Below are 95,015 nucleotides of genomic sequence, written 5' to 3' on the forward strand. Positions count from 1 at the left end.
GGGCCGGTGAAACGGGAGGGGTGGGCATGGCCAGGGTCGAGGGAGGACGGTCATCAGGCGTCCGGTGGACGAGGTGGTCGGCTACGTCGCGGACGAACGCCACCAACCGGCATAGAACCCGCGGGGCGATGACGTTCGCCGCGGTCGACGGCGGGACGCGGATGCGCTGGTCCTGGGAGCTGCGCCCGCACGGCGCGCTGCGGCTGGCGGGGCCGGTGCTCGGCTGGGTCGGCCGCCGGCAGGAGGCCGCCACCTGGGCAGCACTCAGGGACCACCTGCAGTCAGGAGCGCCCTCACCACGCTGACCGGACGCACCAGACGGCCCGAACCACGCCTCGCGGGAGGCGGATTCGGGCCGTTTGGTGCGCCCGGAGGGTCGGGTCGGCGGTCAGGCGGTGGCGGCCACAAGGGCTGCCCGAGCCTGCGCGACGCGGGAGCGGACGAGCTCGAGCTGCTCGGCCACGCGGGCCGGGGCGGTGCCGCCCTTGGCGTCGCGGGAGGCCAGCGAGCCCTCGACCGACAGGACGCTGCGCACGTCCGCGGTCAGGTGCGGCGAGATCGCCTGCAGGTCGGCGTCGGAGAGGTCCCACAGCTCGATCCCGCGCAGCTCGCACGCCCGCACGCACTCTCCCGCGACCTCGTGGGCCACGCGGAACGGCACGCCCTGGCGGACCAGCCACTCGGCGATGTCGGTGGCCAGGGAGAACCCCTGCGGCGCAAGGGACTCCAGCCGCTCCGTGTTGAAGCGCATCGTGGCGACCATCCCGGCGAACGCCGGCAGCAGGACCTCGAGGGTGTCGACCGCGTCGAACACGGGCTCCTTGTCCTCCTGCAGGTCCCGGTTGTAGGCCAGCGGCAGCGACTTCAGCGTGGTGAGCAGCCCGGCGAGGTCGCCGACCAGCCGGCCGGCCTTGCCGCGGGCCAGCTCAGCCACGTCCGGGTTCTTCTTCTGCGGCATGATGCTCGACCCGGTGGAGTAGGCGTCGTCGAGGGTGATGAAGGAGAACTCCTTCGTCGCCCACAGCACGACCTCCTCGGCCAGCCGGGAGATGTCGACCGCGGCCATGGCCGAGACGAACGCGAACTCGGCGACGAAGTCCCGGCTCGCCGTGCCGTCGATGGAGTTCTCCACCGCCGCGGTGAAGCCGAGGTCGGCCGCCACCGCGTCGGGGTCGAGGCCGAGCGAGCTGCCGGCGAGCGCCCCCGAGCCGTACGGCGACAGCGCCGTCCGGCGATCCCAGTCCTGCCAGCGGTCGACGTCGCGCAGCAGCGCCCAGGCGTGGGCCAGCAGGTGGTGGGCCAGCAGCACCGGCTGGGCGTGCTGCAGGTGGGTGCGCCCGGGCATGGCCACGCCGAGGTGCTCGGCGGACTGGGCGACGAGGGCGTCGACCACGTCGAGCACGAGGTTGGCGCAGGTCCGCGCGTGGTCACGCAGGTACATCCGGAACAGCGTGGCGACCTGGTCGTTGCGGGACCGGCCGGCGCGCAGCCGCCCGCCGACGTCGGCCCCGGCGCGCTCGATCAGGCCGCGCTCCAGCGCCGTGTGCACGTCCTCGTCGGCCTCGGCCGGGGTGAACTCCCCCGAGCGCACGTCGGCCTCGAGCCGGTCCAGGGCCTCGAGCATCGCGGCGAGCGTCGGCTCGTCGAGCAGCCCGGCCTTGGCCAGCACCCGGGCGTGGGCCCGGGAGCCGGCGATGTCGTAGGGCGCCAGGCGCCAGTCGAAGTGGGTCGACTTCGACAGGGCGGCCAGGGCATCGGCCGGGCCGCCGGCGAACCGGCCGCCCCACAGGCTGAGCCGGTCGCCGGTCGACGGCGTCGCGGGCACCGGCTCAGGCATGGCCGAGGCGCTGGTCGCGACCCGAGGCGATCTTGCTCGACAGCCCGTGGATCTCGATGAAGCCCTTGGCCAGCGACTGGTCGAAGGTGTCACCCTCGTCGTAGGTGGCCAGGTTGTAGTCGTACAGGCTGGTGTCCGAGCGACGGCCGGTGACGACCGCGCGGCCGCCGTGCAGCGTCATCCTGATGTCGCCGTTGACGTGCTCCTGGGTGGAGGCGATGAACGCGTCCAGCGAGCGCTTGAGCGGGCTGAACCACAGGCCGTCGTAGGTCAGCTCGCCCCACTTCTGCTCGACGCCGCGCTTGTAGCGGCCGAGCTCGCGCTCGAGCGTGACGTTCTCCAGCTCCTGGTGCGCCGTGATCAGCGCGATGGCGCCCGGCGCCTCGTAGACCTCGCGGCTCTTGATGCCGACGAGGCGGTCCTCGACCATGTCGAGACGGCCGATGCCGGCGTTGCCCGCGCGCTCGTTGAGCTTCTGGATGGCCTGCAGGACGGTGACCTTCTCGCCGTCGATGGCGACCGGCACGCCGGCCTCGAAGGTGATGACCACCTCGTCCTTGTCGTGCTGGCGCGAGGGGTCCTTGGTGTAGGAGTACAGGTCCTCGATCGGGGCGTTCCAGATGTCCTCGAGGAAGCCGGTCTCCACCGCGCGACCGAACACGTTCTGGTCGATGGAGTACGGGTTCTTCTTGGTCGTCTCGATCGGCAGGTTGTGCTTCTCGGCGTAGTCGATCGCCTTGTCACGGGTCAGGGCGAGGTCACGCACCGGGGCGATGCACTTCAGGCCGGGGGCGAGGCCGGAGATGCCCACCTCGAAGCGGACCTGGTCGTTGCCCTTGCCGGTGCAGCCGTGGGCGACCGTGGTGGCGCCGTGCTGCTTCGCGGCGGCGACCAGGTGCTTGACGATCACCGGGCGGGACAGCGCCGACACCAGCGGGTAGCGGTCCATGTAGAGGGCGTTGGCCTGCAGCGCGGGCAGGCAGTACTCGTCGGCGAACTCGTCGCGGGCGTCGGCCACGTAGGCCTCCACGGCGCCGCAGTCCAGGGCGCGCTGGCGGATGACCTCGAGGTCCTCCCCGCCCTGGCCTACGTCGACGGCCACGGCCACGACCTCGGCCTGGGTGGCGTCGGCGATCCAGCCGATGGCGACGGAGGTGTCGAGGCCTCCGGAGTAGGCAAGGACAACGCGGTCGGTCACGGGGTGCTCCTCAGTGCTCAGATGTCTTGTCGTGCAACAGGTATGTCGGGTGGCCCCGGTCCGGGGCCCGGTGGCGGTCAGGCGAGGCGCAGCAACGCTCAATCCTCCCGCGTGCCGGCCAGGGACAACAGGCGCCCTGCCACGGCCGGGCCGTCCTCGGGGCCGGCGGTGATGACCAGGATCGTGTCGTCACCGGCGATGGTGCCGATGATGGCCGCCTCGTCGGCGTGGTCGATGGCCGAGGCGAGGTACTGCGCCGCCCCCGGCGGGGTGCGCACCACGATGAGGTTGGCCGAGGCCTCGGCGGTGACGAGCAGCTCCTCGCAGAGCCGCTTGAGCCGCGCGTTGACGGCGTCGGTGGCCTCCGCCGCGCGGGGGGTGCGGTCGCCGCCCTCCCCCGGCACGGCATACACCAGGGTCCGGCCCTGGCGGACCTTCACGGCGCCGAGCTCGACCAGGTCGCGCGACAGCGTCGCCTGGGTGACCTCGAGGCCGTCCTGGGCGAGGTGGGTCAGCAGCTCGCCCTGGGAGCGGATGTTGTGCCGGCCCAGGATCTCCACGATCCGCTGGTGCCGTGCGGCGCGGGTGTGGGCGATCATGCCGTCAGCTCCCGCGCCGGGGTCGAGGCCTCGAGCAGGAAGCACAGCAGCGCCTTCTGCGCGTGCAGCCGGTTCTCGGCCTCGTCCCAGACGACCGACTGCGGGCCGTCGATGACCGAGGCGCTGATCTCCAGGCCCCGGTAGGCGGGCAGGCAGTGCAGCACGATCGCGTCGGGGGCCGCCTGGGCGAGCGCGGCGTCGTCCAGGCTGAACGGCGCGAACGGGTTGTCCGCACCGGCTCGCGCCGCCTTCTCGGCCTCCTGCCCCATGGACACCCAGGTGTCGGTGGCGAGGACGTCGGCGCCGGCGAAGGCCTCGGCCGCGTCGGTGGTGACGATGACCGACCCACCCTGCTCCGCGGCGATCTGCTTCGCCCGCTCGACCACGGACGCGTCGGGCTGGTGCGAGGCCGGGCCGGCGACGCGCACGTGCATGCCGGCGAGCGTCCCGCCGAGCAGGTAGGAGTGGGCCATGTTGTTGGCCGCGTCCCCGACGTAGGCCAGGGTCAGGCCGGCGAGGCGACCCTTGTGCTCCTTGACCGTCATGAGGTCGGCCAGGATCTGGCAGGGGTGGAACTCGTCGGTGAGGGCGTTGACGACCGGCACGGTGCTCGCCGAGGCCATCGCCTCGATCCGCTCCTGGCCGAAGGTACGCCACACGATCGCGGCGGCCTGGCGCTCGAGCACCCGCGTGGTGTCCTCGATCGGCTCGCCCCGGCCGAGCTGGCTGGAGGCAGCGTCGATGACCAGCGGGTAGCCGCCGAGCTGGGCCACGCCCACCGAGAACGACACCCGGGTACGGGTCGAGGGCTTGTCGAAGATGACCGCGACGGCGCGGGGGCCGGCCAGGACGGGCTCGCTGAAGGGGCGTGCCTTGAGGGCGATGGCCCGGTCGATCACGCCGGCCTGCTCGGGCGCGGTCAGGTCGTCGTCGCGCAGGAAGTGGCGGGGCATCAGGAGGTCTCCAGTCCGTCGAGGAGGGCGGGCAGGGCGGCCACGAAGGTGTCGAGCTGGTCGGTGGTGACGACCAGCGGCGGCGCCAGGCGCAGCACGCAGGGCGTGACCGGGTTGACGATGAAGCCGGCGGCGAGTGCCCGGTCGGCGACCTGGGGGGCGACGTCGGCGGTGAGCTGGATTGCCCGCAGCAGGCCGGAGCCGCGGACCTCGGCCACGAGCGGGTGCCCGAGGGCGAGGACGGCCGCAGCGAGGTGGTCACCGGCGGCACGGGCGTGCTCGACCAGGCCCTCCGCCTCGATGGTGTCGAGGACGGCGAGCCCGGCGGCCACGGCAAGTGGGTTGCCGCCGAAGGTCGTGCCGTGCTGCCCGGGGGCGAGCAGCCCGGTGACCTCGGGTCCGAACGTGACCAGGGCGCCGATCGGCACCCCGCCCCCCAGGCCCTTGGCCAGGGTCATGGCGTCGGGGGTGACGCCGGCCTGCTGGAAGGCGAACCAGCTGCCGGTGCGCGCGACCCCCGTCTGGACCTCGTCCAGGACGAGCAGCGCGCCGTGGGCGGTGGTCAGCTCGCGGGCCAGCTGCAGGTATGCCGGGTCGGCGGGCCGCACGCCCGCCTCACCCTGGATGGGCTCGAGGACCACCGCGGCGACGTCGGCCGTGACGGCCGCGCGCAGCGCGTCCTGGTCGTTCCAGGGGACGTGGACGACCTCGGGGATGAGCGGCTCGAACGGCTCGCGGTAGGCCGGCTTGTGGGTCAGCGCCAGCGCCCCGGTCGTCCGGCCGTGGAAGGCGCCCTCCGCCGCGATGATCCGGGTCCGGCCGGTGCGCCGGCTCAGCTTGACCGCCGCCTCGAGCGCCTCGGTGCCCGAGTTGGCGAAGAAGACCGCCGAGCCGTCGGGCGCCCCGGCAAGGGCGAGCAGGCGCTCGGCGAGCTGCACCTGGCCCGGGGTGGTGAAGAAGTTGGAGACGTGGACCAGCGAGGCGGCCTGCTCCGCGACGGCGCGCACGAGGGCCGGGTGGCCGTGGCCCAGGGTGTTGACGGCGATGCCGCCGAGCAGGTCGAGGTAGCGGGTGCCCTCGACGTCCTCGACGACGGCGCCCTCACCCCGGGCCAGCACGGTGCGCGGCTGCCCGAAGACGCCGAGCAGCGCGTGGTCGTAGCGCTCGAGCCAGTCCTTGACCGTGGTGCCGCTCATGAGTCCGCTCCATCCGGGACGACCATGGTCCCGATTCCCTCGCTGGTGAAGACCTCCAGCAGCAGCGAGTGCGGCTGCCGGCCGTCGATGACGTGGGCCTGCGGCACGCCCTGGCGCACGGCCCGGATGCAGGCCTCGAGCTTGGGCACCATGCCCGCGTCGACCCTGCCGAGCAGCTCGTCGGCGTCGCTGACCGCCAGGCTCGACAGCAGCGAGTCGCGGTCGGGCCAGCTGGCGTAGATGCCCTCGACGTCGGTGAGCACAACGAGCTTGTGGGCGCGCAGCGCCACCGCGAGCGCCGCCGCGGCGGTGTCGGCGTTGACGTTGAGCACCTGCCCGTCCTCGTCGAGGTCGGGGGCGATGGTGGAGACGACGGGGATGCGGCCGGCCTCGAGCAGGTCGGTGACGGCGGTGGGGTTGACCGTCTCGACGTCGCCGACCAGGCCGACGTCGACAGACTCGCCGTTGACGGTGGCCGGCCGGCGGCGGGCCCCGAACAGCGCACCGTCCTCGCCGGAGAGGCCGACGGCGAGCGGGCCGTGCCGGTTGATCAGGCCGACGAGCTCGCGGCCCACCTGACCGGTGAGGACCATGCGCACCACGTCCATGACCTCCGGGGTGGTGACCCTCAGGCCGCCGCGGAACTCGCTGGGCAGCCCGAGCCGGCCGAGCATGCTGGCGATCTGCGGGCCGCCGCCGTGCACGACGACGGGGCGCAGCCCGGCATACCGCAGGAAGACGATGTCCTGGGCGAAGGCGGCCTTGAGCTCCTCGTCGAGCATGGCGTTGCCGCCGTACTTGATCACGACGAGCGCGCCGCGGAACTGCTCGAGCCAGGGCAGGGCCTCGACCAGGGTCTGGGCCTTGCCGGCGGCCCGGGACAGGGCGTCGGTGTCGATGGTGCCGCGCAGGGTGGTGGTGCTCATGTGCTGTAGGCCGAGTTCTCGTGGACGTAGTCGTGGGTGAGGTCGTTGGTCCAGACCGTGGCGGTGTCCGCGCCGGCGTGCAGGTCGACGACCACGTGCACCTCACGGTCGGACAGGTCGACCAGCGAGCGGTCCTGCCCCACTCCGCCGGCGCGGCAGACCCGGACCCCGTTGATCGACACGTCGAGCTGGTCGGGCTCGAACGCGGCCGCGGTGGTGCCGACGGCGGCCAGGACCCGGCCCCAGTTGGGGTCGCCGCCGAAGACCGCGCACTTGAACAGGTTGTTGCGGGCCACCGCGCGGGCCACCTCGAGGGCATCCGCGAGGCTGGCGGCCGAGCGCACCTCGACGGCGATGTCGTGCCTGGCCCCCTCGGCGTCGGCGACCAGCTGGCGGGCCAGGTCGGCGCACACGGCGGTGACCGCGTCGGTGAGCTCGTCCACCGTCGGGGTGACGCCGGAGGCGCCGGAGGCCAGCAGCAGCACCGTGTCGTTGGTGGACATGCACCCGTCGGAGTCGACCCGGTCGAACGTCTGCGCGGTCGCGTCCCGCAGCGCGGCGTCGAGGGTGGCGGGGTCGGCCACCGCGTCGGTGGTCACCACGACGAGCATGGTGGCCAGCGCCGGGGCGAGCATCCCCGCGCCCTTGGCCATGCCGCCGACCAGCCACCCGTCGCCGGCGGCCACGGCCTGCTTGCTCACCGTGTCGGTGGTCATGATCGCGGTGGCGGCCGCATCGCCCCCGTTGCCGGCCAGCGCGGCCACGCCGGCGTCGATGCCCGCGATGAGCCTGTCCATCGGCAGCAGCTCGCCGATCAGGCCGGTGGAGCACACCGCGATGTCGCCGGCGGAGACGCCGAGGGCGGCGGCGAGGTGCTCGGCGCTGGCGTGGGTGTCGGCGAAGCCCTGCGGCCCCGTGCAGGCGTTGGCCCCACCGGAGTTGAGCACCACGGCGTCGACCCGCCCGTCGCCGAGCACCTGCCGGCTCCACGTCACCGGGGCGGCGACCACCCGGTTGCTCGTGAACACGGCGGCGGCGTCGTGGCGCGGCCCGTCGTTGACGACGACGGCCACGTCGGGCCGCCCGCTGGCCTTGAGCCCCGCGACGACGCCGCTGGCGCGGAAGCCCTGGGGGACGGTGATGCTCACGGGGCGACTCCGGTGAGGGGAAGGCCGGTGGTCTCCGGCAGGCCGAGGGCGAGGTTGGCGCACTGCACGGCGGCGCCGGCGGTGCCCTTGGTCAGGTTGTCGACGGCGGCGACGGCGACGACGCGCCCGGCCCGCTCGTCGAGGGCGACCTGCACGTGCACGCAGTTGCTGCCGAGCACGTCCGCGGTCCGCGGCCACTGCCCTTCGGGCAGGAGGTGCACGAACGGCTCGTCCGTGTAGGCCGTGTGCCACGCCTCGCGCACGGACGCCGCGGTGGCCCCGGGGGCCGCCTTGGCGGTCGCGGTGGCGAGGATGCCCCGCGGCATGGGGGCCAGGGTGGGGGTGAACGAGACGGTGACCGCGGCCCCGGCGGCCCGGGAGAGGTTCTGCTCGACCTCCGGGGTGTGCCGGTGGACGCCGCCGACGCCGTAGGGCGACATGGAGCCCATGACCTCGGCGCCGAGCAGGTGCGCCTTGAGCCCCTTGCCCGCCCCGGAGGTGCCGCTGGCGGCCACGATGACGACGTCCTCCGGCTCGAGCAGCCCGGCCACGAAGCCGGGGGCCAGGGCGAGGCTGCACGCGGTCGGGTAGCAGCCGGGGACGGCGACCCGCCGCGCGCCAGCCAGCGCCTCCCGGTGCCGAGCCCCGTCACGGTCGGCCAGCTCGGGCAGGCCGTAGGGCCAGGTGCCGGCGTGCTCGCTGCCGTAGAAGTGCCCCCATGCCTGCGCGTCGGCCAGCCGGAAGTCGGCGCCGCAGTCGATGACCACCACGTCGTCGGGCAGCTGCGCGGCCAGGGCGGCGGAGGCACCGTGCGGGAGGGCCAGGAAGACCACGTCGTGGCCGGCAAGGGTCTGTGCCGAGGTCTCGACGAGCACCCGGTCGGCCAGGGGCGTCAGGTGCGGGTGGACCTCACCGAGCCGGGATCCGGCGTTGGACGCAGCGGTGAGCGCGCCGACCTCGATCGCGGGATGCGCCAGGAGAAGCCTGACGATCTCGCCACCGGCATAGCCGCTCGCGCCTGCCACCGCTGCCGTCACCATGCCGCATGACTATACACCCCGGCGCAGTTCTATGCAGTCCCGGGTCGCCCGCCCGGGGTGCACACGGCGGGTCCGCACCCCGGGTGTGGGGGCTCGACTCAGGCGCCACGCTGGACGGCGCCGAGGCGCTCGGCGGCACGGGCGATGGCCCGGTCCCGCAGCGCGTTGACCTCCTCGGTGGTCAGCGTGCGGTCGGGGGCGCGGAAGTACATCCGGTAGGCCAGCGACCGGTGCCCCTCCCCCACCTGCTCGCCGCGGTAGACGTCGAACAGCCACACCGACTCCAGCAGCTCCCCGGCCGCCTCGCGGATGACCGCCTCGACCTCGCCGGCGGGGACGGCGTCCTCGACCGTGAGGGCCACGTCGGTGTGCGCGACCGGGTAGGTCGACAGCGGGGTGGCCTGCACGTTGCCCTCGCTCGCGGCGGAGAGCACGTCGACGTCCAGCTCGGCGGCGCAGGTGCGCGCGGGCAGCTCCAGGGCCGCGACCGCCTTGGGGTGCAGCTCGCCGGCGTGGCCCACGAGGGTGCCGTCGGCCAGGCTCAGCCGGGCGCACCGCCCGGGGTGCCACGGGGCGTGGTCGTCGGCGGTGACGTGCAGCTCGACCCCGAGGGCGTCGGCGACGGCCCGCGCGGCGGTCACCGCGTCGGACCAGTCGGCCGGGCGACCCGGGCCCCACCAGCCACCGCGCTCGGCCTCACCGGCCAGCGCGAACGCCACGCGCCGGGGCTGCGCCGGGACGGCCGCCTCGATCCGCGCGAGGGTCTCCTCGTCGGGGCGCGCGTCGGTGCCGGGCACCGGGGCGGAGACCGTGCCGGCCTCGGGCCGGGTGACGAGCCCCATCTCGAACACCGCGACGTCGCGCTGGCCCCGGGAGACGTTGCGGCGCAGCGCCTCGACCAGGGTGGACAGCACCGAGGTGCGCAGGAACGGCGCCTCCTCCGAGAGCGGGTTGGCCACCCGCAGCATCGTGCGCCGCGGGTCGTCGGCCGGCAGGCCCATGGCGTCGTGGACGCCGGCGCCGACGAAGGGGTAGGTCAGCACCTCGTCCAGGCCGTGATGGGCCAGGGCGTCGGCGACGACGCGACGAGCCCGCTGGCCGTGGCTCAGCCCCAGCCCCGCGCTGGGCCGGGGCAGCACCGCCGGCACCTGGTCGTAGCCGTGGATCCGGATGACCTCCTCGACGAAGTCCGGTCCGTTGTGCAGGTCGGGGCGCCACGACGGCGGCAGCACCGACAGCGGCCCGTCGCCGATGTCCTCCACATCGCAGCCGATGGCGCGCAGCGTGGCGACGACCTCCTCGCGGGGCAGCTCCAGCCCGACCAGGCGCGTGGGCAGGTCGGCGTCCAGCGGGACCCGGCGGCGCGGGGTGCGGTCGTCGACGTCGGTGACGCCGTCGTCCGCGGTGCCCCCACCGAGCTGGACGAGCAGGTCCACCGCGAGCTGGGCGGCGACCGCGGTCACGTCGGGGTCCACGCCACGCTCGAAGCGCTTGGACGCCTCGGTGACCAGGCGGTGCCGCCGCGACGAGCGCGCCACGGTCGTCGGGTCGAAGTGCGCGGACTCGATGAGCACCGTGCTCGTCGTGGCGCCGACTTCCGAGGTGGCCCCGCCCATGACGCCGGCGATGGCCAGCGGGGTCTCCCCGCCGTCGGTGATGAGCAGGTCCTCCGGGGACAGCTCGCGCTCGACGTCGTCAAGGGTCGTGAGCTTCTCCCCCTCGCGGGCACGGCGCACCACGATGCTGCCACTGAGCGTGTCGAGGTCGAAGGCGTGCAGCGGCTGGCCGAGCGCCAGCATCACGTAGTTGGTGACGTCGACGGCCAGGGAGATCGGGCGCATCCCCATCTGGGTGAGCCGCTTCTGCATCCACCGCGGCGACGGACGGGTGGTGTCGATGTCGCGGACCACCCGGGCGACGTAGCGGTCGCAGCCGACCCGGCCGCCGAGCGGCGCACCGTCGGCGAGCTGCACGGCATACCCGCCGTCGTTCGCGGCCGGGGTTGCGATGTCGGCCGGGTCGCGGAAGCTGCCGCCGGTGGCGTGGGAGTACTCCCGGGCGATCCCGCGCATGCTGAAGCAGTAGCCGCGGTCGGGCGTGACGTTGACCTCGACGACCTCGTCGGCCAGGCCGAGCAGGGCGATGGCGTCGTCGCCGGGCTGAAGCGAGGCCAGCAGCTCGGGGTCCTCGGCGAACCACTCCTGCAGCACGATGATGCCGGCGTGGTCATCCCCCAGGCCGAGCTCGGCGGCGGAGCAGATCATGCCGTTGCTGACGTGGCCGTAGGTCTTGCGCGCGGCAATGGCGAAGTCACCGGGCAGGACGGCCCCGGGCAGCACGACGACGACGAGGTCGCCGACGGCGAAGTTGTGGGCGCCGCAGACGATGCCCTGCGGTGTGCCCTCGGTCAGCCGCTGGCCGTGCTCGCCGACGTCGACCTGGCACCAGCGGATGACCTTGCCGTTCTTCTGCGGCTCCTCGGCCAGCTCCAGGACGCGGCCGACCACGAGCGGGCCGGTGATGTCCCCGCCGTGCAGGCCCTCCTCCTCGAGGCCGACCTTGACCAGGCTGGCCGCGATGTCACGGCCGGTCGCCTCCGGTGCCACGTCGACGAGCTCGCGCAGCCACGAAACGGGCGCCCGCATCAGATCTCCATCCCGAACTGGTGGTTGAACCGCACATCGCCCTCGACGATGTCGTGCATGTCGGCGACGCCGTGGCGGAACATCAGCGTCCGCTCGATGCCCATCCCGAAGGCGAACCCGCTGTAGCGGTCGGGGTCCACCCCGCAGGCGACGAGCACGGCCCGGTTGACCATGCCGCAGCCGCCGAGCTCGATCCAGCCGGTGCCGCCGCAGGTGCGGCACTCGGGGTCCTTGCCGCCGCAGACGAAGCAGCGGAAGTCCAGCTCGGCGCTGGGCTCGGTGAACGGGAAGTATGCCGGTCGCAGCCGGGTCTCGATGTCCTCACCGAACATCGCCTGGACGAAGTGCTCCAACGTGCCGCGCAGGTGCGCCATGGTCAGGCCCTCGTCAACGGCCAGGCCCTCGAGCTGGTGGAACACCGGGGTGTGGGTGGCGTCGAGCTCGTCGGTGCGGAACACCTTGCCGGGGCAGACGACGTAGACCGGCAGCTCACGCTCGAGCAGCGTGCGCACCTGGACCGGCGAGGTCTGCGTGCGCAGCACCAGGCCCGAGTCGGGCCGCTCGACGAAGAAGGTGTCCTGCATCTGGCGGGCCGGGTGGTCCGGGCCAAGGTTGAGCGCGTCGAAGTTGAACCACTCCGACTCGACCTCGGGGCCCTCGGCGACCTCCCATCCCATGGCGACGAAGACGTCGGCGAGGCGCTCGGAGGTCAGCTCCAGCGGGTGGCGGGAGCCGCTGCGGCGACGGGCCACCGGGGCGGTGACGTCGACGGTCTCCTCGATGAGCAGGCGGGCGTCCCGCTCGGCCTCGAGCTCGACCTGTCGCCGGGCCAGGGCCTGGGCGACCTGGCCGCGGGCCTGGCCGACCCGCTTGCCGGCCTCGGCCTTGGCGGTGGGCGGCAGGGCGCCGATCTCGCGGTTGGCCAGCGCCAATGGGCTCTTGTCGCCCTGGTGGGCCAGGCGGGCGGCCTTGAGCTCCTCCAGGCTGGTGGCGGCGGCGATGGCGGCCAGGGCCTCCTGTACCGCGGCGTCGATCGCGGAGGGGTCCAGGCTGCTCACCTCGACGGGGTCGTACTGCGTGTTGGGTCCAGACATCGCTTTCACTTCATGAGGTCGCGTGCGGCGTGCAGCCGCCGACGTGGACAAGCGGTGGGACGACTGCCGCTCGGCAGTCTATGGGCCGCGTGGGCCGGTCAGACGAGGTGTTCCGGGGCGCCCGAAGGCAAGGTAAATCGGAACTGGGCGCCACCGGAGCGGGCGGCGCCGACGCTGATCTGGCCGCCGTGGGCCTCGACCAGCCCGCGCACGACGTAGAGGCCCAGGCCGGTGCCGCCCCGGCGGGAGCCGTGCCAGAACCGGGTGAAGACGAGGGAGTAGTTCTCGGGGGCGATGCCCTCGCCCTGGTCGCTGACCGTCACGGCGATGGCCTCGCTGCCGTTCTGCGTGGTCGGCATGACACTCAGGCTGACGGTCCCGTCGCCGTGGCGCACGGCATTTTCCATCAGGTTGGCCAGGATCTGGTCCAGGCGGTCCGGGTCGGCCCACGTCTCGGGCAGCTCCGGCGCGGCCTCGAGGACGAACCGCTCCCGGTCGTGGCCGCTGGCCACGAACCGCTCGATGTGCCGCTTGACGACGGCGGTCACGTCGACCGGCTGGCGGCGCACCTGCAGCCGGCCGGCGTCGATGCGCGAGATGTCGAGCAGCTCGGTGATCAGCCGGGTGACCCGGTCGGCATCGGCCTCGATCGTCTGCAGCATCAGCCGCTTCTGGTCGTCGGTGAAGCGCTCCCAGCGGTGCAGCAGGGTGGACGAGAAGCCCTTGACCGAGGTCAGGGGCGAGCGCAGCTCGTGGGCGACGGTGGAGATGAGGGCGGCGTTGCTGGCCTCGGCCCGGCGCCGGGACTCCGCGTCACGCAGCGACAGGACGACCTCGGTGACCGGCTGGTTGCGCCCGGGACGCACGTAGCGGGCGGTCACGAGGACCTCGTGGCCGCCCTGGAGGATGAGGAGGCGTTCGCGGTGGCCGGTGCGGATGTTCAGCCCGTTCCACGGGTCGGTGCAGCTCCACCAGGACCGGGCGTCGGAGTCCTGCAGCGGCAGCACCTTGCGGACGTCCTGGCCGACCATGTCGGCGATGTCCTGGCCGAGGATGGCCGCGGCCCGGCGGTTGACGTAGACCACCGTGGCCTCGGCGTCTGCGACGACCACGCCGTCCGGGAGCACATCCCCGATCCGGTCGTCCCACGTGACCGCCTGGTCCACTGATGGACGTGCCTCGGTCCCCATGACGCTGACCTTACCCATTTCGGCGCGTCCCGCGATGCGCGCTCGCGGAAGCGTAGAGACAGATCGTGGCCGCCATGGCCAGGTTGAGGGACTCGGCATGGCCGTGGATGGGCACCCGGACGACCTCGTCACAGGCGTCGCGGACCTCGGGCTCGAGGCCCCACGCCTCGTTGCCCATGACCCAGGCGTGCCGGCCGGAGAGGTCGGCGTCGTCGAGCACCGTCGCCCCGGAGCCGTCGGCGGCGAGCAGGCGCACGCCCGCCTCCCGCAGGCTGGAGAGCAGCCGGGGGACGGGCACGCCGGTCACGACGGGCAGGTGGAAGAGGGACCCGACGGTGGAGCGCACCACCTTGGGGTTGTAGACGTCCACGCTGGCGTCGCTGACCAGGACGGCGTCGGCCCCGGCCGCGTCGGCACCACGGATGACGGTGCCCGCGTTGCCGGGGTCGCGGACGTTGGTCAGCACGACCACCAGGCGCGGGTCGGTGCCGAGCACGTCCGCCAGCGGGACGTCGACCGGCCGGCAGACCGCCAGCAGGCCCTGCGGGGCGGAGGTGTCGCACATGGCGGCCAGCACCTCGGGGCTGACCTCGTGGACGTGAATGCCCTGCCCGTCGGCCTCCTCCAGGATCGCCGCGTGGCGCGCGGCCGCCTCGGGCACGGCATACAGGTCACGGACCACGTCGGGGCGGAAGCGGACCGCCTCACGGACGGCCTGCGGACCCTCGGCGAGGAACAGGCCCTCGCGGTGACGCACAGCGCGCCGGGTCAACGCCTTGACCGACCTGACCCGATCGGAACGGGTGTTGGTCAGCACGGCATCGACCCGGCGCGCGGAGACTTGCTGGCGCAGCAGGTCAGGCAGCGTCGCTGGCGTCGGCCTGGGCCGGGACGTTGGCCTTGGCGATCTCGACGAGCGCGGCGAACGCGGCGGCGTCGTTGACGGCCAGGTCGGCCAGGATGCGACGGTCGACCTCGACCTCGGCAGCCTTCAGGCCCTGGATGAAGCGGTTGTAGGTCATGCCGTTGGCGCGGGCCGCGGCGTTGATCCGCTGGATCCAGAGGCGACGGAAGTCGCCCTTCTTGGCGCGGCGGTCACGGTAGGCGTAACCGAGGGAGTGGGTGACCTGCTCCTTGGCCTTGCGGTACAGGCGCGAGCGCTGCCCGCGGTAGCCGCTGGCCCGCTCGAGGACGACCCGACGCTTCTTCTGGGCGTTGACCGCCCGCTTCACGCGTGCCACGTGAGTACTCCTTGCTGGTTAATGCTGAACCGAGAGAGCTTCACACTCGGTCGCTGGATCGACTGGGTGGTGGCTCTCGGTTACTTGCCGAGGAGCTTCTTGATCTTCTTCGCGTCGGGCTTGGACAGCTCGACGTCGTTCGCGATCGAACGCATCTTGCGCGAGGACTTGTGCTCGAGCAGGTGGCGACCGCCGGCCTGCTCGCGCATGACCTTGCCCTTGCCGGTGACCCGGAAGCGCTTCTTGGCGCCGCTGTGGCTCTTCATCTTCGGCATGGGAAGCCGATCTCCTTCAGTCGTGCTTGCTGTGGTCGGGGGTGTCGCGGGGCGGCGGGAGCCGCCCCGGGCGACTACTCGGCGGCCTGGGCCTCCGGAGCGGCAGCCTCGGTGGTCTCGGCTGCGGGTGCCGGCGCGGACTCCCCGGCGGCGGGGGCCTCGGCGGCGGGCGCGGTCTCCTCGCGGCGACGGCGCTGCTCGGCCTTGGCCTCGGCCTTCTTCCGCGTCGGGCCGAGGACCATGATCATGTTGCGGCCGTCCTGCTTGGGCGCGCTCTCGACGAAGCCGAGCTCGACCACGTCCTGGGCGAGGCGCTGCAGCAGGCGGAAGCCCAGCTCCGGGCGCGACTGCTCGCGACCACGGAACATGATCGTCACCTTGACCTTGTCGCCGGCCTTGAGGAACCGCTCGACGTGGCCCTTCTTGGTGCCGTAGTCGTGCGGGTCGATCTTGGGTCGGAGCTTGATCTCCTTGATGACCGTGTTGATCTGGTTCTTGCGGGCTTCCCGCTCCTTGATGGCTGCTTCGTACTTGAACTTGCCGAAGTCCATGAGCTTGGCCACCGGAGGCTTGGCCATGGGGGCCACCTCGACGAGGTCGAGGTCGGCCTCCGCAGCCAGACGCAGGGCATCCTCCACGCGGACGATGCCGACCTGCTCACCATTGGGGCCAACCAACCGCACTTCCGGGACACGGATGCGGTCGTTGATACGAGGCTCGCTGATGTTTGTCTCCTTGAGTCAGTGTCACTGTGCCCGCAGGAGACGAAGAAGGCTCCTCGCCACCTGTGTGCGCGAGGAGCCTGGGCATCCGGACCAGGGACCGCTGGTATGACGGGTGGCTGGCCACACGTCGTACGCTGGCCGCCGCGGGTGAGCCGCCCCTCCGATTGAGGCGGCCCGCTCGTGGCGGGCGGACCTGGGACCCGACGACGTGAGTCGATGCGGGTGGAAGCTGGTGCTTCTCTTGCACGCTGTGACCTGGTCGCTGCCCGGGGGCACCGTCGAGTCACAGCCGGTCGATCTGCAAGGCTACCAGCGTGGACCCGCAGAATCCCAATCCTGACCCCCTGACCACCCCCTCGGTCGACGACCACGTCCGGGACATCGCCGAGGTGCCGGCGGTGGAGATCATCACCACCGCGGCCGTGCACCTCATGAGCGCGGCCGCCGTGAAGTGCGGTCTGGCCGAGGGCGCCGACGCCGAGGAGCTCAAGGACCTCGACGAGGCCCGCCGCCTGATCAACGCCCTCGCCGGCCTGGTGACCGCCGCCGCCCCCGACATCGGCAGCCAGCACGCCGCTCCCCTGCGCGACGGCCTGAAGTCGCTGCAGCTGGCGTTCCGGGAGGCCTCGGTCTTCCCCGACGCCCCGGGCCAGGGCCCCGGCGAGAAGCTCACCGGCTCGGTCGTCTGAGCCTGTCGGTCGCTGACGTCAGGCCGCTGCGGCGACGTCGACGGCGGCCCGGCGCCGGCGACGCAGCCGGACCGTGGCCCACCCGGACGTGGCCACCAGCACACCGAGCAGCCCGACGAGGGCGAAGCCGCCGGCGTAGCCCTGCAGGTCGATCGCCGCGCCGGCCACCGGCGCGCCCAGTGCGGAGCCGGCGGTCATCGCCGACCCGTGCCAGCCCATCGCCTCGCCCCGGGCGCGCTCGTGGACCACGCGGCTGACCGCGTCGACGGTGGCGGTGATGGTCGGCGCGCAGAACAGGCCGGCGACGAACGACAGCAGCGCCAGCGACACCGGCCCGGAGGCCAGGGCGAGCGGGACCGTGACGACGCCGAGGCCGGCGAGCAGGGCGAACACCGGCAGCGAGCGGTGCAGCGCGCCGTAGACGAGGCCGCCGAGCGCGGACCCCAGTCCCCAGACGGCGAGCACCGGGCCGAGTGAGCCGACCGCGCCGTAGTCGCGCATGGCCGCCACGAACGCCACGTCGCAGCCGGAGAGCACGAGGGTGGTGGCCGCGGCCGCGGCCAGGACGGCCAGGAACGCCCCGCTGAACCACTCGCGCCGGGGCAGGTGCGCCGCGTCGGCGTCGTGGCCCTCGCGGCGCATGACGGGGTTGACCACCCACACCGCGATGGCGCCGACCACCGTGAGCATCTCGGCGGTGAACAGCACCCACGTGGTCGACCACGTGGTCGCCGCCCAGACGCCCAGGACGGGGCCGAGCATGAAGGACAGCTCGACGCCGACCGAGTCCAGGGACAGGGCGGTGCGGCGCTCCGCGTCCGGGACAGCGGTGATGATCGCCTGGCGCAGGATCGAGAACGTCGGCGTGACGAACAGGCCGGCGGGGATCGCGAGCAGCAGCAGCGGCAGGTAGCCGACGAACGGCGCGACCGACCACACGAGGGCGGTGACGATGATCGAGGGCAGCACCGTGCGGCGCAGGCCGATCCGGTCGAGCAGCCGCCCGCGCCAGGGTCCGCTGATCGCGATGCAGACCGTCGCCAGCGCGGAGACCACGCCGGCCTCGGCGTAGCCCCGGTGCAGGGTCTGCACGATGTGCAGGGTCAGCACGACGCCGCCGGCGAACATCGGGATGCGCAGGAACAGCCCGAGCAGCAGCGCGGCCCTCGCCGCAGGGACAGAGAGGACGCGACGGTAGGGGGCGAACGGCATACCGGCAGGCTCCCATGGCGCACCGACGGGCCTCCATCCATTTCACGCCAACGCCATCCGCCTTTCTTGACCTGTTCCAGATCGCGTGGTGGGGTGGGTCATCTGACCCCGTGCCGGCACGCCCGTCCCGACCCGTGCCAGACGTCCGTCAACGCGAGGAGACCCCATGAGCCAGCAGACCGGTCCGACCGGCTCCACGACGAGCACCGGAGCCCCCGCGGTCAGCGACCGCAACTCCCTCACCCTCGGGTCCAACGGCCCGATCCTGCTGCACGACACGCACTTCATCGAGCAGATGGCGCACTTCAACCGCGAGCGCGTGCCGGAGCGCAACGTCCACGCCAAGGGCAGCGGCGCGTTCGGCGTCTTCGAGACCACCGAGGACGTCTCGGCCTGGACCAAGGCCGCGCTGTTCCAGCCGGGCGCGAGGACCGACATGCTCGCGCGCTTCTCCACCGTGGCCGGCGAGCAGGGCTCCCCCGACACCTGGCGCGACCCGCGCGGCTTCGCGCTGAAGTTCTACACCTCCGAGGGCAACTACGACCTCGTCGGCAACAACACCCCGGTGTTCTTCATCCGCGACACGATGAAGTTCCCGCACTTCATCCGCAGCCAGAAGCGGCGCGGCGGCTCGGGCCTGCGCGACAACCACATGCAGTGGGACTTCTGGACGCTCAACCCCGAGTCGGCCCACCAGGTCACCTACCTCATGGGCGACCGCGGTATCCCGAAGACGTTCCGCCACATGAACGGCTACGGCTCGCACACCTACATGTGGGTCAACGCCGCCGGCGAGAAGTTCTGGGTGAAGTACCACTTCCACTCCGACCAGGGCGTGGAGGGCCTGACCGGCGAGGAGGCCACCCGCATCGCCGGTGAGGACGCCGACCACCACCGTCGCGACCTCTACGACTCCATCGGGCGCGGCGAGTTCCCGAGCTGGACGCTCTCGGTCCAGGTCATGCCCTACGAGGACGCCCGGACCTACCGGTTCAACCCGTTCGACCTGACCAAGGTCTGGCCGCACAGCGACTACCCGCTGGTCAAGGTCGGCACGATGACGCTGAACAGGAACCCGGAGAACTTCTTCGCCCAGATCGAGCAGGCCGCCTTCGAGCCCAGCGCGCTCGTGCCCGGCATCGGGTTCTCCCCCGACAAGATGCTGCTCGGGCGCACGTTCGCCTACAGCGACACCCACCGCTACCGCATCGGCCCGAACTACCTGCAGCTGCCGGTCAACCGCCCCCGCGTGGAGACCAACAGCTACACCTTCGACGGGCCGATGGCCTACGACCACAGCGGTGACGCCCCGGTCTACGCGCCCAACACCGCCGGCCGCCCCTTCTCCGACCTGACCGGCCCGGTCGAGGACGGCTGGGACGCCGACGGCGCGATGGTCCGCACGGCCTACGAGCTGCACGCCGAGGACGACGACTTCGGCCAGGCCGGCACGCTCGTGCGCGAGGTCTGGGACGACGCCCAGCGCGCGGCGTTCGTCCAGACGGTCGCCGGCCACCTGCTCGGCGGCGTCACGGGCGCGGTGCTGGAGAAGGCGTTCGAGTACTGGAAGAACGTCGACGCCGACACCGGCAAGCAGATCGAGGAGCTGGTGCGCGCCGGCGGCAAGTCCCCGAACCCCGGCGGCGAGGCCGACGCGGCCAAGTCCCACGAAGCCGGAGCGGTCCGCGAGGACGACACCCACGCCGGCTGACCCCAGCCGGCCCCACGCGACGTATGCCGTGCCCCCGGTCCGGGGCACGGCATACGTGCCTTCTGGGCGGCTCTGCGCGCTGGGTGAAGGGTTGACCACACCCGGGGGGGTCAACCCTCCACTCAGGACGAGCCGCGGAGCCGCACCAGTGAATAGTCCGCGGAGGTGGCCGGCTCGACGTCGTCGCAGCCGCTGCGCCCGCAGGTGCAGGCGTAGGGGAAGGGTGGAAGGGTTGCGCCGATCTGCCTCTCGTGGGCCGAGATCTGGCGGCGCATGACCTCGTTCTCGTGCCGTCGGCGGGCCGCCAGCTCTGGCCCGGGTCGCAAGCGTGGATGGCCCGCAAGGGCGGTGACGACCGCCGCCCGGACGGCGGCGGTGACGCCGTCCCACCTGACGTCGGTGGGCACGTCCACCACGGGCAGGCCCTCCCGTGCCGCTGCCGCACCCAGGCGCCCGCCGATCGCCTGGTCGCGTTGGACCAACCCCTCGACCCGCCTCCGCCCCGCCTCGTCCCCATCGACGAGCCGCTGCTCCCGGGCGGCTCGCGTGCGTTCCGCAGTGGTGACCAGCCAGATCGCCGAGAGCGGCGCCCACTCCGCCACCGCACCCGGATGCAGCTGCGGCCCCTCGACCAGCGTCGGGACCTCGCCAACGCGGGCAGCGCGGACGTCGTCGACCACCACGGGAAGCCGAAGAGCCGAGACCCGCTCGAACTCGTCGGCTGCCGCGGCGGGCCCCTGGGCCAGCACCTCGTCGAGCGGAGGGCCCAGGTCGCCGAGACGGTCGAGGTGGTCGTAGGTGTAGGCGTCGATCGGGTGCAGCGGAAGGTCCAGCTCGTGGGCGAGCTGCCGCGCAATGGTCGACTTGCCCGAGCCGGGGTTCCCGCCGTTCCAGAACATCGGCCCGCTCATGGTCACAACCACCCGCATGGTAAGTCGGGGTGGGGAGGGGGATGCGACAGTCCGTCAAGGGAGCGCAGCGAGCAGGCCCGAGCGTCCCCCTCGCCACCCACGCACGGTGACCACGCAGGCCTGTGACCGACCGTCGCTGGATGCTCGGATACGGTCGGCAGCGTGACCATCTACCACCTGGCGGAGCAGCAGCACTGGGATGCCTCGCGGGTCTCAGGGTCCTACGAGCAGTCAACGCTGGGACGCACGCTGGCCGAGGAAGGCTTCATCCACTGCAGTTCGGCGCAGCAGTGGCCGGTCGTCAGGCGCGCGTTCTACGCGGCGTACCCGAAACCGTTGCTGCTGCTGGAGATCGACGAGTCGCGGCTGACCTCACCGCTCGTGCGGGAGGTGGGCAACCCGGAGACGGGTGAGGAGTTTCCGCACGTCTACGGGCCGATCGACGTCGACGCCGTCGTCGGCGTCACCGAGCTGCCGGCGCCTCACGCCTGACGGATCGCGAAGGCCAGGGCGTCGATCCGGGCCCGGGCCTCGCCGTCGGTGGCGATCCGCTCCCCCACCCGCGTCGCCAGCGCCTGGACCTGCCCGGGGTCGAGACCGGGGCGCAGCAACAGGACCACGCGCAGCGTGCCAGTGCCCGGCTCGCCAGCCTCGGTCGACACATCGAGGACGTCGGGCTCCTGCGCGGTCGCGCGGGCAAGGGCCTGGGCGATGAACGGGTCCTCGTACGCCGGCAACCACTCGCGCTGCTGGGCCAGCGCCCAGAGCATGCTCGGGCGCAGCACGGTCGGGCTCCCCGAGCCGAGGTCGAGCACCATGACGTCGCACCGCTCCTGCACGGCGGCCTGCGCGGCCAGGGCGCTGGTGACCGGCGACGGGCGGGCCGAGGCGTCCCAGGCCGCGAGCGCTTCGACGCTGCTGAACACCGGCAGGGCACGCTGGCCATCGGGGGCGGTGAGGGTGACCACGGCCATGTCGGTGGACTTCTCGACCGCCAGGTCACCGGAGTCGTCAACCTCGGTGGGCGCCGCGACGATCGGCACGATCAGCCGGGCGCCGGCCAGCGCGGCCATCAGCGCGCTCTCGTCCGCGCGCCGCCCGAGCGCGTCCAGCAGGGCCGGGTCCGCCGCTCCGGTGTCGTCGTCGAAGCCGGTGCCGGACAGCTGCCGGCCGGTGAAGGGGATGCCGGCCGAGTCGTGGCTCATGACTGCTCCTGCGCGGTGGTGACGACGGCGTCGAGCTCGATCTCGACGAGCATGGCGGGGTCGAGGAGACCGGCGACGACCACCATGGTGGCGGCGGGGCGCACCCCGCCCAGGCGCGACCCGTGGGCCCGGCCCACGGCCTCGCAGTCGGCACGGTCGGTGACGTACATGCGCGTGCGGACCACGTCGGCGTCCGTGCCGCCGAGCCGGGTCAGCGCCGCGAGGGCGGCGTCGAGCGCGACCAGCGCCTGCGCACCGGCGTGACCGGGGTGGGCGACCGCCCCGTCGACGACCGCGGTGCAACCTGAGACGTGCACCTGGTTGCCGACCCGGACCGCCCGGGCATAGCCGAAGGCGTCCTCCCACGGCCCGCCGGACGCGTCGACGCGGCGGGTGCTCACGGCCGGCCGGCGACGTCGAGCGCGTCGGGCAGGGTGAACGCCCCGCGGTAGAGGGCGGAGCCGACGATCGCCCCCTCTACCCCGAGCGGCACGAGCCCGCGGATCGCCTCGATGTCGGCGAGCGTCGACACGCCGCCCGAGGCCACGACCGGGCGGTCGGTGCGGGCGCACACGTCCCGCAGCAGGTCCAGGTTGGGGCCCTTGAGCATGCCGTCCTTGTTGACGTCGGTGACGACGTAGCGCGAGCAGCCCTCGGCGTCGAGGCGGGCCAGGGTCTCCCAGAGGTCCCCACCCTCCTGGGTCCAGCCGCGGGCGGCCAGGGTGGTGCCGCGCACGTCGAGGCCGACCGCGACCCGGTCACCGTGCTCGGCGATGGCGCGGGCGGTCCACTCGGGGTCCTCCAGCGCCGCGGTGCCGAGGTTGACCCGACGACAGCCCGTGGCCAGCGCCCGCTCCAGGGTCGCGGCGTCGCGGATGCCGCCGGACATCTCCACCTTCAGGTCGAGCCGGCCGACGATGCTCGCGAGCAGCTCGGCATTGGAGCCGCGACCGAACGCCGCGTCGAGGTCGACCAGGTGCAGCCACTCGGCGCCCTGCTCCTGCCAGGCGAGCGCAGCCTCCCACGGGTCGCCGAACTCCCCGCCGCTGCCGGCAATTCCCTGGACCAGCTGGACGGCCCGGCCGCCTGCCACGTCGACGGCGGGCAGCAGCTCGAGGCGGGGTGCAGTGGTCACGGATCTCCTTGTGTCGTGGGCGTTCTGGGGGACGGTCAGAGGGACTGGACCCAGTTGCGCAGCAGCTGGGCGCCGGCGTCGCCGGACTTCTCCGGGTGGAACTGGGTAGCCGACAGCGGGCCGTTCTCGACGGCAGCCACGAACGGCTTGTCGTGCTCGCTCCAGGTGACCTTGGGCGCCATCGCGGCGAACGCGCCCTGCGGGTCGAGCTGCCAGTGGGCGGCGGCATAGGAGTGCACGAAGTAGAACCGCTCCTGCTCCACGCCGGCGAAGAGCCGGGTGCCCTGCGCCGCGCTGACCGTCGACCAGCCCATGTGCGGCACGACGTCGGCCTCGAGGCGCTCGACCATGCCGGGCCACTCCCCCAGCCCGGCCTCGTCGCCGTCGACGCTGGGCTCGGTGGAGCCCTCGAAGAGCACCTGCATGCCGACGCAGACCCCGAGCACCGGTCGCCCGCCGGACAGGCGCGTCTCGATCAGGCGAGGGCCGTCGACAGCCCGCAGCCCGCGCATACAGGCGTGGAAGTTGCCGACGCCGGGCACCAGCAGGCCGTCGGCGGCCAGCACCGCGGACCGGTCGGCTGTGAGCTCGACATCGGCGCCGACGCGCTCCAGGGCGCGCACCGCCGAGCGGACGTTGCCACTGCCGTAGTCGAGCACCACCACGCGGGCAGCCATCTAGTGTCCTTCCATCTCGGCCCGCAGCCGGGCCTCGTCCGTCACGATCGAGTCGAACCTCGCCAGATGCGCCTCGTCCGGCTCCACCAGCCGGGCCCCCTCGGCACCGGCAGCCGACAGCGGGTCGGCCAGCAGACCCTGGCCGGGCAGGTCCAGCACCTCCATCAGCGAAGCGAGCAGGCCACCGGCCTCACCACCGGCGTCGTGCAGCAGTCCAGCGACGTCGCGCACCGCCCGCCGGTCACGCAGTCCGGCGGCGGCGACGAGCTCGTCCGGCCGCGCGGTCGGCAGCCGCGACGAGCGCACCACGCCGTGGCCCGGCTCCCAGACGACCCAGCGCTGTATCGCGCGCCACCCGCCCGGTTGCAGCGTCACCACGGCGCGGTCCTCCACCCGGAACAGGCCGACCGCCGACCGCAGGCGGCTGGGGACAGGACGGGCGGCCAGCACGGTCAGCGCGTCGTCGTAGGGCGCCCGGGCCCGGGACGGGCCCGCCGGGAGCACCGCGGTCCACCCCGGGAGGGGCAGCACGTGCACGGGCAGCAGACCGCGCCGGGACCACGTGGCCACGGCGTCGGGGCGGCCGCGGACGAGCAGCACGCCCCGTCCGTGCCGCCCGGACCGCCACGGCACGTCCACGGGGTTTACAGGCTGCCCTTCGCGCTGGGGATGCCGCTGACCCGCGGGTCGCGCGCCACAGCAGCCCGCAGTGCCCGGGCCACGGCCTTGAACTGCGCCTCGACCAGGTGGTGCGGGTCGCGGCCGTACAGCACCCGCACGTGCAGGGCGATCCCGGCGTGGTGAGCCAGGCTCTCGAACACGTGACGCGTCAGGGCACCGACGTAGCTGCCGCCGATGAGCACGTAGGCCTGGCCCTCGGGCTCGCCGGTGTGCACGACGTAGGGGCGCCCGGCCACATCGACGACCGCCTGCACGAGGGTCTCGTCGAGCGGCACGGTCGCGTCGCCGAAGCGGGAGATGCCGCGCTTGTCGCCCAGCGCCTCGCGCAGCGCCTCACCGAGGACGATCGCGACGTCCTCCACGGTGTGGTGCGCGTCGACGTCGACGTCCCCGGTGGCCTGCACCCGCAGGTCGATGAGGCTGTGCTTGGCCAGGCTGGCGAGCATGTGGTCGTAGAACCGGACCCCGGTGCTGACCTGCGACTCGCCGGTGCCGTCGAGGTTGACCTCGACCTCGACCGTGCTCTCGTGGGTCTGCCGCCGGATGTGGGCGGTGCGGGCGGGGGTGGTGGTGCGGGCGTCGATGGCCTGGTCGGTCATGCGGGCTGCTCCTGCCGGTGGGTGGGTGCCAGGGCGCGCATCGCCGCGAGGAAGGCGTCGGTCTCCTCGGGGGTGCCCGCCGTGACGCGGAGGTGGTGGGGCAGGCCGACGTCCCGGATGAGGATCCCCTCGTCCAGCAGGGCCTGCCAGGTCGCGTGCTCGTCGGCGAGGCCGCCGAAGAGCACGAAGTTGGCGTCGCTGGGGACGGGGCGCAGCCCCATCGCGGCCAGCTCGGTGACGATGCGGTCGCGCTGGCCCTTGATCGTCTCGACCGTGTCGAGCAGCGCCCCGGCGTGCTCGAGCGCGGCGCACGCGACGGCCTGCGTCGGCGCGGACAGGTGGTAGGGCATGCGGACCAGGCGCAGCGCGGCGACCAGCTCGGGGTCGGCCGCGAGGTAGCCCAGTCGGCCGCCAGCCAGGGCGAACGCCTTGCTCATGGTGCGGGTGACGACCAGCCGGGGCCGGCCCTGCAGCAGGGTCAGCGCGCTCGGCGTCCCCGGGCGGGCGAACTCGGCGTAGGCCTCGTCGACCACGACCACCGCGCCGGGGGCCGCCTCGTGCACGGCCTCGACCACGTCAAGGCCCAGTGACGTGCCGGTCGGGTTGTTCGGCGAGCACAGGAAGACCAGGTGCGGCTGGTGCTCCTTGACCTGGCTGACCGCCGACTCGGCGTCGAGGTCGAACTCGCCGGCGCCCGGCACGCCGCGCAGGCCGTCGACCCAGCGGGTGCCGGTGGTGCGGGTGATGATCGGGTGCATCGAGTAGGCCGGGGTGAACCCCAGGGCGGTGCGGTCCGGGCCGCCGAAGGCCTGCAGCAGGTGCAACAGCACCTCGTTGGACCCGTTGCCGGCCCACAGCTGCGCCGGGTCGAGCGTCACGCCGCCGGTGCGCGTCAGGTAGGACGCGAGGTCCTCACGCAGCCGGGTGAACTCCCGGTCGGGGTAGCGGTTCAGCGTCGGCGCGACCTCGGCCACCGCGGCGACGATCGCCGCGACGACGTCGTCGGGCACGGCATACGAGTTCTCGTTGGTGTTGAGCCGGACCGGCACCTCGAGCTGGGGCGCGCCGTAGGCGGTGTGGCCGCGCAGGTCGGGGCGCAGCAGCTGCTCGATCGAGGTCACCGGCCGTCACCGAACCGCGCCGTGACCGCCTCGCCGTGGGCGGGCAGGTCCTCGGCGCCGGCCAGCGTGACCACGTGGTCGGCGACGTCACGCAGCGCGTCCTGCGTGTAGTCGACCAGGTGGATGCCGCGCAGGAACGACTGCACCGACAGGCCGCTGGAGTGGCAGGCACAGCCGCCGGTGGGCAGGACGTGGTTGGAGCCGGCGGCGTAGTCGCCCAGGCTCACCGGTGCCCACGGCCCGACGAAGATCGCCCCGGCGTTGCGGATGCGCATCGCGACCGCACGGGCGTCACGGGTCTGGATCTCCAGGTGCTCGGCGGCATAGGCGTCGACCACGGTCACACCGGCGTCGAGGTCGTCGACCAGGACGATGCCGGACTGGCGTCCCGACAGCGCGGTGCGGACCCGCTCGGTGTGCTTGGTGGCGGCGACCCGGCGCTCGAGGGCCTCCTCGACGCGCGCGACGAGCTCCTCGCTGTCGGTGACGAGGACCGACGCGGCGAGGGTGTCGTGCTCGGCCTGGCTGACCAGGTCGGCGGCGACGTGGTCGGCGTCCGCGGTCTCGTCGGCGAGCACGGCGATCTCGGTCGGGCCGGCCTCGGCGTCGATGCCGATCAGGCCCTTGAGCGCGCGCTTGGCCGCGGCGACGTAGATGTTGCCCGGGCCGGTGACCAGGCTGACCGGCTCGCAGAGCACCTCGCCGGTGTTGGTCCCCTCCGGGCCGCTCTCGCGGGCGCCGTAGGCGAACATCGCGACCGCCTGGGCGCCGCCGACGGCGTAGACCTCGTCGACGCCGAGCAGGGCGCAGGCGGCCAGGATCGTCGGGTGCGGGTAGCCGGCGAACACCCCGGTGTTGTCCCGCTGCGGCGGGCTGGTCACGGCGATCGAGCCGACCTGGGCGATCTGCGCCGGGACGACGTTCATCACCACGGAGCTGGGGTAGACCGCGACGCCACCGGGGACGTAGAGGCCGACCCGGTCCACCGGGATCCACCGCTCGGTGACGGTGCCGCCGGGCACGACCTGCGTGGTGTGGTCGGTGCGGCGCTGGTCCTCGTGGACGATGCGGGCACGTCGGACCGACTCCTCCAGCGCGGCGCGCACGGCGGGGTCGAGCTGCTCCAGCGCCGCGGCCAGCACCCCGGCCGGCACCCGCAGCTGCGCGGGGCGCACCCCGTCGAAGCGTTCCCCGAGGTCGCGCAGGGCGTCCGCACCACGATGACGGACGTCCTCGCAGATGGGCCGCACCGCGTCCAGTGCCGCCTCCACGTCGAACTCCGCACGGGGCAACGTCTCGCGCAGCGAGCGCACGTCGAGGGCGCGGCCACGCAGGTCAATCCGGGAAATCACCCGCCCAGTCTAGGTTGTCCCGCGCGTCGGCCCGCGGCCCCTCCCACGGTCCGGCGGATAATGCGGCGCGTGATCCACGCGCCTGCGGGTATGCCGACCGGCCACCTCACCTCGCAGGCCCTGGTCAGTGTCGAGGGCACCGGCGGCCTGCTGCGACTGGCCGCGGTCGTGGTGGTGTGCACCGGCCTCGCGGCGCTCATCAACCTGCGCGGCGGCCTCGGCCACGCCCGCGACGACCTGGTCGCCGCCGGACGCGCGACGCTGCAGCTGGCCCTGGTCGGCCTGGTCATCGCCACGGTGCTGCGCTCGTGGGCGCTCACCGCGGCGTTCCTCCTGGTGATGTTCGGCGTGGCGAGCCTGACCGCCGGGCGGCGCCTCGCCGCCTCCGGCCGGTGGTGGGTCGCCGGGCTGCCCGTCCTTGCGGGGGCGGCGCCGGTAGTCGCGGGGCTGCTGGCCAGCGGCCTGGTGCCGCTGCGCCCGATCGCCGTCGTCCCGATCGCCGGGATCCTCATCGGCAACGCCATGACGGCCACGACGCTGGCCGGCCGCCGCGCCCTGGACGCGCTGCAGAACCGGGCCGGGGAGTACGACGCGGCCCTGTCCATCGGGCTGCTCGACCGCGACGCCGCCCTGCTGGTGGCGCGGGACGACGCCGCGCTGGCCCTGGTCCCGGGGCTCGACCAGACCCGCACCGTGGGCCTGGTCACCCTCCCGGGGGCCTTCGTGGGCATGCTGCTCGGCGGTGCCTCCCCGCTGCAGGCGGCCGCCGTGCAGCTCGTCGTCCTGGTGGCCCTGCTGCTGGTCCAGTCGGTCGCGGTGCTCGTCACCGTCGAGCTCGTCGCGCGGGGGCTGATCGCCCGCTCTCCCGCCCGGGCCTGATCGCCCGCTCCCCCGCCGGGGCCAGACCGTGGGCGCGCGGGTGCACCGGGCCAGACCGTGGCCGGCTGGACCGCCCGGCGCCCACGGGCCGGACGCCGTCTTGACGTCACCCGGGATCGGGCCGTCCTGCGCCCCCCGTGTGGCTGTGTAGGCTCGCCACGAACCCACACGCCGGAATGCAGGAGGGCACGCGGTGACCTACGCCGAGAGCACCGGCCCCCGTTTCACGCGGGTGGCCCACGGATACGACCCGGGCCAGGTGGACGCGCACATCGCCGCGCTGGCCAGCGCCGAACCGGGACTCACCTCGGCCGCCGCGACCGCGCTGCTCGGCCGCGCCCAGGAAGTGGCCGACTCCGTCGTGGCCGCCGCCAACGTCGAGCGCGACCAGATCGTGCGCCAGGCCCGCCAGGAGGCGGCCGACATCATCGACGGCGCCCAGGCCCGCGCCGGCGACATGATCCAGGCCGCCGAGGCCCGGGTGGCCCAGCTCGACGCCCACGCCCTGCAGCTGCAGAACCGCCGGTCGGAGACCGCGGCCCGCGTCCGGGACCTGGCCGACCAGCTGCACCGCGCCGCGGACGACGCGTTCGCCTCGCTGCCCGACCGCTGAGCCGCTTGCGCGGCTGACCCGGGATCGGCCTCAGGTCGCCGACTCGACGTGCCGGACGGCGATCGCGGCCACGTCGTCCTCCCGCTCCGTGTCCGTCATCCCGGCGACGAGCCCCGAGAGCAGCTCGGACAGGTCCGGACCGGACAGGGTCCCGGCGCGGCGCGCCAGGCGCTCCAGCCCGGTGTCGATGTCCTCGCCGCGGCGCTCGACCAGGCCGTCGGTGAACGCCAGCAGGGTGGCACCGGGGCGGAACGGCACCCGCAGCGTGCGCCGGTCGAAGCCCTCCAGGCCCAGCGGTGGTGACTCCGCCAGCGGGAGCCGCTCGACGAAGCCGTCCGGGCCGACCACCAGCGGTGGCGGGTGCCCGGCGTTGACCAGGGCGATCTCGTCGCGCTGGGCGTCGACGACGAGGTAGACCAGGGTGACCAGCTGGGCGATGTCGTAGCGCCGGAACATCACGTCGAGCTTGGTCATCACCGCGTCCGGGCTGGGGTCGATCACGATGTAGGCGCGCAACGCCGAGCGCACCACGGCCATGGACGCCGCGGCGAGCAGGCCCCGGCCCATGACGTCGCCCATGAACACCGCCAGCCGCCCGTCCTCCAGCGGGACCGCGTCGTAGAAGTCGCCCCCGACCTCGGTGCTGCCCGCCGGCCGGTAGACGCCGGCCAGCTCCCAGCCGGGCAGCTCCTCCAGCCGCTCGGGGGACACCGCACGCTGGAGGCGCAGCGAGGCCTCGCGCGTCTCGCTGTAGAGCAGCGCGTTGTCGATGGCGACCGCCGCTCGATGGGCGAGGTTCTCGGCAAAGGCCAGGTCGGACTGGTCGTAGCGGTGGCCGGACTCGGCGCTGACCAGGGTCAGCACCCCGAGCACCTGCTGGCGGGCGATGAGCGGCACGACCAGGCCGCTGCGCAGCTGCAGCTCCCGGGACAGGCGCAGGTGCTCCTCGTCGCGGGCACCGGCGACCAGCATCTCGTCGGTGACCTCGGGGTACAGCTCGCTGACCCCCGTCCGGGCGACGTGGTGGGCGCCGGCCTGCGCCGTGGGGTCCGGGGGGTAGCGCTCCGACAGCTCCTGGGCCAGGACCACCTTGGCCGGGTCGACGTGGGCAACCGCCAGCGTGGTCAGGTTGCCGTCCTCGACGACCTGGACGGCGCACCAGTCGGCGAGGGTGGGCACGGCCAGCCGGGCCACGTTGGCCAGGGTGGAGCGGTAGTCCAGGCTGCTGGCCAGCTCGGCCGCCGCACCGGCGAGGAAGGACAGCTTGGCCGAGCGGTCCGCGGCGTCGGCCAGCGCCTGGAGCCGGTCGATCGCCTGGGCGGTCGCGTCGGCCAGGGTGCTGAGGAACTCCAGCTCCTGGTCGTCGACGTGGCGCGGGCCGGGGAAGGACAGTCCCATCGCCCCCAGCGGCCGCTCCCCCACCACCAGCGGCAGGGCGATGAACGTGCGTTCCTCCGGCACCCGCTCGTAGGTCTCCGGGAACCGCTCCTTGATCGCGGCGGCGCCCTCGACGACGACCGCCTTGCCGGTGCGGATCGCCTCGGCCGACGGCGTCTGGTTGGACAGCGAGTAGCGCTCGTAGGCGGTGGACAGGCTCCGGTCGTCACCACGGAATCCGACCAGCCGGACGTTGTGCTCGTCCTCGAGCAGGCTCAGCGAGGCGAGGTTGGCCCCGACCGCGTCCGCGGCGTGCGACACCACCGTCTCGGTGACGCCCTCCAGATCGTGGGCCGCCGCCAGCTCCGCGGTGACCTTGGCCAGCCGGTTCAGCCGGGTGGTCAGCTGCAGGATCCCGGCCCGGGCGGCCTCGAGGTCGGTCACGTCCTCGGCGACACCCAGGACGCCCACCACTTCGCCCGCGTCATACAGGGGTGAGTCGGTGATCTGGACGAGCTTCTCGGCACCGCTGGCGGTGCGCACGAGGAACTCGCCGGTCCACCGCTGCCCGGCGGTGACCTGGCGCATGATCTCCTGGGCCGCGGCCATGCCGCCGGTGGGCACCAGGAGGTCCATGACGCTGCTGCCCCGCAGCTGGTCCTGGGTGTAGCCGTAGAGCGCCTCGGCGACGGCGTTGCAGTAGAAGATCGTCCCGGTGAGGTCGGCACCGATGACGGCAGCGCCGAGCGCGTCGAGCAGCGCCGTGTCGCTGCGCCAGCTCGGCGGCAACGTCATCGCCTTCCGCCCTTCACACACAGGATCTTGACAGCCGGGACGGTGCCGCGTCAGCAGAATGCCGACGCGGGCCTGCGGGCCGTGGCCCGGCCCGTGCTCAGGTCAACGTCCGGGAGCCCTCCCACGCTCCCGCCCGGTCGATGAGGAAGGCAAGCTCCCACGCGTACTGCCGCCACGCGTCATACCGCCCGCTCTTGCCTCCGTGCCCGGCGACCATCTCGGTGCGCAGCAGGACCGGGCGCTCGTCGGGGTCGTTGGTGACCGTGTCACGGAGGCGGGCCACCCACTTGGCCGGCTCCACGAAGTAGACCCGGGTGTCGTTGAGGCTGGTGGTGGCCAGGATCGCGGGGTAGCGGACCGGGGCGACGTTCTCGTACGGCGTGTAGGCCTTCATCGCGGCGTAGACCTCGGGGTCGGCCAGCGGGTTGCCCCACTCCTCCCACTCCGGCACGGTCAGCGGCAGCGAAGGGTCGAGGATGGTCGTCAGGGCGTCGACGAACGGCACCGCGGCGTGCACAGCCGCGAACCGCGACGGCGCGAGGTTGACCGCGGCGCCGATGAGCAGCCCGCCGGCGCTGCCGCCCTCGGCGACCAGCCGGTCGGGGTGCACCCAGCCGGCCTCGACCAGGTGGTCGGCGCAGGCCACGAAGTCGGTGAAGGTGTTGGGCTTGGCCGCGAGCTTGCCCTCGTCGTACCACCGGCGCCCCATCTCGCCGCCGCCGCGCACGTGGGCGATGGCGTAGACGAAGCCGCGGTCCAGCATCGAGAGCCGGGCCACGGAGAAGTAGGGGTCCATCGACATCTCGTAGGCGCCGTAGCCGTAGAGGAGCCCGGGGTTGCTCCCGTCGGGGCGCACCCCGCGCCGGTGCACCAGCGAGATGGGCACCCGGGTGCCGTCCGCGGCGGTGGCCCACTCCCGGTGCTGCTCGTACTCCGCCGGGTCGTAGCCGCCGAGCACGGCCTGGCGCTTGAGCAGGGTCAGCGCCCCGGTCGCGACGTCGACGTCGTAGACGGTCCGCGGCGTCACCATCGACTCGAAGGTGACCTGCAGCTCGGTGGCCTCCCACGCCGGGTTGTTGCCGGTGGACACCGAGTAGACCGGCTCGTCGAAGCGGACCTCGCGGGCCGGGCCGAAGCCCTGCGGCGCGCCTTCGTCGCGACGCAGGACGCGCAGGGCGCTCAGGCCGTCACGACGCAGGGAGACCACCGCGTGGCCGGCGAACGCCTCGACCCCCAGCACCCGCTCCCCCGGCACCGGCGGGATCCACGGCGTCCACTGCTCGGGGCTGGTCGCGTCCAGCGGCGCCTGCGCCACCTCGAAGTCGGGGTCGCCGGCGTTGTGCACGACCAGCAGCCGGTCGCCGGCCGGCTCCACGTCGTACTCCACGCCCTCCCGTCGCGGCGCGACCACGCGCGGCTCGGCGAGCGGGGTGGCGGCGTCGAGCAGCCAGCACTCCGAGGTCAGCTTCGAGGCCACCTGGATGACCATCCAGCGCTCGTCGCGGGAGGAGCCGATCCCGAGCCAGAACCGCTCGTCCGGCTCCTCGAAGACCATGACGTCGGCGCCGACCGGGGTGCCGACCTCGTGCCGCCACACCTGGTGCGGACGCCAGGCGTCGTCGACCCGCGTGTAGAACAGGTAGCGCCCGTCGAGGGACCACACCAGGCCGTAGCCGATGTCCTCGACCGCGTCGTCGACGACCTCGCCGGTGTCGATGTCCTTGACCCGCAGGGCGAACCGCTCGTCGCCCTCGACGTCGACGGCGTAGGCGACCCGGGCGCCGTCGTCACTGACCTCGAGCGCGCCGAGGGAGAAGAACTCGTGCCCCTCGGCCTCGGCGTTGCCGTCGAGCAGCACCTGCTCCCCCGCGGGCGCGGCGCCGTCGTCGAGCGACGGCCGCTGCGCGGGGTCGCTGACCGGGGCCCGGCACTGGGTGGCGTACTGCTTGCCCTCGAACGTGCGCGCGTAGTACCACCACCCCCGGTAGGCCACCGGCACCGACAGGTCGGTCTCCTGGGTGCGGCTGCGGATCTCCTCGAAGATCGCCTCCCGCAGTGGCTCCAGGTGGGCGGTCATCGCCTCGGCGTAGGCGTTCTCGGCCTCGAGGTGGGCGATGACCTCCGGGTCGGACTTGTCCCGGAGCCACTCGTAGGGGTCGACGACGCGGTCGCCGTGGTGGTCCCGGACGGTCTCGACCTGCTTGGCGCGCGGCGGCGTAGGCATGGGTGCAGCCTAGTTACCGCAAGGACCGGCGAAGGGACGGTGTCGTCATGGCTGACCGTGGAGCAGGTGACGGCACGCGGGCGCTGCGGACGCGGTGCTGCATCGCCGGTGGCGGACCGGCTGGCATGGTCCTGGGCCACCTGCTCGCCCGGGCCGGCGTGGACGTCGTCGTCCTGGAGAAGCACACCGACTTCCTGCGCGACTTCCGCGGCGACACCATCCACCCCTCCACGCTGGAGGTCTTCCGCGAGCTGGGCCTGTTCGAGCAGCTGCGCCCCTTGCTGCAGAACGAGGTCCGCACCCTCGACGTGGTGGTCAACGGCCACCGGCTCACCCCGGTGGACTTCGCCACGCTCGGCGGGCCGTGCGCGTTCCTCGGCCTGATGCCGCAGTGGGACCTGCTGGACTTCATCGCCCGGCAGGCCGGCGCCTTCCCCGGTTTCCACCTGGTCATGGGCGCCGAGGCCACCGAGCTGCTGTGGGACCGGGGCGCGGTCACCGGGGTGCGCGCCCGCACCGCCGAGGGCGGGCTGGAGGTCCGCGCCGACCTCACCATCGCGGCCGACGGACGCAGCTCGACGCTGCGCCACCAAGCCGGTATGCCGGTTCGCGAGTCCGGGGTGCCGATCGACGTGCTGTGGTTCCGGCTGCCCAAGCCCGCGGTGGAGCCACCGCCGACGCTGGCCTACCTCGACGCCGGCGAGATGGTGCTCACCATCGACCGGGGCAGCTATTACCAGTCGGGGATGCTCATCCCCAAGGGCGGCTTGACCCGGGTCCGGGCCGAGGGGATGGCCCGGCTGCGGGAGCGGGTGGTCGGCGCCGCGCCGTTCCTGGGCGAGGTGGTCGGCGAGCTGCGCGAGTGGGACCAGGTCAAGCTGCTCACCGTGCAGGTCAACCGGGCGACCCGGTGGCACCGCCCGGGCCTGCTGCTCATCGGCGACGCGGCCCACGCGATGTCCCCCGCGTTCGGGGTCGGCATCAACCTCGCGGTGCAGGACGCGGTCGCCGCCGCCAACTTGCTGACCGGGGCGCTGCGGCAGGGGGCCGTCCCCGAGGCCACGCTGGCCGCGGTCCAGCGCCGGCGCGAGCGCCCGACCGTGGCGATGCAGTCCCTGCAGGTGCTGCTGCACCGCCAGGTCGTGCGCCCTGGTGGCCCGGCGGCCGGCGTGCCCCGGAGCTTCCCCCGGCCGGTGCGCCTGCTGGGACGCGCGGTCCAGCCGATCGTGCAGCGCCTGGCCGCCCGCCTGGTGGGTCGCGGGTTCCGCCCCGAGCACGTGGCCGGTGCCGTGCTCGTTCGGCGGACAGGGACGCTCGACCGGACCTAGCCTGCTGGCATGGGCGCCACGTTCACCCGGCGCGCCTTCGCCGTGGGCACCGGCACCGCAGCCGTGACCACCCTCGGGCTGGCGCTGGGCGCCCGCGCCCGGGGGCAGGACACCGTCCCGGGCGGCCTGGTGGCCAGCCGCGCGCCGCTGCCCGCGGCATACACCCTGCCGTTCGTGGTGCCGCCAGTGGCCGTGCCGGTGAGCACCACCGGGGACACGGACGTCTACGAGGTGCACGAGCTGGAGCGCACCCTCCCGGTGCTCCCCGGCCTCGCGACGCCGCTGTGGACGTATGCCGGCAGCTTCCCCGGCCCCACCATCGTCTCCACCGTCGGGCGGCGCACGGTCGTGCGGCACACCAACGAGCTGCCGGTCCCCGTGGTGATGCACCTGCACGGCGGCCACGTGCCGGCCGGGGACGACGGCTTCCCGACCGACGTCCTCCTGCCCGTCGGGTCCGGCCCGGTGACCTACGGTGCGGGCGTCACGGCCGGCGGCGGCACGGCCCCCGGCAGCGGCGCGGCGCACCTCGGACCCAGCGGCCAGCGCGCCGGGGGCGGCAACGACGCCGGGCTGCCCGCCGGCGCCCTCGGTGTGCTCGCCGACCCCGCGGCGCGGGTGGCCTCCGGGACCCGGGACTACGTGGTGCCGCCGCAGCCCCGGGCGGCGACGTTGTGGTACCACGACCACTGGATGGGGGCGACCGGTCGCGCGCTGTGGCGCGGCCTCATGGGCTTCCACCTCGTGCTGGACCCGGCCGAGGACGCCCTGGGCCTGCCCACGGGCGAACGGGATCTCCCGGTCCTGCTCTGTGACCGGGCGTTCGGGGCCGACGGCACGCTCACCTACCCCGTCACCGGACCGATGACCGAGCCGGGGCACGCCATGGCCACCCCGTTCATGGACGGGGTGCTCGGCGACGTGGTTCTCGTCAACGGGGTGCCGTGGCCGCGGCACGAGGTGGCCGGGGCCCGGCACCGGCTCCGCCTGCTCAACGGCTCCAACGCCCGCGCATGGTCGCTCGCGCTGGACCCCCCGCCGCCGGGCGGGGGCGGCCTCGTCCAGGTGGCCTCGGACGGCGGCCTGCTGCGGCGACCCCTGCCCCGGGACACGATCCGCCTGGCGCCCGGCGAGCGCTGCGACGTGGTTGTCGACTTCGCCCGCTACCGGCCCGGGGCGCGGGTGCAGCTGGTCAACCGGGCCGGGCAGGGTCGGACCCGTCAGGTGATGCTCTTCGTCGTGGGCGCCCGGGTGGCCGACCCCTCGCGGGTGCCATCCACCTTGGCGTCCGGGCCGGCGTTCGACCCGCGCGCTGCGGTGGTCCACCGGAGCATGGCCTTCCAGCGCTGGGGCGGGGCCGGCGGCACCTGGACCATCAACGGCGACGCGTTCGCGCCGGACCGGCCCCTGGCCAGGCCGGTCCTCGGGCAGCTCGAGGTGTGGCACCTGTCCAGCGACGTGAGCCACCCGGTGCACCTGCACCTGGAGCAGTTCGAGGTGCTCGGCCGGGGGCGGGCGGGTCCCGGCCCGGACGACCACGGCTGGAAGGACACGGTCAGCCTGCGCGCCGGCGAGGAGGTCGCCATCGCGGTGCGGTTCACCGACTACGCAGGCCGCTTCGTCGTGCACTGCCACAACGCCGAGCACGAGGACATGGGGATGATGGCGACCTTCGTCACCGGCTGAGGGCGCTCCGAGCGCCCCGGGCCTCAGCGGCGGCGCCGGAGGCGACGCACCAGGAGCGCGGCTCCGGTGAGGATGAGGGCGCCGGCGAGGTACGGCGCGTAGCGGCGCAGCAGGACCGGGAGCACCGTCGTGCCGAGGTCGAGCTCGGCAGGCCGCCGGTGCGACGGGGGCGAGGGAGCCGCCGCAGGACTGGCAGTCGGCGCCGGCCCGGGAGTCGCTGCGGCGGCTGGCTCGGTCGGGGCGGCGGCGACCGCTCCACCCTCGGGCGCCGCGGCTTCCGTGGGTGGGGTCAGCTCGGCCCGGAGGCAGTCGACGAACTGGGCGAGCAGCTTGTCCGAGACGTCCTGCATGACCCCACGACCGAACTGCGCCGGCTTGCCGGTGATGTTGAGGTCGGTGTCGACGACCGCCTCGGTCGCGCCCTCCCCCGCGTCGCGAAGCTGGAGGGTCACGGTCGCCGCCGCGGTGCCGTTGCCTCGGCGGTCCTTGCCCTTGGCCTCGATCACGGCCCGGTGCACTGACTCGTCGCGCTCGACGAAGCGGCCAGTCCCGTTGTACTGCAACGAGATCGGCCCCAGCTTGACCTTGCAGTTCCCGGTGAACCCCTCCCCTTCGACCGAGGTGACCTCGGCGCCGGGGAAGCAGGAGGCCGTGCGTTCGAGGTCGTTGAAGGTGGCCCAGGTGGTGTCGATGGTGGCCGGCACGGTGAACCGGTGCTGGAGCTGCACGGAACCTCCTGCGAGTCAGGCGGTGCCGTCCCGCGCCCCCGGCTCCCGCCCGGGACGCGGGACGGCATCGGCGGTCATCCGGCGGCGGCGAGCACCGCTCGGGCGGTCAGCACGGTGGCGAGGTGCCGACGGTAGTCGGCGTCCCCGTTGGTGTCGCTCGGCGGCTGCGTGCCCTCGGCGGCGGACGCGGCTGCGGCGCGGACCGCCTCCTGCGTCGGGGCCGCACCGACGAGTGCCTGTTCGACAGCCGTGGCGCGCACGGGGGTGGACCCCATGTTGGTCAGGGCCACCCGCGCCTCGGCGATGGTGCCGCCCTCGACGCGCACCGTGGCCGCGACGGCGACGATCGACCACTGCTGGGCCACGCGGGTGAACTTCTCGTACTGCGCGCCCCAGCCCGTGTGCTTGGGCACGCGGATCTCGCTGAGCAGCTCGTCCTCACCCACCACCGTGGTGAACAGGCCCTGGAAGAAGTCCGACGCGTCGACGGTGCGGGTGCCGCCGCTGCCCTGGATGACCATCTGCGCTCCCAGGGCCAGGGCGGGGGCGAGCAGGTCCCCGGCCGGGTCGGCGTGGACGAGCGCACCGCCGAGCGTGCCCCGGTGACGGATCTGCGGGTCGGCCACCGTCTCGGTGGCGAGGGCCAGCAGCAGCGCGTGCTCACGGACCAGCGGGTGGTCGGCGACCTCGTGGTGCGGGGTCATGGCGCCGATGACGACCGCGTCGCCGTCCTCACGGACGCCGCGCAGGGAGGCGATGCGCCCGAGGTCGACGATCGTCGCGGGCGCTGCGAGACGGAGCCGGAGCACGGGGATGAGGCTCTGCCCGCCGGCGAGCACCTTGGCATCGTCCGCGTCACGGAGCAGCTGCAGCGCCTCGTCCACCGAGGTCGGGGCGTGGTAGTCGAACTGGGCCGGGATCATGCCTGCTGCCCTCCCTCGCCCTGCTCGGCGACCGACTGCTCGCTGCTCGGTCTCGTGGGGGTCGCCGCGTCGTGTCCGTGGATCGCCCGCCACACGCGGTGCGGCGTGCACGGCATCGTGATGTCGCTGACCCCGAACGGGCGCAGCGCATCGAGCACGGCGTTGACCACCGCCGGGGTCGAGGCGATGGCACCGGTCTCCCCGACGCCCTTGACCCCGAGCTCGTTGGTCGTCGAGGGGGTCTCGGTGCGGGCCGTGACGAACGACGGGACGTCGGCGGCGCTCGGGACCAGGTAGTCGACGAAGGACCCCGTCACCAAGGTGCCGGACTCGTCATACACAGCCTCCTCGAAGAGGGCCTGGGCGATGCCCTGCACGAGCCCGCCGTGCACCTGCCCCTCGACGATGAGCGGGTTGATCACGGACCCGATGTCGTCGACGCAGACGTACGAGCGGATTCTCGTCGCGCCGGTCTCAGTGTCGACCTCGATCGCGCACAGGTGGGTACCGTGCGGGAAGGAGAAGGTGACCGGGTTGAAGGTGGCCTCGGAGTCCAGGCTGGACTCCACGCCGTCGGGCAGGTGGTGCGCGGTGAAGACGGCGAGGGCGACCTCACCGATGGCCATCCCTTTGTCCGTGCCCTTGACGCCGAACCGGCCCCGACTGAACTCGAGGTCGTCGACGTTGGCCTCGAGCAGGTGCGCAGCGATGGGCCGGGCCTTCTCGATCACCTTGTCTGCGGCCTTGACCAGCGCCATGCCGCCGACGACCAGCGAGCGCGAGCCGTAGGTGTCCAGGCCCTTGGGCGAGATCTGCGTGTCGCCGTGCAGCACCTCGACGTCCTCGAACGGCACGCCGAGCCGGTCGGCCACGATCTGCGACCAGGCGGTCTCGTGGCCCTGGCCGTGCGGGCTGGTGCCGGTGACGACCTCGACCTTGCCGGTGGGCAGCATCCGCACGGTCGCGGACTCCCAGCCCCCGGCCCCATAGTTCAGCTGCCCGAGGATGCGTGAGGGGGCGAGCCCGCACATCTCGGTGAAGGTGGACACCCCGATGCCGAGCTGGACGGGGTCGTTCGACTCCCGACGCCGCCGCTGCTCGGCCCGGAGCTCGTCGTAGCCGAAGAGCTCCCTGGCCTTGGCCGTCGCGGCCTCGTAGTTGCCGGAGTCGTACTGGAGCCCCGCGACGGTCGTGAACGGGAACTCCTCGTGGCGGATCCAGTTCCTCTCGCGGACCAGCAACGGGTCCTGTCCGAGCTCGGCAGCCAGGTCGTCCATGATCCGTTCGATCGCGAACGTCGCCTCCGGCCGGCCCGCGCCGCGGTAGGCGTCGGTCCACGTCTTGTTCGTGAGGACCGGGGTCAGGTTGAACTGGTAGGCGCCGAACTTGTAGATCCCGTTGAACATGAACGCGCCCAGCACGGGCGTCCCACCGCCGAGCAGGGAGACGTAGCTGCCGAGGTCGGTCAGCAGGTCCACCTTCAGGCCAGTCACGGTGCCGTCCTTGGTCGCGGCCAGCGTCACCTTCTGCCACTGGTCCCGACCGTGGTGGCTGGCCATGAGGGACTCGGAGCGGGTCTCGGTGTACTTGCACGGCTTGCCCACCCTGCGGGCGGCGAGGAACGTGATGAACTCCTCGGGGTTGACCTGCAGCTTGCCGCCGAAGCCCCCGCCGACGTCGGGCGCGATGACGCGGACCTTGGACTCCGGCACGCCGAGGCACATCGCGTACATCAACCGCAGGATGTGCGGGATCTGCGTCGAGGACCACACGGTGGTCTGTTCACCCGTCGGGTCGACCACGCACGAGCGGGGCTCCATGAACGCCGGGATGAGGCGTTGCTGCCGGTACTCCCGCTCGAGGAGGATGCCGTTCTCGCGCGCCTCGGCGATGGCGTCCTCCACGGACGAGCCCGAGCCGGCGTTCGCGGAGTCGAACTGCCAGAAGGCGATCCTGTTGGTGCCGAGCTCGGGGTGGACCAGGACCTGGTCCGTTGCCGCCTCCTTGAGGTCGAGGACGGCCGGCAGCTCCTCGTAGTCGACGTCGACGAGCTCAGCCGCGTCGCGCGCCTCGGCCGCCGACCGCGCCACGACGACGGCGACGACCTCCCCGGCGAACGTCACCCGGTCGACCGCGATGGACGGGTGGTTGGGCGTCTTCTGGTCGGTCGTGATCGGCCACGCGTTGGGGAGGCTGCCCTGCTCGGCGGCCACGTCGGCGCCGGTGATCACGGTGACCACGTTCGGCGCGGCCTTGGCCTCGGCGGTGTCGACATTGGTGATCCGCGCGTGCGCGTAGGGACTGCGGACCATGGCCAGGTGGAGCATGCCGGGCAGGACGATGTTGTCGGTCCAGCGGGTGCGGCCGGTGATCAGCCGCAGGTCCTCCTTGCGGCGGCGCGGGCTGCCGACCTCGGTGGCGGGGCGCTCGTCGACGGCGGTCATGACGCCGCCGCCTCGGAGGTGGCCGCGGCCGCGGTCTGCACGGCCTTGACGATGTTGTGGTAGCCGGTGCACCGGCACAGGTTGCCTTCGAGGCCCTCGCGGATCTCCTGCTCGCTGGGGTGCGGGTTGGACCCGAGCAGGTCGATGGAGGCCATGATCATGCCGGGCGTGCAGTAGCCGCACTGCAGGGCGTGGCACTCGTGGAACGCCTGCTGCACCGGGTGCAGCCGGCCGTCGGTGGCCAGCCCCTCCACGGTGGTGACCTCGTGGCCGTCGGCCTGGACGGCGAGCACGGTGCAGGACTTCACGCTGCGCCCGTCCAGCAGCACCGTGCAGGCGCCGCAGTTGCTGGTGTCACAGCCGACGACCGTGCCGGTCCGGCCCACCTGCTGTCGCAGGTAGTGGACGAGCAGGGTGCGTGGCTCGACCTCGTCGGAGTAGGTGCTGCCGTCAACCGTCATGCTGATCCGGGTCATGCGCCCTCCAGGGTGACTGGTCCCCTCGCTGCTCGGATGGTCCCCCCGAAGCGCGGGCGCGACAAGCGCCAGAAGTCCTATGCCGGTCGGGCCTCAGCCGTGGTGGTGGATGGCCCCGGACAGCTCGCCGAGCCGCTCCCCTGCGCCTCCCCAGCGCAGCGCGATGATCTCGGCGGCGATGCTCACGGCGGTCTCCTCCGGGGTGCGCGCCCCGAGGTCGAGGCCGATCGGGCTGGCCAGCCGGGACAGCTCCCCGGCGGTCAGGCCGGCCTCGACCAGCCGGGCCATCCGGTCCTCGTGGGTGCGCCGTGACCCCATCGCGCCGACATAGGCCACGTGCGGCAGCCGCAGCGCCACCTCCAGGACCGGCACGTCGAACTTCGGGTCGTGGGTCAGCACGCAGATCACCGTCCGCTCGTCCAGGCGCCCCGCCTCGGCCTCGGCGGCCAGGTAGCGGTGCGGCCACTCCACGACGACCTCGTCAGCCGAGGGGAACCGAGTCCTCGTGGCGAAGACCGGGCGGGCGTCGCAGACCGTGACGCGGTAGCCGAGGAAGGTGCCCATGCGCGCGACCGCGGCGGCGAAGTCGATGGCGCCGAAGACGATCATCCGGGGGGCCGGCGCGAACGACTGGACGAAGACCCGCTGCCCCTCGCCGCGGCGCTCACCCTCCGGCCCGTACTCCAGCGTCTCGACCCTGCCGGCGGCCAGCAGCCCGAGGGCGTCGTCGGCCACCGCGTCGTCGACCCGTTCGGAGCCGAGCGAGCCCTGCCGCTCGGGCTCGCCGCCCGGCGGGCGCACCACCATGCGCCGCCCGACCCGCGCCGGGTCCGGGTGGGCGATGACCGTGACCACCGCGACGGGCCGCTCGGCCTCGATGTCGGCCATGACCTCGCCGAGCTCGGGGAACGACTGCCGGTCGACCTCCTCGACGTAGACGTCGAGGATCCCGCCGCAGGTCAGGCCCACCGCGAAGGCGTCGTCGTCACTGACGCCGTAGCGCTGCAGGACCGGGCGCCGTGAGGCCACGACCTCCTGGGCCAGCTCGTAGAGGGCGCCCTCGACGCAGCCTCCGGACACCGACCCGACGACGGTCGCGTCCGGGCCGACCAGCATGGCCGCACCGGGCTGGCGCGGCGCGGAGCGGAAGGTCGCCACGACGGTCCCGACCCCCACCGTGTCCCCGGCCGACCACCAGCGCTTGAGCTCCGGCAGCACGTCACGCATCAGCCACCACCTCGATCAGGGTCGCGAACGTCGCCAGGCTGTGCCCGGCCACGAAGTCGTCAACGTACGGCAGGGCCGCGGCCATCCCCGCCTGGACCGGCTCGTAGCCCACCTTGCCCCGGTGCGGGTTCATCCACACGACGCGGTGGGCGAGGCGCGCCAGCCGGCGCATCTGCTGCGCCAGCAGGGTGCAGTCACCCCGCTCCCACCCGTCGCTGCACACCACGACCACGGCCCCGCGCGCCAGGCCGCGCTGCCCCCACCGGTCGCAGAACGCCTTGAGCGACTCCCCGAGCCGGGTGCCGCCGGACCAGTCGGGCACCGTCTCCCCGGCCAGGCGCAGGGCGGTGGCCGGGTCGCGCTGCCGCAGGGCCCGCGTCACCCGGGTGAGCCGCGTGCCGATGGTGAACACCTCGACGCTGCGCGGCTCGACCTGCACCAGGACGTGCGCCAGGCGCAGCAGGCTGTCGGCGTAGGGGGACATCGACCCGGAGACGTCGACGACCAGGACGACCCTGCGGGGCCGGGGCGCGCGCCGTCGGTGCCGGATCGGACCCGGCTCTCCCGCCCGGCGCAGCGCGTCGCGCATCGTCCGGCGTGCATCGATCGGCCCGCGCGGGGCCGGTCGGTGACGCGTGCCGCGTCGACGCGGCAGCCGGGGCCGCAGGGTTGCGAAAAGCCTTGCCAGCGCTGCGCGTTCAGCGGCATCGAGGTCGGCGATGTCACGGTGGCGCAGGACCTCCACCCGGCTGGCCATCGCCCGCACCGTGGCGTCCTCCTCGGCCTCTGCACCGGTGTCGCCGGACTCCTCGAGCGGAGCCTGCCGCGGCACCGACGCCGCCGACGGCGGCCCGCCTCGCCGCCACGAGCCGGCGAAGAACGCGCCGAACACCGCGTCGTACCGGCGCAGGTCGTCCGGGCCCGCGCACAAGGTGGCGCGCCCGGCCCAGTAGACGGCCTGCGGGTCGTCCGCGCCGACCTGGGCGACCGCGCGCAGGAACGTCTGCGTGCGGTCGGAGGTCACCGGCACGCCCGCGTGCCGCAGCGCCGTCGCGAAGCCGACCATGACGCGGTCCGCCTCGAACGCCGGTGCGGCGGTCATCTCAGCCGGCCAGGACTGTGTCGAGCGAGGCGCGCACCCGGTCGGCGTCCTCGCGGTACTTCAGCACCGCCCCCAGCGTGGCCGCCGCCGTCTCGAGGTCGAGGCTGTCGCGGCCCAGTGCCAGCAGCGCCTCGGTCCAGTCGAGCGTCTCGGCGACGCCCGGTGGCTTGAGCAGGTCGGCGTTGGCGCGCATCCGCTGCACCGCCGCCACGACCTGCCCCGCGAGCCGCTGCGACACCTGCGGCAGCCGTCGCCGGACGATCTCGACCTCGCGGGCCATGCCGGGGTGGTCGATCCAGTGGTAGAGGCAGCGCCGCTTGAGCGCGTCGTGCACCTCGCGGGTGCGGTTGGAGGTGAGCACGACGACCGGTGGCCGGGTCGCGGTGATGGTCCCCAGCTCGGGGATGGAGACCTGGTAGGTCGAGAGCACCTCCAGCAGGAACGCCTCGAACTCGTCGTCGGCCCGATCGATCTCGTCGACCAGGAGCACGGCCGGGCTCTCGCGCAGCGCCCGCAGCACCGGCCGGGCCAGCAGGAAGCGCTCGTCGAACAAGGACTTCTCGACCTCCTCGACGTCGACACCCTCCTGCGCTGCGCGGGTGGCCTCGATGGTCCGCAGGTGCAGGATCTGCCGCGGGAAGTCCCAGTCGTAGAGGGCCTGGCTGGCCTCGATGCCCTCGTAGCACTGGAGCCGGATCAACGGCAGGTCCAGGCTCTCGGCAAGCGCCTCCGCCAGTGCCGTCTTGCCCGTGCCCGGCTCGCCCTCCAGGAGCAGCGGCCGGTGCATGGCGAGCGCGATGAAGCCGATGGTCGCCAGGCCCTCGTCGGCCAGGTATCCGGTGCCGGCGAGTCGCTGGGCCAGCTCGGCAGCCGAGGCGATGTCCTCCACGTGACCAAGCATCACCCCACCGGTCCCGTCCCGACCACCGCGAAACGTCCTGCCCGGCCGGCGCCACCGCTGCGCCGGCTGACGGCGCCGGATGACAGCGCCCGGTATGCCGGGTGCGCGCGGTGCGCACCCGGCATACCGACCGCGCAGGTCAGCCGCTGAGGCAGGCGGGGCCGAGCAGCGCCTTGAGGTCGCCGAACAGCGCCGGCGAGGCGGTGACGCGCAGCGTGTCGTCGAGCCGGACGAGCACCGAACGGCCGGGCTGGGTGAGCCGCAGGTGCACCTCGGTGACGCCCGGGTGGTCGGAGAGCACGCCCTTGATCCGCTCGGCGACGCCGTTGGTGGCGCGTGCCAGCGGCAGGCTGACCACGACCGGTCCGCGCGGACCCTCCTTGAGGTCGGGCAGGGTCAGCTCCTGGGCGTAGATGGAGACCGAGTCGTCGCGCCGGTTGACCCGGCCCTTGACCACGCAGACGACGTCGTGGCCCAGCATCGTCGAGACCGTCATGTAGGCCGAGGGGAAGAACAGGCACTCGATCGCGCCGTCGAGGTCCTCGACCGTGGCGATCGCCCAGAGGTCGCCCTTCTTGGTGCGCTTGACCTGCAGGCCGGTGATCAGCCCGGCGATGGTCACCGTAGTGCCGTCGGGCTTGCCCTCCTCGCCGTTGAGGGTGGCGATCGAGGTGTCGGCGTGCTGGGAGAGCACGTGCTCGATGCCGAACAACGGGTGGTCGGAGACATAGAGGCCGAGCATCTCGCGCTCGAAGGCCAGCAGCGTCTGCTTGTCCCACTCCCCCTTGGGCACCGGGGCGAGGCCGTCGAAGACGTCGCCGCCGCCGAGACCGTCGGCGTCCTCGTCGCCGAAGGAGCCGAACAGCGAGTCCTGCCCGATCGCCTCCTTCTTCTTCACCTCGACGAGCGCGTCGACGTACTGCTCGTGGACGGCGACCTGGCCGCGCCGGCTCTCGCCGAGGGAGTCGAACGCGCCGGCCTTGATCAGCGACTCGATGGTGCGCTTGTTGCAGACGACGGCGGGCACCTTGCCGAGGAAGTCCTTGAACGAGGCGTAGCGCCCCTTCTCCTCGCGGGCGGCGACGATGGCGTCGACGACGTTGGTGCCGACGTTGCGGATCGCGGCCATGCCGAAGCGGATGTCGGTGCCGACGGCGGCGAAGTTGGCGATCGACTCGTTGACGTCCGGCGGCAGCACCTTGATGCCCATGCGCCGGCACTCGTTGAGGTAGAGCGCCGACTTGTCCTTGTCGTCGCGGACGCTGGTCAGCAGCGCGGCCATGTACTCGGCCGGGAAGTTGGCCTTGAGGTAGGCGGTCCAGTAGGACACCAGGCCGTAGGCGGCGGTGTGCGCCTTGTTGAAGGCGTAGTCGGAGAAGGGGACGAGGATGTCCCACAGCGTCTTGATCGCCGCGTCGCTGTAGCCGTTGTCCTTCATGCCCTGGCTGAAGGGCACGAACTCGGCGTCGAGGACCTCCTTCTTCTTCTTGCCCATGGCGCGGCGCAGCAGGTCGGCCTTGCCGAGCGTGTAGCCGGCGACCTTCTGGGCGATCTGCTGGACCTGCTCCTGGTAGACGATCAGGCCCTGGGTCATCGACAGGATCGGGTCGAGCGGCTCGGCCAGCTCGGGGTGGATCGGGGTGATCGGCTGCTTGCCGGTCTTGCGCAGCGCGTAGTTGGTGTGGCTGTTGGCGCCCATCGGGCCGGGGCGGTAGAGCGCGAGGGCGGCGGAGATGTCCTCGAAGTTGTCCGGCTGCATCTGGCGCAGCAGGGTGCGCATGCCGCCACCGTCGAGCTGGAAGACGCCCAGCGTGTCGCCGCGGGCCAGCAGGGCGAACGCGGCCTCGTCGGTCATGTCCTTGGACAGCGCGTCGAGGTCGAGGTCGATGCCGCGGTTGAGCTTCACGTTGGCGACGGCGTCGTCGAGGATCGTGAGGTTGCGCAGGCCGAGGAAGTCCATCTTGACCAGCCCCAGCGTCTCGCAGCTGGGGTAGTCGAACTGGGTGATGATCTGGCCGTCCTGCTCGCGGCGCATGATCGGGATGAGGTCGATCAGCGGCTCGCTGGACATGATCACGCCGGCGGCGTGCACGCCCCACTGGCGCTTGAGGCCCTCGAGGCCGAGCGCGGTCTTGACGACCTCCTGGGCCTGCGGGTCCTCGTCGTGGACCTGGCGGAACTCGGCCGCCTCGGCGTAGCGCTTGTGCTCGGGGTCGAAGATCCCCGTCAGCGGGATGTCCTTGCCCATGACCGCCGGCGGCATGGCCTTGGTGAGCTTCTCGCCCATGGCGAAGGGGAAGCCCATGACCCGGCTGGCGTCCTTGAGCGCCTGCTTGGCCTTGATCGTGCCGTAGGTGACGATCTGCGCGACGCGCTCCTCGCCGTACTTCTCGGTGACGTACCGGATCACCTCACCGCGCCGGCGCTCGTCGAAGTCGACGTCGAAGTCGGGCATCGAGGGTCGCTCTGGGTTGAGGAACCGCTCGAAGATCAGGCCGTGCGGGACCGGGTCGAGGTCGGTGATGCCCATCGCGTAGGCGGCCATGGACCCGGCGCCGGAGCCACGGCCGGGGCCGACCCGGATGCCGTTGCGCTTGGCCCAGTTGATGAAGTCGGCGACGACGAGGAAGTAGCCGGGGTAGCCCTTGCCGACGATGACCTCGATCTCGTAGGCCGCCTGCTTGGTCGCGTAGTCCGGCACGCCCTCGGGGAAGCGCCGGCGCAGGCCGGTCTCGACCTCCTTGATGAACCACGAGGTCTCGTCCTCCCCGGGCGGGCAGGGGAAGCGCGGCATGTAGCGCCCCTCGCCCTCGGTGAAGGAGACCTCGCAGCGCTGCGCGATGAGCAGGGTGTTGTCGCACGCCTCGGGTAGCTCGCGCCAGAGGTGGCGCATCTCCTGCGGCGACTTCAGGTAGAACTCGTCGGCGTCGAACTTGAACCGGTTGGGGTCCATCAGGGTCGAGCCGGACTGCACGCACAGCAGCGCCGCGTGCGCCTGGGAGTCCTCGGCCTTGGTGTAGTGCAGGTCGTTGGTGGCCACCAGCGGCAGCCCGAGGTCACGGGCCAGGCGCAGCAGGTCCTTCTGGACGTCGCGCTCGATGCCCAGGCCGTGGTCCATGACCTCGCAGTAGAAGTTCTCCGCGCCGAAGATGTCGCGGAACTCCGCCGCGGCCTCGACCGCCTGCTGGTACTGCCCCAGGCGCAGGCGCGTCTGCACCTCACCCGACGGGCACCCCGTGGTCGCGATGAGGCCCTCGCCGTACTGGCTGAGCAGCTCGCGGTCCATGCGCGGCTTGAAGTAGTAGCCCTCGAGGCTGGCCAGCGAGCTCATCCGGAACAGGTTGTGCATGCCGGTGTTGTTGCGCGCCCACAGCGTCATGTGGGTGTAGGCACCGGAGCCGGAGACGTCGTCGCGGCCACCGTCGCCGAACTTGACCCGCGTCTTGTCGGTGCGGTGCGTGCCCGGGGTGAGGTAGGCCTCGACGCCGATGATCGGCTTGACCCCGTGCTTCTGCGCCTTCTTCCAGAACTCGTAGGCGCCGAAGACGTAGCCGTGGTCCGTGGTCGCGAGGGCGGGCATGCCCATCTGCGCCGCAGCCTCGAACAGCTCGTCGATCCGGGCCGCACCGTCGAGCATGGAGTACTCGGTGTGGTTGTGCAGGTGGACGAAGCTGTTCTCGGAGGCTGCCTGAGTGGTCATCGGGGGCGAGTCTAGTTGCCCCCGATGACACCGCCGGTATGCCGTGTGGTCACCCCGCGGGCGCGTGTCGCCGGCCCCCGGCGCGTCGCTGGCGACACGCCGGGGAGGGGTGCGCGGGGCACCCGCTGGTCAGGCGCCGATGCGGTCGAGCGCGGTCTGCAGGTCCTCGGGGTAGCGGCTCTCGAAGGTGACCCACTCCCCCGTCCCGGGGTGCTCGAAGCCGAGCCGGACCGCGTGCAGCCACTGCCGCTCCAGGCCGAGCCGCCTGGCCAGGACCGGGTCGGCGCCGTAGGTCAGGTCGCCGGCGCAGGGGTGGCGCAGGGCCGAGAAGTGCACCCGGATCTGGTGGGTGCGGCCGGTCTCGAGGTGGACCTCCACGAGCGAGGCCGAGCGGAACGCCTCGACCACCTCGTAGTGGGTGATGCTCGGCTTGCCGCTGGCGAGCACGGCGAACTTGTAGTCGTAGCTGGGGTGCCGGCCGATGGGGGCGTCGATCGTGCCCTGCACAGGGTCGGGCAGGCCCTGCACCAGCGCGTGGTAGGTCTTCTCGACCGTGCGTGCCTTGAACGCCCGCTTCAGCAGGCTGTAGGCGTGCTCGCTCTTGGCCACGACCATCAGGCCGCTGGTGCCCACGTCGAGCCGGTGCACGATGCCCTGACGCTCGGAGGCGCCGGAGGTCGCAATGCGGTAGCCGGCGGCGGCCAGCCCGCCGATCACGGTGGGTCCGGTCCAGCCCACGCTGGGGTGGGCGGCGACGCCGACCGGCTTGTCGACCACGACGAGGTCGTCGTCGTCGTGGATGACGGTCATGCCGGGGACCGGCTCGGCCACCACGGCCAGCGCGGGGGCGGGGTCGGGGTCGGGCAGCGCCACCTCGAGCCAGGCGCCGGCGACGACCCGGTCGGACTTGCCGACGGCCTTCTGGTCCAGGGTGACCGCGCCGTCGGCGGCGAGGTCGGCGGCCTTGGTGCGCGACAGCCCGAAGAGCCGGGCGAGGGCGGCGTCGACCCGCTCACCCTCGAGGCCGTCCGGGACGGGGAGGGAACGGACGTCAGGCATCGGTGTGGGCCCCTGCCTCGTGCTTGGGTGCGTGCGGCTGCGTGCGCGAGCCGTCGATGCTGACCCCGCGCACGGCCAGCAGCCCGATGAGCACGGCGGCGGAGACGATGGCCGAGTCGGCCACGTTGAAGATCGGCCAGTGCGGCAGCATGAGGAAGTCGACCACGTGCCCACGGCCCACGCCGGGCGGGCGGGCCATGCGGTCGGTCAGGTTGCCCAGCGACCCACCGAGCAGCAGCCCCAGGGCCCAGGCCCAGCCGAGGCTGCCGAGCCGACGGCTGGTCACGATGATGACCACCACGACGGCGGCCGCGATCAGGGTGAGCACCCACGTGGCGCTCGTGGCGATGGAGAAGGCGGCTCCGGGGTTGCGGGTGAGGTCGAGGCGCAGCACCGGGCCGAGGAGGTCCTGGGGGACGTCCGGCTGGAGGTGTGCGAGGGCCCAGGCCTTGGCGAGCTGGTCCGCGGCGTAGACCACGACGGCCGCGGCGATGAGCACCGCGAAGAGTCGGGGGCGACGGGACGGACGCCCGGTGGGCTCCTGCGTGGGGGACGGCGGACTGATTAGCGGCGCTCCTGCTTCTGCTTGCATGTCACGCATAGGGTCGCACGAGGGAAGGCCTGAAGGCGAAGTTTGCCGATCGGGTTGCCGCAGGACTCGCAGATCCCGTAGCTGCCGTCGGCGATCCGCTCGAGCGCGTGCTCGCTCTGGTCGAGCATCTCCCGGGTGTTGTTGGCGACCGAGATCTCCTGCTCGCGCTCGTAGGTCTTGGCCCCGGCGTCGGCCTGGTCGTCGCCCGACCCGTCCCCGGCGTCACGCATCAGGCCGACGAGGTCGATCTCGGCGGCGCTGATCTCGGCGCGCAGGCGGCTCACGTCCTCCTCGAGCTCGGCGCGGACCGCGTCGAGCTCGGCGGGGGTCCAGGGATCCTCCTCGGCGCGCACCGCGAGGGCGCTGGCCGGCGCGGAGGCCTTCTTGGCCCGGCTGGCGGTGGTGCGCTTGGCGGTGGACGCCGGCGTCCTGGCCGTCGCCTTCTTCGCCGCCGCCCGGGTCGGGGACGTGGGGGTGGTCGAGCCCGACGCGGTGTTCTTGGCGGCGGTCTTGGCCGCCGCGGGGGTCTTCTTCGCCGCGGCCTTCTTGGCCACGCCGGCACCCGTCGTCGACGCGCCGTTGGCGGCCTTTGCCCGGCTGCTCGCGACGGCCTTCTTCGTGGCCGTCGCCTTCTTTGCCGGTGCCGCCTTCTTCACAGCCATGCTCGGCCCCCTCGGGGTCTTGGGCACGCCCGGAAGCCCCGGGCGATGACAGGTGCCGTGAGGATAGGCCTCGCACCTTGCCTTCTCAACGGAGAAACGCTGTATCTTTCGCCCGTTTCTCCCACACCCGGGCGGACACGGTCGAAGGCGTCCACCCGTCGGAACGGGTGGACGCCTCCTGGTGCCCCGTCGGCGCCGGGCTCAGCCCTGGCGCTGGCCTTCCTTGACGCCCTCGACGCCGGTCTTGTCGAGGTCGCGCAGCTGGCCCTCGAGGTAGGACTTCAGGCGCGAGCGGTAGTCGCGCTCGAACGAGCGCAGCTCCTCGATCTTGCGCTGGAGCAGGTCGCGCTCGCGGCTGAGCTCCTCGAGGATGACCTGCTTCTTCTGCTGGGCCTCGGCGATCATCCCGGTCGAGCGCTCGCGCGCCTCCGTGATCATCTGCTCGTGACGCGTGGTCGCCTCGGCGATGAGCGCGTTGTGGCGCGCCTGGCCGCTGGCGAGCAGCTCGTCGTACTTGGCCTGGCCGCTGGTGACCAGCTCGTGGTGGCGGGCCTCGGCCTCGCCGACGACCTTGTCACGGTGCTTCTGGCCCTCGGAGATGAGCCGGTCGCGCGTGGCCTGGCCCTCGGCGACGTGCTCGTCGTGGACCTTCTGGGCCAGGGCGATGACGCCCGCGGCGCCGCCGCCACCGGCCGCGCCACCCAGGGACGCGGCGGCAGCCACCGGGGCGTCGTTGCTGCTCTTGGCGGCCGCCGCGGAGCGCAGGCGCTCGTTGGACTCGGCCTGGATGCGCTCGGCGTCGGCGCGGGCCCGCTCGGCCTCGGCCTTGAGCCGCTCGGCGTCGGTGCGGGCCTTCTCGGCCTCGAAGCGCAGGCGGTCGACCTCGGCGCGCGAGGTGTCCGCCGCCCCCTTGGACTTGTCGGCGTCGTCGCGCACGGCCTGGAGCTCGGCGCGGGCCCGGTCGGCCTCGGCGCGGGCCTTGTCGGCCTCGGCCTTGGTGCGGGCCACCTGCTCGGCGGCCTCGCGCTGGGCCTTCTCCGCCTCGGACTGCAGGCGGGTGAGCTGCTCGCGCGCCTCGCGCAGGGCCTGCTCGGTGGCCTCGCTCTTGCCGTCCTTCGCCGCAACCTTGGGCTCGGCCTTGACCGCCGGCTGCACCGCCGTCGCCGCGACGCCCGCGCCGCGACCCTTCTGGCACTCGGCCAGCTGGGCGCGCAGGTCGTCGTTCTCCGTGGTCAGGCGACGCAGCTCGGAGACGACCTCGTCCAGGAAGTCGTCCACCTCGCGCTCGTCGTAGCCGCGGCGGAACTGCGTGGCAGTGAAGTTCTTGTTGAGGACATCCTCGGGCGATAGCGCCATGTGGTCACCTCGGTTGGCGGGACAGGGGCGGCACCCACGGTAGCGAACCGGTCAGGTGCGCAAGCCGCTTTGGTGCTGGTCGGGGCAAGATCTTCATCACCTTAAAGGATGTTCAAAGTCACGCAGGCAACACACCCATGGTGACTGTGACAGCCACCATGAGCACGAGGAAGGCCAGGTCGAGGCGCACCGACCCCAGCGAGAGCGGGGGGATGATGCGCCGCAACGCCTTCAGTGGCGGGTCGGTCACGGTGTAGACGGCCTCGGCCAGGACGAGCACGACACCCGTGGGTCGCCAGTCGCGGGCAAGGACCTGGATCCAGTCCAGGATCAGCCTGATGATCAAGGCAATGAAGAACAAGTAGAGGAGAAGGTGAACCAAGCTCCAGAGCACGTTCATGGTCTCAGTGTGGCCTCATGGGCTGTGGCACCCCGCGCGGGGATGCCGCGGCGTCAGCTCTGGTTGAAGAACCCACGGGCCGCGCCACGGGGCGCCTCGGACTCCTCGGCGGCCACCTCGACGTGCGCAGGTGAGAGAAGGAACACCTTGCTCGTGACCCGCTCGATGGACCCGTGCAGGCCGAAGACCAGGCCTGCGGCGAAGTCGACGAGGCGCTTGGCGTCGGAGTCGTCCATGTCGGTGAGGTTCATGATCACCGGCGTGCCGTCGCGGAAGCTCTCCCCGATGTTCTTGGCCTCGTTGTAGGTCCGGGGGTGGATCGTGGTGATGCGGTTCAAGGGTCCGACCTCGACGTCCCGCACGACCCGGGCGACCGGCGTGCGCTGGGGCAGGGGGGTGACGGCGCCGCGCTCCTCGCGGTGCGCGGCCGGCTCGGGGTGCGACGGCTCGTCGTAGGAGTCGTACTCCTCGTAGCCGTCGTAGCGCTCGTCCTCCTCGGCCAGGCCGAGGTAGACCATCGTCTTGCGCAGCGCCCCTGCCATGTGAGCTCCTAGGTCATGCGGCTTCGCGCCGGTCGTTCGTTCGACCCGACGCTACCGGTGAGCAGGCCGCGAACCGAGGATTGCGCTTCCGACACGCAGGTGTGTCGCCCCGTGGGCGATGGCCGCCTCGAGGTCCCCGCTCATCCCCGCCGACACCCAGGTCGCCCCGGGGTGCCGCTCCCGTATGCCGGCCGCGACGGTCGCGAGGTCGGCGAAGGCGCGGTCGGGGTCGGCCCCGAGCGGGGCCACGGCCATGACGCCGCGCAGCCGCAGGTGCCCCATCCCGGCCACGACGTCGGCGAGCTCACCGGCCCGCGCGGCCGGCACCCCACCCCGGTCGGGGTCGGCGTCGAGGCTGACCTGGACCAGCACGTCCAGCGTGCGACCGGCCGCCTGCGCCCCGTGGTCCAGCGCCCGCGCCACCTTCTCGCGGTCCACCGAGTGCACCACGTCGGCGTAGCGCGCGACCGACCCTGCCTTGCGACTCTGCAGCTGGCCCACGAAGTGCACCCGCGGCACGGTGGCCCCGTCGGCGCCCGCGTCGCCAGCCGCAGCGCAGCGCAGCTCGGCGACCTTGGCCGCGGCCTCCTGGTCGCGGCTCTCCCCCACGTCGGTGACCCCCAGCCCGGCAAGCAGCGCGATGTCGGAAGCGGGGAAGAACTTGGTGACCACGACCAGGTGCACGTCCTCGCGGCGGCGACCGGCCGCGGTACAGGCGCGTTCGATCCGCTCCTGCACGGCGACGAGGGCGCCCTCGAGCTGCTCGCGGCGCCCGGCGGGGGTGGCGGCCTCAGCCACGCCCGGTCCCGGGCAGCAGCCGCACGACGCCGGCGAAGCGGCCGGTGACCTTGTCGCGGCGGTAGGAGTACAGGTCGGCGGACTCGCGGGTGCAGCCGGGCACCCAGTGCACGGTGACGTCGAGCTCGCGCAGCTGCGCGACCACCCCGGCGGCGACGTCGATGGCAGGGGTGCCGGTCCAGGACACGGTGGCGCTCACCGGGGCCACGCGGGCCGCGTCCGCGCGCATGGCGGCGGGCACCTCGTAGCAGCGGCCGCAGACCGAGGGCCCGACCGCCGCCTCGATGGTGCGGGCCCCGAGCTCGCGCATCGTGGTGACCGCGCGGCCGACGACGCCGGTCACCATGCCCGGGCGGCCGGCGTGCACCGCACCGGCCACGCCCGCCTCACGGTCCAGCAGCAGCACCGGCGTGCAGTCGGCGACGAGGACGGCCAGGGCGACGTCGGGGAGGGTGGTCACCACCGCGTCCGCGTCGGGCACGGCACCCGACCACGGCCCGTCAACGACGACGACCTGGTCCCCGTGCACCTGGTTCATGAACAGCAGGTGGTCGCGGGGCACCGCGACCGCCTCGGCGACCCGCATCCGGTTGGCCTCGACCGCGACCGGCTCGTCCCCGACGTGGCCACCGAGGTTGAGGCCGTCCCAGGGTGCGGCACTGACGCCGCCGTGGCGGCTGGTGAAGCCCCAGTGGGCGCCGGACCGGTCCGCCGCGGGCTCGAGGCGCTGACTCCAGAGGAACACGCGCCCAACCTACGGCAGCGCGCACCCGCACCGGACCCGGGCACGGTGAAGGGCGGCCACCCCGGGGGGGCCGCCCTTCACGGGTCGGGCCGGCTACTTCAGGAAGTCCGGCACGTCGAGGTCGTCGCTGTCGTCGAAGGTGACGGTGCGCGGCGGCCGGGCCGGCTGCTCCTGCTCGGTGCGCACCGGCTCGGGGCGCTCCACGCGCGGCTCGACCCGCTCGGGCTGGACCGGGGCCGGCTGCGGGGCGGCGGTCGGCTCCGAACGCGGCGTCTGCGGCGCCGGGGGCTGCACCGGCTGCTGCTGGACCGGGGGCTGGGCCGGGCGCGGCGCGACGGGCGGGGCCTGGCGCTGGGTGGAGCCGGCGATCTGGCCGAGCGCGCGGTCGTCGGTGCGGCGGATCGGGCCGCCGCCGTCGAAGCCCGCGGCGATGACCGTGACCCGCACCTCGTCACCGAGGGCGTCGTCGATGACAGCACCGAAGATGATGTTGGCTTCGGGGTGCGCGGCCTCCTGCACCAGGCGGGCGGCCTCGTTGATCTCGAAGAGGCCGAGGTCGGAGCCACCCTGGATGGACAGCAGCACGCCGTGGGCGCCGTCGATGCTGGCCTCGAGCAGCGGCGAGGAGATCGCCAGCTCGGCGGCCTGGACCGCACGGTCGTCGCCGCGGGCCGAGCCGATGCCCATGAGCGCCGAGCCGGCGCCCTGCATGACCGACTTCACGTCGGCGAAGTCGAGGTTGATCAGGCCCGGGGTGGTGATCAGGTCGGTGATGCCCTGGACACCGGAGAGCAGGACCTGGTCGGCGCTGCGGAAGGCGTCGAGCATGCTCACCGCGCGGTCGCTGATCGAGAGCAGCCGGTCGTTCGGGATGACGATGAGGGTGTCGACCTCCTCGCGCAGGCTCGCGATGCCGGACTCGGCCTGGTTGGCGCGGCGACGGCCCTCGAAGGTGAACGGGCGGGTGACCACGCCGATCGTCAGCGCACCCAGGCCCTTGGCGATCTTGGCGACCACGGGGGCGCCACCGGTGCCGGTGCCGCCGCCCTCACCCGCCGTCACGAAGACCATGTCGGCCCCCTTGAGGACCTCCTCGATCTCCTCGGCGTGGTCCTCGGCAGCCTTGCGGCCGACCTCGGGGTCCGCGCCGGCGCCCAGGCCTCGGGTCAGCTCCCGGCCCACGTCGAGCTTGACGTCGGCATCACTCATCAGCAGGGCCTGCGCGTCGGTGTTGATCGCGATGAACTCGACGCCCTTGAGGCCGACCTCGATCATCCGGTTGATCGCGTTGACACCGCCCCCGCCGATGCCGACGACCTTGATAACGGCCAAGTAGTTCTGCGGTGCTGCCACGTCGGTGGGCCTCTCCTGAGCGAGTACTGCTGGGTGCTGTGGGTTGCTGCTGGCGGCCACGTTGGCATCCCCCGGAAACCCCGAACTAACGTTCAACGTCCACTTGAGGGTGATAGTTATGTCAACCCTGCCGTGGGCTGACGCTATTGCCTGCTCGTGCCGATGCCAACCCTAACGGCGGCGTGTCGCCCAGCGTGGCCCGGTTGGCCCAACTCGCCCTACCGGATCACCGGCGTGCCGGGCGTGCTGACGTCGATCAGCGAGGCGTTCTGGCGCAACAGGACCGAGAGGACCTTCACCTTCAGCTCAGGGTCAGACGCCCCGCCCCATACCACCGTCCGGCGACCGAGGGTGAGGCTGACCGAGCTGGCCCCGGTGACGCGCACGTCGGTGACCTGACGACGCTGAGCGGGGGTCAGGGCCTGCAGCACGGAGATCCCTGCGCGCAACGCCTCCCGGCTGGGCGGTGTCACGTCGGTGCGGATCTGCGGGACACCCCTGGGTGCGGCCGGCACGGTGGCGTAGGCGATGCCGTCGGCATCCACAACCTGTACCTGACCTTGAGGGTTCTTCACGGCGAGGACGGGCACCCGGGGCGACGCCGTGATCACGACCGTCGAGGGCCAGGAGCGGCTGACGGTGACCTCGGCCAGGGTCGCCGAGGCGATCACCCGGCGGGCGATGGCCCGGGTGTCCACGCGGGCCAGCGGCTGGCCGAGCGGCACCTGCGCCCGGGCGGTGATGTCCGCCACGGCCGCAGCGGGGACACCCTGGACGCGGACGGTGCGGGCGGCGAGGACCGGGCTGAACCACACCAGCCAGGCCAGGCCGGCCAACAGGCCCACGATCCCCAGGCTCCACCCGGCGAGCAGCCACGGGCGCCGGCGGACGCCCGCCGCGCGCGCCGCGAACCGCGCCCGCGAGGAGGCGACCCCGGTGCTGCGGCCACCCCCGCCGGCCCGGCCACGGGTGACCCACTGGGCGCGGCGGCCCCCCACGGTGGAGCTGCCACGCCGCGCGCTCACGCGCCGGCCGCCGGCACCTGCGGGCGCTCGCCGAGCAGCCGCAGGACCTCCGGCCCCACCATCGTCACGTCACCGGCCCCCACGGTCAGCACGAGGTCGCCGGGTCGCGCCAGCTCGGCGACGGCCGGGGCGACCGCCGACCAGGACGGCACGAACCGGGCGTCGGCGCCGGTGACCCGGTCGGCCACGAGGGCGCCGGACACCCCGGGCACCGGGTCCTCACGGGCCGCGTAGACGTCCATGACAAGCACCACGTCGGCCGGGCCCAGCGCGTCGGCCAGCTGCCCGGCGAAGTCGCGGGTGCGTGAGTAGAGGTGCGGCTGGAAGACCACGACCAGCCGGCCGGGTGCGGCCAGGCCGCGGGCGGTCTCGACCACGGCCGCCACCTTGCCGGGGTTGTGGGCGTAGTCGTCGACGACCCGCACTCCCCCGGCCTCCCCCTTGGGCTCGAAACGGCGCCGGGTGCCGGTGAAGCCGGCCAGGCCCTCCAGCACCAGGTCGGGGTCCTGGCCCAGCCCCTCGGTGGCCGCGAGCCAGGCGGCGGCGGCGTTGAGCAGGTTGTGCCGACCCGGTATGCCGATCTGCAGGGTCCGGGTGGTGTCCTCGCCGCGCAGCTGCAGCCGGGCACTGGAGGCCATGCCCTCACCGGCGAGGTCCGACAGGCGCAGGTCGGCGTCGTCGGCGACACCGTAGGTCAGCACCCGCACGCCGCCGGCCCGCGCGGCGTCGGCGAGGGAGCGCGCGCCCTCGTCGTCGGCGCACGTCACCAGCAGGCCACCGGGCTCGATGCTGGCGGCGAACCGCGCATACGCCTCCTGCACCGCCTCGAAGGTGCCGTAGAAGTCGAGGTGGTCGGGCTGGACGTTGGTGACGACGGCGACCTCGGGTCGGTAGACCAGGAAGGAGCCGTCGCTCTCGTCGGCCTCGGCCACGAACACGTCACCGGTGCCGTGGTGGGCGTTGGTGCCGTGCTTGGCGAGCTCGCCCCCGACCGCGAACGACGGGTCGACCCCGCAGTGCTGCAGCGCGACGGTGAGCATCGAGGTGGTGGTGGTCTTGCCGTTGGCCCCGGCCACGGCGACCCTGCGGCGGCCCTGCATCACCGAGGCCAGGGCCTGGGACCGGTGCAGCACCCGCAGGCCGCGCTCGCGGGCGGCCTTCAGCTCGGGGTTGTTCTCGCGGATGGCCGAGGAGATGACCACGGTGTCGGCGCCCTCGAGGTGGGCGGCGTCGTGGCCGACGTGGACGTCGGCACCCTCGGTCGCCAGCGCCGTCAGCACCAGGGACTCACGGGCGTCGGAGCCGCTGACCGCGACCCCCTGGGCGAGCATGACCCGGGCGACGCCGGACATACCGGCCCCGCCGATCGCGATGAAGTGGACCCGGCCGAGGTCGGCCGCGGCCGGCACCGGGTCGGTGAAGTCGAACCGGCTGTTCCTCACTGGCCCGGGCCTTCCACGGCGGCCACGACCATGTCGGCCAGGCGCTCGTCGGCGTCCCGCTCGCCCACGGTTGCCGCGGCGGTGGCCATCGCGGCGAGCCGGTCGGCGTCGGTGACCAGCGGGATGAGGTCGGAGTCGATCCACTCCGGGCTGACGGACGCGTCGTCGACGAGCACGCCTCCGCCGGCGGCGAGGACGTCGGTGGCGTTGACCCGCTGCTCGCCGTTGCCGATGGGCAGCGGGACGTAGACGGCGGGCAGGCCGACGGCTGTCAGCTCGCACACCATGCCCGCCCCGGCGCGGGTGACGACGAGGTCGGCCGCGGCGTAGGCGAGGTCCATCCGCTCGGCATACGGCAGCACGACGTAGCGCGGACCCTCGCCCTTGGGCACCGGGTCGAACTCCTTGCCGCGGCCGGTGACGTGCAGCACCTGCACGCCCGCGTCACGCAGGGCCTCGACCCGCTGCTCGAAGGCGCTGTTGAGCCGCTGGGCGCCCAGCGAGCCGCCGGTGACCAGCAGCGTGGGGCGGTGGTCCTCCAGCCCCAGGGTGGCCAGCGCCTCGGCCCGCAGGGCGGTGCGGTCGAGGTGGGTGATCTCGCGGCGCAGCGGCATCCCGATGGCCTTCGCGTGCGGCAGCACGGTGGAGCGGAAGGTCGTCGCGACCCAGGGGGTCATCCGCGCCCCGAGCCGGTTGGCCAGGCCGGGGCGGGCGTTCTGCTCGTGGATCACCACCGGGATGCCCCGCTTGCGCGCGGCGAGGTAGGCCGGGGTGGAGACGTAGCCGCCGAAGCCCACGACCACGTCGGCCGCGACGTCGTCGATGGCGCGGCCGGCCAGGGCCACCGCCGCGCGCAGGGCGCCCGGCAGCCGCAGCGCGTCACCCGAGGGCTTCCGTGGGAAGGCCACCTTGGGGATCGTCTTGAGTGGGTATCCGCGGGCCGGCACCAGGGAGGACTCGAGCCCGGTGTCGGTGCCGAGGGCGGTGACCTCCAGGTCGGGGTTGCGGCGGCGCAGGCAGTCCGCGAGGGCGAGCAGGGGTGAGACGTGACCAGCCGTCCCGCCCCCCGCGAGCAGCACGGAGGACAGGGCGTGGGGGTGGTTCATGAACGGGATCTCCGACCGAGGGGGACGACGGCGAGCGAGCGACGCACCACTCCGGGGCGCGCCGCGAGGGCCTCACGGCAGCCGGGCTCGTTGCGGGCGAACGAGACCAGCATGCCGAGAGCGAACAGGGTCGTCACCAGGGCGGAGCCGCCGCTGGAGACGAGAGGGAGCGGGACGCCGATGACCGGCAGCAGGCCGATCACGGCGCCGATGTTGATGACGGCCTGGCCGAGGATCCACACCATGACCCCGGCGGTGGCGACACGGGTGAAGAAGTCGTCGCTGCGCAGCACGAGGCGGTAGCAGGCCACGGCGATGACGGCGAACAGGCCGATGACCACGAGGGTGCCGGGCAGGCCGAGCTCCTCGCCGATGATCGCGAAGATGAAGTCGTTGTGGGCCTCCGGCAGCCACTGCCACTTCTCCCGGCTGGCGCCGAGGCCGACGCCCCACCACCCGCCGTCGGCCAGGGCGTACTGGCCGTGGATGGTCTGCCAGCACGCGCCGTTGGGGTCGGTGCAACCCCCACCGATCCACGAGTGGATGCGGTTCATGCGGTTCTTGCTGGTGACCACCATGACCACGCTGAGCAACGCCGCCCCACCCCCGGCCAGGGCGAACATGCGGGCCGGCACCCCGGCGGCGAAGAGCATGCCGGCGACGATCGCGAGCAGCACCATGCCGGTGCCCAGGTCACGGCCAGCCAGGACGAGGCCGATGATCCCGAACGCGGCAGGGAAGACCAGAGGGACCACGGCGTGCTTGAACTCGCCCAGCCGCCGGCGCTTGGAGCTCAGCACAGTGGCGCCGAAGAGGATCAGCGCGATCTTGGCGAACTCCGAGGGCTGCAGCTGCATGCCCCCGATGCGGATCCAGTTGCGGTTGCCCAGCACTGAGACACCCAGGGGGCTGAAGACCGTGGCCTGGAGCAGGAACGCCCCGACGAGCAGGAACGGCGCGGCGCGGCGCCAGCGACGCACCGGCTGACGGCTCGCGACGACCGCGCCGACGACGCCGATGACGGCGAAGCGCAGCTGGTTGAGGAAGACCGTGTAGGAGGAGTGCGTCTCCTTGTAGGAGGTGACGCTGGAGGCGGACAGCACCATGACCAGCCCGATGACGACGAGCAGGGCGGTGGCGCCGACCAGCAGGTAGTAGGTGGTGACCGGGGACTCCAGGCGCTCCGCGAGCGAGCCCAGGCGCCCGAGGGAGGCCGGTGCCGCGGACCGCGGTGCCGGGCGCGCCGGGGGCGTCGTCGCGCTCACGGCGCCTCGGGCCCTCCGCCGGCGTGGCGACGCACCGCGTCGGCGAACGCGTCACCGCGCGCGCCGTAGCTCGTGAACATGTCCAGGGACGCGCCGGCGGGAGCCAGGAGCACCACGTCCCCCGGCTGCGCCAGGGCGACCGCCTGCTGCACCACCGTGTCCATGACGCCAGTGTCCGTGCTCTCGAGGTCGACCACGGGGACGTCGGGCGCGTGTCGCGACAGGGCGTCGGCGATGCGCGCCCGGTCGGCGCCGATCAGCACCACCCCGCGCAGCCGGTCCTTCGCGGTGGCGACGAGCTCGTCGACGTCGGCCCCCTTGAGCTGCCCGCCGGCGACCCAGACCACGTGCTCGAAGGCCAGCAGCGAGGAGGCGGCGGCATGCGGGTTGGTGGCCTTGGAGTCGTCGACGAAGCGCACCCCGTCGACGATGGCGACGTCGGCGATGCGGTGGGCGTCGGGGCGGAACGCGCGCAGGCCGTCGCGGACGGCGACCGGCCCGACGCCGTAGGCCCGGGCCAGCGCGGCGGCCGCGAGGGCGTTGGCGACGTAGTGCGGGGCGACCGACGGGGCCTCGCCCTGCAGGTCGGCGAGGGTGCACAGCTCGGCCGCTGAGGTCTGGCGCTGCTCGACGAAGGCCCGGTCGGCCAGCACGTCGTCGACCAGGCCCACCATCGACAGCGCCGGGACGCCGAGGGTGAAGCCGACGGCGCGGCAGCCCTCGACCACGTCGGCGTCCATGACCAGCTGCTCGGTCACCGGGTCCTGCACGTTGTAGACGCAGGCGACCTGGGTGTTCTCGTAGATACGCCCCTTGGCGCGCTGGTACTCCTCCAGCGAGCCGTGCCAGTCGAGGTGGTCGGGGGCGACGTTGAGGCAGGCCGAGGCGACTGCGGAGATGGACCGGGACCAGTGCAGCTGGAAGCTCGACAGCTCGACGGCGATGACGTCGTACGGCTCGGGGTGGAGCACGGCCTCCAGGATCGGCGTGCCGACATTGCCCGCGCTGGTGGTGCGCAGCCCCGCGGCGGTGAGGATGGAGGCGAGCATGTTGACCGTGGTGGTCTTGCCGTTGGTCCCGGTGACCGTCAGCCAGGGCGCCGCGCCGGTCCGGGCGCGCATCCGCCAGGCCAGCTCGACCTCTCCCCAGACCGGTATGCCGGCCGCGGCCGCCGCGACCAGCAGCGGGTTGTCCGGGCGCACCCCGGGCGAGGTGACGACGAGCTCGGTGCCCTCCGGCGGGACGGACACGGCGTCCTCGCCCAGGTGCAGGCGGGCGCCGAGGATGTCCAGGATCCGGGCCCGCTCGGTGACGGCCTCGCTGACGTCGGGGCTCGTCGCGTCGACGACCGCCCCCCGCTCCAGCAGGGCGTCGGCGGCGGCGAAGCCGCTGACGCCGAGCCCGACCACGAGGACCCGCAGGCCGGACCAGTCGGCGTCGCAGTGGGTCAGGCCCGGCCGCGGCTCGTAGGCGTCCAGCGGTTCGCTCATGCCGCGCCTGCCACCCACTCGGCGTAGAAGATGCCCAGCCCGAGCGCGACGAACAGGCCCGCGATGATCCAGAAGCGGATCACGATCGTGACCTCGTTCCACCCGACCAGCTCGAAGTGGTGCTGCAGTGGCGCCATCCGGAAGACCCGTTTGCCGGTGAGCTTGAACGAGCCGACCTGGATGATGACGGACAGGGTGATGATGACGAACAGGCCGCCCAGGATGACCACGAGCAGCTCGGTGCGGGTGGTGATCGCCAGGCCGGCCAGCGCGCCACCGAGCGCGAGCGAGCCGGTGTCCCCCATGAAGATCTTGGCGGGGGAGGCGTTCCACCACAGGAACCCGAAGCAGGCGCCCATGACGCAGGCCGCGACCAGCGCGAGGTCGTGGGCGTCGCGGACCTCGTAGCACTTGGTTCCCGGGTTGGTCTGGCAGTTCTGGTTGAACTGCCAGATGCCGATGAGCACGTAGGCGCCGAAGACCATCACGCTGGTGCCCGTGGCCAGGCCGTCGAGGCCGTCGGTGAGGTTCACGCCGTTGCTGGTGCCGGCGATCATCAGGTTGGCCCAGATGACGAACAGGATCAGCCCGAGCAGCGTGCCGGCGAAGGCGAAGTTGACCGGGGTGTCCCGCACGAACGACACGAAGGGCGCCGCCGGCGTGCGGAAGTGGCTGTTGGGGAACTGCAGCGCGAGCACGGCGAAGATCACCGCGACCAGCGTCTGGCCGGCCAGCTTCTCCCCCGAGCGCAGGCCGAGGCTGCGCTGCTTGGAGATCTTGATGTAGTCGTCGAGGAAGCCGACCAGGCCCAGCCCGCCCATGAGGAAGAGGACGAGCAGCCCGCTCATCGTCAGCGGGGTCAGGGTGAGCAGGTGCGAGACGAAGTACGCCGACAGCGACGCGCCGATGATGACCGCACCGCCCATCGTGGGCGTGCCGCGCTTGGTGTGGTGGGAGGTCGGCCCGTCGTCACGGATGAACTGCCCGTAGCCCTGACGCACCAGGAACTTGATGAACATCGGGGTGCCGAGCAGGGCGACCACCAGCGAGATGGCGGCGGCCAGGAGTACGGCCTTCACGATGAAACCTCCGAGTCAGTGCCCCCGACGAGCCGGTCGCCGAGCCACCGTAGCCCAGCCGCGTTGCTGGACTTGAGCAGCACGACGTCACCGGGCTCCAACTCGCGCTGCAGCAGGGCGTAGGCCGCGTCCGCGTCGGGGACCCAGGTGGACTCCTGGCCCCACGAGCCCTCCTGGCGCGCGCCGCTGTCCATGGCCCGGGCGCCCTCGCCGACGACGACGAGGCGGGAGACGTTGAGCCGCACGGCCAGCCGGCCGACGGCGTCGTGCTCGACGGTGGACTCCTCCCCGAGCTCGAGCATCCCCCCCAGCACCGCCCAGGTCCGCCGGCCGCGGCCCATGGCGACCAGGGCCTTGAGAGCGGCGCGCATCGAGTCGGGGTTGGCGTTGTAGGCGTCGTTGACCAGCGTCACGCCGTCGGCGAGCTCGTGGACCTCCATGCGGTGCCGGCTGGCCGGCCGGGCTGCGGTGAGGGCCGCGGCGACGTCCGCGAGCGGCATACCGGTCTCGAGGGCGACCGCGGCGGCGGCGAGGGCGTTGGACACGTGGTGCTCGCCGTAGAGGCCGAGCTGGACGGGGACGCGGCCCTGCGCGGTGACCAGCGTGAAGGCCGCCCGGCCGGCGTCGTCGAGGACGACGTCCTCGGCGCGCACGTCGGCCCCGGGCGCGGAGCCGAAGCGGACGACGCGGGCGGGGGTCACCTCCGCCATCGCCGCGACCACCGGGTCGTCGGCGTTGAGCACGGCGACCCCGTCGGCCGGCAGCTCGCGCACGAGCTCGGACTTGGCCCGCCCGATCGCCTCGCGGGAGCCGAACTCGCCCACATGCGCCGTGCCGACGTTGAGCACGACGCCGATGCGCGGCGGGGCGACCTGCGTGAGGTAGGCGATGTGGCCGATCCCGCGCGCACCCATCTCCAGCACGAGGGTGCGGGTGGTCGGGGTGATCCGGCAGATCGTCAGGGGCACGCCGACCTCGCCGTTGAACGAGGCCTCGGTCGCCACCGTCTCGCCGCGCCGGGAGAGCACCGCGGCGATGAGGTCCTTGGTGCTCGTCTTGCCCGAGGAGCCGGTGATGCCGATGACGGTCAGCTCGGGGCTGGCGTCGATGAGGTGCCGGGCCAGGGCCGCGAAGCCGTCCTGGATGTCGGGGACGACGACGCAGGGCAGCTCGTCGACCTGGCGCGTGGTGAGCGCGGCGACGGCGCCGCGGTCCCGGGCTGCACCGGTGAAGGCGTGCCCGTCGGCGGCCTCGCCGACGCGGGCGACGTAGAGGCTGCCGGCGGCGGCCTCGCGGGAGTCGGTCACCACGGGGCCGTCGACGAGGACGTCCTCGCCGTGGTGGACGCCGCCGGTGACCCGGGCGATGTCGGTGAGCCGGAGCGGGATCACGGGACCACCGTGCCGTGGGGTGCCTGGTCGGTCATCAAGGCTGCGTGCAGCTCCTCGCGGTCGTCGAACGGGTGGACCACCCCGGCCACCTCCTGGCCGGTCTCGTGGCCCTTGCCCACGACGACCACGGTGTCGTCGGGGCTGGTGGCGTAGCTGACCGCGCGCCGGATGGCGTCGGCGCGGCCGGCCACCTCCACCACGTCGGTGGCGCCGCCGGGACGGGCAGCCCGGTCGCGCGCGCCCTCGAGCACCGCGGCCCGGATCGTCGCGGGCTCCTCCGAGCGGGGGTTGTCGTCGGTGACCACGACCACGTCGGCCTGGTCGGCAGCGGCCTCGCCCATGGGCGCCCGCTTGGCGCGGTCACGGTCGCCGCCGGCGCCGAGCACGACGACGAGGCGACCAGAGGTGTTGTGGCGCAACGACTTCAGCGCCGCCGCCACGGCGTCGGGGGTGTGGGCGAAGTCCACGACCGCCAGCGGCAGCGTAGCCGGGTCGGCGCCCTCGGGCACGACCCGCTCCATCCGGCCGGGCACGTGCGGGTCGGCGGCCAGGGCCTTCTCCACGGCGCCGGCGTCCAGCCCGCTCGAGAGCAGGACGACCGCGGCGACGGCGGTGTTGACCCGGTTGAAGTCACCGGGCAGGGCCGAGCGCAGGTGGAGGACGACCTCGGCCGAGCGCAGCGTGAACGCGGCGTCGTCACCCTCGACCGGCTCCAGGGTGAAGTCGGCGACCGTGCCGGCGTCGGAGCCGACGGTCAGCACGGGGACGGTCGCCTCCCGGGCCAGCCTCGCGCCCCAGTCGTCGTCGACGCAGACCACGCCGCGCCGGGACCGCTCGGGGGTGAACAGCGAGGCCTTGGCGAGGAAGTACTCCTCCATCGTCCCGTGGAAGTCCAGGTGGTCCTGCGACAGGTTCGTGAACGCCGCGACGTCGTAGACGACCCCATCGACCCGGTGCAGGGTCAGGGCGTGGCTGGACACCTCCATCGTGCAGGTGTCCACGCCGCGCTCCACCATCACCGCGAGCAGCGCGTGCAGGTCGCTGGACTCCGGCGTGGTGCGCACCGACTTGACCCGCTCGTCGCCCAGGCGGGTCTCCACGGTGCCGATGAGGCCGGTGGTGCGCCCCAGGGCGCGCAGTGCGGAGTCGAGCAGGTATGCCGTGGTCGTCTTGCCGTTGGTCCCCGTCACTCCCAGCATCGTCAGCGAGCGGCTGGGGTGCCCGTGGACGAGGTCGGCGACGTGCCCCATCACGGCGCGGGGGTCGGCCACCACGAGGACCGGCACCTGCCCGGCGATCTCCGAGGCCGCGACCAGCGCTGCGCCGGCCTCGTCGGTCAGGACAGCGGGGGCGCCGAGGCCGACGGCGCCGGCCGCGAAGGCGGCGCCGTGGACGTTGGCACCCGGCAGCGCGGCATACAGGTCACCGGCACGGACGGCCCGGGAGTCGTGCGTGACCCCGGTGACCTCGACGTCGGCGGCACCGGGCGTCGCCGGGGCACCCGCGCACGCAGCGACCTCGGTCAGGCTCGTTGCGCGGGGGAACTGGGGTCGGGGGGCCACACTCACCACGGGGAGACGTTACTGCCCGTCGGTCCGGAGCTTGATGGTGGGCGGAGTCGTCCCGGTCGGGGCGATCTTGTAGGCCTGCAACGCGTAGGTCATGACCTGCGAGAACACCGGGCCGGCGACGACGCCACCGAAGTAGCCGTTGACCGGGCGCTGCAGCGTCACCGCGACGACGAGCTCGGGCTTGTCCGCCGGGGCGAAGCCGATGAACGACGCGGTCTTGCCGCGGTAGGCCCCGACGGCGGGGTCGTAGCGGTCGGCGGTGCCGGTCTTGCCGGCGACGCGGTAGCCCTCGACGCGGGCCTCCGGCGCGGTGCCCTCGCTGCTGACGACGCCCTCGAGCATCTCGCGCACCTGCGTCGCCACCGCTGCGGACACCACCTGCACCGGCCTGGGGGCCGGGGTGGGCGTCATCGTCCCGTCCGGGGCCCGCACGCCCTTGATGAGCGTGGGCGGCATGCGGACCCCGCCGTTGGCGATCGTCTGGAAGACGCCGGCGGCCTGGATGGCGTTGACCGACAGGCCCTGGCCGAACATCACCGTGTAGCGCTGGGAGCCGCTCCAGTCCTTGACGGGCGTCAGCAGGCCGGGGCTCTCGCCGGGGAAGCCGATGCCCGACGCCTGGCCGACGCCGAACTTGGTGAAGTAGCTGTGCAGCGTGGCCGCGGGCACCTTCTCGCCGAGCTCGATGGTGCCGATGTTGCTGGACTGGGCCAGCACGCCGGCGGCCGTGAGGTGCTCGATGCCGTGGGCGTGGGAGTCGTGGAACGTCGTCCCGGCGCGGGGCAGGGTGCCGGGGACCGTCACCGGGGTCTCCGGGTTGGCCACGCCCTCCTGGAGGACGGAGGCGAACGTCATCACCTTGCCGGTCGATCCGGGTTCGTAGACCTCGTCGAAGGCCCGGTTGTCGAGGTTGCCCTTGGCCTTGGCGATGTTGTTGGGGTCGAACGTCGGGTAGCTGGCGACGGCGAGCAGCTCGCCGGTGTGGACGTTCTCGACGATCACGGTGCCCGAGAGCGCCTTGGTCTGCTGCACCTTCTGCGCGATGGCGTTCTGGGCGAACCACTGCAGGTCGCTGTTGATCGTCATCTGCACCGTGTGGCCGGGCACGGCGGGGGTGATCGACTGCTCCCCCGTGGGGATCATCCGGCCGTCGCGGGCACGCTCGTAGGTCTGGGTGCCCGGCTTGCCGCTGAGCTGGCGGTTCATCAGCAGCTCCAGGCCGCCGCCGGCGGTGCCGTCACCCCCCACGAAGCCGACCAGCGACGCGGCCGCGGTCGAGGTCGGGTAGGTGCGCTGGCTGGTGGGCTCGCTGTAGATACCGGGGATGCCCAGCTCGTTGATCCGACGCCAGGTCAGCGGTGACAGGCCCTTGGCCACGTAGGTGAAGCGACGGCTTCCCGTGAGGATCGTCGTGAGCTCCTCGACCGACTTGCCGGTGAGGGGGGCCAGGTCCTGGGCCGCGCCGGCCACGCCGACCTTGGTCAGGTGCCCGTTGACCGTCTTCTGGTACTCCGGGACCGCGGTCTGGTCGGCGGTGACGTTGCGGCGCTCGATGCTGGTGGCCAGCACCACGCCGTTGGTGTCGGTGATGTCGCCACGCATCGCGGGCACCGTGACGGTGTAGAGCCGGCTGCCCAGCGCCGCCGTGGCCATCTTCTTGGCGTCCAGTGCCTGGATCTTGACCAGCTGGGCGCCGAAGATGCTGAAGACGAACAGCACCGCGAGCATGACGAAACGCACCCGACGGTGCGGGTGCGCGACGCCGAGCCGGACCGGCTTGACCGGCCGGCGGTGCGGGCGTGGCCCGGAACCGCTCGGCGGCCCCTGCCGCGGGCGGCGCGCAGCTCCTGCTCCCCCGGCGCCGGCCGTGGTGCCCTGGCGCTGGGGGGTGGGGCGGGCCTTGCCCGTGGGCCGGCCGGCGCGGTCCGCGGGGGGACGACCCGAGCCGCCGGCCGGGGGCCGGGGCGCCCGGTCGGTGCCGGTCCGGGGTGTCCGCGGCGAGCTCGGCGCCCCGGCGCCTCGCGGGACGCGGGTGGCCCCGGGGCCGCCCCGGCCTGCGGGGCCTCCCCGGCCGCCGTCACGGCTCGGGCTCACGTGCTCACCTCGTGCTCGTCGCGTTGGCGTTGCCGCCCTGGCCGGACGCCCCCTTGCCGGTGGTCGTCCGCGTCGTCGTCGTGGTCGTGCTTCCGTCGCTGTTGACCGTCGTGACCACCGTGGTCGTCACGCCGTTCTTCGTGGTCACCGCCGTGGTGCTCGTCGGCTGGGCGGCCGGCGTGGCGGAGGCAGCGGGCGCGGGTGTCGCCGCGGCGACGGCCGGAGGCACCACGACCTGCCCGATCACGGTAAAGCCGGGCTGCTTCTTCGCCGGCTTCGCCACGCCGAACACGGCCCCGTCCGAGAGCCGCAGGAACGCCGCGGACTGCGAGGGCACCATGCCCATCGACACGGCCTCGCGGGCCAGGTGCTGGGGCGAGGAGGCGGTCTCGATCTGCTGGGTCAGCGCGTCCTGGGTGTCGCTGAGCTCACCGGAGGTGGCCTGCAGGTCGTGCAGCGCGAAGGCGCCCTGGGCCAGGCTGGTGTTGAGCAGCAGCAGGCCGAGCAGGCCGGCGCTGAGCAGCAGCATGCACAGCACGGCGAAGCCGGCGCCCGGCTTCTTCGTCTCGGCGCCGCTGACCACCCGGAGGCTGGGCAGGGTGGGCTGGCGGCGTGGGGCGCGGACCCCGACCCGAGCGGCCGCGGCAGTCATCTGGCTCATGCGGTGTGTCCCTTCGTGGCCCGGGTGCGTTCGGCGGCCCGGAGCCGGGCCGAGGCTGCGCGGGGGTTGGCTTCGATCTCGGCGGCGCCGGGTTCCTCGGCACCGCGGGTGAGCAGTCGCAGGTAGGCCGCGTGCTCGGGCAGCTCCACCGGCAAGCCGGCCGGGGTGCTGCTGCGTGCCCCGGCGGCGAGGACCCGCTTGGTCAGCCGGTCCTCCAGCGAGTGGTACGACAGCACCGCGATCCGGCCGCCCACGGCGAGGGCGTCGATCGCGGCGGGCAGCGCCGTCGCGATGGCCTCCAGCTCCTGGTTGACCTCGATGCGCAGCGCCTGGAAGGTGCGCTTGCCCGGGTGGCCACCGCTCTTCTGCGAGGCCGCGGGCACCGCGGCGCGCAGCAGCTCGACCAGGCGCGCGGAGGTGGTGAACGGCTCCTTGACGCGCTCTCGGACGATGGCACCCGCGATACGGCGGGCGAAGCGCTCCTCGCCGTACTCCTTGAGGATGCGCTCGAGGTCCGCGGCGTCGTAGGTGTTGAGGACCTCCGCGGCGGTGATGCCCCGCGTCTGGTCCATCCGCATGTCCAGCGGCGCGTCCTGGGCGTAGGCGAAGCCGCGGTCGGCCTCGTCCAGCTGCAGCGAGGACACCCCGAAGTCGAAGAGCACCGCCTGCACCTGTGGCAGGTCCAGGTCGTCGAGCACGTCGGCGACCTCGTCGTAGACGGCGTGTACCGGGGTGAACCGGTCGCCGAACGCGGCCAGCCGCGCCCCCGCCAGCTCCAGCGCCTCGGTGTCACGGTCGATGCCGACCACCCGCGCGTTGGGGCAGCGCTGGAGCACCGCCTCGGCGTGCCCGCCCATGCCGAGGGTGCCGTCCACGTAGACCGAGCCCGGCTCGGCCAGCGCGGGCGCGAGCAGGTCGAGGATGCGGTCACGCAGGACGGGGACGTGCCGCTGCTCGGCGGTCCCTCGTGCGTTCATGGGTGGGGCTTCCTTCTCTTGGTATGACGGGTGGCTGGCTCGGGGTCAAGGTCCGGGTGGGTGGTCCTGCAGTCAGGTCTCCAACCGCTCCAAGGGGTGCGGCCCGGGGCCGGGGAAGGTGTCCCGGGACGCGAAGCGGGTGGAGACCTGGCAGCAGGGCCGGTGGGGCGGCCCTCCGGGGGTCAGAGGAGCCCGGGGATCACCTCCTCGGCCTGCTCGGCGAACGCCTGCTCGGTGCCCTCGAGGTAGGTGGCCCACGCGGTGCTGTCCCAGACCTCGACGCGGGATCCGGCGCCGATGACGGTGCAGTCCCGGCTCAGGCCGGCGTACTCGCGCAGGGTCGCCGGGATGGTGACCCGGCCCTGCTTGTCGGGGATCTCGTCGGAGGCGCCGGAGAGGAAGACGCGCGCGTAGTCGCGGGCGGCCTTGCTGGTGACGGGCGCCTGCCGGATCGACTCGGCCACGCGGACGAACTCGTCCATGGGGAAGACGTAGAGGCAGCGCTCCTGCCCGCGGGTGACCACCAGGCCGCCGGCGAGGCGGTCCCGGAACTTGGCGGGGAGGAACAGTCGGCCCTTGTCGTCCAGCCGGGGGGTGTGCGTGCCGAGGAACACGGCGCCTCCTCCCCCCTGCGGCTGTCGCGCGACCACTGCTCTCCTTGTCGCCCCACTTTACCCCACTCTCCTCCACCGCAAGCCGTTTTGACGCAACACACGGCCCGACTTCTGCCGGGTTTGCGCAGGTCAGCCGGGGTGGGGCGCGGTGGGGGAAAATTGGCCGTCCAGCCGTCCGCTGGCGAGTGGCGCAGGCCGCGCCGTGCGGGGCCACGCACGGGGAACATGACGAATCGGCATCGAACCGCGTCAGGGGTGGGGGACGTGGAGGGAAGTGGGGGCAGGATCTCCCCGGACCGAAGGGGGAATGAACTTTGAGCGGGAGCAGCGCCGCCGGCGGCGGTTTCGTGCAAGATCAGGACATGGACGTGGAGTCGGGGACCCAGGCCGGTGGCAACGACAGCCTCGAGCTGGTCGGAGACGTGGCCGGGCGGATCAGCACCGCCATGCAGTCGGTCATCGAGGGCAAGCCCGACGTCGTGACCACGGCGATCACCGTGCTGCTCGCTGGCGGCCACCTGCTCATCGAGGACGTGCCCGGCGTCGGCAAGACGATGCTGGCCAAGGCGCTGGCCCGCTCGATCGACTGCTCGGTGCGCCGGATCCAGTTCACCCCGGACCTCCTGCCCAGCGACATCACCGGTGTCAGCGTCTTCAACCAGGACCTGCGCGACTTCGAGTTCCGCCCCGGCGCGATCTTCGCCAACGTGGTGGTCGGCGACGAGATCAACCGGGCCTCGCCCAAGACGCAGTCGGCGATGCTGGAGTGCATGGAGGAGGGCCAGGTCACCGTCGACGGCCAGACCTACGAGCTGCACAAGCCGTTCATCGTCATGGCCACGCAGAACCCCATCGAGATGGAGGGCACCTACCCGCTGCCGGAGGCCCAGCGCGACCGGTTCATGGCACGCATCTCCATGGGCTACCCCTCCCCCGCGGCCGAGGTGGCCATGCTGGAGACCCACGGCGACACCTCGCCCCTGGACGACCTCGTGCCCGTCACCGACGGCGAGACGGTGGCCAAGCTCATCGAGACGGTCCGCACCCTGTGGACCAGCCCGGCGGTCAAGCAGTACGTCGTCGACCTCATCACCGCGACCCGCAGCACCCCGGCCCTGCGCCTGGGCGCCTCCCCGCGCGCGTCGCTGCACCTGCTGCGCAGCGCCCGGGCGCACGCCGCCCTCGCCGGGCGCGACCACGTGCTGCCCGACGACGTGCAGGCCCTGCTGGTGCCCGTGCTCGCGCACCGGCTCCTGCTCACCGGCGAGACCCAGCTCGCGCGGCGCACCCCCGCCGACGTGCTGCACGAGATCGTCCGCCGGGTCCCCGTCCCCGCAGCCGGTCGGTGACCGGCACGGCAGCACGACGCGCACCCAGCCCGATGACCAGCCCGAGGCGACCCCGATGACCCGGCTCAAGGACGTGCTCACCACCAGGGGCCGGGCCTTCGTCGCGGCCGGGCTGACGCTCGTGGTCACCGGGCTCGGGCTCGGCCTGGGCGACCTGACCCGGATCGGGGTGCTGCTCGTCGCCCTGACCGTGCTCGCGTCACTGACCAGCCGCCGCGCCCTGCCGGAGCTGAGCGTGGAACGCCGCGTCCGGCCCGCGCGGCTGGCCGTGGACGAGGTGGCCACCGTCGAGGTCGAGTTCGGCAACACCGGCACGCGACGCTCGCCGATCCTCATGGCCGAGGAGCGCGTCGACTACACCCTGGGCGACCGGCCCCGCTTCGTCCTGCCGCGCATGGCTCCGGGCGAGCGCCGCGAGGTCAGCTACGCGATCCGGTCGCACCTGCGCGGGCGGCACCGCCTCGGGCCACTGACCCTGCGCATCCGGGACCCGTTCGGGCTGTCCGCGCGGGCGGTGGCCCTGAGCTCCACCAGCGAGGTGCTCGTGCTCCCCCGCGTCGAGGAGCTGACCAGTGGCCGCGCCGGCGGCGAGGGGATCGGCGCCGAGGGCGTCATCCCGCACATGGTGGCGCTGCACGGCGAGGACGACGTGGCGATCCGCGAGTACCGCGACGGCGACGACCTGCGCCGCATCCACTGGCCGGCCACGGCGCACCAGGGCGAGCTCATGGTCCGCCAGGAGGACCGGCCCGCACGGCGCCGGGCCGTGCTCGTGCTGGACTCGCGCGCCGCGGGCCACCGCGGCTCCGGGGCCTCCGGCTCGTTCGAGTGGGCGGTCAGCGCGGTCGCCTCCGTCGCGGTGCACCTCGCGGGCCACGGGTATGCCGTGCACCTGGTCAGCCACGAGTCGGTCACCGAGGGGCGCTCCGCGGAGATCATCGACGTGGACTCCGCCCTCGAGGCGCTCGCCCTGGCCGCCACGGACCCCGGCCCGACCCTCGACGACGTGCTGCACGCCGCGCACCCCCTGACCGCGGCCGGCGGCCTGGTCGTGGCGGTCGCCACCGACCACGACGAGGAGCTGCTGCGCCAGCTGCTGACCCTGCGCCAGCCGGGCGGGGTGGCACTGCTGCTGCTGCTCGACTCCGCCAGCTTCGCGCACGGGGGCAGCACCGGCGGCAGCCGCGCCGAGGACCTCGCCGAGGTCGCCCGGGCAGCCGGGTGGGGCACGCGGGTGGTGCGCTCCGGGGAGTCGATCGCCCGGGCCTGGGCCGCGGTGTCGACCGGATCGAGCCGGATCGGGGTCGGCGGGTGAACGCGCGACCGGGCGAGGCCGCCCTCGCCGCCCTGGCCACTGTCACCGCCATCTGGCCGGTGACCACGCTGCTGGACTCCGGCGAGTGGGTCCGCGGAGCCGTCGCCATGGTCCTCGTGGTGGCTCTGGTCGGCGTCGCCGCCCGCTCGGTCCGGCTGCGCGGCTGGCAGGTCGCCCTGGCGCAGACGGTCGCCGCGGCGGTCGTGGCGGGCTGGCTCTACGGCCGCGGGCACCTGTGGCACGGGCTGCCCGGCATCGAGACGGCGACGGCGTTCAACAGCCTGCTCGTCGACGCGCGCGGGACGATCGAGAGCTTCACCGCTCCGGCACCCACCACACGTGGCCTGTCCCTGCTCGTCGGGCTGGTCGCCGGGGTGGTCGCCGTGGTCGTGGACTACCTCGCGGTCACCCGGCGGTCGGCGGCCATGGCCGGCCTGCCCCTGCTGGCCGTCTTTCTCGGCTCCTCCGCCAACAGCGGGTCCTCCCTGCACCCGGCGTTCTTCGTCGCGCTGGCCGTCGTCTGGCTGGTGATGGTCGGCCGCCAGGGCACCGGGCTCGTGCGCCGGTGGAGCACCACGAGCGCCACGCCCCTGACGCCGGTCAGCTCGGCGTCGTCCGTGGGTGACACCGGCGCGGCCGGCACTGCGACGCTCGGCCGGTCCCTCGGCGTGGTGGCGATCGCGGCCGCCCTCGTCGTGCCGCTGGCCCTCCCCCACCTGCCCACCCGGTTCCTGCTGTCGGGACTGGGCCGCAACGACGACAGCAGCGGCAGCGGTGGCAGCGTCGGCTTCAGCCAGAGCCTGGACCTGGCCCGCGACCTGGCCGACCGCAGCACCCGGCCCGTCCTGACCTACCGGACCACCGCGAGCGCGCCCCCGCCACTGCGGGTGACGGTCAGCTCGACCTACGTCAACGGCAGCTGGCTGCCGCCGCGGCGCAGCGTGGACCGGACCGCCACGAGCGCGGACCCGTCGGTGCCGACGCCGACCGGGCTCGACCCGTCGGTGCCCAAGCGGCGCGAGTCGGTCAGCGTGCTGGGCAACCTGCTCGAGCCGCCGAACCTCGCGGCCCCCTACCCGCTGGCCGGGGCGGACCTCGGCGGGACCCGGTGGGGCCTGGACAACCGCACCCAGTCCGTGCTGGTCGCCGACCAGGTCTCCGGCTACGACCTGTCCTACTGGGACGTCGAGCCCACCGACAGCATGCTGCGCGACGGTGTGCCCGGTGCCACCACGAACCGGGTCGTCGACCCCCGCGACCTGCAGGTCGACAGCCGGTCGGCCGCCCGGGTGCGCGCCCTCGCCGACGCGGTCACCAAGGGCCGCACCAACGCCTACGACAGGGCCCTGGCCATCCAGGAGTTCCTGCGCAGCAACGGCGGGTTCACCTACTCCCTGACGCTGGCCCCGCCGGTCACCGACCAGTCCGGGCGCGTCCTGCCGCTCGACCCGCTGTCGCACTTCCTGGTCACGCGCCAGGGCTACTGCGTGCAGTTCTCCACCGCCATGATCATGATGGCGCGCGCGCAGGGCATCCCCGCCCGGATCGCCGTCGGCTTCCTGCCCGGCCACGTCGACCGGGGCATCTGGACCGTCGCGGTCGCCGACGCCCACGCCTGGCCGGAGCTGTACCTCGACGGGATCGGCTGGCTGCGCTTCGAGCCGACACCGGCCGCCCGCAGCGGTGCGGCGCCCATCTACGCCACCGTCCTGCCGGGCTCCAGCGCCGACGAGGGGCGTCCCACCGACACCACGGCGAGCGGCAGCAGCTCCTCGACGCGCAAGCAGGACCTGCTCGAGCGCGCCAACGACGTGGCCACGCCGCAGACGGCACTGCCCGGCGGGAGCGCGCGCGCCTCGTGGGTGGACCACCTGCCGCACGGGTGGTCGCTGGTGCTCCTCGCGGTGCTCCTCGGGCTCGTCGGAGCGGCCGCCGCCCCGGCAGGAGCGCTGTGGTCACGTCGGAGGCGGCTGCGCTCGGCTCCCGACGGTGCAGGCCGGGTCGAGGCGCAGTGGGTGGCGCTCACCGAACAGCTCGCCGACCTGGGCATGCCCGCGCCACCGAGCCAGACCCCGCGCCAGCTGCATGACCACTACGTGCGCGAGGCCTACCTCGACCACGACGGCGAGCAGGCCCTCGGCCGGGTCCTGGGCACTCTGGAGCGGGCCCGCTACGCGCCGCCACGCGCTGCCGTCGTGGACGTGCGACAGGACGCCCACCGCGTCCTGAGGGCCGTGGCGCCGACCCGACCGCTCTGGCTCCGGCTGCGCGCGGTGGTCATGCCCTCCGCCGGGACGGCCGAGGTACGCCGCCTGCGCCGGCGCACCGCGCGGGCCCTGGGCAGCCCGTTCCGTGCGGTGGCGGCACTGGTCCGGCGCCTCACCCAGCGCTGACACGCCTGGAGCGATCGCGCCGGGCGCCAACCCGCTCCGGGGATCGCCCGGGCCCGCCGTGCTCCCCCCGGTCCGCTCAGGCGCTGACCTGGTCCTCCTGACTGGTGAGGAACCCATGGGCCCGCAGCTGCCCCAGCAGCGCCTCGACCCTGGCCCGGGCGGCCCCGGTTGAACCCGGTGACCCCGACCGGCCTGCCGTTCCGGCCGGGGCCACCGGCACGAGGAAGAAGCCGCCCCAGGCCTCGACCTCGATCCGCATCCGCTCCAACGCCGGGGCGTCGGCGGTGTGGACAGTGCACAACGCGATGTCCCCGGCCCGAGTGGACTCCACGGCGCGGGCGGTCAGCCCGGCCAGGTCGGCCACCGGCGCGGGGGTCGGGGTCGCCTGCTCCGGGCGGCTGCCCTCGTCGCCGATCCGCCGGACCCTGCGGCCGAGGGCCTGCAGGCGGCAGGCGAGCTCGGCCGCCGTGGCGGTCGTCTCCGCACCCGGCTCACCCACGAGGACCACGGTCACGCCGCGTTCGGGCAGGGGCGGGTAGCGGCGCCGCAGCACCGAGGCGACCGCCGGCGGCGTGAACCAGGACGGCAGTGCCTGGCCCCGGGCCAGGCGGCGGCGCACCTCGGTGCCCGAGATGACGCTGACCTGCGTGCCGGGCGGGACCTGGTCCACCGGCTCGTAGCTGTCGGTGTCCTCGACGTAGCCGAGCTGCGGGAAGGAGACCATCGACACCGCGAGCTCGTCCTGGTGCCGGCGCACCAGCTCCTGCGCGGCATACGGGTCATAGAAGGGACGGCCCAGGCTGTCCTGCCCCGGTCCGGCGTGGTCGCGGCCGACGATCATGTGGGTGGCGCCGAAGTTCTGCCGGATGATCGCGTGCCACAGGGCCTCCCGCGGCCCGCCCATGCGCATGGCCAGCGGCAGCAGGGCCAGCGTCGCCTGCCCGCTGCGGTAGGTAGGCAGCAGGCTCTCGTAGCAGGCGACCCGGGTGGCCACGTCGACGTCGCCGGGCTTGGTTGGGCCGACCACCGGGTGGATGAGCAGGTGGGCCCCCGTCTCCCGCGCCGCCCGCAGGGTCAGCTCCTGGTGCGCGCGGTGCATCGGGTTGCGGGTGTTGAAGGCGACCACCCGGGTGATGCCGAGCCGGTCGAAGTGGGCGCGCAGGCCGGCCGGGGTGAACCGCGGCCCCGCCCCCTCGAGGGTCGTCGCGGACGGCAGCACCTCGAGCCGGCCGGCGAGGTACCACCGGTGCGAGCGGTAGAGCAGGTGGTCGACGCTGGGGTGCGCCGGGTCGCACCGGCCGAACACCGCCTCGGCCTCCACGCGCGGGTCTACCCGCCAGGCCTCGTGCACGTCGAGCACCGCGAGCAGACGGCCGTCGTCGTCGCGCAGGGCCAGGCGCCCCCACAGCAGGGCCGCGTCGCGGGTGCGGTCGTCCACGTCCAGGGTCACCGGGATCGGCCACAGCGTGCCGTCGACGAGGCGCATCCGCTCGCAGACCGAGGCGTGGTCGGCCCGGCCGAGGAAGCTGGTCAGCGGGGAGAAGGCACCGCAGGCCAGCAGGTCCAGGTCGCAGCGTTGCCGCTCGGTGAGGACCCAGGACGGCCACCGGTCCCCCAGCGCCATGAGCTCGGCCGCGCGGCCCTCGTCGACCACCAGGTCGACCAGCTTCCCACCGTGCGGAGGCGCCAGGCCCCGGTCCCCGTGCATCCTGCCTCCGTCGTCGTCGAGCGCATCGTGCGCCGATTGTCACGGCCCGGCGAGGGCGGGCGCCTCCGTCGTTCGACGGAGGACGACGAAGCGCCCGCCACCCCTTCGGGGGTGACGGGCGCTGTCGTGGGGCTGCGGGTCAGTCCAGGTAGTCGCGCAGGACCTGCGAACGCGACGGGTGGCGCAGCTTGGACATCGTCTTGGACTCGATCTGGCGGATCCGCTCGCGGGTCACGCCGTAGACCTTGCCGATCTCGTCCAGCGTCTTGGGCTGGCCGTCGGTGAGGCCGAAGCGCATCGACACGACGCCCGCCTCACGCTCGGAGAGCGTGTCGAGCACCGAGTGCAGCTGCTCCTGCAGCAGCGTGAAGCTCACCGCGTCGGCCGGCACGACCGCCTCGGAGTCCTCGATGAGGTCACCGAACTCGCTGTCGCCGTCCTCGCCGAGCGGGGTGTGCAGCGAGATGGGCTCGCGGCCGTACTTCTGGACCTCGACAACCTTCTCGGGGGTCATGTCGAGCTCCTTGGCGAGCTCCTCCGGGGTGGGTTCGCGGCCGAGGTCCTGCAGCATCTGGCGCTGGACGCGGGCGAGCTTGTTGATGACCTCGACCATGTGCACCGGGATGCGGATGGTGCGGGCCTGGTCGGCCATCGCGCGGGTGATCGCCTGGCGGATCCACCACGTCGCGTAGGTCGAGAACTTGTAGCCCTTGGTGTAGTCGAACTTCTCGACCGCGCGGATCAGGCCGAGGTTGCCCTCCTGGATCAGGTCCAGGAAGAGCATGCCGCGACCGGTGTAGCGCTTGGCCAGGGAGACGACCAGACGCAGGTTGGCCTCGAGCAGGTGGTTCTTGGCCTTCTTGCCGTCCTGGGCGATCCACCACAGCTCACGCTTGAGCTTCATGTCGATCTTGTCGCCGGAGTTGAGCTTCTCCTCGGCGAACAGGCCGGCCTCGATGCGCTTGGCCAGCTCGACCTCCTGCTCGGCGTTGAGCAGGGCGACCTTGCCGATCTGCTTGAGGTAGTCCTTGACCGGGTCCGCGGTCGCACCGGCGGTGACGACCTGCTGGGCCGGGGCGTCCTCCTCGTCGTCGTCGCGGATGACGAAGCCGGCCTCCTCGGACTCCTCCTCCGTCTCCGCCTTGGCCGGGGCCTCGGCGTCCTCGGCTCCCTCCTCGACGACCGCCTCGGGCTCGTCCTCGACGGCGACGTCCTCGAGCTCGCTCTCGTCGACGTCGGTCGGCTCCTCGTCGACGTCGACGGCCTCCTCGACCCCCTCGGCAGCGGTCTCGGCGCCGGCCTTCTTGGCCGCGGCCTTCTTGGTGGTGGCCTTCTTCGCGGCCGCCTTCTTGGCCGGCGCGGCGGCGGCAGCAGCCGCGGCCTTGGGCGTCGCCGCCTTCGCCGCCGTCTTGGTGGCCGCGGGCTTGGCAGCGGTCTTCGTGGCGCCGGCAGCCTTCTTGGCGGGGGCCTTCTTCGTCGCCTTGGCCGTGGTGGTGCGGCGGGCCGAGGTGGCGGCAACCGCACGGTGCGCAGTGGCGGTGTCGAGGGTGACGCTGATCCCCTGCTCCTCCAGCGAGCGCAGGACGGCCTTCATCCGCTTGGGCTCCACCTCGGCACCGAGGAGGGCGTCGCGCAGCTGGCTGCTGTCGACCGAGCCGTGGGCGTTGCCGACCGCCAGGAGCTCCTGGAGGGCGGGGTGGGAGAACTCAGCCGGCAGCGGGCGCGCAGGGCGCTCCGCCGACGGGACGGGGTGGGCGTTCGACACAGGCGACACCGACTACCTTTCGTCGCGACTCTGGTGCACCGCAGGTCAGATCAGCTCCGAAAGCGGTGCCGACGGAGACCGAGGACGTTGCGGGAAGTTCGTGGTGACCGGATCGGCGGCGGCATCTCCGGTCGTGCAGATGAACATTGTAAAACGTCGGAGGTCATGCCCGCGCCCCGAGTGCCCGAAATCCGCGCCACCACAACGTTGCACACCGCCTCCGACCTGCAACAACGCTCGAGGCGGCCCGATCCTTCCCGCCCCTCGCGGTGCGCAACCCGTGGCGAGCCGCGCCGCCGCGCCCCTCAGCCCTCGGTCGGGGCCTTGACCGCCAGGACCGGACACGGGGCATCCAGCAGGATGCGCTGGGCGTTGGAGCCGAGGATGAGCTTGCCGACCGGCGTGCGCCGGCGCAGGCCGATCACGATGAAGTCGGCCTCGACCTCCTCGGCCGCGGCGATCAGGTCCTCGGCGGGCTCGTTGCCGCGCACCAGCTGGCGCACCTCGTGCTCGACCCCGACGTCGTCGAGCTGGGCCTGGACCCCGCGCAGCTCCTCGTCGAACCGGGTCGCCTCGTCGGCGTCCAGGTCCTTGCCGCCGCGGTTGGAGTTGATGACGATCAGCCGGGTGCGCCGCAGCAGGCACTCCTCGGCGGCACGGCGTAACGCCGCTCGCCCCTCCTTCGTCGGCACGTAGCCCACAACGACGGCCACCTGAACCTCCTCGTCCAGTCGCGCAGCGCGTGCTGCTCCGTGCGGCGACCGTACCGGATATCAGCGGGCGCGTCGTGAGGACGGTGACGCCTCGCCGAGGGCCTCGCGCAGGATCTGTCCGACCTGCCCGATCTCGATGAGGAAACCGTCGTGGCCGTAGTCCGAGCGAACCCGGTGCGCGGGGCCGACGGCGGCCGGCGCGGTCGCGATCTCGTCGGACAGCCGAGGCGGGTAGAGCCGGTCGGAGTCGACGCAGGCGACCGTGAGCCGGGCGGTCACCCGCTCCAGGGCGGCCTTCCAACCGCCGCGGCCGCGGCCCACGTCATGGGAGTTCATGGCCTCGGTGAGCACGAGGTAGGAGTTGGCGTCGAAACGCCGGGCCAGCTTGTCCGCGTGGTGGTCCAGGTAGCTCTCGACCGCGAACCGCCCCCCGCCGCCGAGCGGCTGCTCCTCCCCCTGCGGGTGGCGCCCGAAGCGCTCGGCCAGCTCGTGCTCGCTGCGGTAGGTCACGTGCGCGATCCGGCGCGCCAGGCCCAGCCCGGCGTCCGGGCCGACCGGGTGGCCGTAGTAGTCCCCGCCCCGGAAGTGCGGGTCCTGCCGGATGGCCAGCAGCTGCGGCTGGCACCAGGCGATCTGCTCGGCGGTGGCGTAGGCACCGCTGGCCAGCACGATGCAGGCCTCCACCCGGTCGGGGTGGGTGACCGCCCACTCCAGCGCCCGCATGCCGCCCATGGACCCGCCGAGGACGGCCGCCCAGCGCTCGACGCCGAGCGCGTCGGCCAGGCGGGCCTCCACCTCGACCTGGTCGCGGACGGTGACATAGGGGAAGCGGCTGCCCCAGGGGCGCCCGTCGGGGTCGCTGCTGGCCGGGCCGGTGGTGCCCTGGCACCCGCCGAGGACGTTGCTGGCGACGACGAGGAAACGGTTGGTGTCCAGCGGCCGGCCGGGACCGATCAGCCCGTCCCACCAGCCCGGCGTGGGGTGGCCCGCGCCGGCCGGTCCGGCGACGTGGCTGTCCCCGGTGAGGGCGTGCTCGACGAGGATGGCGTTGTCGCGGGCGGCGTTGAGCCGGCCCCACGTCTCATAGGCCACCCGCACCTCCGGCAGCGAGCCGCCGACCTCGAGGGCCAGGCCACCGACGGCGAGTTGCCGACGGCCGGGGCCGGTCGTGGCACGCAGCGGGTCGGAGATCACGGTCACGGCGGCTCCCTGGGAGGTCGTCAGGGCCCGGCCGGGCCCGCGCTTGCCACCTGTGGTCCAGGTGGCCCGGTCATCACCCGGGGCACCCCACCGCGGTGGAGGGTTGCCGTCCAGCAAGCCGGGGCTACGCGCTGGAGCTCATGACCTGCCCGCAACTGTACGCCCGACGCCCCACCGACCCGACCGACCGTCCGCGTGCTGGACCCCCCTGCCCAAGGGCCACACGGCTCAGGCGGAGGCGCGGTCGGGACGGATCGCGAGGTCGACCATGCGCTCCAGCAACGCGGCAAGCCGGTAGCCGGGGTCGACCGCCAGCGCCCGGTCCAGCGCGACTCGGGTGAGCGCGCCGTCGCCGCGCCACCAGGCGAGGTTGGCCAGCACCGTGAGGGCCGCGACCGCCCACTCGTCGGGAAGGACCCCGCACAGGGCCACCAGCCTGGCCTCGACCCGGCGCTGTGCGGTGACCTCGGCGACGTCCGGCTCCCCACGCCCCCAGCCACGCACGGGAAGGAAGCGGCGCAGCTGCTCACGCAGGCCCGGGTCGACCAGGTCCAGCTCGAGGGTGCCGGGACACAGCCAGGCGACCAGCGCGTCACGCAGGTGCACGTCGACCAGCGAGCACGCGGCCAGGGCGAGGTCGCCCGGCGGCAGGTCGGTGACCGCCGGGGCCGCGTCGTCCTCACGCAGCAGCTCGGCCCACACGGCCAGCGCCCGCGCTCGCTGCTTCTCCAGGTCGGGTTGGTGCTCGTCGTGGCCGTCCGACACCACCTGGAGCCACTCCTGCGCGCAGGCCCGCACCGCGCGGGTCAGCAGCGGGTGGGACCCCGGCTGCAGGCTGGCCACGAGGGCCTCCCGGTCGACCAGCGGCGCCACCTCCATGCCCACGAAGTCGGCCACCGCCGGCACCTCGTGGCCGGGCTGCAGCAGCGTGCCCGCCGTGGGGCAGCACGCCTCGCTGGTGCAGTCGAGGGCGAACCAGCGCCCCTCCCGCACCACGAGACGGTCCGCCACCGGCAGCCCCATCTCGTCACAGGCGTCGTCGAGCGCGTCGAGCATCGGCGAGGACGCCCCCTCGGCGTCCTCGTAGCCGACCAGCAGGGCCGACTCGGGCCCGTCCGCGGCCAGCGGCCCTGTCATGGCCGCGACCGCCTGGTCGAGGTGCTCGTGCGGCGGAAGGTCAAGCCGCTGCACCAGACCCATGCGGCGGCCGTGGAGGCTGACCACCAGGACGCTGTCACGCGGGTGGTAGCCGAGCTGGTAGGGCAGGACGGCCAGCACGTCGGCCGGCCCCCGGAGGTGGAGTGTCGTCGTCATGACCCGAGCGTGCGGGCGACCGCCCGGCACCGACAGGCGCTGCCGCGCGCCTGTGGACGGTGGGACGAACGGCGGAGGGCTTGTGGACAACGCCGACGGCGCCACGACCCCGGCGGGTCAGCCGACGACGTCCCCCGGCACCGTCCGGCGGCGCTGCTCCTCCCACGCGAGGAACACCTCGGTCTCGTTGACCACGGTGGTCGCGATCCAGGACACGACGACGGCGTCGTCGGCCAGGCCGAACAGGCCGAGCAACGCCTCCGGCGCGAGGTCGATCGGTGACACGACGTAGGCGACCGCCCCGACCAGGAGCGCCAGGCGACCCAGGCTCGTCCCGGCATACTCGCCGCGAGCGGTGGCGCGGACCAGCCGCGGCAGGCTGGACAGCCGCGCGCCCATCCCCGGGCTCCCGGGGCGGGTGACGGCGCGCAGGGCGCGGGCGATGCTGCGGAAGGCGCCCCAGCGCAGGGCGGTGGCGGTGCTCACGGGGACTCTCCTCTGCGGGCGCGGTGCTGGCCCGCCGGTGGGGGGACGGTGCCGGTATGACGAGTGGCTGCGGGCGGCGGTTCCGGCACCACCTCTCGCGGCGGCTCAGGAGCCCAGCTGGCGGGACCGGCGCGGGAACTCGTGGCGGGAGTGGTCGGCGATCCGCTTGAGCAGGTAGGTGTCCAGGCCGGCGCCGACGACGCCGCCGACGAGTGGCACCGCCTTGCCGAAGCGGGTCAGGGTCTTCTTGCCCACCTGGGTCAGCAGCCGGAAGCCGACCGCCTTGTTGACCACCATCAGGGCCGGGCCCGGCAGCTGCTGCGCGGCCAGGTTGGCCAGGCGCCCGGTCTTGGTCAGGCCGGCCTTGGACAGCAGGTCGTCGGCGTCGGCGCCGACGAGCGCCAGCAGGACCGCCGACCGGACCTCGGGCTGGCGGATGTCGTAGCCCCGGGCGGAGGCGATCCCGGCGACCATGCGCGTCGCGACGAGGTAGAACTCGAGCACGTTGGCCGGCAGGGCGACCGGGAGCGTGACGAAACCACCGAGGCTGGTGACGAAGCCGCCGGCCGCGCCCATCTTCAGGTGCAGGCGCACGATCGCGTCCACGGCACCCTCGACGTCGGCGTGGTCGGTCAGGGCGACGTCGGCGACCTTCTGGGCCGAGTCGAACGGACCCTTGCCGTCGATCCCGACGTCGAGCAGCCGCTCGACCATCCGTGCCGCGGTGCTGCCGAGGGCGTGCTCGTCCACCACCGGCTCGGGCGTCCCGGCCGGCAGGACCACCTCGCCTCCGGCGGTGCCGATGCTGCTGTCCCTGTCGAAGATGCCCACTTGGTCTCCTCACGTCGACTGTCGGACCATCCTGCCAGCATGGGCTCATGCTGCTCGCCGAGGTGGTCGCCACGTCCGCCGCCGTGGCCGCCACGGCGTCGCGCAACGCCAAGGTGGGGCTTCTGGCCGACCTGCTGGGCCGCACCCCTGCACCCGACGTGGCCGTGGTGGCGCGCCTGGTCTCCGGTCAGCTGCGCCAGCGGCGCACCGGCATCGAGCTCGCCGGCTGGCGCGACCTGCCGGAGGCCGCACCGGTGGCCACGGTCACGGTCGGCGAGCTCGACGCCGCCATGCAACGGGCCAGCGAGCTCTCCGGACCGGGCTCGGCTACGGCGCGGGCACAGCTGGTGGCCGCGCTGCTCGGCCGGCTCACCGCGGCCGAGCAGGTGTTCCTCGTCGGCGTGCTGCGCGAAGGGCTGCGCCAGGGCGCCGGGGAGTCGCTCGTGCTCGCGGCGACCGCCCGGGCGGCGGGCGCGCCCGAGACGGAGGTCCGGCGCGCGGTGACGGTGAGCGGCAGCCTCGCCGCCGTGGCCGAGGCCGCCCTGATCCGGGGACCCGCGGCCCTGGCCGGGTTCAGCCTCACCGTCGGGCAGGGCGTCGGGCCGATGCTGGCGGCCTCGGGCAAGGACCTTGGTGCCGCCCTGGAGCGCACCGGCCCCGCGGGCGTGGAGTGGAAGCTCGACGGCATCCGCGCCCAGCTGCACCGCGACGGCTCCGACGTGCGGGTGCTGACCCGGTCGCTGGAGGACATCACCGACCGGGTGCCGGAGGTGGTCGAGGCCGTGGCCGCCCTCCCGCTGGACCGGGCCATCCTCGACGGTGAGCTCATCGCGCTGCGTCCCGACGGCCGGCCGCGGCCGTTCCAGGAGACCGGGGGCCGCACCGCCAGCCGGGTGGACCCCGAGGCGGGCCGGCGGACCACCCCGCTCACGGCATACCTGTTCGACGTCCTGCACCTGCAGGGGCAGGACCTCATCGACGAGCCCGGCGACGTGCGCCGCGCGGCGCTCGAGCAGGCCGTCCCGGGCGGGCTGCTCACCCCGCGCCTGGCCGTGCCCGACCCGGGCGACCCGGCCCAGGTGGCCGCGGCCCGGGCGTTTGCCGACGACGCGCTGGCCCGCGGGCACGAGGGCGTGGTGGTCAAGGCCGACACGGCGACCTACGACATGGGCCGGCGCGGCTCGGGCTGGGTCAAGGTCAAGCCGGTGCACACCCTCGACCTGGTGATCCTGGCGGTCGAGCGCGGCTCGGGCCGCCGGTCGGGGTGGCTGAGCAACCTGCACCTCGGCGCCCGCGACCCGCACGGCCGGTTCGGCCCGCCCGGGGGCTTCGTCATGCTGGGCAAGACGTTCAAGGGGCTCACCGACGAGATGCTGCGATGGCAGACCGAGGTCCTCCCCCGCCACGCCGATGGACCCACCGACGGCTACGTCGTGCGGCTGCGCCCCGAGGTGGTCGTCGAGATCGCCTTCGACGGGGTGCAGGCCTCGAGCCGCTACCCCGCCGGGCTGGCCCTGCGCTTCGCCCGCGTGGTGCGGCACCGGCCGGACAAGTCACCGGCCGAGGCCGACGTCATCGAGGCGGTCGAGGCCTTCGCTTCACCATAACTCAGCGTTATGCTGTCCATAATCCGAACCATCCTCCGGAAGGCTTGCTCTGCCCTGACACGATGAGGGCCGAGGGGCTCCCCCTCCCGCGTCGACCTGTCCGCCCACCGACATCCCGGAGGTGCCTGTCATGGCTCTGCCCATCGACGACAACCCGCAGTTCAAGGAATACGCCCACCCCGAGCGGCTCGTGTCCACGCAGTGGCTCGCCGACCACCTCGGGCAGGATGGCCTCGTCGTCGTGGAGTCCGACGAGGACGTCCTCCTCTACGACACCGGCCACATCCCGGGGTCGGTCAAGGTGGACTGGCACAACGACCTCAACGACCCGCTGACCCGCGACTACGTCGACGGTGCCCGCTTCGCCGAGGTCCTGGGCCAGCGGGGCATCGGCCGCGACACCACCGTGGTCATCTACGGCGACAAGAACAACTGGTGGGCCGCCTACGCCCTGTGGGTGTTCTCCCTGTTCGGCCACGAGGACGTGCGCCTGCTCGACGGCGGCCGCGCCAAGTGGATCGCCGAGGGCCGCGAGCTGACCCGCGACGTGCCGACGCCCGCCCCGGTCGACTACCCCGTCATCGAGCGCGACGACAGCGTCATCCGGGCCTTCAAGGACGAGGTCCTCGCCCACCTGGGCCAGCCGCTGGTCGACGTGCGCTCCCCCGGGGAGTACTCCGGCGAGCTGCTGCACATGCCCGACTACCCGCAGGAGGGCGCGGTCCGCGGCGGCCACATCCCCGGCGCGAAGTCGGTGCCGTGGGCCCGGGCCGCGGCCGAGGACGGCACGTTCAAGAACCGCGCCGACCTCGAGGCGATCTACCTGAAGGAGCAGGGCCTGAAGCCCACCGACGACGTGGTGGCCTACTGCCGCATCGGCGAGCGCTCCTCGCACACGTGGTTCGTGCTGACCCACCTGCTCGGCTTCGAGAAGGTCCGCAACTACGACGGGTCCTGGACCGAGTGGGGCAACGCGGTGCGCGTGCCCGTCGAGAAGTGACGCGGGGCTGACGCACACTGTGAGCGTGAGCACCGACACCGACCGCGCCGCCCTGCCCACGGCCCTGGCCGAGATCGCCGAGGACTTCTCCTCGGTCCCCGTCCGCGACCGGCTCGAGCTCCTGCTGGAGTTCAGCGACGGCCTGCCCGACCTGCCCGAGCGCTACGTCGGGCACCCGGAGAAGCTCGAGCAGGTCGACGAGTGCCAGTCGCCGTTGTTCCTCGTCGTCGAGCTCGACGACGCCGTGGACGGGTCAGCCGGGGACCGGCGGGTGCACCTGTTCTTCCAGGCACCCGCCGAGGCCCCGACCACCCGTGGCTTCGCCGGCATCCTGCACGAGGGCCTCGACGGCCTGACCGTCCCGGAGGTGCTCGCCGTCCCCGACGACGCGCCCTACCGCTTCGGCCTGACCGAGGCCGTGTCCCCGCTGCGGCTGCGGGGCATGGTCGCCATGCTCAGCCGGATCAAGCGTCAGGTGCGGCTGAAGTCCGCCGCCTGACCCTCGCGCGCCTGCTGCTGGTCCTCGTGCCGCCGACGCGGCATGAGGGCCAGCGCGCCGAGGGAGACCACGCAGCAGCCCACGATGTACCAGCTGATCCCCGTGCTGGACTTCGTCGAGGACAGGATCGCGGCCGCGATGAGCGGCGCCGGGCCCCCGGCCACGACCGAGGCGAGCTGGTAGCCGATCCCCGCACCGCTGTAGCGGACGTTGGTGCCGAAGCTCTCGGCGATCAGCGCCGCCTGCGGGCCGTACTGCATGTCGTGGACCACCAGTGAGACCACGATGGCCAGCAGCACCAGGCCAGCGGATCGGGTGTTGAGCAGGCCGAAGTAGGGGAAGGCGAACAGCGCCGTGCAGACGATGCCGGCGCCGTAGACGCGCTTGCGCCCCAGGCGGTCGGAGAGGTGCCCGAAGAACGGCACGCTGACCAGACCGAGCCCCGCGGCGAGCAGGCTGTCGTTGAGCAGGTCACCCTTGTCCAGCGCGAGCTCCTTGGTGCCGTAGGTCAGCACGAAGGTGATGAACAGGTAGAACGGCGCCTGCTCCGACATCCGCACGAACGCCGAGGCGAGGATCGCGCGGGGGTGCCGCCTGATCGCCTCCCAGGCCGGCTGGCGCACGACGTCCTCGCTGCGCTGGACCTGGGCGAACTCGGGGCTCTCCAGCACCCGGAGCCGCACGTAGAGCCCGATGCCGACCAGCACGATGCTGACGAGGAACGGCACCCGCCAGCCCCAGGTCTCGAAGCTGTCCCCGGTCACCGAGGTCATCAGCTTGACCATGCCAGTGGACAGCAGCAGCCCGATCGGCACACCGAGCTGCGGCCAGCTGGCCATCAGGCCGCGTCGACCCCTGGCACCCCACTCCATGGACATCAGCACCGAGCCGCCCCACTCGCCGCCCACGCCGATGCCCTGGACGATCCGCAGCAGGGTGAGGATGACCGGGGCGGCCAGGCCGATGCGGGCGTGGCTGGGCAGGACGCCGATGAGGAAGGTGGCGACCCCCATGAGCATCAGCGTCGTGACGAGGGTGGCCTTGCGCCCCACCCGGTCACCGAAGTGGCCGAAGATCGCCGCCCCGATCGGGCGGGCGGCGAAGCCGACGAACTGGGTGCTGAACGCCGCCAGGACCCCGGCGTAGGTCGAGCTGTCGGGGAAGAACACCGACGGGAACACCAGCGCCGCCGTCGTGCCGTAGAGGAAGAAGTCGTACCACTCCACGGTCGTGCCGACAGTGCTGGCCAGCACCGCCCGGCGCCGCTGACCGGCCACGAGCGCCCGGTCCTGGATCTGCTCAGACATGCCACACCCCTTTGTCGAGACGCGCTCCCGGGACGCAGCCCTCCCCCGAGGGGGCTGCTACTGCAGGGTCATCCGTGGCTCACCGGCCACCAGGCCCGTGCCGGCGATGGAGCAGGTGCCGCCGCGCGGCATACCGGCGTTGTAAGCCTGTCGCACGCAGCTGCGCAGCGCCATCTGGGCCCAGTAGTTGGGGTGCAGGCTCTCCTGGATGTAGTAGTCGCTGCCCGCGGTGGAGACGGTGCGGATCTGGTTGACCCACTCGGTCTGGTCGACCGCACCGGGCTGGGTCCAGGAGGACAGGCCCTTCTCCTCGTACAGTCCCACGGTGTTCTCGCACAGCCGGCGGCCGTTGAGCGCCGGGGCCAGCTCGAGGGTGCGCACCCCGGTGACGCCGGAGGCGGCGACCGCGTTGCGCACCGTGGCGTTGATGGTGGCGAGGGCCGAGGTGTTGGCCCAGTCGGCGTCCTTGTTCCAGAAGCCGCAGCCGCCGGTGGACTGGCGGGTGTAGCCGGTCTGGGAGTAGCGGAAGGCCGAGGACGGCGGGATCGGCGAGGGGTAGGTCTGCACCAGCATGGTCCAGGAGCCGTCGGCGTAGCCGGCGTTGCGCATCCCGGTGCGCACGTTCTGCAGCCCGGTGACGATCCGCGACTGGATCGCGCTGACGTTGGCGGAGGTGAAGTTCGAGGTCACGGAGGAGTCGTCGTTGCAGTAGTCCGGCGCCCAGGACGGGGAGGCCAGGAAGTCCTGCACGCACTGCTGCACGATCGAGCCGAAGTTGAAGTCGTTGCCGCCGATGCCGACGACCACCATCTTGACGTTGTGGCCGGTGGCGAAGGTCTGCAGCATCCTGGCCTGGCCCTGCTGGCCGGCCCCGTTGTCGGCGAAGTCCAGACCCGGCTTGAAGTAGCCGTCACTGTCGGTGAACGTCGTCGTGCGCGCGCCGGAGCAGGCCAGGTCCATGCCGTTGACCCCACCACCGATGTAGGCCTCGTCGGCCTTGCTGCGGTGGCACCGGGGGATCTGCTCGGCGGTGTTGCTGGCGTTGTCGAAGTAGGCCGTGGAGCCGAGCGCGTCGGCCGGCGTCTCGCTGTTGTTGGAGCTGCCCGCCCACCGGCCCGCCTCGCCGGAGATGTAGCTGTCGCCGACCGTGACGACCCACGGGGTGCCCGACCCGGGACCGTCCGCGGCCGCGGGCGCGGCCAGGGCCAGGCCGCCGAGGGTGCTGGCGCCGAGGGTCAGGGCGAGGAGGGCCTCACCGAGGCGGTGACGGCGGAAGAAGCCGGGGCGGGACTCGTAGTGCGAGGTCATGCAGGACGCTCCAAGCGACGCAGCGAGGTGCCCTCTCGTGAAGGCCCGGCGCAGCGTGGCACTTTGTCCCGATTTGCGGCTAGACCTCTTGACCAAGATTTGACTGTCATTGGCCTGATGTTGGATGGAAGGGTGAGCTCTGTTCCCGCCCCAGGCCAACGTGCCGACGCCCCGGGGCACGTCGCCGTCGTGTTCGGTCCCGACGTGGCGGCCCTGTCCGGCGACGGGGTCGAGCTGAGCGGCAGCCCCGAGCAGGTGCGCGACCGGGTGGCCGCGCTCGAGGCCGAGCGCCACCCGCGGTGGACCTGGTGGGCGGCCGGCGGCGACGGCCGCGCCCTGGTGGCACACGGCATACGGCCGCAGCGGTGCTGGGACGTCGCCGAGGCCCACCGCGTGCTGGCCGGGGGCTGGGCGGCCGGAGCGGACCGGGCCTGGGCGGTCGCCGCTGGGCTGGACGTCGAGGCCCTCCCCCGCCCGGCCGGCGGCGACCTGTTCGACCTCGTCGCCACCGACGATGCCGCAGACCCCGATTCGGCGGTGCGCCCCGACGGCTACCTGCGACCGGAGGCCCTCGAGCCCGGCTGGCTCACCTGCCCGGAACGGGCGCTGTCGCTGGCACGGGCGGCACTGCAGACCTCCTCGCGCCAGCGGGAGCTGCTGGCACAGGGCGGCCCCCGCCCGGTGGGCACGGCCACCTCGGAGTCCGCCGCGGCACTGCTGTGCGTCGAGCTCGAGCTCGACGGGCTGCCCCTGGACCGGGCCCGCGTCGAGGAGCTCATCACCGCGGCCGCGGGCGAGCGCCCCCGCTCCGAGGAGCACGCCCGCCAGCTGCGGCGCGAGCGCGACGCCGTGGTCCTGGCCCACGCCCCCGGCCGGGAGTCCACCGACCTGCGCAACCCCGTGCAGGTGCGCGAGCTGCTCGCCTCGGTGGGCGTGGTCGTGCCCGACACGCGCGCCTGGCGGCTGGAGCCCTACCGCGGCGTGCACCCCCTGGTCGACGCGCTGCTGGCCTGGCGCAAGGCCGAGCGGATCGCCACGACCTACGGCTGGACGTGGCTGGACACCCACGTCGGGCCGGACGACCGGCTGCGCGGCGGGTGGACCGCCTGCGACGGCGCGGCCGGACGGATGACCGCGCAGAACGGCCTGCACAACCTGCCCACCCCGCTGCGGCCGGCCGTGGCGGCCCACCCCGGGCACGTGCTGGTCCGGGCCGACCTGGGGCAGATCGAGCCGCGCGTGCTGGCCGCGGTCTCCGGCGACCGGGCGTTCGCCGAGGCCACCCGGGCCGCCGACCTCTACGCCCCGGTGGCCCAGGCGCTCGGCGTCGAGCGCGCCGTGGCCAAGGTGGCGGTCCTGGCCGCGATGTACGGCCAGACCAGCGGCGCTGCCGGCGAGGCGCTCAAGGACCTCCAGCGCGCCTACCCCGTGGCCATGGCCTACCTCGAGCGCGCGTATGCCGAGGGGCTGGCCGGGCGCGCGGTGCGCACCTTCGGGGGTCGGCGGGTGCCGATGTGGCAGCTGCCACCGGACCTGCCCGCCTCGGCGGTCGGCGCCGCCACCGCGGCGCGGGGGCGCTTCGCCCGCAACGCGGTCATCCAGGGGGCTGCGGCCGAGCTGTTCAAGGCGTGGGTCGCGACGCTGCGGCTGGCCGTGCGCGACCTCGGCGCCGAGGTGGTGCTCTGCCTGCACGACGAGGTGCTCCTGCACGTGCCGCAGGAGAAGGCCGGTCAGGTCGCCCATCTGGTGGACGAGGTGCTCACTGCAAGCGCACGACGGTGGACCGGCTCATCGGCCGTACAGTTCGTCGCGGACACCAGCGTCATTGCCCGGTGGTCCGACGCCAAGGCATGACCGTCCGGCGTCCGGCACAGCAGGAGGAGAGACCCCGTGGAGATGAGGGACGTCAAGCTGGCCGCCCGTGAGGCCGGCGACCACCCGGTGGTGGAGGGCATGGCCCGGGTCGGCTACGCGGTCAGCGGGGTCATGCACCTGCTGATCGCCTGGATCGGCCTGCAGCTGGCCTGGTCCAGCACCGCGCAGTCCGCCGACCAGTCGGGTGCGCTGCAGTCGCTGGCCGGCAACGGCGTCGGCAAGCTGACGCTGTGGGTGGCGGTCGTCGGCTTCCTCGGCCTGGCCCTGTGGCAGGTCACCGAGGCCGTGGGCGGCTACCACGGCGCCGGCGCCCGCAAGTGGGGTGAGCGGGCCAAGGCGCTGGCCAAGGCTGTCGTCTATGCCGCGCTCGCGTGGACCAGCTTCGCCTTCGCCCGCGGCCAGGTGGGCAAGAGCGGCAAGCAGCAGACCGTCGACTTCACCGCCTCGCTCATGAGCCGCAGCGGCGGGCGCACCCTGGTCATGGTGGTCGGCCTGGTCGTCGTCGGCGTCGGCGTCTACCACGTGGTCAAGGGCGCCAGGAAGAAGTTCCTCCGGGACCTGGTCGAGCACCCGGGGACCGTCGCGGTCCGCGCCGGACAGATCGGCTACGTCGCCAAGGGCATCGCCCTGGTCATCGTGGGCCTGCTCTTCGTCGTCGCCGGCGCCCAGAAGAGCCCCGGCAAGGCGACCGGCCTCGACGGCGCCCTGCACGTCCTGCGCGCGCAGCCGATGGGCCCCGGCCTGCTGACGGTCATCTCGCTGGGCTTCGCGGCCTACGCCGTCTACAGCTTCGCGCGGGCGCGCTACGCGCGGGTCTGAGCCACCCGGCATACCCACAGGTCAGCCCCGGGCGTGATGCGCCCGGGGCTGACCTGTCTGCTGACCAGGTCTCAGTCCTCGTCGTCCTCGGCCTGGGTGCGCAGGAACTGCTCGAACTCCGCGCCGATCTCGTCGGCGGTGGGCAGCTCGCTGACATCGGTCGCGAGCAGGCTCGGGCGCTGGCGGCCCTGGATGAAGCTGTCGTACTGGCGCTCGAGCGCCTCGACGACCTGGGCCACCTCCTCCGAGCCGGCGATCTCCTGGGCGATCTCGGCCCGGTTGAGGCCGGCCGCCGCCGCGAGGCCCTCGGTCGGGATGGCCAGGCCGGTCGCGGCGATGACGGCGTTGAGCCCGGTGAGCGCGGCGTCGGCGTACTCGGACTGGGCGAGGTAATGCGGCACGTGGACGGCGAAGCCGAGCGCGTCGTGGCCGGCCTCCCCCAGCCGCAGCTGGAGCAGCGCGGTGATGCTCGCGGGCACCTGGACGGTGCCGAAGACAGGGTCGTGGGCGCCGATCAGCCGCGGGTCCGTGGCGTGGGGGGTCATGCCGATCGGGCGGGTGTGCGGGACGGCCATGGGTATGCCGTGCACGCTCACCGTGAGCGTCACCCCGAGGTGGACGACGAGCTGGCGCACGGCCTCGATGACCCGCTCCCACTGGTAGTCGGGCTCGGGGCCGGCGAGGACCAGGAACGGCACGCCGTCGGCGTCGACGACCCGGTGCAGGACCAGCGAGGGGTCGGCGTAGCCGGACCAGCGGTCGCGGTCGAAGGTCATGGCCGGGCGGCGGCCGCGGTAGTCGAGCAGCTGGTCGACGTCGAAGGACGCCACGACGGTGTGGTCGAGGGACTCCAGGACGTGCTCGGTGAGCAGGCGCTGGGTCTGCCCGGCGTCGACGAAGCCGCCGAGCGAGACCAGGAGCACGGACGCGCGCAGGTCGCGCGGGTCGGTGTCGGTCTCGAACCGGTAGAGCTCGGACGGGTTCTGCACGGACTCGCCTTTCGTCAGGAAGCGTGGCAGCGGGTGTGGTCCCGTCACTGTGGCGGTGCTGCCTCGGATGTGTTGCTGTCTCAAGCATCTCAACACTGACGGTGGTGGCGGGATTCCGCCCGGGAAGACCCGTGAAAAGCGGTTGTGCGGGCCGCAGGGGCGACCTACAGTGCCGGATGAAACGAAACTGTTTCGTTTCATCCACGGCCGACCACCGGCACACGACCCGAAGGACGCACCACCGATGACCCCACAAGCCGCCGCCACCCGACCGCGGGTCGAGGGCGAGCGCGAGGTCGAGATCTTCGACGCCACCGCCCGCCTGCTGGTCGAGCAGGGCTACGACCGGCTCACCTTCGACGCCATCGCGGCGGCGGTGAAGGCGAGCAAGGCCACGCTCTACCGCCGCTGGGCCGGCAAGGCCGACCTGGTCATCGACACGCTCAAGCACCTCAAGCGGCTGGAGGGGCGCCACCCGGTCGACACCGGCAGCCTGCGTGAGGACCTGCTCGCGCTGGCCTGCGGGGAGGGCGGCCTGACCGACGAGATGCTCGTGGGCATCATCGGTGCGCTCGTGCCGGCCCTGCACCGCGACCCTGACCTGGGCCGCGCCTTCCGGGAGCGGTTCATCGGGCCCAAGCTCGACGCCGCCGTCGTGGCGTTCGAGCGGGCCCGCGAGCGCGGCGAGGTCGGTCCCGACGCCGACCTGGGCTTCCTGGCGCGGATCCTGCCCTCGATGGGCACCCACGAGATGTTCGTCTTCGGCACGTGCGTCACCCGCGACCACGTGGCCCGCATCGTCGACGAGGTGGTGCTGCCCGCCTGCCGGGCCACCCTCGCCGACCACTGACCTCCCGGCCGCGGTCTGTCAGACCACGGCGGGATGCTGAACCACTTCCACTTTCACGAAGGGACCGGACACGAGATGTCCAGCAACACGACCGCGGAGGCGGTCACCCCAGGCCAGGCTGCCGCCGGGGACCACGGTCACCGGCACCTCGGCCTCGCGCTGACGATCATCAGCGCCGCGCAGCTCATGGTCGTGCTCGACGGCACGATCGTGAACATCGCACTCCCCCACATCCAGACCGACCTCGGCTTCACCGCGAGCAACCTGTCCTGGGTGGTCAACGCCTACACCCTGGCCTTCGGTGGGCTGCTGCTGCTCGGCGGTCGCCTGGGCGACCTGCTCGGGCGCCGCCGGATGTTCGTCATCGGCGTGCTGATCTTCGCCGCGGCCTCGCTGTTCGGTGGCCTCGCCCAGAACGAGGCGATGCTGCTGGCCTCGCGCGCCCTGCAGGGCCTCGGCGCGGCCATCGCCTCACCCACGGCACTGGCGCTGATCACCACCACCTTCCCCGCCGGCCCGCCGCGCAACCGGGCGTTCGCGGTCTACGCCGCGATGTCGGGGGCCGGCGCCGCCGTCGGGCTCATCCTCGGTGGCGTGCTCACCGAGTCCTCCTGGCGCTGGACCTTCTTCGTCAACGTGCCGATCGGCATCGTGGTGGCCCTGCTTGCCCCGCGGTTCCTCGGCGAGTCCCCGCGTCAGCACGGAGCCTTCGACATCCCCGGCGCGCTCACCGGCACCCTCGGCCTGGGCTCCCTGGTCTACGGCCTGACCCACGCCGCTCCCCCGCACCACTGGGGCGACGCCCTGACCGTCGGGCCGATCGTCGTCGGCCTGGCCCTCCTGGCCGCGTTCGTGGTCATCGAGCGGCGCGCGGAGCACCCGTTGCTGCCGTTCCGCATCCTCGCCGACCGCACCCGTGGCGTGAGCTTCACGGTCATGCTCGTCGTCGGTGCCGCGATGTTCTCGATGTTCTACTTCCTCGGCCTGTTCATCCAGCAGGTGCTCGGCTACTCCCCGGTCAAGACCGGCTTCGCGTTCCTGCCGTTCAGCTTCGGCGTGGTCATTGCCGCGCAGATCGCCTCGCGCCTGATCAACCGGGTCGACCCGCGCTGGATCGCCGGCGCCGGCACGTTGCTGGCCGCAGGCGGCATGTGGGGCTTCTCCCACCTGACCGTCACCAGCGACTACGTCACCGGGCTGCTGCCGTTCATCCTCATGCTGTCGTTCGGCATGGGCCTGACCTTCGTGCCGCTGACGCTGACCGCCGTGGCCGGCGTGGCCAAGAAGGACTCGGGCGTGGGCTCGGCGGTGCTGAACACCATGCAGCAGGTCGGTGGCACGCTGGGGCTGGCGACGCTGGCGACGGTCGCGGCCTCCAACGGCACGCAGCGGGCGCTCGAGCTCGCCGCGGCCATGAAGGCCAAGGGGGGCACCGGCCAGCAGCCGTCCCCGGAGGCCATGGCCCAGGCCAGGCACGAGATCGCACTGGCGGCGCAGACCTACGGCTCGACCCGGGCCTTCGTCGTCGCGGCCTGCATGATCCTCGGCGGCGCCGTCATCACCGTGATCGGCCTCAACATCAAGCACCAGCGGCTCGCGGCCGACGGAGCCGAGGCCCCGGTCGCAGTCCACGCGGCCTGACCCACCACCGGCCGGTCCGGCTCGCCCGGCCGGCCGGGCACACCGTCGACGGGGGGGGGGG

84 protein-coding genes and 1 riboswitch are annotated in these 95,015 nt (G+C 73.2%); of the genes, 18 read left to right on the top strand and 66 right to left on the bottom strand.

Annotation, left to right across the window (positions count from 1 at the left end; genetic code table 11):
• The first annotated feature begins 128 nt into the window (after positions 1–128).
• Complete coding sequence (locus tag ACXVGS_RS01385) at positions 129–305, top strand: hypothetical protein (protein ID WP_458536552.1); 177 nt, start codon at positions 129–131, stop codon at positions 303–305.
• Positions 306–388: 83 nt separating this feature from the next.
• Here the strand turns inward: ACXVGS_RS01385 and argH are convergent, their stop codons facing one another.
• The 15 genes from argH to infC form a co-directional block, all read right to left on the bottom strand.
• On the bottom strand, positions 389–1,837 hold the full coding sequence (gene argH / locus ACXVGS_RS01390) for an argininosuccinate lyase (protein ID WP_458536553.1): 1,449 nt from the start codon (positions 1,835–1,837) through the stop codon (positions 389–391).
• A complete protein-coding gene (locus ACXVGS_RS01395) occupies positions 1,830–3,035 on the bottom strand; it encodes an argininosuccinate synthase (protein ID WP_458530096.1) in 1,206 nt (401 codons plus the stop codon). The genes argH and ACXVGS_RS01395 overlap by 8 nt, the downstream gene beginning before the upstream one ends.
• A 98-nt stretch (positions 3,036–3,133) precedes the next feature.
• Positions 3,134–3,634: an arginine repressor gene (locus ACXVGS_RS01400; RefSeq protein WP_458531326.1), complete on the bottom strand. Its 501-nt coding sequence runs from the start codon at positions 3,632–3,634 to the stop codon at positions 3,134–3,136.
• Positions 3,631–4,587: an ornithine carbamoyltransferase gene (argF, locus tag ACXVGS_RS01405; protein WP_458530095.1), complete on the bottom strand. Its 957-nt coding sequence runs from the start codon at positions 4,585–4,587 to the stop codon at positions 3,631–3,633. The genes ACXVGS_RS01400 and argF overlap by 4 nt, the downstream gene beginning before the upstream one ends.
• Positions 4,587–5,783 (bottom strand): acetylornithine transaminase, encoded by a 1,197-nt coding sequence (locus tag ACXVGS_RS01410; RefSeq protein WP_458530094.1) that lies wholly within the window; start codon positions 5,781–5,783, stop codon positions 4,587–4,589. The genes argF and ACXVGS_RS01410 overlap by 1 nt, the downstream gene beginning before the upstream one ends.
• A complete protein-coding gene (gene argB, locus ACXVGS_RS01415; protein ID WP_458530093.1) occupies positions 5,780–6,709 on the bottom strand; it encodes an acetylglutamate kinase in 930 nt (309 codons plus the stop codon). Before argB ends, ACXVGS_RS01410 begins: the two co-directional genes overlap by 4 nt.
• Positions 6,706–7,857 carry a bifunctional glutamate N-acetyltransferase/amino-acid acetyltransferase ArgJ gene (gene argJ / locus ACXVGS_RS01420; protein WP_458536554.1) on the bottom strand — a complete coding sequence of 384 codons (1,152 nt, stop codon included), beginning with the start codon at positions 7,855–7,857 and terminating at the stop codon, positions 6,706–6,708. The genes argB and argJ overlap by 4 nt, the downstream gene beginning before the upstream one ends.
• On the bottom strand, positions 7,854–8,897 hold the full coding sequence (argC, locus tag ACXVGS_RS01425) for an N-acetyl-gamma-glutamyl-phosphate reductase (protein WP_458533142.1): 1,044 nt from the start codon (positions 8,895–8,897) through the stop codon (positions 7,854–7,856). Before argC ends, argJ begins: the two co-directional genes overlap by 4 nt.
• 98 nt (positions 8,898–8,995) lie before the next feature.
• Positions 8,996–11,542 carry a phenylalanine--tRNA ligase subunit beta gene (pheT, locus tag ACXVGS_RS01430; RefSeq protein WP_458536555.1) on the bottom strand — a complete coding sequence of 849 codons (2,547 nt, stop codon included), beginning with the start codon at positions 11,540–11,542 and terminating at the stop codon, positions 8,996–8,998.
• The gene (pheS, locus tag ACXVGS_RS01435) at positions 11,542–12,636 is read right to left on the bottom strand and encodes a phenylalanine--tRNA ligase subunit alpha (protein ID WP_458530089.1); all 1,095 of its coding nucleotides are present in this window, start codon (positions 12,634–12,636) and stop codon (positions 11,542–11,544) included. Before pheS ends, pheT begins: the two co-directional genes overlap by 1 nt.
• Positions 12,637–12,734: 98 nt before the next feature.
• Positions 12,735–13,826, bottom strand: a complete 1,092-nt coding sequence (locus ACXVGS_RS01440; RefSeq protein WP_458530088.1) for an ATP-binding protein — start codon at positions 13,824–13,826, stop codon at positions 12,735–12,737.
• A 10-nt stretch (positions 13,827–13,836) separates the two neighbouring features.
• On the bottom strand, positions 13,837–14,643 hold the full coding sequence (locus ACXVGS_RS01445; protein WP_458533140.1) for a TrmH family RNA methyltransferase: 807 nt from the start codon (positions 14,641–14,643) through the stop codon (positions 13,837–13,839).
• A 40-nt stretch (positions 14,644–14,683) separates the two neighbouring features.
• Positions 14,684–15,067: a 50S ribosomal protein L20 gene (gene rplT / locus ACXVGS_RS01450; RefSeq protein WP_141788677.1), complete on the bottom strand. Its 384-nt coding sequence runs from the start codon at positions 15,065–15,067 to the stop codon at positions 14,684–14,686.
• 80 nt (positions 15,068–15,147) lie between these two features.
• Positions 15,148–15,342 carry a 50S ribosomal protein L35 gene (gene rpmI / locus ACXVGS_RS01455; RefSeq protein ID WP_141788678.1) on the bottom strand — a complete coding sequence of 65 codons (195 nt, stop codon included), beginning with the start codon at positions 15,340–15,342 and terminating at the stop codon, positions 15,148–15,150.
• A 74-nt stretch (positions 15,343–15,416) separates the two neighbouring features.
• Positions 15,417–16,067: a translation initiation factor IF-3 gene (gene infC / locus ACXVGS_RS01460; protein WP_458530103.1), complete on the bottom strand. Its 651-nt coding sequence runs from the start codon at positions 16,065–16,067 to the stop codon at positions 15,417–15,419.
• Positions 16,068–16,381: 314 nt separating this feature from the next.
• On the opposite strand from infC, the gene ACXVGS_RS01465 reads away from it, so the two are divergent.
• Positions 16,382–16,756 carry a DUF1844 domain-containing protein gene (locus ACXVGS_RS01465; protein ID WP_458530086.1) on the top strand — a complete coding sequence of 125 codons (375 nt, stop codon included), beginning with the start codon at positions 16,382–16,384 and terminating at the stop codon, positions 16,754–16,756.
• An 18-nt stretch (positions 16,757–16,774) separates the two neighbouring features.
• Here ACXVGS_RS01465 and ACXVGS_RS01470 read toward each other — a convergent pair whose 3' ends face one another.
• Positions 16,775–17,968 carry an MFS transporter gene (locus ACXVGS_RS01470; RefSeq protein WP_458530085.1) on the bottom strand — a complete coding sequence of 398 codons (1,194 nt, stop codon included), beginning with the start codon at positions 17,966–17,968 and terminating at the stop codon, positions 16,775–16,777.
• 166 nt (positions 17,969–18,134) lie between these two features.
• Between ACXVGS_RS01470 and ACXVGS_RS01475 the strand changes: the two genes are divergently transcribed.
• The gene (locus ACXVGS_RS01475; protein ID WP_458536556.1) at positions 18,135–19,679 is read left to right on the top strand and encodes a catalase; all 1,545 of its coding nucleotides are present in this window, start codon (positions 18,135–18,137) and stop codon (positions 19,677–19,679) included.
• A 122-nt stretch (positions 19,680–19,801) separates the two neighbouring features.
• Here the strand turns inward: ACXVGS_RS01475 and ACXVGS_RS01480 are convergent, their stop codons facing one another.
• Positions 19,802–20,590: a hypothetical protein gene (locus ACXVGS_RS01480; RefSeq protein ID WP_458536557.1), complete on the bottom strand. Its 789-nt coding sequence runs from the start codon at positions 20,588–20,590 to the stop codon at positions 19,802–19,804.
• A gap of 162 nt (positions 20,591–20,752) precedes the next feature.
• Here ACXVGS_RS01480 and ACXVGS_RS01485 point away from each other — a divergent pair, with 162 nt between their 5' ends.
• Positions 20,753–21,082: a DUF952 domain-containing protein gene (locus ACXVGS_RS01485; protein WP_458528072.1), complete on the top strand. Its 330-nt coding sequence runs from the start codon at positions 20,753–20,755 to the stop codon at positions 21,080–21,082.
• Here ACXVGS_RS01485 and ACXVGS_RS01490 read toward each other — a convergent pair.
• Genes ACXVGS_RS01490 through hisD form a run of 8 tightly spaced genes read right to left on the bottom strand, consistent with a single transcriptional unit; the run spans position 21,073 to position 27,360 of the window.
• Positions 21,073–21,795, bottom strand: coding sequence for an SseB family protein (locus ACXVGS_RS01490; RefSeq protein ID WP_458528071.1), 723 nt, complete (start codon positions 21,793–21,795; stop codon positions 21,073–21,075). The two genes, ACXVGS_RS01485 and ACXVGS_RS01490, sit on opposite strands and share 10 nt — an antisense overlap.
• Positions 21,792–22,196, bottom strand: a complete 405-nt coding sequence (locus ACXVGS_RS01495; protein WP_458528070.1) for a RidA family protein — start codon at positions 22,194–22,196, stop codon at positions 21,792–21,794. The genes ACXVGS_RS01490 and ACXVGS_RS01495 overlap by 4 nt, the downstream gene beginning before the upstream one ends.
• Positions 22,193–22,930, bottom strand: coding sequence for a bifunctional 1-(5-phosphoribosyl)-5-((5-phosphoribosylamino)methylideneamino)imidazole-4-carboxamide isomerase/phosphoribosylanthranilate isomerase PriA (priA, locus tag ACXVGS_RS01500; RefSeq protein ID WP_458528069.1), 738 nt, complete (start codon positions 22,928–22,930; stop codon positions 22,193–22,195). Before priA ends, ACXVGS_RS01495 begins: the two co-directional genes overlap by 4 nt.
• 35 nt (positions 22,931–22,965) lie before the next feature.
• Positions 22,966–23,607 (bottom strand): imidazole glycerol phosphate synthase subunit HisH, encoded by a 642-nt coding sequence (gene hisH / locus ACXVGS_RS01505; protein WP_458536558.1) that lies wholly within the window; start codon positions 23,605–23,607, stop codon positions 22,966–22,968.
• Positions 23,608–24,207: a hypothetical protein gene (locus ACXVGS_RS01510; RefSeq protein ID WP_458531314.1), complete on the bottom strand. Its 600-nt coding sequence runs from the start codon at positions 24,205–24,207 to the stop codon at positions 23,608–23,610.
• A 44-nt stretch (positions 24,208–24,251) separates the two neighbouring features.
• Entirely contained in the window at positions 24,252–24,887 is a 636-nt protein-coding gene (gene hisB, locus ACXVGS_RS01515) for an imidazoleglycerol-phosphate dehydratase HisB (RefSeq protein WP_458528066.1), read from the bottom strand.
• Complete coding sequence (locus tag ACXVGS_RS01520; protein ID WP_458528065.1) at positions 24,884–26,008, bottom strand: histidinol-phosphate transaminase; 1,125 nt, start codon at positions 26,006–26,008, stop codon at positions 24,884–24,886. Before ACXVGS_RS01520 ends, hisB begins: the two co-directional genes overlap by 4 nt.
• Positions 26,005–27,360, bottom strand: a complete 1,356-nt coding sequence (gene hisD, locus ACXVGS_RS01525; protein WP_458528064.1) for a histidinol dehydrogenase — start codon at positions 27,358–27,360, stop codon at positions 26,005–26,007. The genes ACXVGS_RS01520 and hisD overlap by 4 nt, the downstream gene beginning before the upstream one ends.
• 69 nt (positions 27,361–27,429) lie before the next feature.
• Between hisD and ACXVGS_RS01530 the strand changes: the two genes are divergently transcribed.
• Together ACXVGS_RS01530 and ACXVGS_RS01535 are read left to right on the top strand one after the other, a co-directional pair.
• Positions 27,430–28,239 carry an ABC transporter permease gene (locus ACXVGS_RS01530; RefSeq protein WP_458528063.1) on the top strand — a complete coding sequence of 270 codons (810 nt, stop codon included), beginning with the start codon at positions 27,430–27,432 and terminating at the stop codon, positions 28,237–28,239.
• Positions 28,240–28,432: 193 nt separating this feature from the next.
• Complete coding sequence (locus ACXVGS_RS01535; protein ID WP_458528062.1) at positions 28,433–28,852, top strand: hypothetical protein; 420 nt, start codon at positions 28,433–28,435, stop codon at positions 28,850–28,852.
• A gap of 30 nt (positions 28,853–28,882) precedes the next feature.
• Here ACXVGS_RS01535 and ACXVGS_RS01540 read toward each other — a convergent pair whose 3' ends face one another.
• Together ACXVGS_RS01540 and ACXVGS_RS01545 are read right to left on the bottom strand one after the other, a co-directional pair.
• Positions 28,883–31,024, bottom strand: coding sequence for a SpoIIE family protein phosphatase (locus ACXVGS_RS01540; RefSeq protein ID WP_458531312.1), 2,142 nt, complete (start codon positions 31,022–31,024; stop codon positions 28,883–28,885).
• A 97-nt stretch (positions 31,025–31,121) separates the two neighbouring features.
• Positions 31,122–33,248, bottom strand: coding sequence for a S9 family peptidase (locus ACXVGS_RS01545; protein WP_458536559.1), 2,127 nt, complete (start codon positions 33,246–33,248; stop codon positions 31,122–31,124).
• A 47-nt stretch (positions 33,249–33,295) separates the two neighbouring features.
• Between ACXVGS_RS01545 and ACXVGS_RS01550 the strand changes: the two genes are divergently transcribed.
• On the top strand, positions 33,296–34,576 hold the full coding sequence (locus ACXVGS_RS01550) for an FAD-dependent oxidoreductase (RefSeq protein WP_458528059.1): 1,281 nt from the start codon (positions 33,296–33,298) through the stop codon (positions 34,574–34,576).
• A gap of 9 nt (positions 34,577–34,585) precedes the next feature.
• Positions 34,586–36,262, top strand: coding sequence for a multicopper oxidase family protein (locus ACXVGS_RS01555; protein WP_458536560.1), 1,677 nt, complete (start codon positions 34,586–34,588; stop codon positions 36,260–36,262).
• Positions 36,263–36,285: 23 nt separating this feature from the next.
• Here ACXVGS_RS01555 and ACXVGS_RS01560 read toward each other — a convergent pair whose 3' ends face one another.
• From ACXVGS_RS01560 to mraZ, 29 genes are all read right to left on the bottom strand, one after another.
• A complete protein-coding gene (locus ACXVGS_RS01560; protein ID WP_458531309.1) occupies positions 36,286–36,990 on the bottom strand; it encodes an SRPBCC family protein in 705 nt (234 codons plus the stop codon).
• Positions 36,991–37,064: 74 nt separating this feature from the next.
• The gene (locus ACXVGS_RS01565; protein ID WP_458528056.1) at positions 37,065–37,913 is read right to left on the bottom strand and encodes an FAD binding domain-containing protein; all 849 of its coding nucleotides are present in this window, start codon (positions 37,911–37,913) and stop codon (positions 37,065–37,067) included.
• Complete coding sequence (locus ACXVGS_RS01570) at positions 37,910–40,357, bottom strand: xanthine dehydrogenase family protein molybdopterin-binding subunit (RefSeq protein WP_458531308.1); 2,448 nt, start codon at positions 40,355–40,357, stop codon at positions 37,910–37,912. Before ACXVGS_RS01570 ends, ACXVGS_RS01565 begins: the two co-directional genes overlap by 4 nt.
• Complete coding sequence (locus ACXVGS_RS01575) at positions 40,354–40,833, bottom strand: (2Fe-2S)-binding protein (protein ID WP_458528054.1); 480 nt, start codon at positions 40,831–40,833, stop codon at positions 40,354–40,356. Before ACXVGS_RS01575 ends, ACXVGS_RS01570 begins: the two co-directional genes overlap by 4 nt.
• 93 nt (positions 40,834–40,926) lie before the next feature.
• Positions 40,927–42,060, bottom strand: a complete 1,134-nt coding sequence (locus ACXVGS_RS01580; RefSeq protein WP_458528053.1) for an XdhC family protein — start codon at positions 42,058–42,060, stop codon at positions 40,927–40,929.
• Positions 42,053–43,162, bottom strand: coding sequence for a vWA domain-containing protein (locus ACXVGS_RS01585; RefSeq protein ID WP_458528052.1), 1,110 nt, complete (start codon positions 43,160–43,162; stop codon positions 42,053–42,055). The genes ACXVGS_RS01580 and ACXVGS_RS01585 overlap by 8 nt, the downstream gene beginning before the upstream one ends.
• 1 nt (position 43,163) lies before the next feature.
• Entirely contained in the window at positions 43,164–44,063 is a 900-nt protein-coding gene (locus ACXVGS_RS01590; RefSeq protein WP_458533131.1) for an AAA family ATPase, read from the bottom strand.
• A 139-nt stretch (positions 44,064–44,202) separates the two neighbouring features.
• Positions 44,203–47,763 (bottom strand): DNA polymerase III subunit alpha, encoded by a 3,561-nt coding sequence (dnaE, locus tag ACXVGS_RS01595; RefSeq protein ID WP_458528051.1) that lies wholly within the window; start codon positions 47,761–47,763, stop codon positions 44,203–44,205.
• A 129-nt stretch (positions 47,764–47,892) separates the two neighbouring features.
• Positions 47,893–48,822 carry an RluA family pseudouridine synthase gene (locus ACXVGS_RS01600; protein WP_458536561.1) on the bottom strand — a complete coding sequence of 310 codons (930 nt, stop codon included), beginning with the start codon at positions 48,820–48,822 and terminating at the stop codon, positions 47,893–47,895.
• The gene (gene lspA, locus ACXVGS_RS01605; RefSeq protein WP_458528049.1) at positions 48,815–49,321 is read right to left on the bottom strand and encodes a signal peptidase II; all 507 of its coding nucleotides are present in this window, start codon (positions 49,319–49,321) and stop codon (positions 48,815–48,817) included. The genes ACXVGS_RS01600 and lspA overlap by 8 nt, the downstream gene beginning before the upstream one ends.
• Before the next feature lie 65 nt (positions 49,322–49,386).
• The gene (locus tag ACXVGS_RS01610) at positions 49,387–50,076 is read right to left on the bottom strand and encodes a TraR/DksA family transcriptional regulator (protein WP_458536562.1); all 690 of its coding nucleotides are present in this window, start codon (positions 50,074–50,076) and stop codon (positions 49,387–49,389) included.
• A 201-nt stretch (positions 50,077–50,277) separates the two neighbouring features.
• Positions 50,278–51,432 (bottom strand): DivIVA domain-containing protein, encoded by a 1,155-nt coding sequence (locus ACXVGS_RS01615; RefSeq protein ID WP_458528047.1) that lies wholly within the window; start codon positions 51,430–51,432, stop codon positions 50,278–50,280.
• Positions 51,433–51,550: 118 nt separating this feature from the next.
• Positions 51,551–51,832 (bottom strand): YggT family protein, encoded by a 282-nt coding sequence (locus ACXVGS_RS01620; protein WP_458528046.1) that lies wholly within the window; start codon positions 51,830–51,832, stop codon positions 51,551–51,553.
• Positions 51,833–51,885: 53 nt separating this feature from the next.
• Positions 51,886–52,374, bottom strand: coding sequence for a cell division protein SepF (locus ACXVGS_RS01625; RefSeq protein WP_458528045.1), 489 nt, complete (start codon positions 52,372–52,374; stop codon positions 51,886–51,888).
• A 51-nt stretch (positions 52,375–52,425) separates the two neighbouring features.
• Complete coding sequence (locus tag ACXVGS_RS01630) at positions 52,426–53,172, bottom strand: YggS family pyridoxal phosphate-dependent enzyme (protein WP_458536563.1); 747 nt, start codon at positions 53,170–53,172, stop codon at positions 52,426–52,428.
• The gene (gene pgeF, locus ACXVGS_RS01635; RefSeq protein WP_458535409.1) at positions 53,165–53,917 is read right to left on the bottom strand and encodes a peptidoglycan editing factor PgeF; all 753 of its coding nucleotides are present in this window, start codon (positions 53,915–53,917) and stop codon (positions 53,165–53,167) included. The genes ACXVGS_RS01630 and pgeF overlap by 8 nt, the downstream gene beginning before the upstream one ends.
• A gap of 93 nt (positions 53,918–54,010) precedes the next feature.
• Complete coding sequence (gene ftsZ, locus ACXVGS_RS01640; protein WP_458528042.1) at positions 54,011–55,270, bottom strand: cell division protein FtsZ; 1,260 nt, start codon at positions 55,268–55,270, stop codon at positions 54,011–54,013.
• Positions 55,271–55,488: 218 nt separating this feature from the next.
• Entirely contained in the window at positions 55,489–56,295 is an 807-nt protein-coding gene (locus ACXVGS_RS01645) for a cell division protein FtsQ/DivIB (protein WP_458531300.1), read from the bottom strand.
• On the bottom strand, positions 56,292–57,737 hold the full coding sequence (gene murC, locus ACXVGS_RS01650; RefSeq protein WP_458535411.1) for a UDP-N-acetylmuramate--L-alanine ligase: 1,446 nt from the start codon (positions 57,735–57,737) through the stop codon (positions 56,292–56,294). Before murC ends, ACXVGS_RS01645 begins: the two co-directional genes overlap by 4 nt.
• A complete protein-coding gene (gene murG, locus ACXVGS_RS01655; protein ID WP_458528039.1) occupies positions 57,734–58,843 on the bottom strand; it encodes an undecaprenyldiphospho-muramoylpentapeptide beta-N-acetylglucosaminyltransferase in 1,110 nt (369 codons plus the stop codon). The genes murC and murG overlap by 4 nt, the downstream gene beginning before the upstream one ends.
• Positions 58,840–60,108: a putative lipid II flippase FtsW gene (gene ftsW, locus ACXVGS_RS01660; protein WP_458528038.1), complete on the bottom strand. Its 1,269-nt coding sequence runs from the start codon at positions 60,106–60,108 to the stop codon at positions 58,840–58,842. The genes murG and ftsW overlap by 4 nt, the downstream gene beginning before the upstream one ends.
• Positions 60,105–61,598, bottom strand: a complete 1,494-nt coding sequence (gene murD / locus ACXVGS_RS01665; RefSeq protein ID WP_458528037.1) for a UDP-N-acetylmuramoyl-L-alanine--D-glutamate ligase — start codon at positions 61,596–61,598, stop codon at positions 60,105–60,107. The genes ftsW and murD overlap by 4 nt, the downstream gene beginning before the upstream one ends.
• Complete coding sequence (mraY, locus tag ACXVGS_RS01670) at positions 61,595–62,677, bottom strand: phospho-N-acetylmuramoyl-pentapeptide-transferase (protein ID WP_458536564.1); 1,083 nt, start codon at positions 62,675–62,677, stop codon at positions 61,595–61,597. Before mraY ends, murD begins: the two co-directional genes overlap by 4 nt.
• Positions 62,674–64,068 (bottom strand): UDP-N-acetylmuramoyl-tripeptide--D-alanyl-D-alanine ligase, encoded by a 1,395-nt coding sequence (locus tag ACXVGS_RS01675; protein WP_458536565.1) that lies wholly within the window; start codon positions 64,066–64,068, stop codon positions 62,674–62,676. Before ACXVGS_RS01675 ends, mraY begins: the two co-directional genes overlap by 4 nt.
• Entirely contained in the window at positions 64,065–65,639 is a 1,575-nt protein-coding gene (locus ACXVGS_RS01680) for a UDP-N-acetylmuramoyl-L-alanyl-D-glutamate--2,6-diaminopimelate ligase (RefSeq protein ID WP_458528035.1), read from the bottom strand. The genes ACXVGS_RS01675 and ACXVGS_RS01680 overlap by 4 nt, the downstream gene beginning before the upstream one ends.
• A 9-nt stretch (positions 65,640–65,648) precedes the next feature.
• Positions 65,649–67,733: a penicillin-binding transpeptidase domain-containing protein gene (locus ACXVGS_RS01685; protein ID WP_458528034.1), complete on the bottom strand. Its 2,085-nt coding sequence runs from the start codon at positions 67,731–67,733 to the stop codon at positions 65,649–65,651.
• 4 nt (positions 67,734–67,737) lie between these two features.
• Positions 67,738–68,394, bottom strand: coding sequence for a hypothetical protein (locus ACXVGS_RS01690; RefSeq protein WP_458528033.1), 657 nt, complete (start codon positions 68,392–68,394; stop codon positions 67,738–67,740).
• Positions 68,391–69,371 carry a 16S rRNA (cytosine(1402)-N(4))-methyltransferase RsmH gene (gene rsmH / locus ACXVGS_RS01695; protein WP_458528032.1) on the bottom strand — a complete coding sequence of 327 codons (981 nt, stop codon included), beginning with the start codon at positions 69,369–69,371 and terminating at the stop codon, positions 68,391–68,393. Before rsmH ends, ACXVGS_RS01690 begins: the two co-directional genes overlap by 4 nt.
• 182 nt (positions 69,372–69,553) lie before the next feature.
• Positions 69,554–69,985 (bottom strand): division/cell wall cluster transcriptional repressor MraZ, encoded by a 432-nt coding sequence (mraZ, locus tag ACXVGS_RS01700; protein WP_141788725.1) that lies wholly within the window; start codon positions 69,983–69,985, stop codon positions 69,554–69,556.
• A gap of 362 nt (positions 69,986–70,347) precedes the next feature.
• Between mraZ and ACXVGS_RS01705 the strand changes: the two genes are divergently transcribed.
• Genes ACXVGS_RS01705 through ACXVGS_RS01715 form a run of 3 tightly spaced genes read left to right on the top strand, consistent with a single transcriptional unit; the run spans position 70,348 to position 75,042 of the window.
• On the top strand, positions 70,348–71,334 hold the full coding sequence (locus tag ACXVGS_RS01705) for an AAA family ATPase (protein ID WP_458528031.1): 987 nt from the start codon (positions 70,348–70,350) through the stop codon (positions 71,332–71,334).
• 55 nt (positions 71,335–71,389) lie between these two features.
• Entirely contained in the window at positions 71,390–72,649 is a 1,260-nt protein-coding gene (locus ACXVGS_RS01710; protein WP_458528030.1) for a DUF58 domain-containing protein, read from the top strand.
• Entirely contained in the window at positions 72,646–75,042 is a 2,397-nt protein-coding gene (locus tag ACXVGS_RS01715; RefSeq protein WP_458531892.1) for a transglutaminase family protein, read from the top strand. Before ACXVGS_RS01710 ends, ACXVGS_RS01715 begins: the two co-directional genes overlap by 4 nt.
• Before the next feature lie 76 nt (positions 75,043–75,118).
• Here the strand turns inward: ACXVGS_RS01715 and sat are convergent, their stop codons facing one another.
• From sat to ACXVGS_RS01750, 7 genes are all read right to left on the bottom strand, one after another.
• Complete coding sequence (sat, locus tag ACXVGS_RS01720) at positions 75,119–76,750, bottom strand: sulfate adenylyltransferase (RefSeq protein WP_458528028.1); 1,632 nt, start codon at positions 76,748–76,750, stop codon at positions 75,119–75,121.
• A 139-nt stretch (positions 76,751–76,889) separates the two neighbouring features.
• Positions 76,890–78,515: an RNA polymerase sigma factor gene (locus ACXVGS_RS01725; protein ID WP_458531900.1), complete on the bottom strand. Its 1,626-nt coding sequence runs from the start codon at positions 78,513–78,515 to the stop codon at positions 76,890–76,892.
• Between the two features lie 305 nt (positions 78,516–78,820).
• Complete coding sequence (locus ACXVGS_RS01730) at positions 78,821–79,228, bottom strand: universal stress protein (RefSeq protein WP_141788730.1); 408 nt, start codon at positions 79,226–79,228, stop codon at positions 78,821–78,823.
• A 60-nt stretch (positions 79,229–79,288) separates the two neighbouring features.
• Positions 79,289–80,428 carry a homoserine O-acetyltransferase MetX gene (gene metX / locus ACXVGS_RS01735; protein WP_458533702.1) on the bottom strand — a complete coding sequence of 380 codons (1,140 nt, stop codon included), beginning with the start codon at positions 80,426–80,428 and terminating at the stop codon, positions 79,289–79,291.
• A 34-nt stretch (positions 80,429–80,462) separates the two neighbouring features.
• Positions 80,463–80,574: riboswitch (SAM riboswitch) on the bottom strand.
• Positions 80,575–80,656: 82 nt separating this feature from the next.
• Positions 80,657–81,742 carry a DUF4192 domain-containing protein gene (locus tag ACXVGS_RS01740; protein WP_458533703.1) on the bottom strand — a complete coding sequence of 362 codons (1,086 nt, stop codon included), beginning with the start codon at positions 81,740–81,742 and terminating at the stop codon, positions 80,657–80,659.
• Between the two features lie 117 nt (positions 81,743–81,859).
• On the bottom strand, positions 81,860–82,228 hold the full coding sequence (locus tag ACXVGS_RS01745; RefSeq protein WP_458536566.1) for a YkvA family protein: 369 nt from the start codon (positions 82,226–82,228) through the stop codon (positions 81,860–81,862).
• A gap of 105 nt (positions 82,229–82,333) precedes the next feature.
• The gene (locus ACXVGS_RS01750; protein WP_458533704.1) at positions 82,334–83,059 is read right to left on the bottom strand and encodes an EcsC family protein; all 726 of its coding nucleotides are present in this window, start codon (positions 83,057–83,059) and stop codon (positions 82,334–82,336) included.
• Positions 83,060–83,106: 47 nt separating this feature from the next.
• Here ACXVGS_RS01750 and ACXVGS_RS01755 point away from each other — a divergent pair, with 47 nt between their 5' ends.
• From ACXVGS_RS01755 to ACXVGS_RS01765, 3 genes are all read left to right on the top strand, one after another.
• Entirely contained in the window at positions 83,107–84,666 is a 1,560-nt protein-coding gene (locus ACXVGS_RS01755) for an ATP-dependent DNA ligase (RefSeq protein ID WP_458533705.1), read from the top strand.
• Between the two features lie 130 nt (positions 84,667–84,796).
• The gene (locus ACXVGS_RS01760) at positions 84,797–85,666 is read left to right on the top strand and encodes a sulfurtransferase (RefSeq protein ID WP_458528022.1); all 870 of its coding nucleotides are present in this window, start codon (positions 84,797–84,799) and stop codon (positions 85,664–85,666) included.
• Between the two features lie 25 nt (positions 85,667–85,691).
• Positions 85,692–86,165 carry a SufE family protein gene (locus tag ACXVGS_RS01765; RefSeq protein ID WP_458536567.1) on the top strand — a complete coding sequence of 158 codons (474 nt, stop codon included), beginning with the start codon at positions 85,692–85,694 and terminating at the stop codon, positions 86,163–86,165.
• Here the strand turns inward: ACXVGS_RS01765 and ACXVGS_RS01770 are convergent.
• A complete protein-coding gene (locus ACXVGS_RS01770; RefSeq protein ID WP_458528020.1) occupies positions 86,138–87,472 on the bottom strand; it encodes an MFS transporter in 1,335 nt (444 codons plus the stop codon). The genes ACXVGS_RS01765 and ACXVGS_RS01770 overlap by 28 nt on opposite strands.
• A 57-nt stretch (positions 87,473–87,529) precedes the next feature.
• Positions 87,530–88,780, bottom strand: coding sequence for a hypothetical protein (locus ACXVGS_RS01775; RefSeq protein WP_458536568.1), 1,251 nt, complete (start codon positions 88,778–88,780; stop codon positions 87,530–87,532).
• A 132-nt stretch (positions 88,781–88,912) separates the two neighbouring features.
• Between ACXVGS_RS01775 and ACXVGS_RS01780 the strand changes: the two genes are divergently transcribed.
• Positions 88,913–90,634, top strand: a complete 1,722-nt coding sequence (locus ACXVGS_RS01780; protein ID WP_458531888.1) for a DNA polymerase — start codon at positions 88,913–88,915, stop codon at positions 90,632–90,634.
• A 42-nt stretch (positions 90,635–90,676) separates the two neighbouring features.
• Positions 90,677–91,474 (top strand): DUF1206 domain-containing protein, encoded by a 798-nt coding sequence (locus ACXVGS_RS01785; protein WP_458528073.1) that lies wholly within the window; start codon positions 90,677–90,679, stop codon positions 91,472–91,474.
• 71 nt (positions 91,475–91,545) lie between these two features.
• On the opposite strand, the gene ACXVGS_RS01790 is transcribed toward ACXVGS_RS01785, so the two are convergent.
• A complete protein-coding gene (locus ACXVGS_RS01790) occupies positions 91,546–92,463 on the bottom strand; it encodes a proteasome assembly chaperone family protein (RefSeq protein ID WP_458528017.1) in 918 nt (305 codons plus the stop codon).
• A 244-nt stretch (positions 92,464–92,707) separates the two neighbouring features.
• On the opposite strand from ACXVGS_RS01790, the gene ACXVGS_RS01795 reads away from it, so the two are divergent.
• Together ACXVGS_RS01795 and ACXVGS_RS01800 are read left to right on the top strand one after the other, a co-directional pair.
• Positions 92,708–93,313, top strand: a complete 606-nt coding sequence (locus ACXVGS_RS01795; RefSeq protein WP_458528016.1) for a TetR/AcrR family transcriptional regulator — start codon at positions 92,708–92,710, stop codon at positions 93,311–93,313.
• A gap of 75 nt (positions 93,314–93,388) precedes the next feature.
• Positions 93,389–94,954 (top strand): MFS transporter, encoded by a 1,566-nt coding sequence (locus ACXVGS_RS01800; protein ID WP_458531887.1) that lies wholly within the window; start codon positions 93,389–93,391, stop codon positions 94,952–94,954.
• The last annotated feature ends 61 nt before the right edge of the window (positions 94,955–95,015 follow it).

Source organism: Oryzihumus sp. (assembly GCF_054325275.1).

Coding starts and splice junctions, on each gene's coding strand:
- ACXVGS_RS01795 (WP_458528016.1), top strand. CDS start 92,708: ATGACCCCACAAGCCGCCGCCACCCGACCGCGGGTCGAGGGCGAGCGC.
- ACXVGS_RS01775 (WP_458536568.1), bottom strand. CDS start 88,780: ATGACCTCGCACTACGAGTCCCGCCCCGGCTTCTTCCGCCGTCACCGC.
- argH (WP_458536553.1), bottom strand. CDS start 1,837: ATGCCTGAGCCGGTGCCCGCGACGCCGTCGACCGGCGACCGGCTCAGC.
- murD (WP_458528037.1), bottom strand. CDS start 61,598: ATGAGCGAACCGCTGGACGCCTACGAGCCGCGGCCGGGCCTGACCCAC.
- hisH (WP_458536558.1), bottom strand. CDS start 23,607: ATGGCTGCCCGCGTGGTGGTGCTCGACTACGGCAGTGGCAACGTCCGC.
- ACXVGS_RS01440 (WP_458530088.1), bottom strand. CDS start 13,826: ATGGGGACCGAGGCACGTCCATCAGTGGACCAGGCGGTCACGTGGGAC.
- ACXVGS_RS01760 (WP_458528022.1), top strand. CDS start 84,797: ATGGCTCTGCCCATCGACGACAACCCGCAGTTCAAGGAATACGCCCAC.
- ACXVGS_RS01770 (WP_458528020.1), bottom strand. CDS start 87,472: ATGTCTGAGCAGATCCAGGACCGGGCGCTCGTGGCCGGTCAGCGGCGC.
- ACXVGS_RS01470 (WP_458530085.1), bottom strand. CDS start 17,968: ATGCCGTTCGCCCCCTACCGTCGCGTCCTCTCTGTCCCTGCGGCGAGG.
- ACXVGS_RS01400 (WP_458531326.1), bottom strand. CDS start 3,634: ATGATCGCCCACACCCGCGCCGCACGGCACCAGCGGATCGTGGAGATC.
- ACXVGS_RS01385 (WP_458536552.1), top strand. CDS start 129: ATGACGTTCGCCGCGGTCGACGGCGGGACGCGGATGCGCTGGTCCTGG.
- ACXVGS_RS01600 (WP_458536561.1), bottom strand. CDS start 48,822: ATGCCTGACGTCCGTTCCCTCCCCGTCCCGGACGGCCTCGAGGGTGAG.
- ACXVGS_RS01410 (WP_458530094.1), bottom strand. CDS start 5,783: ATGAGCGGCACCACGGTCAAGGACTGGCTCGAGCGCTACGACCACGCG.
- ACXVGS_RS01610 (WP_458536562.1), bottom strand. CDS start 50,076: ATGGCTGTGAAGAAGGCGGCACCGGCAAAGAAGGCGACGGCCACGAAG.
- sat (WP_458528028.1), bottom strand. CDS start 76,750: ATGCACGGGGACCGGGGCCTGGCGCCTCCGCACGGTGGGAAGCTGGTC.
- ACXVGS_RS01785 (WP_458528073.1), top strand. CDS start 90,677: ATGAGGGACGTCAAGCTGGCCGCCCGTGAGGCCGGCGACCACCCGGTG.
- ACXVGS_RS01545 (WP_458536559.1), bottom strand. CDS start 33,248: ATGCCTACGCCGCCGCGCGCCAAGCAGGTCGAGACCGTCCGGGACCAC.
- ACXVGS_RS01710 (WP_458528030.1), top strand. CDS start 71,390: ATGACCCGGCTCAAGGACGTGCTCACCACCAGGGGCCGGGCCTTCGTC.
- ACXVGS_RS01590 (WP_458533131.1), bottom strand. CDS start 44,063: ATGCTTGGTCACGTGGAGGACATCGCCTCGGCTGCCGAGCTGGCCCAG.
- ACXVGS_RS01620 (WP_458528046.1), bottom strand. CDS start 51,832: ATGAACGTGCTCTGGAGCTTGGTTCACCTTCTCCTCTACTTGTTCTTC.
- dnaE (WP_458528051.1), bottom strand. CDS start 47,763: ATGACCACTCAGGCAGCCTCCGAGAACAGCTTCGTCCACCTGCACAAC.
- ACXVGS_RS01580 (WP_458528053.1), bottom strand. CDS start 42,060: ATGCGTGACGTGCTGCCGGAGCTCAAGCGCTGGTGGTCGGCCGGGGAC.
- ACXVGS_RS01800 (WP_458531887.1), top strand. CDS start 93,389: ATGTCCAGCAACACGACCGCGGAGGCGGTCACCCCAGGCCAGGCTGCC.
- ACXVGS_RS01575 (WP_458528054.1), bottom strand. CDS start 40,833: ATGACCCGGATCAGCATGACGGTTGACGGCAGCACCTACTCCGACGAG.
- ACXVGS_RS01490 (WP_458528071.1), bottom strand. CDS start 21,795: ATGAGCCACGACTCGGCCGGCATCCCCTTCACCGGCCGGCAGCTGTCC.
- ACXVGS_RS01615 (WP_458528047.1), bottom strand. CDS start 51,432: ATGGCGCTATCGCCCGAGGATGTCCTCAACAAGAACTTCACTGCCACG.
- ACXVGS_RS01705 (WP_458528031.1), top strand. CDS start 70,348: ATGGACGTGGAGTCGGGGACCCAGGCCGGTGGCAACGACAGCCTCGAG.
- murG (WP_458528039.1), bottom strand. CDS start 58,843: ATGAACCACCCCCACGCCCTGTCCTCCGTGCTGCTCGCGGGGGGCGGG.
- pheT (WP_458536555.1), bottom strand. CDS start 11,542: ATGCGGGCGCCCGTTTCGTGGCTGCGCGAGCTCGTCGACGTGGCACCG.
- argF (WP_458530095.1), bottom strand. CDS start 4,587: ATGCCCCGCCACTTCCTGCGCGACGACGACCTGACCGCGCCCGAGCAG.
- argB (WP_458530093.1), bottom strand. CDS start 6,709: ATGAGCACCACCACCCTGCGCGGCACCATCGACACCGACGCCCTGTCC.
- ACXVGS_RS01475 (WP_458536556.1), top strand. CDS start 18,135: ATGAGCCAGCAGACCGGTCCGACCGGCTCCACGACGAGCACCGGAGCC.
- ACXVGS_RS01690 (WP_458528033.1), bottom strand. CDS start 68,394: ATGAGCCAGATGACTGCCGCGGCCGCTCGGGTCGGGGTCCGCGCCCCA.
- ACXVGS_RS01570 (WP_458531308.1), bottom strand. CDS start 40,357: ATGACCGCCGTCGACGAGCGCCCCGCCACCGAGGTCGGCAGCCCGCGC.
- ACXVGS_RS01550 (WP_458528059.1), top strand. CDS start 33,296: ATGGCTGACCGTGGAGCAGGTGACGGCACGCGGGCGCTGCGGACGCGG.
- ACXVGS_RS01755 (WP_458533705.1), top strand. CDS start 83,107: ATGCTGCTCGCCGAGGTGGTCGCCACGTCCGCCGCCGTGGCCGCCACG.
- argC (WP_458533142.1), bottom strand. CDS start 8,897: ATGGTGACGGCAGCGGTGGCAGGCGCGAGCGGCTATGCCGGTGGCGAG.
- ACXVGS_RS01540 (WP_458531312.1), bottom strand. CDS start 31,024: ATGACGTTGCCGCCGAGCTGGCGCAGCGACACGGCGCTGCTCGACGCG.
- hisB (WP_458528066.1), bottom strand. CDS start 24,887: ATGACCGACCAGGCCATCGACGCCCGCACCACCACCCCCGCCCGCACC.
- ACXVGS_RS01740 (WP_458533703.1), bottom strand. CDS start 81,742: ATGACGACGACACTCCACCTCCGGGGGCCGGCCGACGTGCTGGCCGTC.
- pheS (WP_458530089.1), bottom strand. CDS start 12,636: ATGTCTGGACCCAACACGCAGTACGACCCCGTCGAGGTGAGCAGCCTG.
- rpmI (WP_141788678.1), bottom strand. CDS start 15,342: ATGCCGAAGATGAAGAGCCACAGCGGCGCCAAGAAGCGCTTCCGGGTC.
- ACXVGS_RS01480 (WP_458536557.1), bottom strand. CDS start 20,590: ATGAGCGGGCCGATGTTCTGGAACGGCGGGAACCCCGGCTCGGGCAAG.
- ACXVGS_RS01565 (WP_458528056.1), bottom strand. CDS start 37,913: ATGATCCCGGCCCAGTTCGACTACCACGCCCCGACCTCGGTGGACGAG.
- ACXVGS_RS01555 (WP_458536560.1), top strand. CDS start 34,586: ATGGGCGCCACGTTCACCCGGCGCGCCTTCGCCGTGGGCACCGGCACC.
- ACXVGS_RS01625 (WP_458528045.1), bottom strand. CDS start 52,374: ATGGCAGGGGCGCTGCGCAAGACGATGGTCTACCTCGGCCTGGCCGAG.
- ACXVGS_RS01585 (WP_458528052.1), bottom strand. CDS start 43,162: ATGACCGCCGCACCGGCGTTCGAGGCGGACCGCGTCATGGTCGGCTTC.
- rsmH (WP_458528032.1), bottom strand. CDS start 69,371: ATGAACGCACGAGGGACCGCCGAGCAGCGGCACGTCCCCGTCCTGCGT.